We start from the raw sequence: 111,330 nt of genomic DNA on the forward strand, positions 1-111,330 counted from the left end.
AGACCCTTCCCCCTCCCAACGCTCTTTTTTCCCTCCCGTCTCTCTCCCCCCTCCACAGCGGGGGGGGGTGTTTTGGGGGGGGGGGGACTCTCCCTCTTCCCCCCCCCCCCCGCCAGGGCCCGCCTCCGCTATCCGAGAGCGTCCGATCCGCTATCCCAGCGCGTCCAACAGGCGCTGCTCCTTCGCCGGTTCGATGCCCAGCGGGGCCGCCGTGCCCGGCCGTCCCTTGCGCCCCTCGGTGTCGGTGTCCTCGACCGGGCCGCGCGTCCTAAGCCACTCCCAGGTGTCCCGCGCGGTCTCGGCGAACGGTCGGCAGCGCAGCCCGGCCGCCTCCGCGCGGCCGGTGTCGGCGAGCCAGACACCGGCCAGCTCGGGCAGGTCCGGTGCCCAGAGGGGCAGTTCGCTCCACGGCTCGACCCGGTCCGGGCCCTCGGCGAGCAGCGGCCCGTCCGCGATCCAGACCAGTTCGGTGTCCGCGCCGCCCGCGACCGCCCGGCAGGTCTCCAGCCACGCGCCGAAGGTCAGCCGCCCGGGCGGCGCCGTGGTGAGGAACCGTCCTGACGTGCGGGCCGTCAGCCGGTCCAGCCCGAATGCGGCGAAGTCCCGGACGTCGATCACCTGCATGCTCCGCTGCGGGTCCCCCGGGGCGAGCACCCGCCCGCCGCGCGCCATCCGCTCCAGCCACCAGGGCAGCCGGCCGCCGATCTCGTACGGTCCGACGAGCAGCCCGCTGTTGAGGACGAGCGTGCGGTCGGCCCCGAAGCCCTCCAGCACCGCGCGCTCGCAGCCCGCCTTGAGGGCGGGGCTGAACGGCTGGCCGGGCGGGGTGTCGGCGGGGCAGGGGTGCCGCGGGGAGTCCTCGTCGATCACCCGGGCGGGCCAGTCCGCGAAGGCGTGCACGGAGGAGACCACGGTGTAGTGGCCGGCCCGCTCGCGCAGCAGTCGCGCGCTGAGCGCGGCCTGGGCGGGCTGCTGGACGGAGGTGTCGACGACGGCGTCCCAGCTCCGGCCGTCGACGAGCCGGGCGAGGTCCTCGGCGCGGTCGCGGTCGCCCCGGACGGCCTCGACCCCCGGCAGGTCGGCGGCGCTGCGGCCGCGGTTGAAGGTGGTCACGTGGTGGCCCCGGGCGAGGGCCTCGGCGGCGTAGGCCCGTCCGAGGAAGGACGAGCCTCCGAGCAAGAGGATCTTCATACCGCTCACCTTCTCCGCGTCCTCCCGCCGGTACGCCCGGATTCGCGCTGAGCAGATGCCGCGCCCTCCCGGCCCACTTAGCATCCGATCTGTACCGGTCTGCAAGGGTTCGACCGGATTCGGCAATGGGAGAGCGCAGCATGGTCAACCCGGCACTCGTGGATCCCGCGACCGTCCGCGCGACCGCCGCCGAAGCCTGGATCCGCGCCCAGCCGATGCTGCGCAACTACCGCTCCCTCTACGCCCAGGCCCTGGACGACGCGGACCCGTGCTCCCTCGGCGGCTTCGGCCGCTTCCGCCACCACCCGCGACCGCCCACCCCCGCCGACGCCCCGACCGGGGCGGGCAGCGGCGCCGAGCCCGGGGACACCGCGTACTCCCGCGCCTGGCTCGACCTGCGCGCCGAACCCTGGGTCGTCTCGGTTCCCGCCGAGGACCGCTACCACGTCCTGCCGGTGCACGAACTCGACACCGTGTACGCCGGTTTCCTCGGCTCCCGGACCACCGGCCCCGAAGCCGGCGACCACCTGGTGGCCGGCCCTGACTGGCACGGCGAGCCCCCGCCGGGCATCCACAGCGTGATCCGCACCGCCACCCGGCTGGTCGGCATCGTCGGCCGCACCCGGCTCACCGGGAACACCCCCGCCGAGGTCGCCGAGGTCGCCGCCGTCCAGCAGCGGTACCGGCTGCGCCCGCTGCACGAGTACGCCGGCACGCCAGCGCCGCCGCCCGCCCCCGAGCCGGTCTGGCCGGTCTGGCGCGAGGAGGTCCCGGACAGCCCGGAATTCCTGGCTTTCCTCGACTTCCTGCTCGGCTTCTTCCCCCTGGCCGGTCCCGTCCCGCTCCCGCCCGCCGAGACCGACCTGCGCGGCCGCCTCACCGACCTCGGCATCGACGGCCGCGGCGAGTTCGAGCCCGCCGTCCTCCCGCTGGAGCTGCGCGCCGAGATCGACGGCGGCATCGCCGACGGCCGCGCGCGGCTGGACCGGGCCGTCGCCGGACTCCGCGACCGCACCCACGTGTTCGGCACCCGGGAGCAGGTGGGCGCGGACTTCCTCCGCCAGGCCGTCGGCGCCGTGACCGAACTCCACGGGCTGCCCGCCGAGGAGGTCTGGTCCGGCTCCTGGGAGGCGGACAGCGCGGGCCACCGCCCGCCGCACGCCGACGACCGCGACCACGTCATCCGCTTCGCCCCGGACGCGCTGCCGCCGGCCCGCTTCGGCTGGTCCGCCACCCTGTACGCGCTCCCGGAGCGCCGGCTGGTCGACAACCCCCTGAACCGCTACGCGATCGGCGACCGCACCCCCGGCCTGGTCCGCGACCCGGACGGCGGACTCACCCTCCACGTCCGGCACAAGCGGCCCGCCGACGCCGACCACTGCGCCAACTGGCTGCCCGCCCCGGACGGCCCGTTCACCGTGGCGCTCCGGATCTACGGTCCCGACCGGGCCGTCCTCGACGGCCGCTGGCACCTCCCCCCGCTCGACCCGCGCTGACCGGAAACCCCGCTGACCTACCTGATCCGACCCGACCCGACCCGACCGGACCCGACCGACCGGACCCGACCCGACCCGACCCGACCCGACCCGACCGTGCGAAGGACCCCCGATGAACCAGCCCGAGCTGGAGGCCCTGGCCGCCGACGCGTACGTCTACGGCTACCCGATGGTCGCCGGCCTCACCATGGTCGAGCGCTTCACCAGGAGCGGTCTGGGCACCCTGCCGGCGGCGCCGTTCAACCACTTCAGCCACGCCGCCCGGCTGGCCGGTCCGGACGACAGGTTCGTCTCGGTCAACAACGACACGGTCTACTCGATCGCCCAGCTCGACCTCTCCGAAGGCCCGCAGGTCCTGCGCGTCCCGGACACCGCGGGCGCCTACTACGTACTGCAGTTCATCGACGCCTGGACGGACAACGTCGCCTACCTCGGCCGACGTGCCACCGGCACCGACGCGCAGACCTGGCTCCTCGTCCCGCCCGGCTGGCACGGCACCCCGCCGGACCGGGAACGGGTGATCGAGCTGCCGACCACCGTCGGCACCGTCGTCGGCCGCTTCGCCTGCACCGGCCCGGACGACCTGCCCCGGATCCGGGCCCTGCAGTCCGAGCTCGCCCTGGAACCGCTGGAGCCGGGGGGCCTGGCCGCCGGACTGCCCGAGCCCGACCCGGACGTCCCCGAGCGGCTGGCCTTCTTCGAACGCCTGCGGGTGTGGATGCAGGCCTTCCCACCGGCCACCGCCGACATCGAGTACCAGCGGCGCTTCGCCCCGCTCGGCCTGCTGGACGACGGCGCCTCGCCGTACCGCGCGGCCGCCCCCGAGTGGACCCTCGCGCTCGCCAAGGGCCTGGCCGCCGGCCGCGAACGGGTCGAGGACGCCACCCGCCCGCCCGAGGACCACCCGCCCGGCGAATGGCGCTCCGCGCTCCACCTGTTCGACTACAACACCGACCACCTGGGCCCCGGCACCCTGGACGACCCCGAGTGGCGCATCCCCGACCGCCGCGCCGCCTACCTCAGCCGCGCCGCCGCCGCCCGGGCCGGCCTCTGGGGCAACCACGCCTACGAGGCCTCGTACGCGATGACGTACGACGACTCCGACGGCCGCCCCCTCAACGGCGCGAACAGCTACACCCTGCGCTTCGACCAGCCACCCCCGGTCGGGGCCTTCTGGTCCGTGACGATGTACTCCGTCCCGGACTACTACCTGGTGGAGAACCCGATCGACCGCTACTCGATCGGCGACCGCACTCCCGGCCTCGTCTACGGCGAGGATGGCTCCCTCACCATCACGCTCCAGCACGACCAACCCGAGGACCCGGTCGCCGCCGCCAACTGGCTCCCCACCCCACTCGGCGACTTCCGCCCGATCATCCGCCTCTACCAGCCCCATCCCCCCGTCCTCGACGGCACCTACCAAGTCCCGCCGATCCACCGCATCTGACACCCCCACACCCCGCACACGAAAAGTCGGCCACAACGACTTCCCGCGCACCTTCGGCCCGTTCGTGCCCTGGCCAAAATCTGCAGACCGGTCTACCTGCTCTCATGGACGCCCGTACAACCCCACCCGGGAAAAGTCGACCCAGCCGACGTTCCACGCATTCCGACAAAGCCCAGCACGCAAATATGCAGACCGGTCTACCTATCCGGCTGCTTCACGATTCCCGCCGCGCGCAGGAATGTCGACCACGCCGACTTCCTGCGCGCACCCGAGCCTGTGCTGAGCGCGTAAGCCTGGCCCCGGTCTTCCGATCCCACTAGAAATCGCATCCTCCCCACGGCATGCGAAGTCGGCCCGGCCGACTTCCTGCGCTTCGAGCGCCGCGATTAGAATATGTAGACCGGTCGACATATTCTTACCGCGCCCTACCCGTGCCGCGCGCAGGAAGTCGACCGCGCTCCCGTGCAACGCCAAAACTGCTGAGCGCGAACCTGGTCCCCCGTCTTCCTGTTCCAGCGGAGTCCCCCCTCCCCACGCGCTTGCGAAGTCGGCCCGGCCAACTTCCTGCGCTTCGAGCGCCCCGAGCAGAATATGTAGACCGGTCTACCTGATGCGCCCACGCCGACGCCTGCACGACGCCGCGCATCAGAAGTCGGCCTGGCCGACTTCCTGTGTGCGCTCCGGCGTCGATCCAACACGAATATGTCGATCGGTCTACATATCTCACACGTCGGCCTCGCTCCTGTGCCTAGGAAGTCGATTGTGCCGACTTCCTGCGCACCCCGATCTTCAGCTCCCTGTAGGAATATGACGACCGGTCTACAGACCAGCCGAGGCCGCGTTGAGGCCAGGCCCGCGCACAAGAAGTCGACCCTGCCGACTTCTCGCGGGCAGCCCGGTCGGCATGCGGCGGCCTAATGGGCCGTCGGTGACGGCGTCGGTGTCCCCGTTGCCGTCGGGCGGGGGGAGGCGCTGCTGGTGGGTGGCGTGCTCGGCGTGCCCGAGGGGGACGGCGTGCCCGAGGGGGACGGCGTGCCCGTGGGCGCGCCGGTCGGCGTCGGGTTCGACGGCGAGGGCGTGCCCGTGCTGGTCGGGGTGGCGGTGGGGGCCGGGGTAGTGGAGGCCGTCGGCGTGGGGGTGGCCGAGGAGGAGGGGGAGCCGCCGCGGTTGTGCGGGCCGCCCTCCAGGGTGACCACCGCCTGCGAGGGCGGCAGCGCGATGCGGGCGGTCCAGTGCGTCGTCGGTGCGAGGTCCTCGTCCACGGTGACGATCACGGTGATCCGTTGCCCGGGCGCGAGCGTGCCGGAGTCGCGGCTGAGCCGGAGCCAGCCGGCGTCCGTCACCGCGCGCCAGCGGATCTCCGTGGTGCCGGAGTTAGTGAGGGTGAGGACGGTACGGCTGCCGTACTCGCCGGCTTCGACGGTGAGCAGTCCCGCCGGGGCCGGGTCGGTGGTGCCCGGTCCGGAGGTGCGCTCGACCACGGGTTCCGGGGCGGCGACCAGGGTCGGGCTGCTGAGCGGGGTGGCGCCGTGGGCCGGGACGGGAACCACCGCGCCCTGGAAGGTCAGTCGCGGAACGCCCGGATGCAACGTTTCTGCACCGTTGGCTCCGCCGACGCCCGTACCGCCCGCGCCCGCCAGTTCCAGCCCGGGCATCCCGGGCGCGCCCTGCCCGGCCGGCCACGGCTGCTGCGGTCGTTGCGCGGCGGCCCGGTCGGTCTCGTCCACGCGCACCGCCGAGACCGAGGCCGTCGCTCCCGATCCGCCGCCGCTCCGGTGCCCGGCCCAGAGGGCGATCACCGGCGCCGCCAGGACGGCCGCGAGGACCCCGGTGGTCACCACGCGCCGACGGACCGCCAATCCGCGCCCCGCGTCCGGCGCCCGGTGCCGGGGGAAGCCGTTCTGGTCGAACCGCAACCCGGGTTCCCCGACCGCAGCGCCCGCGGCTCCCGGCCCGCCCGCAGCACCCGCAGCACCCGCGGCACCCACGACACCTGCCACACCCACGGCGCCGCCCGCACCCCCCGCCCTTGCGGAATCCGGCGCCGCCAAGAGCGGCAGCCCCGAGAGCCCCGCCGCGCCCTCCGCCGCCTCGCCGGCCACCCGCTCGGCCGTCCCGCGACAGGTCGGGCAGTCCACCACGTGCTGCACCAGTTCCCGCCGCAGCGCCGGGCCGAGCACCCAGTCCCGCCAGGACTCCGCCCCGGCCCCGCCGAGCCGGTCCAGCTCCGGGCAGCTGCCCACGCCGAGCACCAGCAGTGCCGCCCTGGTCCGGGCCACTTCGGCCTCGGCACCGGTCAGCAGCTCCCGGGTCCGCTCGAACGGCAGGCCCAGCACGGCTGCCACTTCCAGCGGGGTGAGCCGGTGCCGGACGGACAGCTCCAGTGCCTCGCGCTGTTCCGGGTCGGTGCCGGCCGCCTCCGGCCAGGCGAGCGAGGCCAACTCGCGCCGCCGCCGGGCCGCCTCGGTCTCACGTCCGCCGCCGACGGCCCCGGCCTCGCCGACAGTCCCGCCCCCGCCGACAGCCCCGCCGAGGCCGTGCCCGTCGACAGCCCCGCCCCCGCCGCCCCCCTCGCCAGCCCCGCTCCCATCGGCAGCCCCGACCCCACCACCGAGAGGGTCGCCCCCGCCCCCGTCCGCGAGCCGCCGCAGGCAGCAGTACCGGGCCAGCGAGAACAGCCATGCCCGTACCAGCCCGGGCTCCGCCAGCCGGGCGCCGTGCCGCCGTGCCAGCTCCCGGACCTCGCGCAGGGCGTCGGCGGCGGCGTCGTGTTCGCACAGCACCGAGAGGCAGTAGGTGAAGAGGCCGTCCACCTGCCGGTCGTACGCCGTGAGCACGGCGGCGGCCTGCGGCCCGACCGGCCCAACAGTTCGCGTTGTCACCCGTCCGACGGTAGAGACCCCGGACGGTACGGCCCCGCCATTCGCGCCGTATGTACTTCTTTCGGGTAACAACATCGCCCATCTGTGTGGACGCCCGGCGAGCCTTCGCGGGGACTCCCGGCGAGCAGCCCGCGGCGGGTCGGCAGCGCCCTGCCCGGGCCTCGCTGTCGTACCCAGGCGCTACCGTGGGCGCCATGCCTCCGCGTTCCAAGACCACCGCCAAGCCGCGCCCGGCCTACCGCTGCACCGAGTGCGGCAACCAGCTCCCCAAGTGGGTCGGCCGGTGCCCGGAGTGCAACGCCTGGGGGACGGTCGAGGAGTACGGCGCGGTGCCGATCCGGACGACGGCCGCCGGCCCGGTCAGTGCGCCGGCCCGTCCGATCGCCCAGGTGGACGGCCAGGTCGCGACGGCCCGCTCGACGGGCGTGCCGGAGCTGGACCGGGTGCTCGGCGGGGGGCTGGTCCCCGGGGCGGTGGTGCTGCTGGCCGGCGAGCCCGGCGTCGGCAAGTCCACCCTGCTGCTGGACGTCGCGGCCAAGGCGGCGACCGACCGGCACCGCACGCTCTACGTGACAGGTGAGGAGTCGGCCGGCCAGGTCCGGCTGCGCGCGGACCGGATCAACGCGCTCTCCGAGCACCTCTACCTGGCCGCCGAGTCCGACCTGGGCGCGGTGCTGGGGCACATCGAGGCGGTCAACCCCGGCCTGCTGATCCTGGACTCGGTGCAGACCATCGCCTCCGCCGAGCTGGACGGCGCCCCCGGCGGCCCGGCCCAGGTCCGCGAGGTGGCGAACGCGCTGATCCGGGCGTCCAAGGAGCGCGGCATGGCGACCCTGTTGGTCGGCCACGTCACGAAGGACGGCCAGATCGCCGGTCCGCGCCTGCTGGAGCACCTGGTGGACGTGGTGCTCAGCTTCGAGGGGGACCGGCACGCCCGGCTGCGCCTCATCCGCGGGGTCAAGAACCGCTACGGCGCCACCGACGAGGTGGGCTGCTTCGAGCTGCACGACGAGGGCATCGTCGGCCTGGCCGACCCGTCCGGCCTCTTCCTGACCAGGCGTGACAAGCCCGTCCCGGGCACCTGCCTCACCGTCACGCTGGAGGGCAAGCGCCCGCTGGTGGCGGAGGTGCAGGCGCTGATGGTGGATTCGCAGATCCCGTCGCCGCGCCGCACCACCTCGGGTCTGGAGTCGCCCCGGATCGCGATGATCCTGGCCGTGGTCGAGCGGCACGGCGGGGTGAAGCTCGGCAAGCAGGACATCTACACCGCGACGGTGGGCGGGGTGAAGCTGAGCGAGCCGTCCGCCGACCTCGCGGTGGCGCTCGCGGTGGCCAGCTCCTCCACCGACACCCCGCTGCCCAGCAACCTGGTGGCGATCGGCGAGGTCGGTCTGGCGGGCGAGGTACGGCGGGTGACGGGTGTGCAGCGGCGGCTCGCCGAGGCGCACCGGCTGGGCTTCACCCACGCCCTGGTCCCGCCGGACCCGGGCAAGGTGCCGCCGGGCATGAAGGTGGTCGAGGTGGCCGACATCGGCGAGGCGTTGCGGGCCATCCCGGGCCGCCGCCGGGCCGCCTCCAAGCCGCGCGGCGAAGCCCGCGGAGAGGCCCGCCCGGAGGCCCGTACGGACGGCCGCGCGCAGTCCCGTGGTGAGGCTCCGTCGGCGCCGCCCGCGCCCCGCTCGGCCCCGGTCGCGGCCTACCCGGAGGAGCTGATGGACGGCTGGGAGCCGCTCGACTCCGACGAACTGCGCTGACCCAAGCCCTGCCGCAGCCGCACGCAGTTAGACTTTCCCCAGTCTCATTGGCCAGAAGGCAGTACCGAGCGGTACTGAGCGACAGAGCAACAGACCGCGGACCGGCGCACGGCACGAGGCGCGCGGCACGGGGTCGACCGGAGGAGTCACGTGGCAGCCAGCGACCGGGGGGCGGACAAGGCCTCCCGTGAGGAGGCCCTGCTGCGGGCCTCCCTCACCGCCATCGCTCCCGGCACGGCGTTGCGTGACGGCCTGGAGCGGGTCCTGCGCGCCAACACCGGCGGCCTGATCGTGCTGGGCTTCGACAAGACGGTCGAGTCCATCTGCACCGGTGGTTTCGTGCTGGACGTCGAGTTCACCGCCACCCGGCTGCGCGAGCTGTGCAAGCTGGACGGCGCGGTCGTGCTGGACAAGGACATCACCAAGATCGTCCGGGCCGGCGTCCACCTGATGCCGGACTCGACCATCCCCACCGACGAGACCGGCACCCGCCACCGCACCGCGGAGCGGGTCAACCGGCAGACGGGTTACCCGGTGGTCGCGGTCTCGCACTCGATGCGGCTGATCGCGATGTACGTCAACGGCACCCGCCGGGTGCTGGAGGACTCCACCACGGTGCTGTCCCGCGCCAACCAGGCGCTGGCCACGCTGGAGCGCTACAAGCTGCGCCTGGACGAGGTGGCCGGCACGCTCTCCGCGCTGGAGATCGAGGACCTGGTGACGGTCCGGGACGTCACGGCCGTGGCCCAGCGGCTGGAGATGGTCCGGCTGATCGCCACCGAGATCGCCGGCTACGTGCTGGAGCTCGGCATCGACGGCCGCCTGCTCTCGCTGCAGTTGGACGAGCTGATCGCGGGCGTGGAGCCGGAGCGCGAACTGGTCGCCCGGGACTACTTCCCGGAGCGGGCCGCCAAGAAGGGCCGGACGGTCAACGAGGTGCTGGCCGACCTGGAGGCGCTCACCCACGCCGAGCTGCTCGACCTGCAGACGGTGGCGAAGGCGCTCGGCTACTCGGGCTCGCCGGAGTCCCTGGACTCCGCGGTCTCGCCGCGCGGCTACCGCCTGCTGGCGAAGATCCCGCGCCTGCCCAACACGGTGATAGAGCGCCTGGTCGAGCACTTCGGCGGCCTGCAGAAGCTGCTCGCCGCGAGCATCGACGACCTGCAGACGGTCGAGGGCGTCGGCGAGACCCGGGCCCGCTCGGTCCGGGAGGGCCTGTCCCGCCTCGCCGAATCGTCCATCCTGGAGCGCTACGTCTGATCCGACGCGCGGACGGTTCACGGCCCCTGAGGAAACGCTTCCCCAGGGGCCGTCCCGCGTCCGTAGCTGCGTCCGCGTCCGTACCCGCGCCCACCCCGCGTCCGCGCCCAGCCCGCGCCCGACGGGATCGACGTGCCGACGCCGGAGCCCCCGGCCGCGCGGCCGGGGGCCCCGAAGCGAGGTGACCGCCCCTCAGTTGTCCAGCCGGATGGAGGCCCGCGCCGAGACCTTGTCCCCGGCGAGCCCGGTGAGTTCGGCGAGCACCACATAGGTGCCGTTGGCCGGCGGCGTCTGGTCGGTGGCGGTCGCGCACTGCGGCTTGCTGCGGCTGCGGTCCCAGGTGAAGGTCTCGGTCTGGCTGCCGTTGGCGGGCAGCTGGACCCAGATGCTGCCCTTGTCGTTCGGGCAGTCCCCCGAGGACCAGACCCGGTCGCCGTTGCTGGCGCTCACGGTGATCGCGGAGGCGACCCGGCCCAGGTCCACCCGGCAGTTGGCGCCGGAGTTCTTGACCGTCAGGGCGAGCCGCGGCTTGTCCTTGGGCTGGAACGAGTTCTGGGTGCCCGCGAGTTCCAGGGCGACCTGCGAGGAGGCGCAGACCGGAAGCGCCATGATCTCCGGGGTGTTGACCGCCGGAACGCCGCCGCCCGAACCGCCCGCACTGCCCGTGCCGCCTGAGCCGCCCGCCGCACCACCACCAGGGCCGCCGGTGCCGCCGCCCGAGCCACCGGAGCCGCCCGCCGGGGCCGGGTTGGCTCCGGTGCCGCCGCTCAGGTTGACCTCGGTGCCACCGCCCCCGGCCACCGGACCGCCGCCGCTGCCGCCCGAGCCGCCCCCGGGGCGTGCCGCGGGGCCGCTCGGCGAGGCGCCGGGCGTGATGGTCTGGGCCGGGGTCTGGGAGGGAACGGCCTGCGCGGCCTTGCTCCCTGAGCCGTCGTCACCGCCCCCGCCCTGGTCGGTCATCAGCCAGGCGATCAGGGCGATAACCGCCGCGACGGCGGCGAGCACGACGACGCGCCGACGCCAGTAGATCGAGGCCGGCAGTGGTCCCACGGGTTGACGCAGAGAGGGCACGACCAAACTCTACGAGACCGTGTGTGGTGATTGACTCATCAACACCGCACAGTCGTCCCTTCCTTCACATGATCCGCCATTTGATCCGTTCGAGGGAGTCCCGAACGGCTGATTTTCGGAACAACGCCGAGGAATCCGGACCGACGCCTTCCGCTCCCGCCCAGCTCCCACCCCGCTCCGATCCCGCTCCCATCCCGCTCCGACCGTCCCGTCGGGCGTGGGAGGATCGAAGGGCCATGACTGCCATCACCGCCACCGCCGTTGCCACCGACGCCACCCGTCTGCCACTGCCCCTGCCGCTGTTCCACTCGACCGTCCTGGACTGGTACGAGGCGACCAAGCGGGACCTGCCCTGGCGGGCCCCCGACGCGACGCCCTGGGGCGTCATGGTGAGCGAGTTCATGCTCCAGCAGACCCCGGTCAAGCGCGTGCTGCCCGCCTGGGAGGCCTGGCTGACCCGCTGGCCGACCCCGGCCGAGCTCGCCGCCGAGGCCCCCGGGGAGGCGGTCCGGATGTGGGGCCGACTGGGCTACCCCCGCCGCGCGCTGCGGTTGCACGCGGCGGCCGTGGCGATCACCGAGGAGCACGGCGGCGCCGTCCCGGACGACCACGCCACGCTGCTGTCCCTGCCCGGGGTGGGGGAGTACACCGCCGCGGCCGTCGCCTCCTTCGCCTTCCGCCAGCGCCACGTGGTGCTGGACACCAACGTCCGCCGGGTCTTCGCCCGCGCGGTGACCGGCGTCGAGTACCCGGCTCAGGCCACCACCGCCGCCGAGCGCCGCACCGCCACCGCGCTGCTGCCCGACGACGCCGAGACCGCCGCCACCTGGGCGGTCGGCGTGATGGAGCTGGGCGCCCTGGTCTGCACCGCGCGCAGCCCGGAGTGCGGGGAGTGCCCGCTGTTCGCCGGCTGCGCCTGGCAGCGGGCCGGGCGGCCGCCGTACGAGGGCCCGGCCCGGCGCGGCCAGTCCTACGAGGGGACGGACCGCCAGGTGCGCGGCAAGCTGCTCGCGGTGCTGCGCGAGGCGCACGGCGAGGTCGAGCAGGCCCGGCTGGACGAGGTCTGGCCGGACGCGGTGCAGCGGGCCCGGGCCCTGGACGGGCTGGTCGCGGACGGCCTGGTCGAGCCGGTCGAGCAGGGCGTCTACCGCCTGCCGCAGTAGGAGGAACGACGGCGCCCCCGGAAGGCTCGAAGCCTCCCGGGGGCGCCGTGTGCGTGCGACCGAGCGGACGGTCAGGCGGCCGCCGCCTCCAGCGGGGCCTCGGCCGGCTTCTCGCCCTTGCCCGTCCCGCGCAGCGGCACCTCGCGGAGGAACACCGCGGCGGCGATCGCGATCACGGCCACCCCGGCGCCCCAGAGGAAGACGGTGTGCATGCCGTTGGACACCGCGTGGTGGTAGGCGTCCTGGATGTTCTCGGGCAGCTTGCGCAGGGCGGCCGGGCTCATCTGGCCCGGGTCCTTCACGCCGCCGCCCGCGGTGGCCTGCTCGCCGAGCCTCTCCTTCATGGTGTCGGTCACCCGGTTGTTGAACAGCGCGCCGAACAGCGCGACACCGAAGGAGCCGCCGATGGTGCGGAACAGGGTGGCGGTGGAGCTGGCCACGCCCATGTCCTTGAGCTCGACGCTGTTCTGCGCCACCAGCATGGTGATCTGCATCAGGAAGCCCATGCCGGCGCCCAGCACGATCATCCAGCAGGCCGAGGTGAAGCTGCTGGTCTCGGTGCCCATCGTGGAGAGCAGGATCAGGCCGCCGGTCATCACGATGGTGCCGATGATCGGGTAGATCCGGTACTTGCCGGTCTTGGTGACCGCCCGGCCGACCACCAGCGAGATCACCAGCATGCCGAACATCATCGGCATCAGCAGCAGACCGGAGTTGGTCGCCGAGGCGCCCTGGACGATCTGCTGGTACAGCGGCAGGAAGACGGTCGAGCCGAACATCACGAAGCCGACGATGAAGCCGATGATCGAGACCAGCGTGAAGTTCAGGTTCTTGAACAGGGTCAGCGGGAGCATCGGCTCCTCGACCCGCTGCTCGACGTAGCAGAAGGCGATCAGCGAGGCGGCGGCGAGCGCGGCCAGGCCCAGGATCTGCTTGGAGCCCCACGCGTACTGCTGGCCGCCCCAGGTGGTGATCAGCACGAGCGAGGTGATGCCGACGGTGAGCAGGACGGCGCCCAGGTAGTCGATCTTGGCGGTGCTGCGGACCTTCGGCAGCTTCAGGGTCACGATGACCACGGCGAGCGCGACCACGCCGAGCGGCAGGTTGATGTAGAAGGTCCAGTGCCAGCTGAGGTGGTCGGTGATGAAGCCGCCCACCAGCGGGCCGCCGATGGTGGCGAGGGCCATCACCGCGGCGAACATGCCCTGGTACTTGCCGCGGTCGCGCGGCGGGACGAGCGCGCCCATGATCGACATCACGCCGACCATCAGACCGCCGGCGCCGAGGCCCTGCACGGCGCGGAAGCCGATCAGCTCGTTCATGTTCTGCGACAGGCCGGACAGTGCCGAGCCCACCAGGAAGATCACGATCGAGGTGAGGAAGGTGCCCTTGCGGCCGTACATGTCGCCGAGCTTGCCCCAGATCGGGGTGGAGGCGGCGGTGGCCAGGGTGTAGGCGGTGACCACCCAGGACAGGTGCTCGGCACCGCCCAGGTCGCCGACGATGGTCGGCATCGCGGTGCCGACGATCAGGTTGTCGAGCATGGCCAGCAGCATGGTGACGACCAGACCGACCATCACGAGGCGGATCTCGCGGGGTGACCGCGGCTGCTCCTCCTCGGCCGTCTTGTCCTCCGGTACCGGGCCGGCGGTCTTGGACTGTGACATGAGGTGGGGTCTCCCGGAGGGGTGGTTCGGACGGAGCGTCGGGCCGTGCGGCGGCTCACTTACTTGTCGCCCGGCTAGTTTATCGATCGTCGGCACGGTAGGTTGTTCCCTAGCCGGTCGTCAAGCCAGTTTCCGAACCGGGCACCTGGGCAGGGAGAATGTTGCCCGGGGCGGACGCCATCGGGAGTCCGCAGCAGTCACCGACGCAGTCATGAGGCAGGCCATGGGCACTCCGCACAGCCCCCGCAGCGACACCCGGGCTCGCATCATCGAGGTGTCGCTGGAGCTCTTCTCCGAGCAGGGGTACGAGCAGACCTCACTGCGCGAGATCGCCGACCGCCTGGGCGTGACCAAGGCCGCGCTCTACTACCACTTCAAGACCAAGGACGACATCGTCCTGGGCATCGTGGAGCGGATGGCCGCGCCGATCGACGAGACGATCGCCTGGGGCCGGACGCAGTCCTGGAGCCCGGAGATGCGCGACGAGCTGATCCGCCGCTTCGCGGACGGGATGGCCGAGCGCGCCCCGCTGCTGCGCTTCTTCCACGAGAACCAGCCCGCGCTGCGCGAGTCCCCGGCGGGCCTGGCCTTCCGGGACCGCATGATCACCATGATGCAGCTGGTGCACGGACCGGAGGCCGGCTTCCCGGACCGGCTGCGGGCCGCGATGGCGCTCTTCACCGTCCACTCGGCGATGTTCCTGCTCAAGCAGGACAGCGCGGACTGCGGCCGCGCCGAGAACGTCTGGGGCGAGCCGCTGGACACCGCGACGACCACGCTGGACGAGGCGATCGGGACGGCCCGGGACATCGCCCTGGAGATCGGCGGCCGGATCAGCCACCCCGCTCCGGCCCCCGCCCGCTCCTGAGAGCCCCTGCCCGTTCATAGCAGCCCCAGCCCCGCAACGGACGCCTGCCCAGCCCCGGCAGGCCCCCGCCCAGCCCCGCAACGGACGCCCGCCCAGCCCTCGCAGCAGGCCCCCCGCCCAGCCCCGCAACGGGCGCCCGCCGTGCGTGCTGGCGCCCCCGCTGAGCGCCGGTCAGAAGTTCGTGACGCCGTGCCCCGCGAGGTAGGCGATCGGGTTGATCACCGCGCCGTAGCGGTTGCTGGTGCGGATCTCGAAGTGCAGGTGCGGCCCGGTCGAGTTGCCGGTGCTCCCGGACAGTCCGATCCGCTGGCCGGCCGCTACGTGCTGGCCCGCCGAGACCGCGAGCGAGGACATGTGCGCGTACTGCGCGAAGCGCCCGTCCGCGAGCCGCAGCACGACCTCCTTGCCGTACGCGCCGTCCCAGCCGGCCGACACCACGGTCGCGTTGCCGACCGCCAGGAGCGGCGTGCCCGGGGAGATCGCGAAGTCCACCCCGGTGTGGTACCCGGCCGCGTAGCTGCGGTTGGCGACCCCGAACGGGTTGCTGGTCGGCGCGTCCGGCACCGGGGCCGACCACTCGGGCGAAGGCGCGGGCGTGGGCGCGGGCTCCGGCTGGGGCGCGGGCGCGGGCGCGGCTTCCGGCGCCGGCGCGGGTGCTGCCTCGGCCCCGGCCGCCGGGGCGGGCGCCTGCGCGGGCAGCAGGTTGGCCGCCACCGCCACGAACCGCTGGGCCGAGTCGTCCTCGGGCAGCTTGTACGGGCTGGGCCCGGCCACCTGGACCAGCCCCGGGCTGGGCACCTGCGCCCGCGGCGCGGTGAAGGCCGAGCTGCCCGGCGTGGTGGGCAGCACGGTCTGCGCCGACGCGCTGCCCGACCCGACCGCCAGCAGGACACCGACGAGCAGTGCCGCGGCCGCCCCGGCCGAGGCCAGCGCGTGGTCGTGCTCGGCCCGCTGGCGGCTGCCCGGCAGGGTGGTGTGCCGGGGCGTGCCGAGCGAACGCAGCGGCGCGGTCCGGGCGCGGAGGGCGTGGCCGAGCCGGGGCTGCCAGGCCGCCGTACGGGGGCGCCGGGGCGTGCCGAGCGAGCGCAGCGGCGCGGTCCGGGTGCGGAGGGCATGGCCGAGCCAGGGCTGCCAGGCCGCCGCCTGGGCCACCGTACGGGCGGCCGTACGGGCGGCGAGCCGGCGCAGGGCCGGCCCCACGGGCGGGACGGTGGACATCGGTGGCCTTACCTCACGGGTCGTACGGGGGCAGCGCGAAGCGCCCGGTCGGGCGTCTGCTGAGCGGGGGGACCACTCAGGTGTAGCCGTCACCGCGCGGACTCCCAAACGCGGTGATGTACTACGGCGTGTAGTCGGCACGGCGCCGGGGATCCGAGCCGCCGGACCGCCGATCATGTGCTCCGATCGCCCCTGACCGCCCCGGGCGGGTCCGCGAGCCGCCCGGGGCCGGCTACTACCCCCGGCCGTACCGCGCCGGAGGCCTGTGACCAGTGCCACGCGGACCCGGGGTTTGCCGGAGTCGAACAGCTTTCCGTCCGCACCGCTGACCGGCCCGGCCCGCTGCGGGACCATCGACGCATGTATGGCAACAGGACCGAAGACCCCGACGCCGGTGACCGCCCGAGCCCGAGCCCGGCGGACCGCCGCTTCGCCGCCCTGCGCGGCTGCGAGCGCATCCTGTCCGGCACCCGGCCGCAGACCGTCCGCGAACGCCTCGCGGCCCTCGCCGCGCCGCCGCCGGACGGGCGGGGCGCCGTCCCCGACCTGGACACCCGGCCGGACCAGTACGGCGACGGCGTGGTCCGCGAGCTGGAGCTCCGGACCGCTGAGCTGCTCGGCACCGAGGACGCGGCCTTCTTCCCGACCGGGACGATGGCCCAGCAGGCCGCCCTGCGGATCCACGCCGAGGCCGCCGGGCTGCGCACCGTCGTCACCCATCCGCTGGCCCACACCGACCGGCACGAACGGCACGCGCTCGGTGTCCTCTCGGGGCTGCGCAGCCTCTGGCCGACCACCGCGCCGCGCCAGCCCAACGCCGAGGAGGTGCGCGCCCTGGACGAGCCGTACGCCGCGCTGAGCCTGGAACTGCCGCTGCGCGACGCCGGCTTCGTCCTGCCCGACTGGGCGGAGCTGCGGGCCGTCTCGGAGGTCGTGCGGGCGGAGCACGGCGCGGCGCTGCACCTGGACGGCGCCCGGATCTGGGAGTCGGCCGTCGCCCTCGGCCGCCCGCTGCCGGAGCTGTCCGCCCTGGCCGACTCGGTCTACGTCTCCTTCTACAAGACGCTCGGCGGGATCAGCGGCGCCGCGCTGGCCGGTCCGGCCGGGTTCGTCCGTACCGCCAAGGCCTGGCGGCACCGCTACGGCGGGCAGCTCTTCCAGCAGTGGCCGGCCGCCCTCGCCGCCCTGGCCGGGCTGGAGCGCGAACTGCCGCTGCTGGGAGGGTACGTGGCGCATGCCCGGACGGTCGCCGAGGCCCTCGCCCGGGCCTTCGCCGCCGTCCCGGGCGCCCGGGTGCACCCGGCCCCGCCCCACACCCACCAGTTCTGCGTCTGGCTGCCGTTCCCGGCCGAGGAGTTGGAGGAGGTCTCGCTGGCGCTGGCCGAGGAGAGCGGGATCGGGCTGTTCGGCGCCTGGCGCGAACGCGAGCTGCCGGGGCTGGCGATGACCGAGGTGACGGTCGCCGCGCCCGCCCTGGACTGGACGGGCGCCGACGTCGAGGCGGCGGCCGCCGCCTTCCTGGACCGGCTGTCCACGCTCCGCAAGGCCTGACGGGGCGCGGAGGCGGAAAGCGTCCGGCCCGCCCCCGCGCGATGCGGGGACGGGCCGGACGTGTAGCCGTCAGGGCTGCCTGGTCACAGGCTGATCGCTACGGGCTCGATCAGTTGTCGACCGGACGGACCCGGATCCAGGTCTCCAGGTAGTTCGAGGACTCGTTCTCGACCTCGATGCTGGTCCCGGTCTTCGGGACGTCGACACCGGCGAACTGGTCGTCCTTCGACCACCAGGACTTCAGGTCGTTGAACTCGTCGACACCCTTGCTCTTCGGGATGACGGTCTCGACGCCGGCCTTGTGCAGGGTCAGCGCCGGGACGCGGCGCGAACCGAAGGTGGAGTCGAAGCCCTGCATGCGCGGACGCATCAGGGTGCCGTCCGACCACTTCAGCGGGGCCGGGTGCGAGTCGACCGGCAGGACCAGGCCGTGACCCGGGTGGGCGCTGACGTTGTTGTCGGTCTGCGACGCGTCCCAGTACCAGATCAGCAGGCCGGGCTGGTACGAGTAGTGCTCGACCCAGTTCGGCTTGTCGGCGAAGCCGAAGTTGTACGGGCCGGTCTTCAGGGTCGCGTCGAACGAGACGTACTGCTTGTTCTCGGCGAGGTAGTACTGCGCGTACTCCTTGGTGAAGGAGCCGCCGAAGCGGGTGAAGCCGGCGGCGGTCCAGCCGTTGTCACCGTTCTCGACGTCGTCGCTGAACAGGGTGGCGCCGTCGGCGACGACCGCGATGTTGTCCAGCGCGAGGCCGCGGTAGTGCAGGCCGCCGTCGGTGGTGTTGTGGTAGCGGAACTGGATCTTCTGGCCGGCGTAGGCGTCCAGGTTGAACGACAGGTCGCCCCAGGTGGCGAGCTGGCCGTTCACGGCCGGGCGGCCGTTCTCCTTGGGCAGCGGGGCGCCGTTCCAGGTGCCGTCCACGACGGTCCAGGTCTTGCCACCGTCGGTGGAGACCTCGCCGAAGGCGTAGTCGAAGTCCTGCTCCAGCTCGTACCAGGCCTTGGCGTTGATGCTGGCCTTGGACTTGCCGGTCAGGTCGATCTCACGGGTGAGCGTGACGTTCAGGTTGTCGGCGCTGCCGCTCCACCACTCACCGGTGCCCGCGAAGGGCTTGTTGATCTCGGTGGTGATGCTCTTCTTCGGCAGGTCGACGATGAGCGCCTGCGGCAGGTTGGTGTTGTACTCCACCGGGCCGATGTGGTGCGTGGACTCGGTGCCGGCCTTGGCGCGGTCCACCTTCAGCCAGCCGAGCTGGTACTTGCTCCAGGCGTCGAGGTCGTTCGGCATGTCGCCGATGCTGTTCTTGCCCTCGCCCAGCCAGGAACCGGAGGACATCAGCGACCAGAAGCCGACCGAGTTGTCGATGCCCTTGCCGGCGGTGTCGTAGAGGTCCGGCAGACCGAGGTCGTGGCCGTACTCGTGGGCGAAGACGCCGAGGCCGCCGTTCTCCGGCTGCATGGTGTAGTCGCCGATCCAGAGGCCGGAGTTGCCGACCTGCACGCCACCGAGCTTGTTGCCCTCGGGACCGGCCTGGCCCGTCAGGTTGCCGTAGACGTACGAGCGGTGCGCCCACAGGGCCTTGCTGCCCTGCTTGCCGCCACCGGCCGACTTGTCCTCACCGGCGTGCACGATCTGGAAGTGGTCGATGTACCCGTCGGGCTGGTTGAAGTTCCCGTCGTGGTGCGAACCGTAGCGGTCCCACTGGTCGTACTGGGCCAGGGTCGCCTTGATCTGCGCCTCGGTCTGACCCTTGGCCAGCTGGTCCTTGTACCAGATGTCCACGGCGTCGCGGATCAGGTCCTGCGCGCTGGCGCAGACGTTGGAGCCGCAGTAGTCGGAGCCGTAGCGGGCCTCGTTCCACGGCACGCGGACCCAGTCCGAGACCACGCCGTCGACCGAGTAGCGGCCCGAGGACTGCTTCTCGTAGAAGGTCTTCAGCGAGGGCTTGTCCTTGGAGAAGTACAGGTCCTGGTAGTGCTGCTGGTTGTAGTCGGCCTGCCAGGCGGTCGAGTTGTTGGTGGCCGGGTCCGGAGCGGCGATCTCGTTGTGCTTCGGGCCGGGCTCACCGCCGTACTTGACCTTGCCGTCGGCGGTCTTGGTGGTGTTGTCGACCTGGTCGCCGAAGTCGACGAGGATCGTGAAGATCTTGTCCGTGCGCTCGCGGGCGAGCTCCACGTACTTGTCCTTGCCCAGCTTCACGCTGGTGCTGCCGTTGTGCTCCTCGACCTGCGCGGTGCCGTTGAGCAGCTGCTCGGTGGCGGCCTTGTGCTCGGCCTCCACCTTCGCGGTGAGCGGGCCCGGGATGTTGTGCTCGGTGTTCTGGACGGCCTCGGCCGGGTCCTTCGGCACGGGGGCCGAGCCGGCCGCGACGGCCGTGCCCGGGAACAGGCCCGCGCCGAGCGTGACTATGACCGCTGCGGCAGTCGCGACCGCAGCGGTTCTCCTGGTGTTCTTCAACGTTGTGACGTCCTCCCCGACCGGGGCCAGCTCATGGCCAAGGCCCGGCAAACCAAAATGAAAGACAGGTGGACGTCATTTGATACAAGCGTGCATAAAAAAGATAGACCTTGACCATGACATGGTCACGGCGCTATGCTCCGCGACTTCCCATCAGCTGACCATCTGTCAACCGTATGTTCGTTAAAGCTGACTGAGAAATCGGACGCACCCGTACCAAGCAGCACAGAAGCCCTGCACTTCGGCCGGTGCCGAGGAGCACGCCGGCGGCACGGAACGCACCGAGCCCCCGGCGCGGACGCCGGGGGCTCGGTGGCTGTGAAGTTGTCTGTTAAAAGTTGGGCTACTTCGTCAGGTCGGGGCCGGGCGAGGCGACCGCGGCCGGGGTGTCCGCGACGGCCGACTTCTCCTCGCCGCGGAAGGTGAACTTGGCGTCCTTGCCCTCGCCCTCGACGTCGACGACGACGATGTGGCCGGCCCGCAGCTCACCGAAGAGGATCTTCTCGGAGAGGTGGTCCTCGATCTCGCGCTGGATGGTGCGGCGCAGCGGACGGGCACCCAGGATCGGGTCGTAGCCGCGCTTGGCCAGCAGCTTCTTGGCCTCGACGCTGAGCTCCAGGCCCATGTCCTTGTCCTTGAGCCGCTCGTCCACCTTGGCGATCATGAGGTCGACGATCTGGATGATGTCGTCCTCGGACAGCTGGTGGAACACCACGATGTCGTCGACACGGTTCAGGAACTCGGGGCGGAAGTGCTGCTTGAGCTCCTCGCCGACCTTCGCCTTCATCCGCTCGTACCCGCTCTGGGTGTCACCCGTGGCCGCGAAGCCCAGGTTGAAGCCCTTGGAGATGTCCCGGGTGCCGAGGTTGGTCGTCATGATGATGACGGTGTTCTTGAAGTCGACCACGCGGCCCTGGGAGTCGGTCAGGCGACCGTCCTCCAGGATCTGCAGCAGCGAGTTGAAGATGTCCGGGTGGGCCTTCTCGACCTCGTCGAAGAGGACGACCGAGAACGGCTTGCGGCGGACCTTCTCGGTCAGCTGGCCGCCCTCCTCGTAGCCCACGTACCCGGGCGGGGAGCCGAACAGCCGGGAGACGGTGTGCTTCTCGGAGAACTCGGACATGTCGAGCGCGATCAGCGCGTCCTCGTCGCCGAAGAGGAACTCCGCCAGCGTCTTGGACAGCTCGGTCTTACCGACACCGGACGGACCGGCGAAGATGAACGAACCGCCGGGGCGCTTCGGGTCCTTGAGGCCCGCACGGGTGCGCCGGATGGCCTGGGAGAGTGCCTTGATGGCGTCCTTCTGGCCGATGACGCGCTTGTGCAGCTCGTCCTCCATGCGCAGCAGGCGCGAGGTCTCCTCCTCGGTCAGCTTGAAGACCGGGATGCCGGTGGCGGTGGCCAGGACCTCGGCGATGAGCTCCTCGTTGACCTCCGCGACGACGTCCATGTCGCCGGCCTTCCACTCCTTCTCGCGCTTGGCCTTGGCCTGCAGGAGCTGCTTCTCGTCGTCGCGCAGGGACGCGGCCTTCTCGAAGTCCTGCGCGTCGATCGCGCTCTCCTTCTCGCGGCGCACGTCGGCGATCTTCTCGTCGAACTCGCGCAGGTCCGGCGGCGCGGTCATCCGGCGGATGCGCATCCGGGAGCCGGCCTCGTCGATCAGGTCGATCGCCTTGTCCGGCAGGAAGCGGTCCGAGATGTACCGGTCGGCCAGGGTGGCGGCGGCGACCAGGGCGGCGTCCGTGATCGAGACCCGGTGGTGGGCCTCGTAGCGGTCGCGCAGACCCTTGAGGATCTCGATGGTGTGCGGCAGCGAGGGCTCCGCGACCTGGATCGGCTGGAAGCGGCGCTCCAGCGCGGCGTCCTTCTCCAGGTGCTTGCGGTACTCGTCCAGGGTGGTGGCACCGATGGTCTGCAGCTCGCCGCGGGCCAGCATCGGCTTGAGGATGCTGGCGGCGTCGATGGCGCCCTCGGCGGCGCCCGCGCCGACCAGGGTGTGCAGCTCGTCGATGAACAGGATGATGTCGCCGCGGGTGCGGATCTCCTTGAGGACCTTCTTCAGGCGCTCCTCGAAGTCACCGCGGTAGCGCGAGCCGGCCACCAGGGCGCCCAGGTCGAGCGTGTAGAGCTGCTTGTCCTTGAGCGTCTCCGGGACCTCGCCCTTGACGATCGCCTGCGCCAGGCCCTCGACCACGGCGGTCTTGCCGACGCCGGGCTCACCGATCAGGACCGGGTTGTTCTTGGTGCGGCGGGACAGCACCTGCATGACCCGCTCGATCTCCTTCTCGCGCCCGATGACCGGGTCGAGCTTGGCCTCACGGGCGGCCTGGGTCAGGTTGCGGCCGAACTGGTCCAGGACCAGCGAGGTCGACGGGGTGCCCTCGGCGGGCCCGCCGGCCGTGGCCGACTCCTTGCCACCGCTGGTCTGGTAACCGGAGAGCAGCTGGATGACCTGCTGGCGCACCCGGTTGAGGTCGGCGCCCAGCTTCACCAGGACCTGGGCGGCGACGCCCTCGCCCTCGCGGATCAGGCCGAGCAGGATGTGCTCGGTGCCGATGTAGTTGTGGCCGAGCTGCAGGGCCTCCCGGAGCGACAGCTCCAGGACCTTCTTCGCCCGGGGGGTGAAGGGGATGTGGCCGGACGGGGCCTGCTGGCCCTGGCCGATGATCTCCTCGACCTGCTGGCGAACGGCCTCAAGAGAAATCCCGAGGCTCTCCAGGGCCTTGGCGGCGACGCCCTCGCCCTCGTGGATCAGACCCAGGAGGATGTGCTCGGTGCCGATGTAGTTGTGGTTGAGCATCCGGGCTTCTTCCTGAGCCAGGACGACAACCCGCCGCGCGCGGTCGGTGAACCTCTCGAACATCGTTTATCGCTCCTCAGAGCGGTCGGGCAGTTCGGGGTCCGTCCCCGCCCTGTCCTTCCGCATGCTAGTCCCGCTCAGCGGCGCGGCCCACGGATTCACTCCCCGGTAGAGGAGCGAGATGCTGCGCGACCAGCCGACACCAATCCCAACCTGATGCTGGGAAACGGTGTTCCCACTGGTGGGCCGGATGCACCGGAATCCGCTACGCCATCGGCGAACAAGCGCCGCCGGGGCGCGGCCGGACCCTCTCCGACCGGTCGCGCATACTGCCCCTGGACGGGTCCGAGAACCCGTCCACCTGCATTCATACCCGGTATCGGGGTGGTTCTCGCGCAGTTTCCGCGGTGGCGGTGTTCGCCTGGCGAGAAGTCGGGCCGCGGTGACGGTGGTTGAACGGCGGCCCGGGTGGTCGGTGGGCCATCCCGGTGGTGTCCGCGTTACCGCTTCGCCCCTACAGCGTTGCACAGCTCGTGATTGTTCCGCCGCCCGAGCCCGCACCCCGGACACCGCCCGGCACCGGTGGCGCCGCGGTCGTCCGGGTGCGCGCCGCGGGGCGCGGAGGAGAGTCCTCCGCGCCCCGCGCGTGTGTCGTCGGCGCCGTGTGCGGCCACCGGGGCCCCGCACCCGCTCCGGCGTGCCGGCGGCGCCGGGCTCAGGACGCGTTGGCCGCCTCGTAGGCCTCGCGGACACCGCTCGGCACGCGGCCGCGGTCGTTGACCTCCATGCCCTGCTCCTTGGCCCACGCGCGGATCTTCGCGGTGTCCGGAGCGCTGCCCGCGGTGCGCTGGGCGGCGCCGCGGCCCGGGCGGCGGGCACCGGCCAGCCGACCGCTCTGCTTGCGGCCCTTCTCCACGTACGGCGCCAGCAGGCCGCGGAGCTTGTCCGCGTTGGCGCTCTTCAGGTCGATCTCGTAGGCAACGCCGTCGAGCGCGAACGTCACCGTCTCGTCCGCCGAACCACCGTCGAGATCGTCTTCAAGAATGACCTGCACCCTCTGTGCCACGGGCTTCCCTTTCCGCTAAACGACCCATTGCCTAAGGAAAGGAAAGCGCCTTTCTCCGGAAAACACAAACCCTTGACCCCGGTGGAGCGGCTCAGAGGTGCAGCAGCATGCGCGAGTTGCCCAGTGTGTTGGGCTTCACCCGCTCCAGGTCAAGGAACTCGGCGACGCCTTCATCGTACGAGCGGAGGAGTTCTTCATAGACATCCGTAGCGATCGCCGCCGGGTCTGTCGTACCATCATCGGTTTCCTGGAGCTCCCCGATCTCGACGAAACCGTGTTTCGCGAAGAAGGGGACCTCGAACGTCAAGCAGAAAATCCGACGGACGCCCAGCCAGCGTGCCGTCTGCACCAGCTTCTCCAGCAGGAGGTGCCCGATCCCGAAGCCCCGGCAGACCGGGTCCACCGCGAGCGTCCGGACCTCGGCGAGGTCCTCCCACATCACGTGCAGGGCGCCGCAGGCCACCACCACGCCGTTGTCGTCGCGTTCCGCGACCCAGAACTCCTGGACGGATTCGAACAGTGTGACAGTGGGCTTGTCCAGCAGAATGCCGTCGCGCGAGTAGGCGTCGATGAGCCTGCGTACTGCCCGCACGTCCGTGGTCCGTGCGCGGCGGATGGTGACCTCCATGGCGGGACGTTATCGCGTCGGCCCCGGCGCGGTCTCCCCGGTATCAGCTGCCCCGGTATCCGGCGCCCCGGTATCAGCCGCCCCGGTATCCGGTGTCCCGGTATCCGGCCCGTCCGCCGCGGAATCCGCCCCCGGCGGATCGGACGGGAACAGAGCGGCGACCCGCAAGGCGTCCCGGAGCGCCTCGCGTTGCTCGGGCGACATCAGGCCGAAGAAGTGCACCAGCGCCGCCGCCGGATTGTCGCTCGTGGCCCACGCGTCGTTCATCAGGGCCGCCGTGTACGCCTCGCGCGAGGAGACCGGTTCATATCGATAGGCCCGGCCGGCCCGCTCGCGGCGCAGCCAGCCCTTTCTGTGCAGCTTGTCCAGGACGGTCATCACCGTGGTGTACGCGATTTCCCGTTCCGACCGCAGATCCAGGAGAACCTCGCGAACCGTCACCGGGCGGTTCCACTGCCACACCCGGGTCATGATGGCGTTCTCAAGTTCGCCGAGTTGCCGGACCATAGTGCGGCCAGGATAGGGAGTGACCGGGGCAAATCCTGCGAAGTGCGCCAAACCGGCGCGCCGCCACCCCCGGGATTCGGGAATGGCGGCGCACGGGTCGTTCGGGGCGGCTGACGGCGTCAGTCGCGGGTTCGCTCGCGGGTCGTCCGGGCCCGGAACCGGCGGGCCCGGGCGATCAGTCGAAGTCTTCCTTGGCCTTCTGGCTCCCGCCCTGGCTGCGGAAGATGGCCCGCACCAGGAACCCGAAGCCGATCGCCATGACCAGCGGCGGCACGATCGCGCTGACGTAGTCCATCAGGTCACTCCTCCTCGGTCTTCTCCGCCGTCGCGGCGGCGGCCTTCGGCTCCGGCTTCACCAGCGGGAAGAGCACGGTCTCCCGGATGTTCTTGCCGGTCAGCAGCATGATCAGGCGGTCCACGCCGAGGCCGAGGCCACCGGTCGGGGGCATCGCGTACTCCAGGGCCCGCAGGAAGTCCTCGTCCACCTGCATCGCCTCGACGTCGCCGCCGGCGGCCAGCAGGGACTGGGCGGTGAGGCGGGCGCGCTGCTCGACCGGGTCGACCAGCTCGGAGTAGGCGGTGCCGATCTCGGTCCCGAAGATCACCAGGTCCCACTTCTCGGCCACGCCCGGGATCGAGCGGTGCTGGCGGGTCAGCGGGGAGACCTCGGTCGGGTAGTCCTTGATGAAGGTCGGCCGGACGGCGTTCTCCTCCAGCAGGCGCTCGACCATCTCCAGGACGATCTGACCGTGGCCCCACTCCTTCTCGAACGGGATGCCGTGCGCGGTGGCGAGCTTGCGCAGCTCCTCGACGGTGGTCTCCGGGGTGACCTCGACGCCGAGGCGGGCGGAGATGCCCGGGTAGACGCTGACCTCCTCCCACGGCTCGGCCAGGTCGATCTCGTGCTCGACGCCGTGCGCGTCCACGCCCTTGATCACCGTGGTGCCCAGCGCGTCCCGGGCCGCGTTGACGATCGTCTCGCGGATCAGCTCGGCCTGGGTGTCGTAGTCGCCGTAGGCCTCGTACGACTCCAGCGAGGTGAACTCCGGGTTGTGGGTGGAGTCCGCGCCCTCGTTGCGGAAGTTGCGGTTGATCTCGAAGACCTTCTCGGCGCCGCCGACCACCAGCCGCTTGAGGTACAGCTCGGGCGCGATGCGCATGTAGAGGTCGATGTCGTACGCGTTGATGTGCGTCTTGAACGGGCGGGCGTTGGCGCCGCCGTGCACCGGCTGCAGCATCGGGGTCTCGACCTCGATGTATCCGCGGTCCTCGTAGGTGCGGCGGATCGAGCGGACGACCTTGCTGCGCAGGTGCAGGATCTCGCGGGCCTCGGGGTTGACGATCAGGTCCACGTAGCGCTGGCGGACCCGGGCCTCCGGGTCGGTCAGGCCCTTGTGCTTGTCCGGCAGCGGACGCAGGCACTTGGCGGTGAGCTCCCAGCGGTCCACCATCACCGACAGCTCGCCGCGCTTGGAGGTGATCACCTCGCCCTCGACGCCGACCTGGTCGCCGAGGTCGATGTCGGACTTCCAGGCCGCCAGCCGCTCGGCGCCCAGCTTGTCCAGGGAGAGCATCACCTGGAGGTCGCCGGTGCCGTCGCGCAGGGTGGCGAAGCAGAGCTTGCCGCCGGTGCGGGAGAGGATCACCCGGCCGGTGATGCCGGCCCGCTCGCCGGTCGCGGTGTCCGGCTCCAGGTCCGGGTGCTTGGCACGCAGGTCCGCGATGGTGCTGGTGCGGGGGAATCCGACCGGGTACGGGTCGACGCCGGCCGCCCGGAGCCGGTCCAGCTTCTCGCGCCGGACGCGCATCTGCTCGGGAAGGTCGTCGGTCGCGGGAACAAGGCTCTGATCGCTCACCCCACAAGGGTAGCCAGCCGCACACCGTGCTCCGCGCCGGGACCGCGGCTGACCGGACAACGGCCGACGGGGGCGGCCGCGGGCGGGAACGCGGGAGGGGGAGACCGCGGCCGCGGTCTCCCCCTCCCGGGGTGCGGGTGCGGCTCAGCCGGTGCCGGTGGCGAGCTCGACGTCCTCCGGGGTCTGGTCGGCCGGCGGGGCGGGCCGGGCCGGGGGCTTGGGGCGGCGGCCGAAGAGCTCGGCGGGGGTGGGCATCCGGTGCGGGCGGGGCGGGGTCTTCGCGGCGCCGGCCTCGGTGGGCTGCTCCGGGCGGGAGTCGGTGCTGCTCATGGTGGTCCGTCCTCCTACAGGGGTGGGGTGACTGCTCGGGGGTGCGGCGGGGCTCGGTACGGCCACCAGGTGGCGCGGCTGTCCGGCGGTGAGGGCGAGCCGCTCGCGGACGGCGGCCTCGGCCAGCGCGTGGCAGCGCCCGGCCAGCCGGGAGCGGCGAGAGCGTTCGCCCTGTCCGCAGGGCTGGCGGGTCAGCCCGCGCAGCGCGGTGAGGTCCTCGGGGCCGGGCAGGTAGCCGTCGGACACCGCCTCCTCCAGCCGTTCCAGGTAGCCGGTCGCGCTGCCGGGCAGGGCGGAGCGGTAGCGGCCGAGGTCGGCCAGCAGGAAGGCGCGCAGCCGGCCGCCCTCCTGGACGGCCTCGTCGATCGCCTCGGTGAGGCGCAGCGCGTCCTGGACGTCCTCGGCCCAGAGTTCGGCGCCCGGCCCGGCGAGCGCCGTCCGGTCGGGCCCCTGGAGGTGGACGGGGACGGCGGGGTGCAGTGCTTGGGCGAGGGCTCGGCGCAGCACGCGGACTTCGTCGGCGCTGAAGGCCATGCCGCCGCGCGATCCGTGTGGCGTAGGCATGGGCTGACACTACGTGACGAATATCCGATTTGTCGGTAACGTCGCGCCGGATTCCCCACGTTCGGCCGGGTGGTCCCCGGCCCGGGCGTCAGGCCGGCCGGTTGCGCTCGTAGACCAGGCGCAGGCCGATCAGGGTGAGCCAGGGCTCGTGGACGTCGATGGTGGTGGCCTCGCCGAGGACGAGGGTGGCGAGGCCGCCGGTGGCGATCACCTGGACGTCGTCCGGGTCCTTGGCGAGTTCCCGGGCCATCCGCTCGACCAGGCCGTCGACCTGGCCGGCGAAGCCGTAGAGGATGCCGGACTGCATGCCCTCGACGGTGTTCTTGCCGATCACGTTGCGCGGGCGGGCCAGCTCGATCTTGCGCAGCTGGGCGCCGCGGACACCGAGGGCCTCGACGGAGATCTCGATGCCGGGGGCGATCGCGCCGCCGACGTAGTCGCCGCGGGCGTTGACGGCGTCGAAGGTGGTCGCGGTGCCGAAGTCGACCACGATGCACGGGCCGCCGTACAGGTGGTTGGCGGCCAGCGCGTTGACGATCCGGTCGGCGCCGACCTCCTTCGGGTTGTCCATCAGGACGTGCACCCCGGTCTTCACGCCGGGCTCCACGATCACCGCGGGGACGTCGCCGTAGTAGCGGCGGGTCACCTCGCGGAGCTCGTGGAGCACGGCGGGGACGGACGAGCAGATCGCCAGCCCCTCCACCGCGGCCTCCCGGACCGCGGTGTGGTTGCCCATCAACCCCTGCAGCAGCACCGCCAGTTCATCGGCCGTGCGGCGCGGATCGGTGGAGATCCGCCAGTGTTCCACCACGTCCTCGCCGTCGAACAGGCCGAGCGTGGTCTGGGTGTTGCCGACGTCGATGGTGAGGAGCACGGGGACGCTTTCTGCGAGTCGGGACGGGGTTGCGCGGTCCTGACGGTCAGGCGCGCAGGTCCAGGCCGATGTCGAGGATCGGCGAGGAGTGCGTGAGCGCGCCCACGGCCAGGTAGTCCACCCCAGTCTGGGCGACCTCGCGCGCGCCGGCCAGGGTCAGTCCGCCGGAGGCCTCCAGCTTCGCCCGGCCGTTCACCAGCGCGACGGCCTCCTTCAGCTGCTCGACGGTGAAGTTGTCCAGCAGGATCAGGTCGGCTCCGGCCTCCAGCACCGGCGCGATCTGGTCCAGGGTGTCCACCTCGATCTCGACCGGGAGCTCCGGGTAGGCGGCCCGGACGGCCCGGAAGGCCTCGGCCACGCCGCCGGCCGCGACCACGTGATTGTCCTTCACCAGGGCGGCGTCGGACAGCGCCATCCGGTGGTTGGCGCCGCCGCCGCAGCGCACCGCGAACTTCTCCAGCGCGCGCAGGCCGGGGGTGGTCTTGCGGGTGTCCCGGACGACCGCCCCGGTGCCCTCCAGGGCGTCCGCCCAGGCGCGGGTCGCGGTGGCGATGCCGGACAGGTGGCAGAGCAGGTTGAGGGCGCTGCGCTCGGCGGTCAGCAGGTCGCGGGTGCGGGAGCGGACCGAGAGCAGCACCTGGCCGGCCTCGACCCGGTCGCCGTCCTCGACGTGCCGCTCGACCTCGAACTCCTCCTCGCAGACCAGCGAGACGACCGCCTCGGCGACCCGCAGGCCGGCCACCACACCGGCCGCGCGGGCGGTGAAGTCGGCGGTGGCGACGGCGTCGGCGGGCACGGTGGCCACCGAGGTGACGTCCTCGCCGCCGGCCAGGTCCTCGGCCAGCGCAAGGGTGGCGATGTCCTCGACCTCGACCGGGTCCAGCCCGGCCTGCTCCAGCAGCTCGGCCAGCTGCGGGTCCAGGCCGGTCTCGTAGCCCTCGCCGTCGCCGCAGGCGCAGCCGTCGCCGCAGCCGCCCTGCTCGACCAGCGGGAGTTCCTCGTGGGAGTGGGTCATGGTTCTACTGCTCCTCAGGGGTGCTGACGGGGTCGCCGTTGGCGGCGAGGGTGGTGATCAGGTGGCGCCGCCAGTGGGCGTCGTCGCGCTCGGGGAAGTCCTCGCGCCAGTGGCAGCCGCGGGTCTCCTCGCGCTGCGCGGCCGCCGCGACCAGGCAGGTCGCGACCAGCAGCAGATTGGCGGCCTCCCAGGTCTCCACCCGGGGGTCGGCCGGCTTCTCCTCGGCCACGTGCGCGTAGGCCTGCCGCGCGATCAGGGCCAGCCCGGCCGCGGTGTCGGCCATCGAGGCGGCCGAGCGCAGGATGCCCGCGCCCCGCGACATCAGCCGCTGGATCTCGGCGCGCGCCTCGGACGGGGGCAGCGGGACGGGGTGCGCGGCGCGCGCCGCGGCCACGTCCACGGTGCGCTCGGGCAGCTCGCCGGCCGCGTGCCGCCGGGCCAGGTCGGCCGCGATCCGCTCGGCGAAGACCAGGCCCTCCAGCAGCGAGTTGGAGGCCAGCCGGTTGGCGCCGTGCACGCCGGTGCAGGCGACCTCGCCGCAGGCGTACAGGCCGGGGACGGTGGTGCGGCCGTGCCGGTCGGTGCGGACGCCGCCGGAGGCGAAGTGCGCGGCCGGGGCGATCGGGATCGGCTCGGTGACCGGGTCGATGCCGTGGGCGCGGCAGGAGGCGAGGATGGTCGGGAAGCGCTCCGCCCACATCTCGGCGCCGAAGTGCCGCCCGTCCAGGTACATGTGCTCGGCGCCCTGCTCCTGCATCCGCCGGGTGATCGCCTTGGCGACGACGTCGCGCGGGGCCAGCTCGGCCAGCTCGTGCTGCCCGACCATGAACCGGACGCCGTCCGCGTCCACCAGGTGGGCGCCCTCGCCGCGGACGGCCTCGGAGACCAGCGGCTGCTGCCCCTCCGCGTCCGGGCCGAGCCAGAGCACCGTCGGGTGGAACTGGACGAACTCCAGGTCGGCGACGGCCGCGCCGGCCCGCAGCGCGAGTGCCACGCCGTCCCCGGTGGAGACCGCCGGGTTGGTGGTGGCGGAGAAGACCTGGCCCATGCCGCCGGTGGCGAGCACCACCGCGCGGGCCCGGACGGCGCCGACGCCGTCGCGCTGGCCCTCGCCCATCACGTGCAGGGTGAGCCCGGCGGCGTGGCCGTCGGCGTCGGTGAGCAGGTCGAGCACCAGCGCGTGCTCGATCAGCTCGATCCCGGGAGCCGCGCGGACGGCCGCGACCAGGGCGCGCGATATCTCGGCGCCGGTGGCGTCCCCGCCGGCGTGCACGATCCGGCGGCGGTGGTGGCCGCCCTCGCGGGTCAGCAGGACCTCGCCGTCCTCGCCGCGGTCGAAGGCGGCGCCGTTGGCGATCAGTCGGCGGACGGCGTCCGGGCCCTCGGTGACCAGGGTGCGCACGGCCTCCTCGTCACAGATCCCGGCGCCGGCCACCAGGGTGTCGTCCAGGTGCTGCTCGGGGGTGTCCCCCTCGCCCAGGGCGGCCGCGACGCCGCCCTGGGCCCAGCGGGTGGAGCCGTCGTCCAGCATCGCCTTGGTGACCACCAAGGCCCGCAGGCCGGCTTTGTGGACGTCGAGCGCGACGGTGAGGCCGGCGACCCCGGAACCGACCACCACCACGTCGGTGGTGGCGGTCCAGCCGGGGGCCGGGGCGGTGAGGCGGTGCGTGGACATGGGTGGGTGACTCCTTCAGCGCGAGGCGGCGGTGGCCGCGCCGTCGTCGCCACCGTACGCCGCGTCGCCGCGCAGCAGTCCGGTGCCCTCCTGGGCTTCGGCGGGGTCGCCGCCCAGGCCGGTGATCCGGTTCCGCTCGTCCACGAAGACGATCTTCGGCTCGTAGCCCTTGGCCTCGGCCGTGTCCATCTGCCCGTAGGCGATGAGGATGACCAGGTCGCCGGGGTGGACCAGGCGGGCGGCGGCGCCGTTGATGCCGATCACGCCGGAGCCGCGCGGGCCGGCGATGGTGTACGTCTCCAGCCGGGCGCCGTTGTTGATGTCGACGATGTGGACCAGCTCGCCGGGGAGCAGGTCGGCGGCGTCGAGCAGGTCCTCGTCCACCGTGACGGAGCCGACGTAGTGCAGGTCGGCCTGGGTCACGGTGGCCCGGTGGATCTTGGACTTGAGCATGGTGCGGAGCATTGCGGGTCACGCCTCCTGTGAGTGCATGCCTGAAGGGGTCGGAACTGCCGGAACGCCGGGGCTACCGGACGATTCCCTGCCGGCTGTGCCGGCTGTGCTGGAGGTGCTGGACGCCCGTCCGCCTAGCGGCAGATCAGGTGGACGTTGTCGATCAGGCGGGTCGAGCCCGCCTTCGCGGCCACGGCCAGCACCGCCTCGCCCTGGAAGTCGTCCGCCGCCTCGGAGAAGTCGTGCGGGTCGATCAGGGCGAGGTAGTCGAGGGTGATGCCCTCGGCGGCGTCGAGGACGGCCGAGGCGGCCTCGCGCACCGCCTTCGGTCCCTGCGCGGCGGCGTCCCGGCCGGCGAACAGGGCCTTGGACAGGGCCAGGGCGTGGGTGCGCTCCTCCTCCGAGAGGTAGCGGTTGCGCGAGGACAGCGCCAGGCCGTCCTCCTCGCGGACCGTCGGCACGCCGACGACCTCGACGTCGAAGTCCAGGTCGGCGACCATCCGCCGGATGACCGCGAGCTGCTGGGCGTCCTTCTCGCCGAAGAAGGCGAAGTCCGGGTCGGTGATGTGCAGCAGCTTGGCGACCACGGTCAGCACGCCGTCGAAGTGGCCGGGGCGGGTGGCGCCCTCGAAGCGCTCGCCCATCGGGCCCGCCACGATGCGCACCTGCGGCTCGCCGTTCGGGTAGACCTCCTCGACGGACGGGGCGAACACCACGTCGGCGCCGTTCTCCTCGGCCAGCTTCACGTCCGCCTCAAGGGTGCGCGGGTAGCGCTCCAGGTCCTCGCCGGCGCCGAACTGCAGCGGGTTGACGAAGACCGTCACCGCGACCCGGCCCTCCCGGCCGACCTGCTTGCGGGCGGCCCGGATCAGCGCGGCGTGGCCCTCGTGCAGCGCGCCCATGGTCATCACGACGGCGTTGTCGACCGGCTGCTCGTCCGGCCAGAACGCGGCCTCGAAGTCGTCCACGGTGCGGGTGACCACGGCCCGGTGGACCTTCGGCGCCCGCTGGGGCTTGCTCGGCTGCTTTCCGCGTGCCATCTCTAGCGCTTCTCCTCGTTCAGTACGTCCAGCAGCGCCGCCGCCGACGTTTCGTCGATCGTTCCGTGGGCGAGCGCCCGCTGCGCGGTGGCACGGGCCATCGCCCGGTAGGCCGCCGGGATGTCGGGGGACACCGTACTGAGCTGCGCCAGGTGGCGCCGCACGGTGCCCGCGTCGCCCCGGGCGACCGGGCCGGTCAGGGCCGCGTCGCCGGAGCGCAGGCTGTTGTCCAGCGCGGCGCCCAGCAGCGGACCGAGCATCCGGCCGGGCTCGGCGACGCCGGCCGTGCGCAGCAGCTCCATCGCCTGCGCGACCAGGGTGACCAGGTGGTTCGCGCCGTGCGCGAGGGCGGTGTGGTAGAGCGGACGGACCTCCTCGGGCACCCACTCGGGCTCGCCGCCCATCTCCACCACCAGCGCCTCGGCGACCGGCCGCAGCTCCTCGGGAGCGGTCACGCCGAACGGGCAGCCGGCCAGCCGGGCCAGGTCGACGGAGGTGCCGGTGAAGGTCATCGCCGGGTGCAGGGCCAGCGGCAGCGCCCCGGCCCGGGTGGCGGGCTCCAGGACGGCGACGCCGTGCGCGCCGGAGGTGTGGACGACCAGCTGCCCGGGGCGGACCGCGCCGGTCGAGGCCAGCCCGGCCACCAGGTCGGCCAGCGCGTCGTCCGGGACGGTCAGCAGGACGAGGTCGGCGGCGGCCAGCACCTGCGGCGGGGTGACGATGCGCACCCCCGGCAGCAGCGACTCGGCGCGGCGGCGGGAGGTGGCGGACACCCCCGAGGCGGCGACCACGGTGTGCCCGGCCAGCTGCAGCGCGGCACCCAGCGCGGGGCCGACCCGGCCGGTGCCGACCACGCCGACGGCGAGGCGGGCCGGACGGTTGCCGGGATCGCTCGGGTCGCCGAGACCGTCGGCGAGCGGGGCGAACTCGCCGAAGTCGGCGAAGTCGGACGGATCCACGCATCCACCCTTGTCCTGATCGGCCGTTCCGGTCCACGCGTCGGGTACCGGACGTACCGCCCCAGTCTACGGTCGGCGTCGGACCGCCGGGGAGGCTCGGGCACGGGCCCGGTGGTCGGCCCGGCGCGGGCTCAGTCGGCGGCCCCGGCCCGGATCAGCCCGGCCTCGTACGCCAGCACCACGGCCTGGACCCGGTCGCGCAGGCCGAGCTTGGCCAGGATCCGGCCGACGTGGGTTTTCACGGTGGCCTCGGAGAGCACCAGCCGGGCCGCGATCTCACCGTTCGACAGGCCCTGCGCGACCAGCAGGAACACCTCCCGCTCGCGCTCGGTCAGCGGGCCGAGGACGTCCGAGCCGGGCGCGCTCTGCGGGGTGGGCAGCACCTCGGCGAAACGGTCGATCATCCGGCGGGTGGTGGTCGGCGCGACCACCGCGTCCCCGCCGTGCACCGCGCGGATCGCGGCCACCAGCTCGGTCGGCGGGACGTCCTTGAGCAGGAAGCCGCTGGCACCGGCCTTGAGCGCGGCGAAGGCGTACTCGTCCAGGTCGAAGGTGGTGAGGATCAGCACGTGCGGGGCGTCCGGCAGCGGGCTGCCGTCCTCGGCCAGGCAGATCCGGCGGGTCGCCTGCACGCCGTCCAGGCGGGGCATCCGGACGTCCATCAGGATCACGTCCACCTCGGTGTGCCGCAGCAACTCCAGGGCCTGCGCGCCGTCGCCCGCCTCGGCGGCGATCTCGATGTCCCCCTGCGACTGGAGGATCATCCGGAAGCCGGTGCGCAGCAGTTCCTGGTCGTCGACGAGCATCACGCGGATGGTCAAGGTGACTCCTAAGAAGGGGGGGCGGGGGATCAGTGTGCGGCCTTGAGCGGAAGGACGGCGCGGATCCGGAAACCGCCGCCGGGGCGGGGGCCCACGTCCAGGCTGCCGCTGACCATGCCGACCCGTTCGCGCATGCCGATCAGGCCGTGGCCCAGCCCGTCCACGCCGCCGGAGGCCAGCTGTTCGGCGGTGCTGCCCCGCCCGTCGTCCTCCACCAGGACGGCCAGCTCGCGCTCGCCGAAGTCGACCGCGACCCGGGCGTGCGCGTCGGGGCCGCCGTGCTTGCGGACGTTGGTGAGCGCCTCCTGGACGATCCGGTAGACGGTCAGCTCGACGCCGCGCGGCAGCTCGCGGGGGTGCCCGGAGGTCGCGTAGTCGACCTGCAGCCCGGCCGTGCGGACCTGCTCCAGCAGCTCCGGCAGCTCCTCCACGCCCGGCTGCGGCACGTACTCCTCGGCGGTGTCGGAGGTGCGCAGCACGCCCAGCAGGCGGCGCATCTCGACCAGCGCCTGACGGCCGGTGGAGGCGATCGTGCCGAGCGCCTCCTTCGCCTGCTGCGGGGAGTTGTCGAGGACGTACGCGGCGCCGTCGGCCTGGACGATCATCACCGAGACGTTGTGCGCGACCACGTCGTGCAGCTCGCGGGCGATCCGGGCCCGCTCGGCCGCGACCGCCACCTTGGCCTGGGCGTCCCGCTCGCGCTCCAGCCGGGCGGCGCGGTCCTCCAGCTCGGTCAGGTAGGCGCGGCGCACCCTGGTCAGCCGGCCCCAGGCCCAGCACAGGATGAACGGCGTGGTCATCAGCAGCATGATCAGCAGGGCCGCGCCGGGGTTGTACGGGCGCGAGGTGAAGTGGTCGCCCTCCCGGACCGTCTGCGTCAGGTGCTGCTGCCAGAACACCAGCGGACCGGCGGCCAGGCCGGCCGCGAGGGCGAGCCGGGAGGTCCACCGCTGCCCGAAGGCGGCGCCGGTGTAGGCGAAGACCAGGTACGCGATGGAGGAGCCGCCCGGATCGATGTCGGCGAGCACCTGGCTGATGCCGAGTCCGGTGGCGGCGGCCACGGTGATGTCGGGGTGCCGGCGGCGGAAGACCATGAGGGCCGGCAGCAGCAGCGCGACCACGACGTTCGCGCCGAACGGCCAGCTGTCGGAGCCGTCGTCCGGGACCAGGCCGATGAGGAGCACCAACGCCGCCCAGGCGGAGTCGACCACCATGGGGTGACGGCGGAGCCAGGCGTTGAGTCGATGCACGTGTCCAGCGTAGGCAGTCGCTCCGCGTGCCCAGGTCCGCCGGTAGGGCGATCCGTCCTACTCCGTAGGTCGGAGACGCACCGGCTCCGATTGGGAGGGGCCGGTGACCGCCGGGTAGCGTCCCGCGTCATGACGTGGATGCGGTGGGCGCCCGCCATGGAACAGGCCCTGTACGACCCCGACCGGGGCTTCTACCGCCGGCCGGAGGGCCCAGCGGGCCACTTCCGGACCTCGGTGCACGCCTCGTCGAAGTTCGCCCGTGCGGTGGCCCGGCTGCTCCTGGAGGTTGACGCGGCCCTCGGTCGTCCGGAGGAGCTGGCCTTCGTCGACGTCGGGGCCGGGCGGGGCGAACTGCTGACCGGCGTGCTGGCCGAGCTGCCCGGCGACGTGCTGGCCCGGCTGCGCCCGTACGGCGTGGAGATCGCCGAGCGGCCGGCCGGCCTTCCGTCCACAGCCCTGTGGACGGCGGAGCTGCCGCGCGGCGTGACCGGGCTGCTGTTCGCCAACGAGTGGCTGGACAACGTGCCGCTGGACGCCGGCGAGGTGGACGAGGACGGGGTGCTGCGCTACGTCGAGGTGGACCCGGCGACCGGCGCGACCCGTCCGGGCGCGCGGGTGTCGGAGCGGGACGCCGCCTGGGCCGAGCGCTGGTGGCCGGTCGCCGAGCCCGGCGAGGTGGTGGAGTTCGGCGGCCCCCGGGACGCCGCGTGGGCGCGGGCCGTCGCCGGGCTGGAGCGCGGGCTGGCCGTCGCCGTCGACTACGGGCACACGGCGGGGCGGCGGCCGCCCTTCGGGACCTTCACCGGCTTTCGGGACGGCCGGGAGGTCGCCCCGGTGCCGGACGGCTCCTGCGACGTCACCGCGCACGTGGCCCTGGACGCCGCCGCCGTCCCCGGTCTCCACAGCCTGTGGACGACGCAGCGCGAGGCCCTGCGGGCGCTCGGCGTCAGCGGCGGCCGGCCGCCCCTGACCCTCGCCTCCGCCGACCCGGCGGGCTACCTGCGCGCGCTCGGCGGGGCGGGCGAGGCGGCCGAACTGACCGACCCGGCCGGGCTGGGCGCCTTCGGGTGGCTGGTCCAGGCCGTCCGCATGCCGGTACCGCTGAGCTTGGAGCCCCTGCCGGGATGGCAGACTCTGGGGGCATGAGGGAGACCACGGTCGGCATCGGGGCGGGAGCCGAGAACGTCACGGGCCAGGCGGGCACCACCGACATGGTGCTCAACATCGGCCCGCAGCACCCGGCCACGCACGGCGTGCTGCGGCTGCGACTGCTGCTCGACGGCGAGCGCATCGTCACCGCCGAGCCGGTGATCGGCTACATGCACCGGGGCGCGGAGAAGCTCTTCGAGGCCCGCGACTACCGGCAGATCATCATGCTGGCCAACCGGCACGACTGGCTCTCCGCCTTCTCCAACGAACTCGGCGTCGTCCTCGGCGTCGAGCGGATGCTCGGCATGGAGGTCCCCGAGCGGGCGGTGTGGATCCGCACCCTGCTCGCCGAGCTCAACCGGGTGCTCAACCACCTGATGTTCCTCGGCTCCTACCCGCTGGAACTGGGCGGGATCACCCCGATCTTCCACGCCTTCCACGGCCGCGAGGAGCTCCAGCACGTGCTGGAGGAGGCCTCCGGCGGCCGGATGCACTACATGTTCAACCGGGTCGGCGGCCTCAAGGAGGACCTCCCGGCCGGCTGGCTCGGGCGGGTCCGCGCCGCCATCGCCAAGGTGCGCTCGGAGACGCCGGTCTTCGAGGAACTCGTCCTCGGCAACGAGATCTTCCGCGCCCGCACCGCCGGCGTCGGCGTCCTCACCAGGGCGCAGGCCCAGGCATACGGGGTCAGCGGCCCGATCGCCCGCGCCAGCGGCCTCGACTTCGACCTGCGCCGCGACGAGCCCTACCTCGCGTACGGCTCCGAGGAGCTGCGGCAGGTGCTCACCGTCGTCACCCGCGAGGAGGGCGACTGCCTGGCCCGCTTCGAGTGCCTGCTGGAGCAGACCCTCAACGCGCTGGACCTCGCCGACGCCTGCCTCGACAAGCTCGCCACCCTGCCGCCCGGCCCGGTCAACCAGCGGCTGCCCAAGGTGCTCAAGGCACCGGAGGGCGACACGTACGCGTGGACGGAGAACCCGCTCGGGATCAACGGCTACTACCTGGTCTCGCGCGGCGACAAGACGCCGTGGCGGCTCAAGCTGCGCTCGGCGTCCTTCAACAACATCCAGGCGCTGACCGAACTGCTGCCGGGGACGCTGGTCGCGGACATGGTGGCGATCCTGGGGTCGATGTTCTTCGTGGTCGGGGACATCGACAAGTAGTCCGGTGCCGGCGGGGCCGGTAGCGGCGGGGCGGTGCCGGCGGGGGCCGGTACCGCGGGGGCCGGTACCGGCGCGGGGCCGCTACTTCTTCTTCTTGACCGGGCCGTTCTTCTTGACCGGGTCGGCCGGGTGCGGGGCGAACCTGCGGTCGCCCTTGCCGGCGATCCGCTCCTCGCACAGGCCGGCCAGCACCTCGTACGCCTCCCTGCCCATCAGCTCGGTGAGTTCGGGGCGGTAGCTGACGTACACCGGCTCCGCGCCCTGGTGGGCCGCCGGGGCACCGGTGCACCACCAGTGCAGGTCGTGGCCGCCCGGGCCCCAGCCGCGGCGGTCGTACTCGCCGATCGAGACCTGCAGGTAGCGGGTGTCGTCCGGGCGGTCGATCCAGTCGTAGGTGCGGCGGATCGGCAGCTGCCAGCAGACGTCCGGCTTGGTCTCCAGCGGCTCGCGGCCCTCCCGGAGCGCGAGCGCGTGCAGGGCGCAGCCGGCGCCGCCCGCGAAGTCGGGGCTGTTCACGAAGATGCAGGCGCCGCCGACCCGGCGGGTCTGGCGGTCGCCGTCCTCGTCCAGCATGGTGATGCCGCCGTCGGACACGATCCGGCCCTTGGCATCGGTGCCCTCGGCGAAGTTCTCCCACAGCTCGGGCGTCAGCCGCGCCGCGTGCTCCAGGACGCGCTTCTCGTCGTCCTCGTCCGAGTAGTGGGCACCCAGCGTGCAGCAGCCGTCGGACTCGCCGCGGCCCTCGCGGATGCCGTGGCAGCCCTGGCCGAAGACGCAGGACCAGCGGGAGGTCAGCCAGGTGAGGTCGCAGCGGAAGACCTGCTCCTCGTCGGCGGGGTCGGCGAACTCGACCCAGGCGCGGGGGAAGTCGAGCGGGACCTCGTCACGCGGGATCTCGCGGCGCAGGGTCGGCATCGCGAGGTCGACGGGGGCGGGGGAGGCCGTGGGCTTCGCCTTGGCCTTCTTCTTGGACGTTTCTGCTGGTGCCACCCGGCAAGGGTAGAGCTTCCGCGGGGCCGGCGACGGGTGGCGGGGCAGGACGCGGCGGCGGGGCTGGGGGTGGGGCGCAGGTGCTCGGTGCCGCCGGGCCGTTCGGGCGGGTCCGGAAACCTCGCCGCGCGGACGGGCACCGGCGAAGCGGATCCAGCCTGCTTCGGGGTGGACCCCGCGCAGGGCCCGGGCCGCGGCGGGGCTGAGCCGCTCTGCCCGGGCCACGGCCGAGCAGGGCGGCTCAGCAGGGTGTCCAGCTCTTCGGCCGTCCCCACCCGGTGCTGGACACCCTTGCTGCACGGCCGGAGCAGGACCCGGCAAAGCCAGCCGACTTCGGAACGGCTCGTCCGGCCCCGGCCGGTGGGTCGCGCGGGAAGTCCGACAGGCCGACGTCCCGCGCAGTGGGGGCGTGGGCGCCGGCGGAGCGTGTCGGCTGCCCTCGGACCCAAACCCGTCGCTCCGGGCTGGAGTGGGCGGCTACGCTCGCGCGATGGAGCTGGACGAGGCACTGGAACCGTTGCGCCGGGTCATGCTGGAGCGACGCGTCGGCGGGTATCCGGAGTCGGTCGGTGCGGCGGTGGAGGCTGCGTGGGCAGCGCTGGCCGGCGGGGCCGACACCCCGAGTCTGTGGGAGCTCGGCGTGCTGTCCGACGGGGAGGTTCTGGAGGCGCGCAGGCTGCTGGCCGAGCTGGAGCGCGAGCTCCGGGCGGCGCTGCGGCTGCCCACCACCGTCGAGGGCCGCGGCCAGGCGCTGGCCCGGTACTGCCTGCGGGACCTGCTGGACGGCCGCCTCGACCCCTGGGCGGCGGTCGAGCGGATCGGCCTTGAGCTGTGCCCCGCCGACGACGCCGGCTCGCCGCTGCGGCCGGTTCGACGATGGCTGTACCGCGCGGAGGACCAGCAGGAGCACTGCGGCAGACTGACGGAGGAGCTGGTGGCCGAACTGCACGAGCTGGCCGCCGAACTACTGGCGGGCCCGCTGTCCTCATGGCCGGGCGACAGCGCGTGCCGCCCCAGCGCCGGGAGGGCGGGGTAGCGCGGTCATCGGTCAAGGCCACGTGTCGGAGGACGCCGGTCCGGTGACGCGGGGCCGATATGTAGACCGGTCTGCATATTCGGCGGGCCGACGCGGGAGGCTTGCGTAGGAAGTCGGCCTGGCCGACTTCCTGTGCGCGCGGGCGTGGGGTCGCGGCGCCGTGGGGTGAGGTCTCGTCGGGGACACCCGGCGCTGCGCGAGCGGGGGGTGGCGGCCGAGGAGGTGCTGTCCGTCCGGGCCGACCTGCGGCTGAGCCGCTCTGCCCGGCGGCTGCCGGAGGTACGCCCTCGTGGCCGAACTGCCGCATGCCAGGGGCGAGTTGGAGCTTCGGTGTGACGCCTGGTCCGGCCGCCGCGCCGCCGTCGTACGGGTGTTGCCTCGACCCGGCGGACGGCGTCCTCCGGGCGGTCGGACCCCGACTGCGCCGTCTGCCGCTGCGACACCGTCCTGCGCGCCTTCGTCCGCTGCCTGGACACCGGCCCGTGGCCCGCCCCGCGCGGAACCGACCCGGCGGCCGCCGGTACGGCGGTGGACGCCCGGCACCGCGCCCTGGTGGAGACGGACGGCACGGTCGTCGCCGATCCGGAGAACTGGTGGGCCGTCATCGTCGAGCAGCCGCGGGTCGCCCTGCCGGGGGCCGGAGGCCGGGACGTGTCGGCCGCCGGGACGGACGCGACGTGCACGTCCCGACGCCCGTCCGCGCGGGCCCCGGCCGCCCTTGCCCGCCGAGGACACCCGCGGTCCGATCACCGGCGCCCCGGGGCCGGCCCCGGCATCCGGGGCGGTGGCCCAACTGCCCGGCGGAGCGCGGCGGTGAGCCCCGCCGGCCCCGGCACCCGGGCCACCGGGCCCGCCCCGGACGCCGTCCCCGCACCAGCGCGGGCACCGACGCGACCGGCCGTGCGCCGCCCCGGATCGCGTAGCGTGGAGACTTATGCGACTCGGTGTTCTCGACGTAGGTTCCAACACGGTCCACTTCCTGGTGGTGGACGCCCACCCGGGTGCCGCCCCGATTCCCGCGTACTCCCACAAGGCCGAACTGCGCCTGGCCGAGCTGCTGGACGCGGACGGCGCGATAGGCGAGGCCGGTGTCGAGCGGCTGGTCGGCCACGTGTCGTCCTCGCTGCGGGTCGCCGAGGACAAGGGCGTCGTCGACATCCTGCCGTTCGCCACCTCCGCCGTGCGCGAGGCCGCGAACGGCGAGGAGGTGCTGCGCCGGGTGGCCGCCGAGACCGGTGTCGAGCTGCGGGTGCTGTCCGGGCAGGACGAGGCCCGGCTGACCTTCCTGGCCGTCCGACGCTGGTTCGGCTGGTCCTCCGGCCGGTTGCTCAACCTGGACATCGGCGGCGGCTCGCTGGAGATCGCCTGCGGTCTGGACGAGCAGCCGGACGTCGCCTGCTCGCTGCCGCTGGGCGCCGGCCGGCTGACCGCCCGCTGGCTGCCCGGGGACGTCGCCGACCCGGACGGACTGCGCGAGCTGAGACGCCACATCCGGGCCGAGCTGGGCACCGTGGTCGGCGAGATCTCCCGCCTGGGGCCGCCCCGGCACGCCGTGGCCACCTCCAAGACCTTCAAGCAGCTGGCCCGGATGACCGGCGCCGCCCCCGCCGACGCCGGACCCTACGCCGACCGCCGGCTCACCCGGGCCGGGCTGGCCGCCTGGCTCCCCCGGCTGTCCACGATGACCGTCGCCGAGCGCGCGCGGATCCCCGGGGTCTCCGAGGGCCGCGCCAAGCAGCTGCTGGCCGGCGCGCTGGTGGCCGACGCCGCGATGGACCTGTTCGGCCTCGCCGAGCTGGACGTCTGTCCGTGGGCGCTGCGCGAGGGCATCATCCTGCGCCGCCTGGACGCCATGGACGCTCCGGTCGACCGTCGCCGGCCGGCGCTCACTCCGTAGGACGGCGTCCCGTTCGGAGCGCGCTCCGCTTACGCTGTCTCCCGTGGTGCAACCAGCGGGCGAGGACGGGACGCGGGAGGGCCGCGCTCCCGGGGACGGGCAGCCGCGGTCGGACGCTCCGCGCCGCCGGCTCGGCAAGGCGGTCAAGGGAGCCACCGCCGCGCAGGCCGCCAAGGCCGCGAAGGCCGTCAAGGCCGCCCAGCGCACCGCGAAGCAGGCCGCCGCCAAGAAGGCCGCGACGAACCCCGCCGGGAAGACCACGGCCAAGCCCGCCGAGCGGGCCACGGCCAAGCGCGGCGAGCAGGCAGGGACCAAGCCCGCCGAGAAGGCCACCGCCAAGCGCGGCGGCAAAGCCGGGACGAAGCCCGCCGCCCAGCGGGGCCCCGCCGAGAAGGACGGGCCGGCCCAGGCGGTCGAGGCCCCCGCCCCCCGCCGGGCCGCCGCCAAGGCCGCGCCGAAGGAGACCCGCACCGCGCGGGCCGCCGGCGCCGCCAAGGCCGCCGTCCAGTCGGTGCGCTCGGTCAAGGCCGCCCGCCGGGACGCCGCCCGCCCGCCGCTGCTGCGCACCACCGACCGGCTGGTGCTGCCCCCGCACCCGACCCTGCACATCCCCGACACCAAGGTGGTCCTCTCCACCGCCTCGGTGTACCCGGCGAGCACCGCCGTCGCCTTCGAGCTGGCCGCCAAGCTCGGCTACGACGGGGTCGAGGTGATGGTCTGGAACGACCCGGTCAGCCAGGACGTCGACGCCCTGCGCCGGCTCTCCGACGCGCACCAGCTGCCGATCCTGGCGGTGCACGCCCCCTGTCTGCTGATCACCCAGCGGGTGTGGACCACCGACCCGTGGACCAAGCTGGTCCGGGCCCGGGCGGCCGCCGAGAAGCTCGGCGCGAGCGCCGTCGTCGTCCACCCCCCGTTCCGCTGGCAGCGCCAGTACGCCCGGGACTTCGTCGCGGGCATCAACCGGATGGCGGGCGAGACCGACGTCCGCTTCGCCGTCGAGAACATGTACCCGTGGCGCTACCGCGACCGCGAGGTGCTGGCGTACGCGCCGGGTTGGGACGTCACCGACGAGGAGTACCGGCACTTCACCATCGACCTCTCGCACGTCGCCACCTCCCGGATCGACACCTTCGCGATGGTCGAGCGGATGGGTGACCGGCTGGCCCACGTGCACCTGGCCGACGGCAGCGGCTCCGGCAAGGACGAGCACCTGATCCCCGGGCGCGGCAAGCAGCCCTGCGCCGAGCTGCTGGAGCACCTCGCCCGCACCGGCTTCGACGGCCACGTGGTGCTGGAGGTCAACACCCGCCGCGCGGCGTCGCCCGCCGAACGCGAGGCCGATCTGGCCGAGGCGCTGGCCTTCACCCGCTTGCACCTGGCCACCCCGTCGCGCGTACGCTGACCCGGGTCGGCCCGTGCGGGTGCCCGTGCGGGTGCGAACGTCGGTGCGGAGGGGGAGAGATGACGGAGGAACAGGACCGCCGGGAGGCCGCCACGAGCTTCGGTGCGGTGGCCGCCGAGTACGCCCGGGCGCGGCCCGGCTACCCCGACGAGCTCTTCGACGCGCTGGAGCGGCTCTGGGGCCGCGGCCTCAAGGGCGCCCGGGTGCTGGACGTCGGCGCGGGCACCGGCATCGCGACCCGGCTGCTCGCCGCCCGGGGCGCGGACGTCGTCGCGGTCGAGCCCAGCGCCGGCATGGCCGCCCAGTTCCTGGCCTGCTTGCCCACGCCGCCGCTGGTCCGCGGCACCGGCGACGACCTGCCGTTCCACGACCGGTCCGCCGACCTGGTCACCTACGCCCAGGCCTTCCACTGGACCCGTCCCGAGCGGTCGGTCCCCGAGGCGATCCGGGTGCTGCGGCCCGGCGGGGCCCTCGCCACGTGGTGGAACGTGCACGACGAGACCGTGCCGTGGGTCCGCGCCCGGGCCCGGCGGCTGGCGGCCGCACTGCCCACCCGCTACCACGGCTACCGGGGGATCGGCGCCCACGTCGGCGAGTTCGGCCGGGCCGGCCTGGCGGTCGAACGGACGGTGCTGCACTGGGAGCGGCGGATCACCGTCGAGCACGCGCTGACCGACCTCACCTCGCGCTCCTACCTGGCCTCGATCGGCCCCGAGGAGCGGGCACCGGTGCTGGCCGCCGAGCGGGCGGCCCTGCTCGCCGAGTTCCCGGACGGCACCGTGGTCGAGCCGTACGCGCTGGACCTCACCGTCGCCGTCGCCCCGGAGTGAACCCGGCCGCGGCCGACCGCCCGCCCGTCCACCTGATCGCCGGAGCCCCCGCCCCCGCCCGACCGACTGACCGCATCGCGGACGGCCGGTCCGTCGGCCGGACGGCGGGCGTAGGCTCGTAAGCCACAGCGGGCCCCGCACCTCCCACCGGCGGGGCGCCGTCGAGAGCCCCGAAGGAGTGGAGCACAGTGCCCGAGCTGAGGTCCCGTACGGTCACCCACGGTCGCAACATGGCAGGCGCCCGGGCGCTTCTCCGGGCGGCCGGCGTAGCCCGCGAGGACTTCGGCAAGCCGATCATCGCGGTCGCCAACTCCTTCACCGAGTTCGTCCCCGGCCACACGCACCTCCAGCCGGTCGGCCGGATCGTCTCCGAGGCGATCAAGCGGGCGGGCGGCATCCCGCGCGAGTTCAACACCATCGCCGTGGACGACGGCATCGCGATGGGCCACGGCGGCATGCTCTACTCGCTGCCCTCGCGCGACCTGATCGCCGACTCCGTCGAGTACATGGTCAACGCGCACTGCGCCGACGCCCTGATCTGCATCTCCAACTGCGACAAGATCACCCCGGGCATGCTGATGGCCGCGCTGCGCCTGAACATCCCGACCGTCTTCGTCTCCGGCGGCCCGATGGAGGCCGGCAAGGCCACCCTGGTCGACGGCACCGTGCGCAGGCTCGACCTGGTCGACGCGATCTCGCAGGCCGTCAACGAGAACGTCTCCGACGAGGACATCGCGATCATCGAGGAGAACGCCTGCCCGACCTGCGGGTCGTGCTCCGGCATGTTCACCGCCAACTCGATGAACTGCCTCACCGAGGCCATCGGCCTCTCGCTGCCCGGCAACGGCTCGGTGCTCGCCACCCACACCGCCCGCCGGGCCCTCTACGAGAACGCCGGCCGCACCGTCGTCGAGATCGCGAACCGCTACTACGGCGGGGACGACGCCTCCGTCCTGCCCCGGGCGATCGCCACCCGCGCCGCCTTCGAGAACGCCATGGCCCTGGACATCGCCATGGGCGGCTCGACCAACACGATCCTGCACCTGCTGGCCGCCGCCCAGGAGGCCGAGCTGGACTTCGACCAGCGGGCCATCGACGCGATCTCCCGCAAGGTGCCCTGTCTGTCCAAGGTCGCGCCCAACGGCTCGTACTACATGGAGGACGTCCACCGGGCCGGCGGCATCCCGGCCATCCTCGGCGAGCTGTACCGCGCCGGGCTGCTCAACGAGGACGTCCACACCGTGCACGCCGACTCGCTCGCCGAGTGGCTCAAGACCTGGGACGTGCGCGGCGGCTCGCCCTCCGCCGAGGCCGTGGAGCTGTGGCACGCCGCGCCCGGCTGCGTCCGCTCCGCCGAGGCCTTCTCCCAGTCCGAGCGCTGGGAGTCGCTGGACACCGACGCCGCCAAGGGCTGCATCCGCAGCGTCGAGCACGCCTACTCCGTCGAGGGCGGCCTGGCCGTGCTGTACGGCAACCTCGCCGAGGACGGCTGCATCGTGAAGACCGCCGGCGTGGACGAGTCGATCTGGACCTTCAGCGGCCCGGCCGTCGTCGTCGAGTCCCAGGAGGACGCGGTCGAGGCGATCCTGACCAAGCGGGTCAAGGAGGGCGACGTCGTCGTCATCCGCTACGAGGGCCCCAAGGGCGGCCCGGGCATGCAGGAGATGCTCTACCCGACCTCCTTCCTCAAGGGCCGCGGTCTCGGCAAGGCCTGCGCACTGGTCACCGACGGCCGCTTCTCCGGCGGCACCTCGGGCCTGTCCATCGGCCACGCCTCCCCGGAGGCGGCCTCCGGCGGCACCATCGCGCTGGTCGAGGACGGCGACACCATCGCCATCGACATCCCCGGCCGGACGATCTCCCTGGAGGTCCCGGACGAGGTCCTCGCCGAGCGCCGCCGCGCCCTGGAGGCCTCCGGCGGCTACCGCCCGAAGAACCGCGACCGCCAGGTCAGCCAGGCCCTGCGCGCCTACGCCGCGATGGCCACCTCCGCCGACAAGGGCGCCGTCCGCGACGTGACGAAGCTCGGCTGAGCGCCCAAGACCGGCGGAAGCCGCGGCCCCCGGCCCTGGCACGGGGCCGTGGCACGGAGGCCGTAGAGCACGAAGGAGGAGCCGTCCCGCAGGCCGGGACGGCTCCTCCGCCGTACGGACGGCACCCCCGCAACCACCGGCCGTCGGGTGATAATCGACGGCGTGAGCGAGCAGCCCCCCACCCCCGAGGCCGTCGGCGCCCCCCAGCCCGAGCCGATCCGCTGGTTCGGCACCAGCTGGCTGAACCGGGACGGCGGCTACTGGCCGCGCCGGGTCGCCGTCTCCGTCGGCGCGCTGGCCGCGACGGTCGCCGTCGTCCTGCTGCTGCGCTTCGGCGTCGAGGGCATCGCCCTCTCCGACAACGGCACCTTCCTGAACGCGCTGCTCACCGCCGCCGTCGCGATCTGCTCGCTGATGTCCGTCCGGCGCACCTGGAAGCTGCTCACCGAGGGCAAGGACCGACTGACCGGCTGGATGGCCGAGGACACCTCGCTCGGCGCGGTCTGGCTGATCGGCAGCGCGGGCGCGCTGGCCGCCTACTTCGCCCGCAGCCTGGTGGAGGCCCCCGGCGAGGCGGTGCGGCGCGCCGCCTACGAGCGGGCCGTCGCCCAGTACGAGAACCGCCGGGCCGCCCGCGGCGGCCGACCCGGCGCCAAGGCGCCGAGCCGGCCCAAGCGCAAGCGCTGACCGGTCAGTTGCGGCTGATCGTGCCGCAGCCCTCGGTCTGCGGGATGTCCTCGCGGCGGTCGTACGGGTCGATGGCGGGACCGGTCGGCCGGGAGCCCGGGGTGTCCTGCCGCAGCGGCGCGAACTGGTCGAACTGCGGGTGGAAGAAGCCGTCGTAGACGTCGCACGCCGAGTTGGCCGGGTCGGTCTGGCTCTTGGCGTAGACGACCTTCTTCGGCTGGACCTGGTAGCGCCCCGGGTCGTAGAAGCGGAACGTGTCCACCCGCCGCACGATCGTGCGGGTGGTCCAGGTGTCCCCGGCCACGTCGTCCGCCCGCACGACCAGGCCCACCGGGCGCGCCGTGCCACTGCTCTGCGGCGAGGCCGGCCGGGTCGGCTGCGGGGCGCGGGTCGTCGGCTGGGGCGAGCCGGCCCGCTGGGCGGCCTCCGGCCCGGGCCGCAGCGCGTAGACGAAGCTGAAGTCGGTGTGGATCAGGACGCCCTTGTCCCCGTCGCTCTCGTAGGACATCCGGCCCTGGACCTTGACCGTGTCGCCCACCGGGATCGCGTCGCGCGGGTCGAACCGGCTGAACCAGTTCGTCGGGTCGTTCTCCTTGGACGGGTGCTCCAGCGCGGCCCTCGCGCCGTCCTGGTCCTCCCGCTCCAGCAGGGCCAGCGCGGCGTCCGGCCGGCCGCCGGCGACCACCGCCGGGTCGAGGTTGGCGGCGATCAGGTAGTCCTTGACGGACTGCAGCTGCGCGGCCACCTGGGCGGCGCTGAAGACGCCGGTGGCCTGGGCCTCGGGCAGGACGAACGCCTCGGCGCCGGTCGGCCAGCCCTCGGCGGGGGAGCCGGCCCAGGGGTGGGCGACGGTCGGCTGCTGCTCGTCGACCTTCGGCGGGGCGGTGGTCGGCTTGGCCGTCTCGGGGGCGACGGTCGGCACCGGGGTGTGGGCCGCGCCGGAGTCACCGAAGTGGCCGTGGTACCAGTTGCGCAGCCCGTCGACGTTCAGTGCCGCGAGCAGCACCGCGACCGTCAGCGCGACGTAGAGCGGGGCGCGCCGGTCCACGCGGCGGCGCGGGCGCGGGTTGCCCCAGGCGTCCACCGCCGGGGGCTTCGACCCGCGGCCGAAGCGGCGCTTGGGCCGCGGGCCGTCGTTGACCGAGCGGCGGCCGCCCGGGTCGACCGGCGGGGTGTGCTTCCACCGGGCGGCCAGCATGCGGGTGCGTCCGCTCTGTTCCGTGACGGCGGCGGCCCGGACGAAGTCGTCGTCCAGGACGAGGTCGGTGAACGGGTCCTTCCCGCCCGCTGCGGACGGGGCGGACCCGTCCGGCTCATCGCCCCTGGTGGGACGCGGTTCGGGGTCTTCGGCTATCGGCATCGCGCCAGTATGACGACGGGGTGTGACGATGCGTCGATCGGGGGCGGGCCGGGTGGTGAACTCGTGCCCGTCAGGCGGCGGTTCACCCCGTTTCGTCCGGCCGGCGCCGGCTCAGCCCTTGCCGCGGGCCTGCTTGACCGACCCCACCACCCCGGCGATCGCCAGCAGCAGCCCGGCCGGCAGCAGCGAGATGAAGAGGGCTTCGAACAGCCCGGCGTCGCCGAGGAACAGCTGTGCCAGGGTGTTCAGCGCCAGCAGACCGCCGGCTGCCGGGAGGGCCGACTGCCACGGGTGCTCGTCGGCCCAGCGGCGCAGCCGTCGGTCGGTGGTGTCGCGGCGCAGTCGGCCGCCGACGGTGCCGACCAGGAAGAAGAAGAACAGGGCCCAGCCGGCCGGACCGGCCAGCATGCTCAGCGACCAGCTGCCGGAGATCGCTTCGATCCCCAGGGAGGTCGCCCCCACCACCGCACCGACTCCCGCGGCGGTCCGCCACGGGCCCACGGTCGCCGAGGCGACGGCGAGTTGCCGGTTCTCACGTCGGGACATTTCGTCGTGTGCCATGGCTCCCACGGTGCGCCCGCCCCGGCCCGGAGGCCATAGGGGAACCCCCTGGTTTTCTCCCTAGGGGCGCCCGGGATCCGGGCGCATCGACCCGGGCCCCGGCCGGATCAGCCCGGGCCCCGGCCGGATCAGCCCGGGACCCGGCCCGGGATCCGTGCGCGAGGGAGGCGGCGGACCGGCCCGCCGACCACGGACCGGACGGTCCCGACGGCCGTCCCCGCGCGGTGCGAGGATGGCCGCAGTACCGAGGCAAGGAGCGGACCATGGGCAGCAGCGCAGCGCACGGACAGAAGATCGCCTTCCTGGGCACCGGCAAGATCGGGGAGGCCCTGCTCTCCGGCCTGCTGCGGGCCGGCAAGGACCCGGCGGACGTCCTGGTGACCGCCCGCCGCCCCGAGCGCGCGGCCGAACTCGCCGCCCGGTACGGCGTGGTGGCGGTTTCCAACACCGAGGCCGCCAAGCTCGCCGACACCCTGATCCTCGCGGTCAAGCCGCAGGACATGGGCACCCTGCTGGAGGAGCTGGCCCCGCACGTCGGCGTGGACCGGCTGGTGATCTCGGCCGCGGCCGGTGTCCCGACCGCCTGGTTCGAGGAGCGGCTGGCGGCCGGCACCCCGGTGGTCCGGGTGATGCCCAACACGCCCGTCCTGGTGGACGAGGGGATGAGCGTCATCTCCGGGGGCTCGCACGCCACCGAGGAGCACCTGGTCCGTGCCGAGGAGATCTTCAGCTCGGTCGGCAAGGCACTGCGGCTGCCCGAGTCCCAGCAGGACGCGGCCACCGCGCTCTCCGGTTCGGGCCCGGCCTACTTCTACTTCCTGGTCGAGGCGATGACCGACGCCGGCATCCTGCTCGGCCTGCCGCGCCAGGTGGCGCACGACTTGATCGTGCAGTCCGCGATCGGCGCCTCGGTGATGCTGCGGGACTCCGGCGAGCACCCGGTGAAGCTGCGCGAGGCGGTCACCTCCCCGGCCGGCACCACCATCTCGGCCATCCGCGAGCTGGAGAACCACGGCGTGCGGGCCGCGCTGCTGGCCGCCCTGGAGGCGGCCCGGGACCGCTCCCGGGAGCTGGCCTCCGGCGGCAAGTAGCCCGCCGCGGCCCGGCCGGAAGATCCTGCGCGACCCCTCCCGCAAGCGCGGCGCACCGCCTACGCTCTCGCCAACATCGTCCTACCGGTCGGTAGCGAGGTCGCCAGGAGGCCCGTGTGGAGGTCCGTAAGAGTGCCGCGCCGCCCGCGCGGCCCGTCCAGCCCCCGGTGGCGCCCGGCCTACGGGCCGGGCGGGCCGCGCTCGCCGTCAGCTTCCTGCTCCAGGGCACCACCTTCGCGCTGCTGGTCACCTGCATCCCGGAGATCCAGCACCGCTACGGGCTGGGCGACGGGCTGCTGCCGGTCTTCCTGGCCGCGGTGCCGATCCTGGCCGGGGCGGGCTCGATCGCCTCCGAGCAGCTGGTGAAGCGCACCGGCGCGCGGGCCGTACTACGGGTGGTCCAGCCCGCCGTCTGCCTCGCCCTGGCGGCCGTCGGGCTCGGTGACGCGCTGTGGCAACTCGCCCTGGCGCTGGGCGCGTTCGGCCTGCTGGTGGGGGCGCTGGACGCCAGTATGAACATGCTCGGGGTCGGCCTGCAGCACCGCTACGGCCGCTCGATCATGATCGGCTTCCACGCCGCGTTCAGCCTCGGCGGCATCGTCGGCGCGGCCCTGGCGGGCCTCGGCTCGCACTACGACCTCGGCCTGCCGCTGCTGTTCGGCACGGCCGCCGCGGTGATCGCCCCGCTCGCGGTGCTCGCCGGCACGCGGTTCGCCGGCCCGGCCGAACTCGGCGACGCCGTCCGGGAGGCCGCCGAGGCCGCCGCCCGCTCCATCCCCTGGCGCCCGCTGCTCCCGCTCTGCCTGGCGATGGCCTTCGCGTACATCGCCGACGCCTCCGTCTCCAACTACAGCGTCAAGTACCTCACCGACGGGCTGGGCAGCCGCGAGGACCTGGCCAAGCTCTCCTACCTCGGGTACATGGTCGCGATGCTGGTCGGCCGGGCCCTGGGCGACCGCGCGGTGCAGCGCTTCGGTGCCGTCCCGGTGGTCCGCGCGGGTGCGGCGCTGGCCGCGCTCGGCTTCGCGCTGGCCGCGGCCGCGCCCGCCGCCTGGGCGGGCATCGCCGGGTTCACCGTGCTGGGCTTCGGGATCTGCGCGATCATCCCGCAGGTGTTCGCGGCGGGCGGCCGGCTCTTCCCGGCCGACTCGGACGCCGCGGTGGCCCGGCTCAACCTCTTCAACTATGTGGGCTTCCTGATCGGCTCGCCGCTGGTCGGCGCGATCGCCGACGCGAGCTCCTACCGCTGGGCGCTGCTCGCCCCGATGCTGCTGGTGCTCGCCGTCCTGCCGCTGGCCGACCGCTTCGCCCCGGCACCGGTGTCGGCGCCCGCCCCCGCCCCCGCCGGATGAGGGCGGGAGCGGGGGCGCAGGCGGGACGGGGTCAGCCGAGGATCGTGGTCTGCAGACCGGTCGTGCCGAAGGCCCAGCCCTGGTCCTGGGCCGTGGAAGCGCCGCCCACCTGGCCGAACTCGTAGTAGACGTACGGCGCCCAGTTCAGCGTGTACGGCGTGGTGGTGTCCCACGGCGGGGTGTCGGTGATCTTGACGGTGACCGTGACGGTCCTGGTGGTACCCGGCGTGATCGGCGCGTTGAAGTGGAAGCTGGTGGTGTTCCCGGTGGTCGCGCAGTCGACGGTGTCGCCGGAGCAGCCGGTGACGGTGAAGACGCCGCTCAGCTGGTTGGCCGGCCAGGTCGGCTGGATGGACTCGTAGGCGAAGTAGATGTCGCTGGTCTCGTTGTTGGTGAGTGCCAGCGTCAAGGTCAGCTGGTCACCGGCCTTCGCGGTCGACTTGTCGACGGTGAAGGTGGTCCCGCTGACCGCGGCGGAGGCCGGCTGGGCGGCGAAGAACACGCCAAGTCCCAGTATTGCAGCGAGAATTACCCCAAGGCGTTGCACGCTGAATGGCTTCATGGCGCAGAGCATAGGTAGTCGTGAAGATTTTGTCTGTACCGCCTCAACGGCGCCTCGACGGGCCGCGGGCGTCCGCCGCCCGCGCGCCCTGGCCACGGGCCGTCCACCGCCACCCGCTACGGTGGAGGCCATGCCCGAAGCCGAGCGCGACACCCCCTGCGGCCTGCACCTCTTCTGGGACGAGGCGGTCACCGCCTACGACTTCGGCCCCGGCCACCCGATGGACCCGACCCGGCTGGCGCTCACCATGCGCCTGGTCGAGGCCCTCGGCCTGGACACCGGCCCCCGGGTGACCGTCCGGTCCGCGCCGGCCGCCGGCGACTCCACCCTCCGCCTGGTCCACACCCGGGAGTACGTCGAGGCGGTCAAGCACGCCGCCGCCCACCCGGAGCTGTCCGACCCCGGGCACGGCCTCGGCACCGACGACAACTGGGCCTTCCCGGCCGTCCATTCGGCCTCCGCGCTGATCGCCGGCCAGTCGGTGGCCGCCGCCGAGGCGGTCTGGCGCGGCGAGACCCCGCACGCCGTCAACTTCGCCGGCGGACTGCACCACGCGATGCCCGCCAAGGCCTCCGGCTTCTGCATCTACAACGACCCCGCGCTGGCCATCGCCCGGCTGCTGGAACTCGGCGCCGAGCGGGTCGCCTACGTCGACGTGGACGTCCACCACGGCGACGGCGTCCAGCAGGCCTTCTGGGACGACCCCCGGGTGCTCACCGTCTCGCTGCACGAGCACCCCGCCACGCTCTTCCCGCAGACCGGCTGGCCGATGGAGACCGGCGGTCCGGAGGCCCCGGGCTCCGCCGCCAACCTGCCGCTGCCGGCCGGCACCGGCGACGCCGGCTGGCTGCGCGCCTTCCACGCCCTGGTGCCCGAACTGCTCGCCGCCTTCCGGCCGCAGGTCCTGGTCACCCAGCACGGTGCGGACACCCACCTGGAGGACCCGCTGGCCCACCTCGCCGTCACCGTGGACGCCCAGCGGCTGATCGCCGAGGAACTGCACGACCTCGCCCACCGGTACGCCGGCGGCCGCTGGATCGCCACCGGCGGGGGCGGCTACGCCGTGGTGGACGTCGTCCCGCGCAGCTGGACCCACCTGGTCGCCACCGCCGCGGGCCGGCCCGTCGACCCGGCCACCGAGACCCCCGAGTCCTGGCGCGCCGAGGTCTACCGCCGCACCCGCCGCCCGGCCCCGCTGCGGATGACCGACGGCGCCCGCCCCGCCTGGCGCGACTTCGACGCGGGTTACGATCCGGCCGACCGGCTCGATCAGGCCATCCTGGCCGGCCGCCGCGCGGTGTTCCCCCACCACGGCCTGCTGGCCTGAACCCGCCGCCCCGGCGCAGGCGCCGGTCGGGCGGTGCGTACGCCGGCCCCTGCGATCCGTCGAGCGGCTACGTACTGCAACAGTCCTATCTCTCACCGTACGAGGACTGCACTTCCCCTCTTCCCACTGGTACCACCCATAACTACTCTGGGGATACACGTGTGCCGGTGGAGTCACCGGAGGGGAAGCCGGTGCCTTGCACACGGGGTAAGGGACGGGTGATGGTCATGAGTTCCGTGGAGCGTCCCCTGCAGGAAGTCGTCTTCCTGACCGTGGCGGAGGTCGCCGCGGTCATGCGGGTGTCCAAGATGACGGTGTACCGACTGGTGCACAGCGGAGAACTGCCGGCCATCCGGGTCGGACGGTCCTTCCGGGTGCCCCAGCAGGCGGTGCACGAGTACCTCAAGGAGTCCTACGTGCGGCTCGAGAGCGCGTAGCCCCAGGCCGGGCGGGGGCGGGTCCGCAGCCGCGGATCCGCCCCCGTTCGCCCCGGATTTCCCCCGAGTTTCCCGGTTCCCGGGAGCGCGATTACGGCCTTCGCGTCGCGGACGGTAGGCTAGGCCCCCACGTCAGTCGTATGGACTCCGTCTCTCACGGACGAGAGTCTCAGTGAGCGAGGGTTGTTCCGTGGGCTCTGTCATCAAGAAGCGTCGCAAGCGTATGGCCAAGAAGAAGCACCGCAAGCTTCTGAAGAGGACCCGGGTCCAGCGTCGCAACAAGAAGTAGGCGCCCCCGGGCCGCGCCCGGCGCGCCCAGCGCTTCCACCGCCCGCCCGGCCCCCGTGGCCGGGCGGGCGGTGTCGTTTCACGGCCCGGCGGGGTGGCGCGGTACGGTGCACGCAGGCCGCTCGGGTCGAGGGAATGGGGTGCAGCACCGTGGGCGTGGTCGTGCTCGTCACCGGCGTGGCACGCCATCTCGGTGCCCGCTTCGCCGCCGAGGTCCGCAGCCGTCCGGGCGTGGACCTGGTCGTGGGCGTGGACGTCCAGCCGCCCCGGCTGCCGGCGGAGGAACCGGCCGGCCCGGCCGCCCCGTACCGCTTCCACCAGCTCGACCTGCGCCGCCCGGCGCTCTCCCGGGTGCTCGCCGAGCACCGGGTGGACACCGTGGTGCACCTCAGTGTCAGCGCCACCGGCCTCGGCTCCACCAACCGCTCCGCGGTCAAGGAGTCCAACGTCATCGGCACCATGCAGCTGCTCGGCGCCTGCCAGAAGGCGCCCGGGGTCCGCCGGCTGGTGGTGAAGTCCACCACCGGCGTGTACGGCTCCGCGCCCCGCGACCCGGCCGTGTTCAGCGAGCGGATCCAGCCGAAGGACCCGCCCGGCGGCGGCTTCGCCAAGGACGCGGCGGAGGTCGAGGGCTACGTCCGCGGCTTCGCCCGGCGCCGCCCGGACGTCGCGGTGACGGTGCTGCGCTTCGCCAACATCGTCGGCCCGGACGCGGACACCCCGCTCAGCGAGTACTTCGCGCTGCCGGTGCTGCCGACCGTCCTCGGCTACGACCCGCGGCTGCAGTTCGTCCACGAGGACGACGCCGTCGCCGTGCTCTGCCGGGCCTCCGACGAGCCCGAGCCGGGCACCGTCAACACCGGCACCTTCAACGTGGCGGGCGAGGGCGTCCTGCTGCTCTCCCAGTGCGCCCGCCGACTCGGCCGGCCCACCCTGCCGCTGCTGCTGCCCGCGGTCAGCTGGATGGCCGCGCTGGCCCGGCAGACCCGGCTGGTCGACGTCTCGCCGGAGCAGCTGCGGCTGCTCACCCACGGCCGGGTGGTGGACACCACGCGGCTGCGCGAGACCTTCGGCTACCGCCCGGCCTTCACCACCCCCGAGGCCTTCGCCGACTTCGCCGCCGCCCTCGGCCCCGGGCTGCTGCCGCCCGAGCGGCTGGCCGCCGCCGCCGACCGGCTGACCGCCCTGCTCGGCCCCGAGGGATCCGCCGCCGGCCCCGCCGAACCGAACCGCCCCCGCCGACCGAGGAGCTGAACCCGCGATGAGTGCCGCAGCCGAGAACGCGCCGGGCGAGGCCAAGGTCATCCCGATCGAGTCCGCCCCGAGCTGGAGCTCGCCGCAGGGCCCCGGCCTGGCCGACCGGCTCGCCGGTGCCGTCGGCGGGGCGCTGTCCGGACCGCTCGGCCCGGCCGCCACCCGGCTGTTGGGCAAGGGCTGGGAGGGCCGGGCCGCCGAGGGGCTGGCCTTCCTGCGCCGCCGGGTCACCGGCGACTACGAGGTGGACGAGTTCGGCTTCGACCGGGAGCTCACCGAGGAGGTGCTGCTCTCGCTGCTGCGCCCGCTGGCCGAGAAGTACTTCCGGATCGACGTCCAGGGCGTGGAGAACATCCCGGCCGAGGGCGGCGTGCTGATCGTCGCCAACCACTCCGGGACGATCCCGCTGGACGCGCTGATGACGCAGGTGGTCATCCACGACCACCACCCGAACCGGCGGCACCTGCGGATGCTCGCCGCCGACCTGGTCTTCGTGCTCCCCGGGATCAACGAACTGGCCCGCAAGGCCGGCCACACGCTGGCCTGCAACGAGGACGCCCAGGCGCTGCTGGAGCGCGGCGAGGTGGTCGGCGTCTGGCCGGAGGGCTTCAAGGGCATCGGCAAGCCCTTCTCCGAGCGCTACAAGCTCCAGCGCTTCGGCCGCGGCGGCTTCGTCGCCTCGGCGCTGCGGGCACGGGTGCCGATCGTGCCGTGCTCGATCGTCGGGGCGGAGGAGACCTATCCGATGATCGGCAACGTGAAGACGCTGGCCCGGCTGCTGGGCCTGCCGTACGTCCCGATCACGCCGACCTTCCCCTGGCTGGGCCCGCTCGGGATGCTGCCGCTGCCGACCAAGTGGACGATCCGCTTCGGCGAGCCGATCGCCACCGACGGCTACCCGGTGGAGGCCGCGGACGACCCGATGCTGGTCTTCGACCTGGCCGACGAGGTGCGCGAGACCATCCAGCACTCGCTGTACCAACTGCTGGTGCAGCGCCGCTCGGTGTTCTTCTGACCCCCGCGCGCGGCTGCCGGTCCGCGCGCTCGCGCCCGGCCCCTCGTGTTTCCGGCCATCACGTTTCCGGCCCCCGCGCGCCCGTGGGAAGGGCCCGGCGGATATCGCACTCCGCCGGGCCCTGCGCACACCCCGGTCAGCCGCCGAGGATCCTCAGCCCGGGCAGCAGCCCCGGGACCAGCGGGGGCACCTCGACGGCCTGCTGCCGGGCGCCGTCCGGGGCGTCGGGCGTGCCGGACGGCTGCGGCGACTGCTGCGGGGCCGCGTCGGCGCTCGGCGAGGGCTTGGCGCCGGTGAGCCCGTTGGTGAGGTTGCCGACCAGGCCGTTGACGGCGTCCGGGGCGCCGGTGGGCAGGGCGCCGGGCAGGCCGCCCTTGCCGCCGCTGCCGGTCGCGCCCGCACCGGGGTTGGCCGGGGCGTGGTCGGTGGCGCCGGGGCGGGTGCCACCGGTGGAGCCGCCGCCGGGGGCCCGGTCGGCGCCCTGCGCGGATCCGGAGCCGTCGGAGGGGGAGCCGGCCGGTGCGCCGCCGGTCGATTGGGACGAGCCGCCGCTCGCTCCGGGGCCTGCCGTGCCACCGCTCTTGGCGGGGGCCTGGGTCAGCCGCAGGGGCGCGACGTCCTCGCTTATGTCGTCGAACAGGCGGTTCACCAGGTCGGCCTGCTGGGTGAGTTGGGCGGGCAGCTTGCCCTGCAGCTCGCTCCAGCTGCCGTCCTCGTCGTGGGCGAAGCCGGCCAGGGCGCGCATCGGGTCGAGCGAGCCGTTGCTGCGGTAGACCGAGCGCAGCAGTTCGCGGCCCTTGAGCGCGTCCGCGTGCATGTCGTCGAGCGCGCGGCGGACCTGCTCGACGGTGGCCGGGCTGAGCCCGCCGCTCGGGCCGGTGCGGCCGACCAGGGCCTTGGCCTCGTCGAGCCGGGTGGCGGCGTGGTCCAGCAGCAGTTCGCCGCGCTCCGAGTCGGAGCCCGCGAAGTCGAGCCGCAGCCCTTCGAGGCCGCGCTTCAGCCCGTACAGCGTGTCTCCGGGCAGCGCTCCGGTGCTCGCGGCGGCCGCGCCGGCCAGGCTTCCCACGGCGAGTCCGGCGACCAGCCCGCCGATTGCGAACCGCCTGCTCCAACGGCCGCGCGGCGCCGTCCGGATCGCCCGGTGGCGACGCTGGCGGGGCACCGTGGCGCCCGGCCCGCCGGCGAAGGCCTGCTCGAACGCGGCCATCAGCTGGGCGCGTTGGACCGTTCGGACCTCGTGGTCCAGCACCGGTCCGGGCAGCGCTCCCAGCGCGTCGGTCAGGCCGACCAGTTCGGCCATCGCGGCCGAACCGGCGCCGGTGCCAGCGGTGTTGGCCGATTCCGCGTCGGCCGCAGCGCGTTGCTCCGTCCGGTGGGCCTCCAGCGCCTCGGCGAAGGCCTTCGCCCGCCGGTGCTCCAGCACGTTTGCCGTCACGGGCCACACCTCCCTTCGTCGTTGTCGACACCCCGGCCTGCCGGACGGTTGCCCCGGCGGGCCAAAGCCACTCCATCGGGTGACTGGTCGCAATTCGGCTTGACCGTACGCCTGGTGGAGGCTTGCACGCTGGCCAACGATCGGTGCGGGCGGTCGGTTACGCACGGCTGATCATCGGATCGACCGTTCACTCTGACGTGTCGGTCGGGCGTGGACGGTGACGGCCGGCCGGGCGACCCTCCGGCTATGCCCCCCTCGGTCACCCCCGGCTCACCGCGCGTCGGGCGGGAGCAGCCGGGCGAGGGTGCGCACGGCGCGGTACTGGAGGGTCTTGATGGCGCCCTCGTTCTTGCCCATGATCCGGGCCGTCTCGGCGACCGAAAGCCCTTGCAGGAAGCGCAGGGTGACGCACTCCTGCTGCTGCGGGTTGAGCCGGCGCACGGCGTCCAGCAGGGCGGCGTTGGAGAGCGACTCCAGCACCGACTCCTCGGGGCTGCGCTCGCACTCGTTGGAGTCGAGCATCTCGCCCGTGGTGACCTCCAGCCGGAACCGGCTGGACTTGAAGTGGTCGGCGACCAGGTTGCGGGCGATGGTCACCAGCCAGGCGCCGAAGTCCCGGCCCTGCCAGGTGAACGTGCCGATCCGGCGCAGCGCGCGCAGGAACGTCTCGCTGGTGAGGTCCTCGGCCGTGGCGCGGCTGCCGACGCGGTAGTAGATGTACCGGTAGACGGTGTCCGCGTAGTGGTCGTAGAGCCGGCCGAAGGCGTCGCTCTCGCCGGCCTGGGCCCGCTCGACCAGCTCCATGATCGGGTTGTGCTCGGTCTCGTAGCCGGGGCCGGTCGTCGTCCGGGCGCGGCCCCGGCCGGTGCCGGTGGTGCCGGTGCGGCCGCGCGAGCCGGTGCCGGTGGAGCCGGCGGCGGTGGTGCGCAGCGCCAGGCCGGGGCCGTGCGGGTGGCCGAACGATCCGCCGGCCGGAACGAGTTGGGGCGAGACGGCGAGCTGGCTGCGGAGCAGGCTGCGCAGCAGGTCCAGGCCGGTCGAGATCTGCCGTTCGGCGGTGGGGCGGCCGCGGTGGCCGGTGCGGGGGCGCAGGGGCGCGGACGACGGGCGGGAGGGTGCAGGCGCGTCGTTCCGGACGGGTGGGTACACGGGACTCCCAGAGGCAGAACTGTGGACGGATCACCTCCGCCTGCGCGGAGAGCACGTCCCGAAGCGTCCGTTCGAGCGGGACGCGTGGTGACGTGCATCCAGGAGAGAATAACGCTTTGTGCAATGACAGCTACACCGTGTGGTCGAAGTGGTCGTTTGGGATCCATTTGTTGCGCATATTCGGCTGACACTGACCGGAGCTGTCGTCGTTCATCCGGCTCAACGTGATCGAACGGGCGCTCAGGGTGACCAATTCGGCGGTCTGGCGGGCGGTTTCCCTGCCTCGGAGCTCGATAACCCCTGACTTTCCCGGCCTGGCGAACGATCAGAACCGGTCACGGCCTGGCAGGTTCGTACAGAGGGACCGGACTTCCCACCGCTGCAAGGGAGTTCGCCCGTACGAGCGGCCAGGTCAGGGCCATGGTTGACGCCCGCTCACCCACACGAGCGAGGCCGCCGAGCGGGCCCGCACGAGCCCCGGCGGCGGCTCCGGAGGGCGGCCGGGCGGGGGGTCAGGCCCGGCGGCGACGGCGGTGCAGCGCCACCCCGGCCGCCGTCGCGCCGGCCAGCACGCCGGCCGCGGCCGCCGCCGGCAGCCCCACCCGGGCCGCCTTCCGACCGGTCCGGAAGTCCCGCACCCGCCACCCCTGGGCCCGGGCGTGGCGGCGCAGCGCGCCGTCCGGGTTCACCACGTACGGGTGGCCGACCAGCGAGAGCATCGGGATGTCGTTGGCCGAGTCGCTGTACGCGGCGCAGCGGTCGAGGTCCAGGCGCTCGCGGCGGGCCAGCGCGCCGACGGCGGCGGCCTTGGCCGGGCCGTGCAGCAGGTCCCCGACCAGCCGGCCGGTGTACTGGCCGTCCCGGGCCTCCGCGACGGTGCCGAGCGCGCCGGTCATGCCGAGCCGGCGGGCGATGATCCGGGCCACCTCCAGCGGGGCGGCGGTCACCAGCCAGACCCGCTGGCCGGCGTCCAGGTGCATCTGGACCAGGGCGCGGGTGCCGGGCCAGATCTTGTCGGCGACGACCTCCTCGAAGATCTCCTCGCAGATCTCCTCCAGGTCGGCGGTGCGCTTGCCGGCCACGATCCCCAGGGCGGTGTTCCGGGCGTCCGAGATGTGGTCCGGGTCCTCGGCGCCGTGCAGTCGGAACCAGGCCTGCTGCCAGGCGAAGCGGGCGATGTCGCGGCGGGTGAGGAAGCCGCGGCGGTAGAGGCCGACACCGAGGTAGAAGATCGCCGCACCGCGCAGGATCGTGTTGTCGCAGTCGAAGAAGGCGGCGGCGCGGGGGTCGTCCTGCTCCGGGGTGTGGTTCTCGGCCGGGGCCTTGGGCGCCCTCGCCGGCTTGCTCGCGGCGGTCGCGTCCGCGGCCTGCTGCACGGGGGCCGGCACGGGCTCGGGCTCGGCGCGCAGCGCGGCCTCGGCCGCCTCGGCCGCGGCCTCGCCCGCCAGGGCGCTCCGCTCGCTGGTGGAACGTCTTGCCTGGGTGAGCCTTCGGAGCACGGCCATGCCATCGAGCATAGCCAGCCGGGCGCGGAGCGGCCGTGACGGAGCCGTGCCCGTGAGGTGAACAGCTTCCCCGCGCGCGGGCGCGGGGGCCGCCCTTCCCGAAGGCCCTCCGGTGCGGCGAGCGGGCGCCCCGCCCGGGCCGACGGGGTCGGGAGCGCTTCGGGGGCGAGCGGACGAGTGGGCACAATGGGCCGGGTGAGCCCACTGCTGCGACGCAAGAGCCCGAAGCCCGCGGACCGTACCGTGACCCTGGTCGGCAAGCCCGGCTGCCACCTGTGCGACGAGGCCCGGGAGGTGATCGTCCGGGTGGCGGGCGAGCTGGGGGCGTCCTTCGAGGAGAAGGACATCACCCAGGACGAGGAGCTGTACCGCCGGTACTGGGAGCAGATCCCGGTCACCCTGATCGACGGCCGTCAGCACGACTTCTGGCGGGTCGACGAGCGCCGGCTGCGCACGGCCCTCGGGGGCTGATCCGCCGCTTCGGACGGGCCGCGCCGTCCCCCGCCGATCGGCGGGGGCGGTTCGCCGAATCGTTGCCAAAAGCACTCCGTTTCGGCTTGGGGCGGGGCGGGTTGGTCGGCTTACGATCGAACGCGTTTGCGCCCGAGGGGGGCTGAGCACGCGAGGAGTGCCGTCATGCTTCCCGGTCCGACCCCCGCGTCGCCCGACGCCCCCTCCGGGGCCCGGGGCTTCGCCGTGGTGGACGTGGAGGCGACCGGCCGCAGTCCGTGGCGGCACCGGGTGGTCGAGGTCGCGGTGGTGCTGCTCGACGAGCGGCTGCGTCCCGAGGGCGAGTTCGCCACCCTGCTGGATCCGCTGGGCCCGGTCGGCCCGACCCATGTGCACCGGATACGCCAGTGCGACGTGGAGGGCGCGCCGCGCTTCCGCGAGATCGCCCCGCGGCTGCTGGAGCTGCTGGCGGGCCGGGTGCTGGTGGGCCACCACGTGAGCTGCGACCACGCCTTCCTGGACCGCGAGTTCGCCCGGATCGGGGTGCCGCTGCCGGCCGTCCCGCTGCTGTGCACGATGCACCTGGCCCGGACCCACCTGCCGCAGGCCCGCAGTCACGGCCTGGCGGCCTGCGTGGAGGCGGCGGGGCTCGGCCGGTACCCGGCGCACACGGCGCTGGGCGACGCCCGGGTGACGGCGGACCTGCTGCGGCACTGCCTGGACGCCCCGTCCTGCCCGCCGGACGATTGGGCCGGCCCCCTGCGGGAAGCCGCCCGAGTGCCCTGGCCGCGGCTGGGCCGGGCCCGTTCCCGCCCGTCCGGCGGTCCGGTCCCGCTGCTGCGCCGGGAGGCGCCGTACGGCCCCTGGCTGCCCGGTTCCCAGGACCCGGAGGTCGTGCTGACGCAGGCCGGTGCTATGGGTTCGACGGCGTGATGCGCATCACTGTGCGGGGACAAATCGGACACCATCTTTGTGCACACGTTCACAAACGCATAGCCTGGCTGCCAAAGCCCAGCTTCACCCACAGGAGCACCGTGGCAATCGGCCGATCACCACAGAGCAGTTCGCAGACGCCCGACCAGGGCGCCGCGCGCCGACCCTCGCGTGCCCGGGGCATCCCGGAGGCGACCGTCGCCCGCCTCCCCCTCTACCTGCGGGCCCTCACCGCGCTCTCCGAGCGCTCGGTGCCGACCGTCTCCTCCGAGGAGCTGGCCGCCGCGGCCGGCGTGAACTCGGCCAAGCTCCGCAAGGACTTCTCCTACCTCGGTTCCTACGGCACCCGCGGCGTCGGCTACGACGTCGAGTACCTCGTCTACCAGATCTCCCGCGAGCTCGGTCTGACCCAGGACTGGCCGGTCGTGATCGTCGGCATCGGGAACCTCGGCCACGCCCTCGCCAACTACGGCGGCTTCGCCTCCCGCGGCTTCCGGGTGGCCGCCCTGCTCGACGCCGACCCGAACGTGGTCGGCACCAGCGCGGCCGGCCTCCCGGTGCGCCACATGGACGAGCTGGAGTCGATCGTCGAGAGCCAGCACGTCTCGATCGGTGTGATCACCACCCCGCCCGGCGCCGCCCAGCAGGTCTGCGACCGGCTGGTCGAGGCCGGCGTCACCAGCATCCTGAACTTCGCCCCGACCGTGCTGACCGTCCCGGACGGCGTGGACGTGCGCAAGGTGGACCTCTCCATCGAGCTGCAGATCCTGGCCTTCCACGAGCAGCGCAAGGCCGGCGAGGAGCCCGACGACCGGGCCGAGTCGGTGCTGGACCGCGCCCCCGGTCCGGTCCGCGCGGCCGCGGCCAAGCTGCGCCGAGCCGCCGGCGGCAACGGCAAGGTCCGCGGCACCGCCGAGTCGGCGGCCAAGGACCCGGCCGAGCAGGCCAAGGGAAAGGCCGCCAAGAGCGGCGACGGGGATCTCTCCGCGGTGATGCCCGCATGAACACCGAGAGCTGTAGGGGGCGGGCATGAGCCTTCTCGTCGTAGGGCTGAGCCATCGCACGGCCCCGGTCGGGGTGCTGGAGCGCGCCGCGCTGACCGGTGAGGTGCCGACCCGGCTGCTGCACGACGCGGCCGCCACCGCGACCGTCGCCGAGGCCGCGCTGCTGAACACCTGCAACCGGATCGAGCTGTACGCGGACGTGGACAAGTTCCACGCCGGCGTCGCCGAGCTGTCGCTGCTGCTGGCCCACCACAGCGGGGTGGACCTGGAGGAGCTGACCTCCCACCTGTACGTCCACTACGAGGACCGCGCCGTCCACCACCTCTTCTCGGTGGCCTGCGGACTGGACTCGATGGTGGTCGGCGAGGGCCAGATCCTCGGCCAGCTGCGCGACGCCCTGGCCAAGGCCCAGGAGGAGCACACCGCCGGGCGCGGCCTGAACGAGCTGTTCCAGCAGGCGCTGCGGGTCGGCAAGCGGGCGCACAGCGAGACCGGCATCGACAAGGCCGGCCAGTCGCTGGTGACCTTCGGCCTGGAGCAGGTCGCGGCGGGCGCGGGCGAGATCGTCGGCAAGCGCGCGCTGGTGGTCGGCGCCGGCTCGATGAGCTCGCTGGCCGCCGCCACCCTGGTCCGCTCCGGCGTGACCGACCTGCTGATCGCCAACCGGACCGCGGCCCGCGCCGAGCGGCTGGTCGAGATCCTCGGCCCGGACGCGGCCCGCACCCTGGACCTCGCCAAGGTGCCGGAGGCGCTGGCCGACGTGGACCTGGTGATCTCCTGCACCGGCGCGGCCGGTGTGGTGATCAAGGCCGAGGACGTGGCGGCCGCGGTCGCCCTGCGCCCGGCCGACCGGGGCCCGCTCGCCCTGCTCGACCTGGCCATGCCGCGCGACGTCGACCACGCCGTGCACGAGCTGGACGGCGCCCTGCTGGTCGACCTGGAGAGCCTCTCCCACGCGCACGCCGCCACCCCCGGCGCCGGCGACGTCGACCAGGTCACCCGGATCGTCGCCGACGAGGTGACCGCCTTCGGCGCCGCCCAGCGGGCCGCCCGGATCGCGCCGACCGTCGTCGCGTTGCGCTCGATGGCCTCCGACGTGGTCGCCGCCGAGCTGGGGCGGCTGGAGGCCCGGCTGCCCGACCTGGACGAGCGCTCCCGCGCCGAGATCGGCCAGACCGTCCGCCGGGTGGTCGACAAGCTGCTGCACGCCCCGACCGTCCGGGTGAAGCAGCTGGCCGCCGAGCCCGGCGGTGCCTCCTACGCGGAGGCCCTGCGCGAGCTGTTCGACCTCGACCCGGCGGCCGTGCACGCCGTGTCCGGCACACCCGTCGGCGGCGCGCCCCAGCCCTCCGCCGGGGGCACCAGATGAACCGTCAGCCATCCCACGAGTACCACCGGGACGATCACCCCATGAATGGTCAACCGATCACGGAGCAGCCCCCGGCCGCCGCGCCCCTGCGGCTCGGCACCCGGCGCAGCGCCCTCGCCATGGCCCAGTCGGGCATGGTGGCCCGCGAGGTGACGAGGGTCACCGGGCGCGCCGTCGAGCTGGTCGAGATCACCACCTACGGCGACACCTCCCGCGAGGCGCTGGCGCAGATCGGCGGCACCGGCGTGTTCGTCTCCGCGCTGCGGGACGCACTGCTGGAGGGCCGGATCGACCTCGCCGTGCACTCGCTCAAGGACCTGCCCACCGCCGCCCCCGCGGGCCTGGCGCTGGCCGCCGTCCCCGAGCGCGAGGACGTCCGGGACGCCCTGGTCGCGGCCGAGGGCCTGAACCTGGACGAGCTGGTGGAGAAGCTGGCCGGCGCCGGTCGCCCGGCCCGGATCGGCACCGGCTCGCCCCGCCGGATGGCGCAGCTGAACGCCTGGGCCACCGCCCGCGGCGCCCAGCTGGAGACCGTCGCGATCCGCGGCAACGTGGACACCCGGATCGGCTACGTGACCGGCGGCGAGCTGGACGCGGTGGTGCTGGCGACGGCCGGCCTGAACCGGCTCGGCCGCAGCGCCGAGATCTCCCAGCACCTCGACCCCGAGCTGATGATCCCGGCCCCCGGCCAGGGCGCGCTCGCGATCGAGTGCACCACCGCGAACAGCGAACTGACCGCGGCGCTCGCGGCCCTGGACCACGCCCCCACCCGGGTCGCCGTGGCCGCCGAGCGCGCCCTGCTGGCCGCCCTGGAGGCCGGCTGCTCGGCGCCGGTGGCCGCCCTGGCCACCTGGGGCCGGGAGTACGAACTGCGGCTGGACGGCGTGGTCGGCGACCCCGACGGCTCCGCCCTGCTGAAGATGTCCGCCAACGGTCCGATCGTCCTCGACGAGACCGCCGAGCAGCAGGCGGCGGCCCTCGGCCGCGCGCTGGCTGACCGGCTGCTCGGCGCGGGCGCGGCCACCCTGATGGGGGAGCGAGCCCGATGAGCGAGCGAAGCGAGCGAATCATGAAGTGCGCGTTTCGCGAAGAGACCGCCGTGCGCAGCGAGGTGGAGGCATGAGCCCCGCCGCCGCCTCCGATGCCCTGTTCCCCGCCGGGCAGCCCGCCACCGGACGGTGCACCTTCCTGGGCGCGGGCCCCGGTGACCCGGGCCTGCTGACCCTGCGCGCGGTCGAGGTGCTGTCCACCGCCGACGTCCTGGTCGCCGACCCGCTGACCGCCGCCGCCGTGCGCAGCCACTGCCCGGCCGCCGTGCAGGTGCACACCCCGGCCGCCGAGGGCGCCGAGTTCGACCTGGCCACGGTGGTCGCCGAGGCCGTCCGCGCGGGCAAGCACGTGGTCCGCACCGTCGACGGCGACCCGGGCCTGGACGGCTGCGCCGCCGAGGAGATGCTCATGTGCGCGGGCGACGGGATCCCCTTCGAGGTGATCCCGGGCGTCGCCCAGTCGGTCGGCGTTCCGGCGTACGCGGGCGTCCCGCTGCGGGCGGGCGCCGGCACCGACGTGCGCTTCGTGGACGGTGTCCAGCTGCTGGCCGGCGGTCCGGTCGACCTGGGCGCGCCGGAGACCACCCTGGTGATCCGCACCACCCTGGGGCAGCTGCCGGCCACCGCGGGCGCGCTGGTCTCCAACGGCCGCAAGCCGGACTCCGCGCTCAGCGCGACGCTCTCCGGCACCACCACCCGCCAGCGGACCTTCACCTCCACCCTGGCGGGCATCGCGGCCGACCTGAAGGCCGCCCGGGTGCTGCCCTCGCCGGTCTCCGCCCCGGTCGACCCGGCCACCTCGGTGATAGCCGTGGTGGGCGAGCAGGTCGCCCACCGGGCCTCGCACTCGTGGTTCGAGACGAAGCCGCTGTTCGGCTGGAACGTCCTCGTGCCGCGCACCAAGGAGCAGGCCACCGGCCTGTCCGAGCAGCTGCGCTCGTACGGCGCGGTGCCGCAGGAGGTGCCGACCATCGCGGTCGAGCCGCCGCGCACCCCGCAGCAGATGGAGCGGGCCATCAAGGGCCTGGTCACCGGCCGGTACGAGTGGATCGCCTTCACCTCGGTGAACGCGGTGCGCGCCGTCCGGGAGAAGTTCGAGGAGTACGGCCTGGACGCCCGGGCGTTCGCCGGGATCAAGGTCGCCGCGGTCGGCGAGACCACCGCGCAGGCCCTGGTGGACTTCGGCGTGAAGCCGGACCTGGTGCCCTCCGGGGAGCAGTCCGCCGCCGGTCTGTTGGAGGACTGGCCGCCGTACGACCCGGTCTTCGACCCGATCGACCGGGTGCTGCTGCCGCGCGCCGACATCGCCACCGAGACCCTGGTGGCCGGCCTGGTCGAGCTGGGCTGGGAGGTCGACGACGTGACGGCGTACCGGACGGTGCGCGCCTCGCCGCCGCCGGCCGAGACCCGCGAGGCGATCAAGGGCGGCGGCTTCGACGCGGTGCTGTTCACCTCGTCCTCGACCGTCCGGAACCTGGTCGGCATCGCGGGCAAGCCGCACAACGTCACGGTCATCGCCTGCATCGGCCCGGCCACCGCCAAGACCGCCGAGGAGCACGGCCTGCGGGTCGACGTGATGGCCCCGGCGCCGTCGGCGGCCGCGCTGGCCCAGGCGCTGGCAGACTTCGGGGCCAAGCGCCGCGACACCGCGACGGCCGCCGGTGAGCCGGTCTACCGGCCCAGCGAGCGTCGTCCGGGGTCGCGCCGCAAGGCCCGCTGACACCCTCACGGCCGGGGGCGGCCGACCGTCGCCCCCGGTGCTGCACAACCGTTCGGAGAGAGAAGCCGTGTCCGCTGAATTCCCGTACGTACGCCCGCGCCGACTGCGGCAGAGCCCGGCGATGCGCCGCCTGGTGGCCGAGAACCGGCTGCACCCGGCGGAGCTGATCCTGCCGCTGTTCGTCCGCGAGGGCGTCAGCGCGCCCGTCCCGATCACGTCGATGCCGGGCGTGGTCCAGCACACCCGGGACACCCTGCGCAAGGCCGTGGTGGAGGCCGCCGAGGCGGGTCTGGGCGGCGTCATGCTGTTCGGCGTCCCCGAGGTGCAGGACGCGACCGGCAGCGAGGGCACCAACCCGGACGGCATCCTGCAGCAGGCGATCCGGGACGTGGTCTCCGAGGTCGGCGACTCGCTGGTGGTCATGTCGGACCTCTGCCTGGACGAGTACACCGACCACGGCCACTGCGGCGTGCTGGCCGCCGACGGCAGCGTGGACAACGACGCCACCCTGGAGCGCTACGCCGAGATGGCCCGGGTGCAGGCCGACGCCGGCGTCCACCTGGTCGGCCCCTCCGGCATGATGGACGGCCAGATCGGTGTCATCCGGCGCGCGCTGGACGAGGCCGGGCACCAGGACGTGGGCATCCTCGCCTACACCGCCAAGTACGCCTCGGCCTTCTTCGGACCGTTCCGCGAGGCCGTCGGCTCCTCGCTCAAGGGCGACCGCAAGGCCTACCAGCAGGACCCGGCGAACGCCCGCGAGGCGCTGCGCGAGCTGGAGCAGGACCTCGCCGAGGGCGCCGACATGGTGATGGTCAAGCCGGCCATGGCCTACCTGGACATCGTGCGCCAGGTCGCCGACGCCTCGCCGGTGCCGGTCTCCGCGTACCAGGTGTCCGGCGAGTACGCGATGGTCGAGGCGGCCGCCGCGAACGGCTGGATCGACCGGGAGCGGATGATCCTGGAGACGCTCACCTCGATCCGCCGGGCCGGCGCCGAGCAGATCCTGACCTACTGGGCCCTGGAGGCCGCGGCGCTGGTGAAGTAGCGGACGCCGGAACGCGGAAGGCCGGGCCGCCCCCCGTGGGGGCGGCCCGGCCTTCCGTTTCCGCTACATCCAGCCCTTGATGTGGGCGAAGCCACCGCCGCCGCCGACGATGTCGGTGGAGGTGGCGGCGACGGCGCCGAAGCCGCCCGCGGCGGTGTCCGTGGTGTGGGCGATGCCGAAGCCCTCGGCCGCCAGGAACGGGTCGTGGGCGGTGGCGACGAAGTCGCCGCCGCCGACCAGGCCGACGTGGGCGAAGGCCGGGGTGGCGGCACCCGCGAGCGCCAGCGCGGCGGTGACGGTCAGCGCGGCCTTGGCCAGCGTGCTCTTCATGGATCTGCCCTCTCTCTGGGAGCGCCCCCGCGGGCGCTCTGACACGTGTTCACATCCGGTCGTCCGGGCCCGGCGCCCCACGCGCCGGGCCCGGACGACCGGTCACCCGGCCGGTCCCACCCGTGCGGGCGGGCGGCCGGACAGCTGGTCCGTCAAGCCCGGAGGGCCCGGGGAGACCTTCCTCCCCGGGCCCTCCGTCCGTGCCATGCCCCTTGATCAGCCGATCAGGTGCGAGACGCCCGCGTCGCCCGAGGACTGGGTGTTCTGGCCGACGTTGCAGATCTGCTTCGGGGTGCTGTTCAGGACCGGAACCTCGACCGGAACCGCGACACCGATGACGGCGACGGCGATGTTGTGGACCTCCGGCAGGCAGATGTTCGCGTTGTCCAGGGTGTGGAAGTTCGGGCTGCCGTTGCCGTGGGTGCCGGTGGCGTTGGTGCCGCCGTTGCCCTGGACGGAGGTGGCGGCGCCGTCCGAGTCGACGATGGCGGAGGCCGAGCCGGCGGACATCGCGATGGCGGCGGCGGCCAGACCGGCGGCGGCGAGGGACTTCTTGATCATTTCCGGTATTCCTCTCGGGGGTGAATCGGGGAGCGATTCGAAGGTGGATCAGAGGGGGTGGTGCAGGGGAGCTGAACGGAACGTCAGCCGATCAGGTGGGACACGCCCGCGTCGCCGTGGCTCTGGGTGCCCTGGCCCTGGGTGCAGTACTGCTTGCCACCGCTGTTGGCGATCGGGACCTCGACCGGGACGGCCACCCCGAGCACGCCGACGGCGATGTTGTGGATCTCCGGGAGGCAGACGTTCGCGTTGTCCAGGAAGTGGAAGTTCGGGCTGTTGTTCCCGACCGTCCCGGTGAAGTTGGTGCCGCCGTTGCCCTCGATGGAGGCGGCGGCGCCGTCCGCGTCACCGATGGCCGAGGCGGGCGCGGCGGCGGCGGCCAGCGCGGCGACGGCCAGGCCGGCAGCGGCGAAGGACTTCTGGATCATGGGGAGATCCCTCTCTGAAATGCTCTTGGATTCCTTGCGTGCAACGCGTAGAACGCTCAGACCCGGTCTGCAGTCACTGACGTCCAGATCAAAGAATGACGGCACGGAAGGTTACGGGGATTTTTGAAAAGAGTCCGGGAGGCGCGGCGAAGGATGGTTTCCGGTCGGATTATTAGGCCGAACCGGTTAACCGCCGCAATCCGCGCTCCCGCTCACTCGTTGAGGCAGATTGCTTTCCGGCTGCGCCCGCGCAGCCCTTCCTCAGTGATCCCCAGTACGGACAGCAGAACGGTGAAAAGCATGAAGTTCTCCAAGCGGGCCGGCGCGATGCTGCTGGCGGTCGGTGCGGGCATGCTCGCCTCCCAGGGATCGGCCTCGGCCGCCCCGGTCGGCCCCGACCAGGTCGGAGCCCTGGAGGACGCGCTGGCCACCCAGCAGGTCCCGGCGGACATCCCGCTCACCCCGCTGGGCAGCCACCTCTCGGCCGGCATCCCGACCTCGCTGGTCATGCCGCCGGTGCCCGGCCGCACCACCAGCACCAGCACCGAACTGATCCCGGAGCGGATCGTCCCCCAGCTGAGCACCGGCAAGGTCGGCCCGAGCGCCAAGGCCGAACTGCCGCTGCCGCTGGTCGACCAGGGCGCCGACCTCGGCCAGGTGCTGCTGGACGCCCCGGCCGCGCCGCTGCACGCCGACACCCCCGGCCTCACCCTCGGCAAGCCGCTCTCGCTCGCCAAGGACGGCGCCGGCCAGCTCGCCGACGGCCGGCTCAAGGTGGACGAGCTCGACCCGCGGCTGGTCACCGGCGCCGTGCAGGCCGTCCCCGGTGCCAATGCCAGCCTCGGCGGCGAGGACCACCGGCTCTCGGTCACCGACGAGGTGAACGACCTGACCACCACGACCGCGGCGACCGCCACCGAGGTGGTCGGGCAGACCGGCCTGGCCGACCCGGCGGCCACCACCGCCACCGCCACCGGCGTGGTCCAGCAGGCCGGGCTGACCGACCTGACCCGGCTCTGACCCCGCTCCGACCGGGGCGTTCCGACGCGCCGGAGCCCGGCACCCCGCTCGCACGAAGGGGTGCCGGGCTCCGGCGCGTGCGCGGGATCAGCCCGGCAGGGCGCCGGTCAGCCCGCCGACCAGCGGCAGGTCCTTGACGCCGCCGCCCGCGCTCAGCGGGCCGGTCAGCGTGTCGGTGCCGATCGGAGCCAGCCCCTGGTCCGGCTTCACGGTGGCGCCGTTGTTGAGCACGTCGGCGGAGGAGTTCGCCCAGGGGTCCAGGCGCAGGCTCTTGATCGGCGCGACGCCGTAGCCGAGGCCGGAGGTCGTCCCGTTCAGCGCCTGGCCGACGTCGGTCTTGGCCAGCGTGGCCGGGCCCGCGGGCGGCTGGCCGACCGGGGCGGTCGCGGCCTGCGCCGAACCGGCGCCGAGCAGCACCGCGGCGCCGACGGCGGCGGCCAGCCCGGCCCCGCTCTTCTTCGAAAGCATGCGGATCACCCTTCGGTGGATCGGGGGCCCCGGACGGCCGTCCGGGGATGCCGAACTGCCCCCCGGCCGACTGGTCGGGGGGCAGGACGGCCGGATCACGTGCCGATCGCGGATCAGCAGTCGTCCGCGGGCTGCGGGTGCGCGTCGATGTTCGCGCAGCTGTTGCCGAAGGCCGGGTTCAGCGCGCCGATCACGTCGATGCTGTTGCCGCACAGGTTGATCGGGATGTGGATCGGCACCTGGATCTGGTTGCCGGAGGCGACACCGGGGGAGCCGGCGGCGACGCCCTCCGCGCCCGAGCTGGCGGCGGCGGAGCCGGCCGCGCCGAGCACCAGGCCGGCGGCGGCAGCGGAGAGGATGGCGGCCTTCTTCACGTTCTGCATGGGGGTTGATCTCCTCGATCACACACGGGGGGGAGCGTGCCGCGCCCCGTCGACTCGGGGCGCGGCAGGGCTCGGTGAATCAGCTGTCGCCACTAGGACGACCGCCGGTTCAGCCGATGTTGGCGCACTTGTTGCCGAACGCCGGGTTCAGGATGGTGACGAGGCCGATGCTGTTGCCGCAGACGTTCAGCGGGATGTGGATCGGCACCTGGATCTGGTTGCCGGAGAGCACACCCGGGGAGCCGGCGGCGACGCCCTCGGCACCGGAGCTGGCGAACGCGCCGCCGGCGGCACCGAGCACCAGACCGGTGGCGGCCAGCGACAGCGCGGCGGCCTTCTTGAAGTTACGCATGTCTTTCCTCCGAGTTTCTGCCCGACGGAAGGGAATGTCGGGTGTCCGGGCGAGCACGAATACTCACCCGAAGGGTTCAGGGATTGCCGTGATTGTCACTCGGGCGGCGCACACCGGCGTGTTCCGCCCATGGCTCGGGCGTGGACGCAGCCGCCGTTCTGCAGCGCCTCCGGAAACGATTCCCGCACGGCCGGGAAAGGCTTCGGACAAAGGCGCGACCAGGTGGAATTCCCGGTCAGGCGTTCCGGCGGGGGTTGCCGGACGCCGCGTTCGGGAGGCCCGCCACGTCGATCGAGCCGCCGGTGGCCGCGGTGCCGACGACGCCGTGGGCGAGCTTGCACATGGGCGGTACTCGATTCGTGTGTAGGGGCCGGTGGACCGGGTTCCGTGAGGGAGAACGAGGGATCGCGCGCGGGGAAACGGCCCGGCCGAGGCCGATCACCCGAATGCCGACGGGAGGCCCCGTTGCTCCGGACGGGTGACACTGCGCGCACCGTCGCAACCCGTCCGGACGGGTCTCGTTCTTGATGTCGCACTCCCCGTGCATCTCTGTTGAACAGTCAGGAGGCTCGCATGAGCATCAAGAAGACCGCCGCCGTCGGCGCGGCCGTGGTGGGCATCGTGGCCGCCGGCGCCGGCACCGCGATGGCCAGCTCCGGCGCCGAGGGCGTCGCCGCCGGTTCCCCCGGTGTCATCTCGGGCAACCAGGTTCAGATCCCGGTGCACGTTCCGGTCAACCTGTGCGGCAACACCATCAACGTGATCGGTCTGCTGAACCCGGCGTTCGGCAACCACTGCGCCAACGTGGGCTGAGCCCGTACCCGGTTCGGCCGGTAGGAGCCGCCGCTCCGCGCTTCCCTCCTGGGGCGCGGGGCGGCGGCTCCTTTGCTTGCAGGGGAATCCTCCCGTTGCTGTCCGGGGAATCCTGCGGCCGCCGGCTCCCGGCGTTGTCACATGTCTTGTTGCGTTACTTGTCAGTACCTAGAATCTGAGTCCTGCTCACCTTTTCAGCTCCTCTCTCTTGCTCCGCGCCGCTCGGCGCCCCCGCCCGGGCGGCCCCCACCCCCTGCAAGGAGTCGCGTGTGATCAGGTCACGGCTGTCGGCGGCACTCGCCACCGGCGCCCTCGTCGCCACCCTCGGCCTGGCCGGCGCCCCCGCCGCCCTCGCCGACTCCGCCCCGGCCCCCGCGCCCGCCGCGGTCAAACCGGCCGCGATCGTCGCCCTCGGCGACAGCGCCATCTCCGGGGAGGGCGCCGGCACCGACACCAACGACGGCTACTTCCCCGAGACCGACAGCCCCACCAACTACTGCCACCGGCACCCCAAGTCGGAGATCTTCGTCACCGACATCCCCGGGGTGACCCCGATCGACCTCGCCTGTTCCGGCGCCCAGACCGGCGACCTGGTCAGCGACCCCGAGCTGGCGAAGATCACCGGCCCGGGCAGCGGCGACTTCGGCGAGCCCAAACAGGACGTCAAGCTCGCCGACACGGCGTCCAAGTACGACGTGAAGCTGGTCGTGGTGACGATCGGCGCCAACGACGACTTCGACTTCAGCGGCGTCATGATGCACTGCCTCGCGCAGTACTTCCCGGTCCCCAAGGACCAGGGCTGCCGCGACACCATCGGCAGCGACGAGATCCGCCGGCGCGCCCAGCGCGTCCAGCCGAAGGTGGTCGCGGCGCTGCAGAACATCCGGCAGACCATGCGCAGGGCGGGCTACGCCGACTCCGCCTACCAGCTGGTCTACCAGTCGTACTTCAACCCGATCACCCCGGACATCCGCCGCAACGACTACCTCGGCAAGATCGCCGACGGCTGCCCGGCCTTCCCCGAGGACCTCGCCTGGGGCCACAACTGGGTGGTCCCGACGTTCAGCGACGCGCTGCGCGGCGCGGCCGAACAGGTGCCCGGCGTCCGCTACCTGGACCAGCGGCGGGTCGCCTTCGGACACGAGGTCTGCGCGGAGTGGACCAGCTCCCCGTACGAGTACAGCAACGGGGACGTCATCAACCTCTCCGAATGGGCGCGCAACGGCTGCGACTCGCAGATCGGCATCCCCGGGCTGTGCATGAACATGGTCCGCCAGTCGTACCACCTGCGGGTGGCCGGGTACCGCGGCGAGGGCGTCTGCCTCGGCCAGTTCTACTCCCGGCCCGAGCTGACCCAGGCCTTCTGCACGCTCAACCAGCAGAACACCACGTCGATCCAGCCGCTCACCCCCGGGAAGCCGTTCGGCGACGTCCCGGAGGACGGCGCCTGGTACCAGCTGACCAACGCGGCCACCGGCAACGTGCTCGACCTCACCGGCGGCGGCAGCTACGGCGACTCCACCAACGGCCGGGCCGCCATCAGCTACCCGGCGGGCGGCGGGCTCAACCAGTCCTTCGTGCTGGAGGCCAAGGCGGGCGGCAGCTTCGAGCTCGACTTCAGCGGCAACCGCGACATGTGCCTGGACGCCAACGCCGCCGCGACCGCCCCCGGCACCCGGATCCAGCAGTGGCGCTGCAACGGCGGCGGCAACCAGCACTGGGTGTTCAAGCCGGCCGGCGACGGCCGCTACAAGATCGCCGACTCCCAGGACCCGAGCAAGGTCCTGGCCGCCGGCAGCACCCTCGACGCCAAGGGCAACCCGCTCGTCGAACTCGCCGCCGACACCGGAGCCGCCGGCCAGCTCTGGCAGCTGACCAAGCTCGGCATCGTCTACGTCCAGGGCTGATCCGGCCGCACCACCGGCCGTCCCGCCCGCCGCACCACCGGCCGCACCACCGGCCGCATCACCAGCCGCTCAGTCCGTCGCCGCCCCCGACCGGGCGGCGACGGTCGCGTTCAGCGGGTACGCCGTCTCGACCGGCAGCAGCGCCGGATCCCGCTCCTGCCGCACCCGCCCGGCCAGCGCGGTGACGTCCCGGATCCGGCGGATCCACTCGTCCGCGTACCGCCGCACCGCCTCGCCGCGCAGCCCGACCTGGATCGCCCGGTGGTCCAGCGGCCGCAGCGCCAGGTCGCGGTCCGGGTCCCACTGGACCCGCACCTGGCTCTGCCGCAGCTCCCGCTTCCACGCCGCCCGGGACTCGTGCACCCGGCCCGTGTAGGCGCTCAGCACGGCCCGCTCCAGCGCCCAGTCGAAGCCCTCGCGGCTGATCTCCAGCGCCAGCACCCGCTCCTGGCCGGGGCTGCGGCCCCAGTCGCTGCGGTGCATCGTCCAGAGGAACGACGGCTTGATCCAGGTCATCCGGTCGCGCTCGAACGCGTCCGGGAACCGCCCCTCGGCCGCCGCCGGCCCGGCGATCTCCCACGGGAACGCCGGGGCGTGTCTGACAATTCCCGCCGGGCGCCCGACGCCGGGGCACGCACCTCGCCGCGTTGTCGTCGGTCGCCGATGCTCCGCATGGACTCCCTCCTCCGCCTTGCGATGCACGCACCCCGACGCCGCGCGCTGGTCCGACGCGAATTGTCAGACACGCCCTGGTGGACCGTGACGGTGTCGGCGGTGTGGGCGGCCCGGATACGGCGGGGGGCGGGGGCGTGCGGCATGCCGGGAATCGTCGGGGACGCGGTGGGCCGGGCGCCAGGGGTTTTCCCGGCGGGCGGGGGACGGCGGGTGCGGCGGGCAGCGTGCCGTAGGCTCACGGGAACATCGTTGCGCCGGAGCCGCGCGGACCACGAGCGGGGCGGGGAGTACCCAGAGCAGATGAGCACGGCATCGAGCACCGAGTCGTCCAGCACCGAGCCCGGGGCGCCCGCCGGGGCGACGGCCGCGTCCGCACCGGCCGGGGAGCGGACCGACCGGGCGCCCGGTCGGTTCGGGGCGCTGGTGGACCGCTTCGCCCCCGCGCTGGGCGCGTACGCGGTGGTCAAGGCCACCGGCCTGACCGTCTTCCAGCTGCTGCTGTCGCACACCGGCGACTACCTGAAGAAGCAGCCGGGCCGCGGCGGCGGCGCCAACCCCTGGGACGTGCTCGGCACCTGGGACGGCGTCTGGTACCAGCGGATCGCGGAGAACGGGTACAACCCGCAGCTGATCCCGCTGCACGGCTTCCCGCTGGCCACCTACTACGAGAACTCGGCGGCCTTCTTCCCGCTCTACCCCTGGCTGATGCGGCTGGTCGGCGCGGTGACCGGGCTCGGTCCGTACGGCTCCGGGATCGTCGTCTCGGTGCTCGCCTCGCTGTTCGCGGCGGCCGGGATCTTCGCGATCGCCGAGCGGCTCGGCGGCTTCCGGGCGGGTGTGACCGCCGCGGTGATCTGGGGCCTGTTCCCGGGCTCCGGGGTGGAGTGGGCGGTCTACTCGGACTCGCTGTTCGTCGCGCTGTCCGCCTGGGCCTGCTACTGCGTGATGACCCGCCGTTGGCTGACCGCCGGTCTGCTGGCGCTGGTGGCGGGCCTCAACCGGCCGACCGCCGCCGCGCTGATCGCCGCGGTGTCGATCGCCGCGCTGGTCGCGCTGGTCCGCCGCACCGACGGGGTGGCCCGCCCGCTGACCGCGATGCTGATCACCCCGTGGGGCCTGGTCGGCTACGTCGCCTGGGTCGGCTGGAAGATGGGCGACTGGGGCGGCTACTTCAAGCTCCAGCGCGGCGCCTGGAACCGCTACTTCGACGGCGGCGCCTCCACGCTCCGCACGATCATGGACGTGATCACCGGCCACTGGGACTTCTGGCAGTCCAACCCCGTCCCGGACCTGATCGCGATCGCCCTGCTGATCGCCCTGCCCGGCCTGCTGGTGCTGCTCTGGCGGGCCCGCCCGCCGCTGGTGCTGTGGGTCTACACCGCGCTCACCATCGCCACCGCGCTGAGCAGCAACCAGATCTTCGGCAACATCTCGCGCTACCTGCTGCCGGCCTTCCCGCTCTGCATCGGCCTGGCGTTCGCGCTGCGCCGGGTGCGGACGTCCTCGCTGGTCGGGATGTTCGCGATGCCCGCCGTCGCGGCGGGCTGGTACGCCGGCTATGCGCTGTTCGAGTTGGGCATCCCGTAGACCCCGCGTTGGTTGTCAACGGGATCATCCGGCAGCAGACGGGCCGTTGCTAACCTCGGACGTATGACGACGACCCCGCCCGTGCGCGAGATCCGGGACATCTCCGGCCTGCTGGACCACGCGAGCCACGTGCTGGCGACCCGGATGGCGGCCGCCTTCACCGAGCTCGGCATCACCCCCCGGGCGTACTGCGTGCTCTTCCACGCGCAGGAGGCCGAGCGCACCCAGATCCAGCTGGCCGAGCTGGCGGACCTGGACAAGACCACGATGGTGGTCACCGTCGACGAGCTGGAGAAGGCGGGCCTGGCCGAGCGCCGCCCGTCCGCGACCGACCGCCGGGCGCGGATCATCTCGGTCACCGAGGCGGGCGAGCGCGCCGTCGTGCAGGGCACCGCGATCGCCGACCGGGTGCACCGCGAGCTGCTGGAGTCGTTGCCGCAGCCCCAGCGCGAGGTGTTCGTCGAGGCCCTGACGCACCTCGTGGACGGCCACCTCGCGGAGCCCGTGGAGAGCGAACGCACCGTGCGCCGGGCCCGCCGGGCGCGGGGGTAGTCCCCGCCCCAGATCTACTCCCGAGATAGATAGTCCCGAACAAAACAATCTGATAGCGTCCTTCCCGGTACTCGACGAACCGGGAGAACCGCCATGACCACGCACGCCCCGGCCGCGACCGACGCGGCCCCCGTGACCCCCACCCGCTCCCGCGCGCTCGCCCTGGCGGTGCTCTGCGCGGGCATGCTGATGATCATCCTGGACGGCTCGATCGTCACCGTCGCCCTGCCGGCCATCCAGGAGGACCTCGGCTTCTCGCCGTCCGGGCTGACCTGGACCGTCAACGCCTACCTGATCGCCTTCGGCGGTCTGCTCCTGCTGGCCGGCCGACTCGGCGACCTGATCGGCCGCAAGCGGGTGTTCGTCGCCGGGCTCGCGCTCTTCACCGCCGCCTCGCTGCTCTGCGCCCTCGCCACCAGCCCCGGGCTGCTGATCGGCACCCGCTTCCTGCAGGGCGTCGGTGGCGCGCTCGCCTCCTCGGTCAGCCTCGGCATGATCGTCACGCTCTTCCCCGAGCCGGGCGAACGCGGCCGCGCGATCGGCGCGTTCAGCTTCGTCGGCGCGGCCGGTGCCTCGATCGGCCAGGTGCTCGGCGGAGTCCTCACCCAGGCCCTCGACTGGCACTGGATCTTCCTGATCAACCTGCCGCTCGGCCTCGCCGCCGCCCTGCTCGCCGTCCGGGTGCTGGAGCCCGAGCGCGGGCCCGGCCTGCGGGCCGGCGCCGACGTCCTCGGCGCCGTACTGATCACCGCCGCGCTGATGCTCGGCGTCCACACCGTCGTCGGGACCGGCGAGCACGGCTGGACCTCGGCCCGCACCCTCGGCCCGGGCGCCCTCGCCGTCGCCCTGCTGGCCGCCTTCCTGTGGCACGAGGGCCGGGCCGCCCATCCGCTGCTGCCGCTGCGGATGTTCCGCTCCCGCGAGGTCTCCGGCGCCAACCTCGTCCAGGTGCTGACCATCGCCGGGATGTTCGGCTTCCAGATCCTGGTCGCCCTCTACCTGCAGAACGTCCTCGGGTACGGGGCCGCCGCCACCGGCCTGGCGATGCTGCCGGCCGCCGTCGCCATCGGTGCGGTCTCCCTGCTGTTCTCCGCCCGGCTGAGCGCGCGCTTCGGCGAGCGCCGCGTCCTGCTCGCCGGACTCGCCCTGCTGCTCGCCGCTCTCGGCCTGCTCGCCAGGCTGCCCGCCGACGCGCACTACGCCGTCGACCTGCTGCCGACCATGCTGCTGGCCGGCGGTGGCGGCCTGGTGCTCTCCACCCTCGCCGTCCTCGGCATGTCGGGCGCCGGCCCGGCGGACGCCGGCACCGCCTCCGGCCTCTTCAACACCAACCAGCAGATCGGCGGCGCGTTCGGGGTCGCCGTCCTCACCACCCTCGCCGACGGCCGCACCGGGGCCCTCGCGGCGGCCGGGCACCCCGGCGCCGAGGCGCTCACGGCGGGCTTCCGGCTCGCCTTCACTGTGGCCGCGGGCCTGCTGGCGGCGGCCCTGGTGCTCGCGACGCTCGTGCTCCGGTCGCCCGCCCGGACGTGACGACCCGTCAATCGCCGGGGGAGAAAGCCTTGTTCGGGGTGAACCCTAGGGCCAGACCAGGCAGTACAGCTGGTGCCCGGCGTCGTGCAGGCGGTTGGCGAAGTCCTGCCACTCGTGCAGCATGCTGTAGATCACGAAGGCGTCCCGCGGTCCGCGCCGGTCCGGGACGGTCGACCAGATGAAGGCGGCGGCGCCGAGTTCGGTCTCGTCGGCCTTGCGGAGCGGTTCGACGACGTTGTGGGGGAGCTGGACGACGGCGTAGTCCGGGTGCAGCACCACGAGTTCCAGCGGGGGCACCTGGTGCAGCGGGACGCCCTGGATGCCGGTGAGGACCATGGCGCTCATGGTCTCCGGTTTGATCTTGGTGGAGAGGTGGCCGGTGGGGGATCCGCTGGTCTCCATCAGGTCGCCGAGCCGCCCCAGCGAGCCGAGTTCGCCGGCGTCCAGGCCCAGCCCGCCCGGTCCGAGGGCGGTGGGGACCCTGGCGGCGGTGGCGCGGTCGGGGGCGCCGAAGTACTTGTACGTCACCCCCACGCGTCCCTCACCCCGCCTCTCGCCGCCGCGGCGACCACGTCCCGTACCCGCTCCCGTACCCCCGCGTGCGGCCTCGGCGGGCCTGCGGGAGCCCCCCGCGGCCTCGTCGTAGCCGTCCTGCGCCTCGGACACTCGGACCATCCTCACCGGAATTCGCCGGAATCGACAGACCCCCGCACGCCCGGCGTCCCTCCGGACGTGCTCCTTACCCGTCATGCGCCGCCGTGCCCACGCGCGGGCCATACCCACTCGCGGCCGACAGCAGTCCTCTCCACACCCCTGCACACAACGGGAGCGCTCGCGCACCCTGTGCACACAGTCTGACTGGTCCGTCCTCCGGGGCAGTCAGCGACCCCGTCCGTACGGACTGTACGGACAACCGTACAGACAACGGTGCCCGGATCATCGTTCCAGATGATCGGGTCCGACATGCAGAGCGCCAGGACACGATTTGAGACCATGTCTTTTGTGAGCTACCCCTACGAAGCCCCCCAGTCCCAGTCGCTGTTCGACCGCGCCTCCGTGGTGACGCCCGGCGGCGTCAACTCCCCGGTGCGCGCCTTCCGCGCCGTCGGCGGCACGCCGCGCTTCATGGTGTCCGGCACCGGCCCCTACCTGACCGACGCCGACGGCCGCGAGTACGTCGACCTGGTGTGCTCGTGGGGTCCGATGATCCTCGGCCACGCGCACCCGGCGGTGATCGACGCCGTCCAGCGGGCCGTCGCCAACGGCACCTCCTTCGGCACGCCCGGCCAGGGCGAGGTCGAGCTGGCCGAGGAGATCGTCGCCCGGGTCGCCCCGGTCGAGCAGGTCCGGCTGGTCTCCTCCGGCACCGAGGCCACCATGTCCGCGATCCGGCTGGCCCGCGGCTTCACCGGCCGGGCGAAGGTGGTGAAGTTCGCCGGCTGCTACCACGGCCACGTGGACGCCCTGCTGACCGCCGCCGGCTCCGGCGTGGCCACCTTCGGCCTGCCGGACACCCCGGGCGTCACCGGCGCCCAGGCCGGCGACACCATCGTGCTGCCGTACAACGACCTGGCCGCCGTCGAGCAGGCCTTCGCGGCCCACCCGGGCGAGATCGCCTGCGTGATCACCGAGGCCTCGCCCGGCAACATGGGCGTCGTCCCGCCGCTGCCCGGCTTCAACGCCGGCCTGGCCCGGCTCTGCCGGGACAACGGCGCGCTGTTCGTCTCCGACGAGGTGATGACCGGCTTCCGCGTCTCCAAGGCCGGCTGGTACGGCCTGGAGGCCGCGAACGAGGGCTGGGCGCCGGACCTGCTGACCTTCGGCAAGGTCATGGGCGGCGGCTTCCCGGCCGCGGCCTTCGGCGGCCGGGCCGACGTGATGGCCCACCTGGCCCCGGCCGGGCCGGTCTACCAGGCGGGCACCCTGTCCGGGAACCCGATCGCCACCGCGGCCGGCCTGGCCCAGCTGCGCGGCTGCACCGACGAGGTGTACGCGACCGTGGACAAGGTCGCCACCGAGGTCTCCGGCCTGGTCTCCGCGGCGCTCGCCAAGGAGGGCGTCGCGCACCGGATGCAGACCGCCGGGAACATGTTCTCGGTGTTCTTCACCGAGGCCGCCGTGACCGACTACGACGAGGCGAAGACCCAGGAGGCGTACCGATTCACCGCCTTCTTCCACGCGATGCTGGCCGAGGGCGTCTACCTGCCGCCGTCCGCCTTCGAGTCCTGGTTCGTCTCGGCGGCCCACGACGAGCGGGCGATCGAGCGGATCGCCGCCGCCCTGCCGGCCGCCGCGCGCGCCGCCGCGGCCGCCACGGCCTAGTCCGCGGCCCCGCGCCCGCGGCCCAGCAGTCCACCCCGAGCCCCAGGAGCAGTCGAGAAGTGAGCGCCAAAGAGATCACCGTCGTCCACGTGATGCGGCACGGTGAGGTGCACAACCCGGAGGGCGTCCTGTACGGGCGCCTGCCGGACTACCACCTGTCCGAGCTGGGCCGGCGGATGGCCGACCGGGTGGCCGAGGACCTGGCCGACCGGGACATCACCCACGTGGTGGCCTCGCCGCTGGAGCGGGCCCAGGAGACCGCCGAGCCGATCGCCAAGGCGCACGGCCTGGACGTCGCGGTGGACGAGCGGCTGATCGAGGCGGAGAACGTCTTCGAGGGCAAGACCTTCGGCGTCGGCGACGGCTCGCTGCGCAACCCGGGCTACTGGAAGTACCTCACCAACCCGTTCAAGCCCTCCTGGGGCGAGCCGTACCTCGACCAGGTGGTGCGGATGATGGGCGCGCTCGGCGCGGCCCGGGACGCGGCGCGCGGGCACGAGGCGGTCTGCGTCAGCCACCAGCTGCCGATCTGGATCGTCCGCTCCTTCGTCGAGCGCCGCCGGCTCTGGCACGACCCGCGCAACCGGCAGTGCTCGCTGGCCTCGCTGACCAGCTTCACCTTCGAGGGCGACAAGATCGTCTCGGTCGGCTACCGCGAGCCGGCCCGTGACCTGCTGCCCGCGCACCTGGTGGGCAAGGGCCGCAAGGGCGACAAGCCGGTGGGCAAGAGCTTCGGCGCCTAGGCGGCCCCGCCCCTCGGTCGGGCCGCTTCCGCAGGGGCGTGCGAGCGGCGTCACACGCCCGCGCGCACGGCCCGTAAGCGGTGCGTAAGTATGACTTCGGGTCACCCGGCGAGCGCCGGGTGACCCGATTTCGTCGCAGGTCAGCGGGGGTGCGACGCGCAAGGCAGGACCCCCCCGAACCTGCCCGGAACTCCATGCGAAACTTTTCACATGTCTGCCATGACGCGCCCCCGTCCCCGTGTCGCCGCAGCGGCTGCCGCCGTGGCCGCAGTCGCCGCGCTCGCCCTCACCGGCTGCTCCTCCGCGGGCTCCACCGGCGGCGGCGAGGGCCAGGTCGGTTTCGTCACGGTCAAGGGCACCAACCTGTCGAAGGCGGACGCCGGGCAGCGCGGGGACGCGCCGGACATCTCCGGGGAGACCCTGGAGGGCAATCAGGTCAAGCTCTCCGACTACCGGGGCAAGGTCGTGGTGCTGAACGTCTGGGGCTCCTGGTGCGGTCCGTGCCGGGCCGAGGCGAAGAGCCTGCAGGCCGTCGCGGACAAGTACCGGGACCAGGGCGTCCAGTTCCTCGGTGTCAACACCCGGGACACCGAGAAGGGCAACGCCGTGCGCTTCGAGCAGGAGCAGGGCGTCACCTTCCCGAGCATCTTCGACCCGGCCGGCACCCAGCTGCTGAAGTTCCCCAAGGGCAGCCTCAACCCGCAGTCCATCCCGACCACGCTGATCGTCGACCGCGACGGCAAGCTGGCCGCCCGTGCCGTCGGCGGCACGACCCAGGACGCGCTGGAGTCGATCCTGCAGCCGGTGCTCGCGGAGCAGAAGCAGTGAGTGGGGCACTACAGCTCGCCGACACCACCTCGACCGTCCAGAGCGGCGCGCTGCTGGTCGCCGCGCCGGTCGCGCTGGTGGCGGGGCTGGCGTCGTTCTTCTCGCCCTGCGTGCTGCCGCTGGTCCCCGGCTACCTGTCGTACGTGACCGGTTTCTCCGCGGCCGACCTGGCGGACGCCCGGGGCTCGCGGCGCGGCCGGATGCTGCTCGGCGTGCTGCTGTTCATCCTCGGCTTCACCGCGGTGTTCGTCTCCACCGGAGCGCTGTTCGGCTACTTCGGCCAGGAGCTGCGGGACTACAAGCGGACCATCGACATCGTGCTGGGCTCGCTCACCGTGGTGATGGGCCTGGCCTTCATGGGCCTGGTGCCCGGGTTGAGCATGCGCGAGGTGCGCTCGCACCGCCGCCCCGCGGTCGGCCTGCTGGGCGCCCCGATGCTCGGCGTCGTCTTCGGCGTCGGCTGGACCCCCTGCATGGGCCCCACCCTGACCGCCGTGCAGAACCTGGCGCTCAACCAGGCCGACGCCCAGCGCGGCGCCCTGCTGACGACCTTCTACTGCCTGGGCCTGGGCGTACCGTTCATCCTGGCCGCGCTGGCCTTCCGCCGGGCGCTCGGCGCCTTCGGGTGGGTCAAGCGGCACTACCCGCTCGTGATGCGGATCGGCGGCGGCATGCTCGTCGTGGTCGGTCTGCTGCTCGTCACCGGGACCTGGGACTCCTGGATGAGCGAACTGCAGTCCTGGACCGCCGACTCGTCGATCGGAATCTGACCGTGAGCAACACCACGACCGAGACCGAGCAGCCGCCGGCGCCGGACGACGCCGCCGCCGAGCGGCTCAGCACCGCGCCGGTCGAGTCCGACGGCCCCACCGGCATAGGGGCGTTCGGCTGGGCGCGCTGGATGTGGCGCCAGCTGACCTCGATGCGGGTCGCGCTGATCCTGCTCTTCCTGCTCTCGCTGGCCGCCATCCCGGGCTCGCTGATCCCGCAGTACCAGAACGGCCAGGGGCAACTGAAGGTCGAGGCCTGGAAGGCGCAGCACACCACGGTCGCGCCGGTCTACGAGAAGCTCCAGCTGTTCGACGTCTACAGCTCGGTCTGGTTCTCCGCGATCTACATCCTGCTGTTCGTCTCGCTGGCGGGCTGCATCGTCCCGCGCACCTGGCAGTTCGTCGGAGTGCTGCGGGCCAAGCCGCCGGCCGCGCCGCGCAACCTGACCCGGATGCCGGTGCACGCCGCCTGGCGCACCGAGGCGGACGCCGAGGCGGTGAACGCCGCCGCCCACCGGCTGCTGCGCAAGCGCGGCTTCCGCGCCGACCTGTCCGGCGGTGCGGTGGCCGCCGAGAAGGGCTACCTGCGCGAGGTCGGCAACCTGCTCTTCCACCTGTCGCTGTTCGCGCTGCTCGGCGGCTTCGCCTGGGCCAGCCTGGCCTCCGGCACCGGCGGCAAGCTGATGGTCGAGGGCGAGGGCTACTCGAACACCATCACCCAGCTCGACGACTTCAACGGCACCCGGTTCTACGGCAGCCAGGACCTCGACCCCTTCTACCTGAAGCTGGACGGCTTCACGTCCAAGTTTCAGGACCGGGGCGACCAGATCGGCGCCGCCCGGCAGTTCACCGCGAACGTCGAGTACTACCAGGGCAGCGACGCCTCGAAGCTGAAGAAGTCCACGATCGAGGTCAACCACCCGCTGGAGATCGGCGGCAGCAAGGTCTTCCTGATCGGCCACGGCTACGCCCCGGTCATCACCGTCCGCAACGGCAAGGGCGACGTCGTCTACCAGGGCGCCGTCCCCTTCCTCCCGCAGGACGGCAACCTGACCTCGACCGGCGTGGTGAAGGTCTCCGACTACGGCGTCGGGCCGGACGGCACCAAGACCCAGATGGGCTTCTCCGGGTTCTTCCTGCCGACCGCCCCGCTGAGCTTCGAGGGCACCGGCCCGGTCTCGCTGTTCCCCGGCGACGCCGCCCCCGAGCTGGTGCTGAACGCCTTCGCGGGCGACCTCGGCACCGACTCCGGCCTGCCGCAGAACGTCTACCAGCTCAACACCCGCAAGCTGACCCAGCTCACCCAGGACGGCCAGCCGGCCAAGGCCCGGCTCAAGCCCGGCCAGGGCTGGAACCTCCCCGACGGCTACGGCTCCGTCACCTTCGAGGGCTACAAGCAGTGGGCCAGCTTCAACGTCTCGCACCGGCCCGGCAACGCGATCGCCCTGACCGGCGCCGTGCTGGCGATCCTCGGCCTGATCGGCTCCCTGTTCATCCAGCGCCGCCGGATCTGGGTGCGGGCGGTCGCCCTGCCGGGCGGCGGCACCCAGGTGGAGCTGGCCGGGCTGGCCCGCAGCGAGTCGGCGAAGATCGCCGAGGAGCTGGCCGAACTCGCGGTGGACCTCCAGGACGACGCCCCGGCGACGGAGGACGAGGACGCGGACGAGGACGAGGCCGGGGACCCGGCCGCATCCGACGCCGCACCCGACGCAGCGTCCGACGCCGTGCCAGACGCCCCCGGCGCCGCGCCCGACGACCCCGAGGCCGAGGCCTCAGCCCCCGCAGTCCCTGCCGACCAGAACTCCAAGGAGTAGACGGTGCAACTCGCCTCGGCGGTCGACCCCCAGCTGGCCGACCTCTCCAACAAGCTGATCTATTCGGCGATGGTGGTCTACACGCTCGCCATGTTCGCCCACATGATCGAGTGGACCTTCGGCAGCAAGGGCGCCGTCGCCGTCCGCTCGACCGAGCAGGCGGGCAGCCTGGCCGAGACCGTCGCCGCGGCGGAGGCGAACGGCGCGAAGAAGGCCGCCAAGAAGGTCACCGTCACCGTGGCGGGGGCCGGCGGCGGCACCACCACGCTCACCCGCACCGCGATCGCGGGCGAGGGCGCGACGGTGGTCACCAGCGGGCGCGGCGCCGACGACGAGGACGGCCCGGGCGCGGCCGGCACCAGCGAGAAGGCCGACCTGGCCGGCCGGATCGCGGTCTCGCTCACCGTCCTGGGCCTGCTGCTGCACGGCGGCGGCATCGTCGCCCGCGGCCTGTCGGTGTCCCGCTGGCCGTGGGGCAACATGTACGAGTTCTCCTGCGCCTTCGCCTTCGCGATGACGGCCGCCTACCTGGTGCTGCTGGCGTCGAAGAAGAACGTCCGCTGGCTCGGCCTGCCGGTGGTCCTGGCGGGGCTGCTGACCCTCGGCATCGCCACCACGGTGCTGTACACCGACTCCGAGCAGCTCGTCCCGGCGCTGCACTCGCCGTGGCTGGCGATCCACGTGTCCACCGCGATCTTCTGCGGCGGCGCCTTCTACGCGGCGTTCATCGCCACCCTGCTGTACCTGGGCAAGGACTCCTTCGACAAGCGGATCGCGGCCGGCCTGACCACCGGCCCGCTGGGCACCTCGGCGTCGATCTGGCGCCGGCTGCCCGCCGCGTCGACCTTCGACAAGCTGTCGTACCGGATCAACGCGCTGGTCTTCCCGCTGTGGACCTTCACCATCATCGCGGGCGCGATCTGGGCCGAGGCGGCCTGGGGCAAGTACTGGGAGTGGGACCCGAAGGAGACCTGGTCGTTCATCACCTGGGTCGCCTACGCCTGCTACCTGCACGCCCGCGCGACGGCCGGCTGGAAGGGCCGCAAGGCCGCGTACCTGGCGCTGGCGGCCTTCGCCTGCTGGCTCTTCAACTACTACGGCGTGAACATCTTCGTCACCGGCAAGCACTCGTACGCGGGGATCTGACCGGGGGCACACACCCACCGGCCCGGCTTTCCGCAGGAGGTAGCCGGGCCGACGTGCAAGAGGGGTAGTACGTGTCGGCCGTCCGTGCCGGCACGGGGAGGAACGAGGAGGAAATCGCGCAATGGAGTGCGACGAGGTCATGCTGACCGTCCGAATCACCGCCGCCGAGCGCATGTTGCTCCGCCGGCTCGCCCAGGGACACCGGAGCGACGTGTCCGAGGTGGTGGCCGACGCTCTGCTGGACATCATCCCCACGCTCAGCGCGCCGGGGGACGCCTACCGGCTGCTGGGGGCCATCGCGACGCCCGCGCCCTGCGCCCTGACGGTGTGGCTGCCCACCGCGCTGGCCGACCTGCTGGTGCCCGGCGCGGCCCGCATCGCGCAGATCACCGACGTCCGGATCGAGTCGGCCAGCGCGGCCCTGGGCGCGGCGCTGCGGCTCTGGCTGGCGCAGGACCCGGTCAGACTGGCGGCCAACCTCAGCGTGATGCACGCCGGGCGGCCGGCCTCGGCGCTGGTCGCCGCGTAGCGGCCGTCAGCTGGCCAGCGGCAGCCGGGTGCTGCCGAGGCCCGGCGCGGCGGGGCGGTCGTCGAGCGCGTCCCGCCGGGCCGGCACCGTCGGGCGCGCGGCGGGCCCGTCCAGGGGGCCGTCCAGGGGCTCGGTGAGCAGCCGGCACTCGGCCGCCGTCCGGCCGTCCTGGACCAGCAGGACCCGGACGGGCGTCCGGCGGCCGTCCGCGGCGGGCTCGGGGACCGCCCGCACGAAGCACGGCCGGTCCAGCTCGATGTAGTGGTCGAACGAGGTCACCAGCTCGACCGGCACCACCGGTTCGGGGTGGCGCAGCCGCTGGGCGGCCTGCCGGGCGGCCTCCAGCACCAGCATCCCGGGCACGTGGTCCAGCTGGTGGTCGAACAGCACGGGGTGGGCGGCGTCGGCGCGCAGCAGCCAGGTGTCCGGCCGCAGGGTCGGGCTGAGCACCACGTCGGCCGGCTGGGCGCGGCCGACGAGTTCGGGCGCGGCGGGCGCCGGCGGCCGGGAGGGGACGACGGCGTGCCGGGCGGGGCCGCGCAGCCGGGCGTACGAGGCGGGGGAGAGCACTCGCAGCTGGCCCGAGCCGCGGCCGATCGGCCGGCCGTCCCGGGTGATCTCGGCGTGCACCCGCAGTGACGCCAGTCGGCCGTGCCGCATCCGGACGTCCTCGCAGCCGACGGCGAGCATCAGCGAGGTCGGGCCGCCGGCGACGGCCAGGCCGGACAGTCCTGGCTCGGCGAGCGCGTAGGAGAGGTCCTCCATGACGAAGTGGTGGCCGCGCGGCACCCCGAACCCGGCGTGGCCGATCAGCAGCCCGGCCTGCCGGACGGTCTCGGCCATCAGCACCGGGTCGTGGTAGCGGTCCCCGGGCAGGCGGTAGAAGCCGTGCAGCCGGGGCCACTGGGCGCCGAGCAGGAAGTCGTAGGGGCCGGTGGCCTGCCAGCCGGTGAGGAAGACCTCGGAGACCGAGGCGCGGTGCACCAGGTGCCGGGAGACGGTGCGGTCGTGGAAGTCGTACCCGGCGCCGATGCCGTGCCCCGGGTCGTACCCGGCGCCGAAGCCGTCGTCGGGGTGGGCGTGAGCGCCGTGGGGGTCCGGCTCTACGATCGATGGCATGACTGGCCCCCGCTCCCAGGGTGTCGGTCGAGCGGCCGCCATGGACGCCCGAGCAAAACATACATACCACCCGGTTTGTGTTCGACGACTGGGGTGCCCCGGCCGCCCAGCCCGGCCCGTTCACGCTACCCGCCCGGTGGGCTGGGGCAATGCCCTGCGGACGACCGCAGACCTTGGACGGGGGCCCGTCCCCGCTGGACGGCGGGGGCGACGCAGGCGCTAGATTAGATACCAACCATGCGGTTTCGGTCGCGGCCGTCCGCATGCGAGCGTCGCTCCCGGCAGGGGGCGAGCCGACAGCAGCCGGGCGGGGCGGGATCGCACCCGGTGGAGTCCGGAGGGGGCCAGTGGTCAAGCAGGAACGGGCTGGGCGGACCCGGCAGGCCGTGCTGCTCGCCGCGGCGGAGAGCTTCGCGCGGGTGGGCTTCGAAGCCGCCAGCCTGGTCGAGATCAGCCGTCGGGCCGGGGTCAGCAAGGGCGCCCTCTACTTCCACTTCGTGTCCAAGCAGGCCCTCGCCGACGGGGTGCGCCGCGCCGCCGGGCGGGAGATCGGCTCAGCCGCGCTGCGCGCCCTGCGCGCCGAAGGTCCGGCCCTGCAGGGACTGATCGACTTCTCGCACGAACTGGCCAGGATGCTGCGCGAGGACGTGGTGGTGCGGGCCGGCGTCCGGCTCGGCCGCCAGGGCCCCCGGCGGGACGACACCCCCGCGGGCCCGCCCGCCCCCGACGCGACCTGGCGCAGCCTCACCGCGGTCGTCCACCGGCTGCTGGACCGGGCCGCCGAGGCCGGCGAGCTGTGCCCCGGGGTGGACCGGCGGGCCGCCGCCGAGCTGCTCACCGCGGTGGCGGCCGGCCAGGTGCTGCTGGCGGGCGAGGAGGTCGACCGGCCCCGGCCGGAGGCCGTGCGCCGGGTCTGGACGGCCACGCTGCCCGCCCTGGTGGCGGCGGAGCGGAGGGCCGGCTACCGGGTCTGATCCCCGTGGGGCGCGACCTGGCTGATCCCCGCGGGGCGCGACCGGGGCCGGCCCCGCGGAGGCCTGCCGGTCAGGCGCGCTCGGCCACGCTCAGCCGGGCCAGCGCGTGCGGCTGGACCAGACCGGGCAGCAGCAGCGTCCACAGGTCGGCCATCCGCTGGATCAGGTCCTGCCGGTCGGCCAGCACCTGGGAGCTCAGCTGGATCCCGGTGACGGCCCCGGTGATCACCCCGGAGGCGGCGACCAGGTCGATCCCCGGGTGGAGGTCGCCGGCGTCCCGGGCGTGCTCCAGCAGCTCCCGGACCAGGTCCATCCAGCCCTGGTAGGCCGCGATCTGGGGCTGGGTGAAGCTGCCGTGCTCGATCGTCAGCCGGATGCTGCCGCGCACCAGCGGATCGTCCTGGAGCGCGCGGGCGAAGGCGTACCCCAGGTCGATCAGGTTCTGCACCGAGCTGTCCGAGGACGGCTCCCAGCCGGCGATCCAGGCGCCCTGTCCCTCGATGACGGCGAGCGCCAGCTCCTCCTTGGACCGGAAGTGGAAGTACAGCGCGCCCTTGGTGACGCCGGCGCGGTCCAGGATGTCGGACATCGTGGCGGCGGCGTAGCCCCGCTCGTCGAACACCTCGGCCGCCGCGAGGAGCACCGCCTGGCGGGTCGCCAGCGCGCGGGCCTGCCTGGCCATCGCAGCCTCCCTGGAAGAGTTCTGGTACCTCGGCAGCGGCCGATCCTACGGGGGCCGACGGAGCGTCGGAGGCATACCGTCCAGTAGGCATCCTACCGAGCCGCCCGCGGGCCGTTCCGGGCCGCGGAGGAGCCGGTGGGACGCGAAGCGTGCGCCCGGCGCGGGGCCTTCGCCGCCGCTGCCGGGAACGCCGGACGGCCGGCCACCCGAGCGGGATGACCGGCCGTCCGGCGGAAGCCGCGGTGCGTCAGGCGGCCTGCTGCCAGCTGACCGGCGAGAAGTACGCCGGGCGGCGCTCCAGGCGGTGCCAGGTGGCGATCGGCTCGATCGGCGCGACGGCGCCCGCCTGCTGCGCGGCGGCGGCGCGCGCCGTCAGGACGGCGGTCAGGGCGGCGAGTTCCTCGTCGGTGAGGCTGCCGCGGACGATGCGGACGAGCGGTTCGGCGGAAGCGTTCATGTCCTGGTTTCTCCCCCGGTGGCTGTGGTCTGAGGTGGCTCGGTACGGCCTGCTGCGGTGCGTGCCGCGCTGCTACATCGGCGGGTTGCCGTGCTTGCGGCTGGGCAGGTCGGCGTGCTTGGTGCGGAGCATGGCCAGGGCCGAGGCGATCACCTGACGGGTTTCGGCCGGGTCGATGACGTCGTCCACGAGGCCGCGCTCGGCCGCGTAGTACGGGTGCATCAGCTCGTTCTTGTATTCCTTGATCTTCTGGGCGCGCATGGCGTCCGGGTCCTCGGCTGCGTTGATCTCGCGCCGGAAGATGACGTTGGCCGCGCCCTCGGCGCCCATGACGGCGATCTCGTTGGTCGGCCAGGCGTAGGACAGGTCGGCCCCGATGGAGCGGGAGTCCATCACGATGTAGGCGCCGCCGTAGGCCTTGCGCAGGATCAGCGAGATGCGCGGCACGGTGGCGTTGCAGTACGCGTACAGCAGCTTGGCGCCGTGGCGGATGATGCCGCCGTGCTCCTGGTCGACGCCGGGCAGGAAGCCGGGGACGTCGAGCAGGGTGATCAGCGGGATGTTGAAGGCGTCGCACATCTGCACGAAGCGGGCGGCCTTCTCGCTGGCGTTGATGTCCAGCACACCGGCCAGCGACTGCGGCTGGTTGGCGATGATGCCGACGACGTGGCCGTCGACGCGGGCCAGCACGCACAGCACGTTGGTGGCCCAGCGCTCGTGGACCTCCAGGTACTCGCCGTGGTCGACGATCTCCTCGATCACCTTGCGCATGTCGTACGGGCGGTTGCCGTCGGCCGGCACCAGGTCCAGCAGGCTGTCGTTGCGCCGCTCGACCGGGTCCTCGCTCAGCACGGACGGCGGCATCTCGCGGTTGTTCTGCGGGAGCAGCGACAGGAGGTAGCGGACCTCCTCGATGCAGGACTGCTCGTCGTCGTAGATGAAGTGGGCGACGCCCGAGACGCCGGCGTGCACGTCCGCGCCGCCGAGGCCGTTCTGGGTGATCTTCTCGCCGGTCACCGCCTGGACGACGTCCGGGCCGGTGATGAACATCTGCGAGGTCTCGCGGACCATGAAGACGAAGTCGGTCAGCGCGGGGGAGTACGCGGCGCCGCCGGCGCACGGGCCGAGCATCACCGAGATCTGCGGAATGACGCCGGAGGCCTTGGTGTTGCGCTGGAAGATGCCGCCGTAGCCGGCCAGCGCGGTCACGCCCTCCTGGATGCGGGCGCCGGCGCCGTCGTTCAGCGAGACCAGCGGGGCACCGGCCGCGATGGCCATGTCCATGATCTTGTGGATCTTCTGCGCGTGGGCCTCGCCCAGCGCGCCGCCGAAGATCCGGAAGTCGTGGGCGTAGGTGAAGACGGTGCGGCCGTGCACGGTGCCCCAGCCGACGACGACGCCGTCGGTGTGCGGCTTCTTGGCCTCCAGGCCGAAGCCCTGGGCGCGGTGCCGGCGCAGCGGCTCGACCTCGTGGAAGGAGCCCTCGTCCAGCAGCAGCTCGATGCGCTCGCGGGCGGTCAGCTTGCCCTTGGCGTGCTGGGCCTCGGTGGCCTTGTCGCTGGGGCCTCGGCGGACCTTCTCGCGCAGCTCGTGCAGCTCGGCGACCCGCCCGCGGGCGTCGGCCGGGACTTCCGGGACCTCGCCGTCGACCGGCGCCTCATGCACAACCGTCATCTCGAACCACTCCAAGGGTGAGGGAACTGTCCGACAGCCAACGTCTGCTGTGCCCCCGGCCGCGAATCACTTTCTTCACTTATGACTGTACGAGGGGCCGTGCGCTGGTTTCGGCGTCGATTCCGTACAAGGTCGGGTTCGTTTAGCTGTCAGGCCTGCACAGAAGCGGCCGGGGCGGGGCCCGAGCGCTCGGTGGTCGTTCGAATACCGGGGGTTGTCGGACAGGTGATGGTCCGATGATCTGAGCATCAAGAAAAGCGCAGGTCAGGGCCGTCCCTCAGTAAGGTAGGCCGCCTGCCTTGGGCGCCGCTCAAGGGTCGCTCAAGCCGGGCGCCGGAGCGGTGACCATCCGGGTGAGAGGGCATCCAGTCGTAGGGAAGCGCCAAAAAGGCCACAGCCCACCCTGGCCTGCCCGGGTGGGCTGTTGGAGGGAGTGCGCGAATCCCCCGGTGATCAGCTCTTCCGGCCGTCCTCCGGCTCGTCGCGGTCCCGCAGCTCCTGCTCCCGGCGGCGCAGGTCGGCCTCCCACTGCCGGAGCATCGACTCGTGGTCCTTGTCGCTCTTCTTCAACGAGGCGAGGAACTCCGGGTCGTCGTCCGGCGCGAGCGGGCGGCCACCGCGGGCGGCCGGGCGGCCGGCGGACCCGGCCGGCAGGAAGCCGCGCCGCCGGCCGGCGATCAGCCAGGCGATCGGGCCCAGCGGCGGGAAGAGCAGGACGATCAGCACCCAGACCACCTTCGGCAGGTGCTTCACCTCGTCCTCGGGCGTGGTCAGGCAGTCGACGAACGCCCAGACCCAGAGCGCGAGCGGAAGGACGATGGTCAGCAGGATCCGCAACATGGCTGCGATCTCCCCCCCAGCGGGCGACGGTGGCGGGCGCCTTCCCGGGCCCTTGACGCAAGCCAGGCTATCCCGTGGCGGATACTGGCTGGCATGGCATACGACGATCTCCGCTCGTTTCTCCGGGCCCTCGACCGCGAGGGCGACCTCAAGCGCATCAAGGCGGAGGTGGACCCCCACCTGGAGGTCGGCGAGATCGTCGACCGGGTGCAGAAGGCCAAGGGCCCGGCGCTGCTGTTCGAGAACGTCAAGGGCTCGTCCATGCCGCTCGCGATGAACGTCTTCGGCACCGAGCGGCGGCTGGCCAAGGCGCTCGGCCTCAAGGGCCCGGACGACATCTCCGAGAAGATCGCCGGCCTGCTCAAGCCCGAACTGCCGCAGGGCTTCACCGGCTTCCGGGACGCCTTCGGCAAGCTCGCCTCGATGACGCACGTCCCGCCGCGGAACGTGAAGTCCGGCGACGCCCCGGTGCAGGAGGTCGTGCTCACCGGCGACGACGTCAACCTGGACGAGCTGCCCGCCCTCTTCACCTGGCCGCTGGACGGCGGTTCGTTCTTCAACCTGGGCCTCACCCACACCAAGGACCCGGACACCGGCATCCGCAACCTGGGCCTCTACCGGCTGCAGCGGCACGACCGCCGCACCATCGGCATGCACTGGCAGATCCACAAGGACAGCCGCAACCACTACGCGGTGGCGGCCAAGCGCGGAGAGCGCCTCCCGGTCGCGATCGCCTTCGGCTGCCCGCCGGCCGTCACCTACGCGGCCACCGCGCCGCTGCCCGGGGACATCGACGAGTACCTCTTCGCCGGTTTCATCGCGGGCGAGCGGGTGCGGATGGTCGACTGCAAGACCGTCCCGCTGCAGGTCCCTGCCGACGCCGAGGTGGTGCTGGAGGGCTGGCTGGAGCCCGGCGAGATGCTGCCCGAGGGCCCGTTCGGGGACCACACCGGCTTCTACACCCCGCAGGAGCCGTTCCCGGCGCTCACCATCGACTGCGTGACGATGCGCCGCCGCCCGATCCTGCAGTCCATCGTGGTCGGCCGGCCGCCGACGGAGGACGGCCCGCTGGGCAAGTTCACCGAGCGCTTCTTCCTGCCCCTGCTGAAGATCATCATCCCGGACATCGTCGACTACGACCTGCCCGAGGCCGGCGGCTTCCACAACTGCGTGATCGTCTCGATCGACAAGAAGTACCCCAAGCACGCCCAGAAGACGATGCACGCGATCTGGGGCGCCCACATGATGTCGCTGACCAAGCTGATCATCGTGGTGGACGCCGACTGCGACGTGCACGACTACCAGGAAGTCGCCTGGCGCGCCTTCGGCAACGTCGACTACAGCCGGGACCTCACCGTGGTCGAGGGCCCGGTGGACCACCTCGACCACGCCTCGTACCAGCAGTTCTGGGGCGGCAAGGCCGGCATCGACGCCACCCGCAAGCTGCCCGAGGAGGGCTACACCCGGGACGGCGGCTGGCCCGAGATGGTGACCTCGGACCCGGCGACGGCCGCCCTGGTCTCGCGCCGCTGGAAGGAGTACGGGCTGTGAGCACGGCCGCCGTCGAAACGCCGGGGCGCACCAGGGCCTTCCTGCGCCTGGTGATGATCGAGCACTCGGTCTTCGCCCTGCCCTTCGCGTACATCGCCGCGCTGACGGCCATGTTCCTCGCCGACAAGCGGGTCCACTGGGGCCAGTTGTTCGTCGTCACGGTCTGCATGGTCGGGCTGCGGACGTTCGCGATGGCCGCCAACCGGATCATCGACCGGGAGATCGACGCCCGGAACCCGCGCACCGCGGGGCGCGAACTGGTCACCGGCGCCGTGTCGTTGAAGACCGCGTACGTCGGCTCGGCGATCGCGCTGGTGGTCTTCCTCGGCGCCGCCGCGATGCTCAACCCGCTCTGCCTGGCGCTCGCGCCGGTGGCCGTGGTGCCGATGGTGGTCTATCCGTACGGCAAGCGGTTCACCGACTTCCCGCAGGCGATCCTGGGCCTGGCGCAGGCGATGGGCCCGGTCGGCGCCTGGCTCGCCGTCACGGGCAGCTGGTCCTGGGAGGCGGTGGTGCTGGGCGTGGCCGTCGGCATCTGGATCGGCGGCTTCGACCTGATCTACGCCTGCCAGGACGTCGAGTCCGACCGCCACGGCAAGGTCCGCTCGGTGCCTGCCCGCTTCGGCGTCCCGGCGGCCATCCGCGCCGCGCGGGTGTGCCACGTCCTGACGACGCTGCTGCTGGGCTGGTTCGCGGTGCTCACGCACGCCGGAGCGGCCTTCTGGATCGGTCTGGTGGTCGTCGCGGGGGCCTTCGTCTACGAGCACACCATCGTCAAGCCCGACGACCTGTCGAAGCTCAACCGCGCCTTCTTCCAGACCAACGGCTTCGTCGGGATCTCGCTGTTCTGCTTCGCCCTGCTGGACCTGGTCGTCCGCGGGCTCGGCATCTGATGTCCACCGGCCCGGGCACGGGGCGGACATCCGCCACGTCCGCGACCTGAGCGAGCCTGTACCGAGGACGGCCGGCTGACCTCCGGCTGCTCGCGGTGGGCGATCGCCGTGACGTCTGTCGGCGGTACCGAGCGATCAGCGGAACAGGGCGGCGTGGTCCGTCGCCCAGGCGCGGAAGCTGCGGGCCGGGTGGCCGGTGACCTCCCGGACGGTCGTGGTGACCGGCCCGGGGGCGGCGAGGCGGGTGTGGACGAGGTCCAGCGCGCCGTCGACGGCCGCCGGGGGCGTGCCGGTGCCGAGCATCCGGCGGCGGGCGGCCGCGCGGGGGATCTCCTGCCAGGCCGCCGGGCGGCCGGCCGCCTCGCCGATGAGGCCCACCTGCTCCGCCTGCGTGGGCGACTCCGGGCCGGTCAGCACGTACCGGGCGCCGTCGTGGCCGTCCTCGACCAGGGCCCGGACGGCGACCGCCGCGACGTCCCGCTCGTCCACCGGGTTCAGCCCGGCCGCGCCGCCGTAGCCCCGCACCAGGCCGGTGGTGCGGATCTCCTGCGCCCATCGCAGCGCGGCGGCGAACCCGTGCGCCCGCAGCACCGTGTGCCGTACGCCGCTGCAGGCGAGCAGTGCCTCGGTCTCGCCCTCCGCTCGGCCGGGGACGGTCGAGGACAGGAACACCACCCGCCCGACCTCCCGGGCCAGCACGCCGACCGCGTCGGTCGCCGCCTCCGTCGTCGGGTGCGGCCACCCCAGCAGCACCGCGCCGACCCCCTGGGCCGCCGCCTCCAGCGACCCGGGGTCGAGCAGTGCCCGCGGGGGCAGCGTCCGCGCCCGTACCCCGGCGGCCGCGAGCTGCAGCCCGACGTGCCGCCCGACCGTCCCGGAGGCGCCGACCACCAGGACCGGTGACGCGTCCTCAACTCGCTTGTGTGTCATGTATCGAACGTAAGCGAGGATGATGAGACGCCCAATGCGCACGGGTCTAGGGTCCATGCGTCATCGTCTAGGGCCGATGCCCGGAGCCCGGACCACCGGGCCCCGGGCGTCAGTTGTGCAGGAAGCCTTCCAACGAGGCGGCCAGGGCGACCGGCGCCTCGTACATCGGGTAGTGGCCGCTGCCGCCCAGCTCCTCCAACTCCGCGTTGGGGTAGTGGGCGAGGAAGGTGCCGCGCATGACGTCGGCGGTGATCGCCAGGTCGTGCGCGCCGACGATGACCTTGACCGGTACCGGGTTGCCGCTGATCCGGCGCTCCAGGTCGGCCGTCGCCCAGTCCCGGACGTAGCCGCCGAAGGCCTCCGGGGTGGACACGCGCAGGGACTGGTCGACCATCCGGTCGAGCCAGACCCGCCCGGCCCGCTGCCCGGTGACCAGGTCGATGATCGCGAGGCGCTTGTCCCGGTCCTCGGCGGCGCCGAAGAACAGCGCCTCGCCGGCCTCGTCCAGCGGGTAGGCACCGGCCGGCACCGGGGCGAGGCCCACCAGCTTGCGCACCCGCAGCGGCGCCTCCGCGAGCACCTGCTGGGCGGCCTTGCCGCCCATCGAGTGGCCGACCACCGAGAAGCGGTCCCAGCCGAGTCGGTCGGCCAGGGCGAGCGCGTCGGAGGCGATCTCGGCGAGCGTGTAGTCGCCGGTGACGTCCTTGCGCGCGCCGTAGCCGCGGTAGTCGAGGAAGGCGTAGCTGAACGCGCGGCCGTCGAGGTAGTCGAGGAAGGGGCCCCAGCCCGCGCTGGTGCCGAACCAGTCGTGCAGGACCAGGACGTGGTGGTCACCCGTGCCGATCAGGCGGTGAGGGATCGTCATGCCGGCGGTTCTTCCCCGCAACCGGCGCGTCCGAACGGCCGGTTCGGGAGGGAGGAGTGGGGTTTCGGACCCGCCGGGCTTCAGGCCGCCGGCCGGCGGGCGAAGGCCGGGGCGTGCTCGGGGAGGGGGCCGAAGGCGACCATCCGGGACAGCGGCCGCGGGAAGCCGAGAAGTGACGGCGCGTCAGTCGATGATCAGCCGGTCCCCGAGCCGGAGCCGGCCCGGGGCGGCGACCTCGGCGAGGGCGTCGAGCCGGCCGTCGTGCGCGTGCACGACGGCCTTGAGGATCTCCGGCGCGTGCGGCAGCCCCGGTTGCGGGGCGCCGGTCATCGCGCAGCGCTCGCTGGAGGTGACGAAGGCGAGCCGGGCGCTGCCCGGGGCCTCGCCGCGGGCCCGGCGGCCGAACCAGGTGTCCTCGACGAACGGCGGGGTGCCGGGCGGGGTGCGCAGCACGATGTTGGGCCGGAACCGGCGCTCGTCGACGACGGCGAAGGGGACGGCCTCGCGGACCCAGTCCAGCGTCGCGGTGGTGAGCAGGCTGACCGGCAGCCGGTCGACGTGCGGTACGGCGTCCTCACGGGCGAGTTCGACGTCCGCGAGCTGCAGGTAGGCGCGCAGGAAGGCGGTCGGCCGGTCGACCGGGCGGCCGAGCGGGTCGAACAGCTCGGGGCCGTCGATCCGCCGGCCGAGGCGCGCGGAGAGCCGCAGCAGGCCGTCCATCCGGCGGAAGCGGCGGGTGTTCTTGCCGGAGCCGAGCTTCCCGGCCGCGTCGCGGACGGCGTAGAGGCGGTCGCCGGCCAGGCCGCGCTCGTCCACCTCGACGGAGTCGAGCCGCTCGCCGCCGGTGGATTTCACGGGGTAGCGCCAGAGTCGCTCGATCACTCCGATGATCTCAGCCATGGGCGGACAGCGTACTGGCGCCACCGGGGGATGGTCTAGACCAAGTGGCGTGCGGGCGGGGGCTGCCGGCGTGGTCCGGCCGGTCGGTTCAGCCCAGCCGGGCCACCGCCCGCACGGGTGCGCCGTCCGCCGCGACCAGCCGCAGCGGGAACAGCGAGACCTCCACCGGGCGGCCGTCCCGCTGCGCCTCCAGCAGCGCCCGCAGGTCGGTCAGGTTCTCGGCGATCACCCCGCCCCCGGGCGCCCCGAGCAGCACCCGGTGCGCGGCGAGCGAGGGCTCCTCGGCGGTGGACTGGTCGTGCTCGTCGGTGAGGTCGGCGAGCAGCGCGGCCACCGCGGGGTCGCCCGGTCCCGGGTCGGGCGTCGCGTCCACGCTGAGCGCGTCCACCCCGACGGTCCGCACCCCGGCGGCGACGATCGCCTCCGCGGCGTCCGGGGTCAGGCTGGGGTGCGCCAGGTAGGCGTCGGTGCCCCAGTGCCGGACCCAGCCGGTGGCCAGCAGCAGGACGGTGCCCTCGCCGGAGTCCGCGGCCCGCTCCAGCGCCGGCGCCAGCAGTTCGGGGGTGACGGCGGCCCGGGGCTCCAGCCCGCGCAGGTCGGCGACCACGGCCGGGCCGGTGAACCGCTCCAGCGGCAGCCCGTCCAGGGTCGGCCAGGTGACGTCCACGTGGTACGGCGCGTCCACGTGCGTCCCGGACTGCGAGCCCAGGTGCAGGGCCAGCACGTTCACCCCGGCGGTGGCGGTGGTGAGCGCGGGTGCCAGCAGGACGGCCGGATCACCGGGGTAGACCGGCATCGCGGTGGTCACCTGGTGGGTGAGGTCGACGAGGGTCGCAGCCATGCCCCCATCCTCCCAGGGGGGACGGCGGATGCGGCCCGGTCGGCCGAAGCCGGATAGAAATGCCCCATGGGAACTGCGAAGCGTCAGCCGTGGGTGGTCGGGGTCTCGGGCGCGTCGGGGACGCCGTACGCGGCCTCGGTGGTCCGGGCGCTGCTGGCCGCGGGCGAGTCGGTCGACCTGATCGTCAGCCGGGCCGCCCGGCTGACCATCCTGGACGAGACCGGGATCTCCTTCCGGGACGCCCACTGGCGCGCCGACCTCGCGGCCTGGCTCGGCGGCGACCAGGGCCTGGACGACGTCCGCTACTGGCCCGCCGGGGACTTCGCGGCCGGCCCGTCCAGCGGCTCGTACCCGGCCAAGGGCATGCTGGTGGTGCCCGCGACCACCGGCGCGGTGGCCGGGATCGCGCTCGGGCTGAGCAAGGACCTGCTGCAGCGGGCCGCCAGCGTCACCCTCAAGGAGCGCCGCCCGCTCGTCGTGTGCGTGCGCGAGACGCCACTCAACGGGGTGACGTTGAAGCACCTGGTGGAACTCGACGCGCAGGGCGCGGTGGTGCTGCCCGCTTCGCCCGGTTTCTACGCCGGCGGCTCCACCGTGCGCGAACTCGTGGATTTCGTGGCGGGACGGGTGCTGGACGCCGTCGGCGTCCCGCATTCCCTGTACCTGCGCTGGGAAGGGGAGTTGGGAGCGGCGGCCCGCCGGACCGACGGAAATCCGGGCCCAGCGGCTGAGGGGGAGTAAGGAGAGCGAGGGCGGGAGAGTATCTTCTCTGCGATATCCGGGTCGGTCGGCGCACGGCGCCTTTGAATCCGGATAATGATCTGTGGGTCTGGTGAGGTTCGGAAGGACGCGGACGGTATATGGACACGGTGGACAGACAGCTCATCCAGGCGCTCCGGGAGAACGGCCGTGCGTCCTACGCCGAGCTGGGCCGGTTGGTCGGACTCTCCGGCCCGAGCGTCACGGACCGCATCAACCGCCTGGAGCAGGCCGGGGTCATCACGGGGTACCGCGCGACGGTCAACCCGGCCTCGCTCGGCTTCGGCGTCACGGCCCTGATCGGCCTTCAGCTCACGGACGCCGCCGACCACGAGGACGTCGCGTTCCGGCTGAAGGACCTCAACGAGGTCGAGGACTGCTGGTTCATCGCGGGTGACGACTCCTACATGCTCAAGGTCCGGGTAGCCGACGTGGCCGGCCTGGAGTCGGTGGTGAAGCGGATCTCCGGCACGAAAGGCGTGGCCAGGACCCGCACCACCGTCGTACTCTCCACGAAGTGGGAGAACCGGGTGAGTGAACTTCCCCCTGTAGGAGAGTGACGCATGGCACTGGTCGGTCTGGAGGAGCTGCGCGCGGCTCGGCAGCGGATCGCGGGGGTCGCCGTGCGCACCCCGCTGGTTCCCGCCCCCTGGGCGGCCGAGGGGGAGCGGCGGCTCTGGCTCAAGCCCGAGAACCTCCAGCCGACCGGGGCCTTCAAGACCCGCGGCGCCTACAACCGGCTCGCCGCGCTCACCGCGGACGAGCGGGCCCGCGGCGTGGTCGCCCAGTCCAGCGGCAACCACGCGCAGGCGGTGGCCTACGCGGCGCAGCTGCTGGGCATCAAGGCCGTGATCGTGATGCCGGACACCTCGCCGACGGTGAAGGTGGACGCGACCCGGGGGTTCGGCGCCGAGGTGGTGCTGGTGCCCCCGGCGGAGCGGGACACCCTGCCCGCCGAACTCGCCGAGAAGCACGGCTACGTCTGGGTGCCGCCCTACGACGACCCGTTCATCATCGCGGGCCAGGGCACGGTCGGCCTGGAGATCGCCGAGGACGCCCCGGCCGGGCTGGACACCGTCCTGGTGCCGGTCAGCGGCGGCGGACTCATCGGCGGCACGGCGGCCGCGCTCAAGCTGACCCGCCCGGGCATCCGGGTGATCGGCGTGGAGCCCGAGCTGGCCGCCGACGCCCGGGCCAGCCTGCGGGCCGGCCGCCGGCTCTCCTGGCCGGTCGCCGACACCTACCGCACCATCGCGGACGGGCTGCGCACCCCCTCCGTCGGCGTGCTGCCGTACGAGCACATCACCACCTACGTGGACGACATCGTCACCGTCACCGAGGACGAGATCCGCGCCACCGTCGCCCTGCTGGCCCGCCGCGGCCGGCTGGTCGCCGAGCCGTCCGGGGCGGTCGCCCCGGCCGCGTACTTCCACCGCGCCGCCGAGACCGGGGGCCAGGAGGTGGCGGCCGTGGTCAGCGGCGGGAACATCGACCCCGCCCTGCTGGCCGAGCTGCTCTCGGCCTAGGCGCCGCCCCCGCCGAGCCGCCCCGCCGAGCCGCCCGGTGCCCCTCCGCCCCAGTCGAGGGGCACGCCGATGTCCGGGGGAGAAGCGGGGGAGGGCCGACCGTCGGCACCGGGTCGGAGCGGCCCGGAGGCGGGCGGGCGAGTGACGTACGCTCGTTCCGGCAAGGAACCGATGTCGGAGGAGGCGGGGCACCGCATGGACGCAGGGCTCAAGCGCGAGCTGGAGGCGAAGGTCTACGCGGGTGAGCGGCTGACCCGCGAGGACGGGATCGCGCTCTACGAGAGCGACGACCTGGCCTGGCTGGGCGGGCTGGCCCACCACGTGCGGACGCGGAAGAACGGCGACGTCGTCCACTTCAACGTCAACCGCCACCTCAACATGACCAACGTGTGCAACGCGTCCTGCGCGTACTGCTCGTTCCAGCGCAAGCCGGGCGAGAAGGACGCGTACACGATGCGCATCGAGGAGGCCGTCCGGCTCGCCAAGGCGATGGAGGTCGAGTCCCTCACCGAGCTGCACATCGTCAACGGGCTGCACCCGACCCTGCCGTGGCGCTACTACCCGCGCTCGCTGCGGGAGCTGAAGGCGGCGCTGCCGAACGTCTCGCTGAAGGCCTTCACCGCCACCGAGATCCACTGGTTCGAGAAGATCAGCGGCCTGCCCGCCGACGAGATCCTGGACGAGCTGATCGACGCCGGCCTGGAGTCGCTGACCGGCGGCGGCGCGGAGATCTTCGACTGGGAGGTCCGCCAGCACATCGTCGACCACGACACCCACTGGGAGGACTGGTCGCGGATCCACCGCCTCGCGCACGCCAAGGGCCTCAAGACGCCGGCCACCATGCTGTACGGCCACATCGAGGAGCCCCGCCACCGGGTGGACCACGTGCTGCGGCTGCGCGAGCTGCAGGACGAGACCGGTGGCTTCCAGGTCTTCATCCCGCTGCGCTACCAGCACGACTTCCACGACTCCAAGGACGGCGTCGTGCGCAACAAGCTGATGGCCCGCACCGAGATGGCCACCGGCGCCGAGGCGCTGAAGACCTTCGCGGTCTCCCGGCTGCTCTTCGACAACGTCCCGCACGTCAAGGTCTTCTGGGTGATGCACGGCGTCACCACCGCCCAGCTGGCGCTCAGCCACGGCGCGGACGACATGGACGGCTCGGTGGTCGAGTACAAGATCACCCACGACGCGGACAACTTCGGCACCCCGAACAAGCTCGGCCGCGACGACCTGCTCGGCCTGATCCGCGACGCCGGCTTCCGCCCGGTCGAGCGGAACACCCGCTACGAGATCATCCGCGAGTACGAGGGCCCGGACCCGATGCGCCGCGAGTCCCCGCAGGCGATGCGCCTCTGACCTGCCCTCCGACCTGTGGAATCCCCTGCCGCCCGGGCCCTGTTGGGCCCGGGCGGCGCGGTCTTCACGGCCTCCGCACGCGACCCGGGTTTACCAACGGGTACGGCGTTTGGCAGGATCGACGCCATGTCCGGTTCTCATCGCGCCACCGAGTACCCGCCGTACGAGCCGATGCAGGAGCCGGTGTACGGGGTGCCGCCGCAGTCGCACGAGGTGCCGTACGGCGGGTACGAGCCGTACCCGCAGCCGGGCCCGCAGGAGTACGGCGAGGGCGTGTACCAGTCGTACGGGCAGTCCTTCGAGCAGCCTTTCGCGCAGCCCTTCGAGCAGTCCGACGCGCAGCGGTTCCCGGAGCAGCAGTTCCACGAGCAGCCGTCCCACGAGCAGCTCTACCAGCAGTCGTACGGGCAGCCTTCCGGACCGTCGTACCGGCAGGCCCCTGACGGGTACGCCGAGGCGTACGACCAGCCGTTCCAGCCGTACGGGTCCGCGCCGGAGCCGTACGGCCGGGAGCCGGAGCCCTTCGCGCACGAGGCCGACCCCTTCGCGCACGAGCCGGAGCCCTTCGCGCACGAGGCCGACCCCTTCGCGCACGAGGCGGAGCCCGAGTCCGTCGCGCTCCTCGCCTCCGTCGTGCCCGCGGCCCCGGTCGCCGGGGGTCGGGCGGCCGCCCGCGGTCGGCGGCGCAAGGTGAAGCAGAAACGTCACGGCAAGGCCGTGATGGCCGGCACCGCCCTGCTGGTCGCGGCGGCCGCCGGCTGGTACACCGTCGGCCAGGACGGCGCCAAGCCCGGCCTCACCGCCGCCGACGGCCCCGGCCCCGACGGCGTCAGCAAGCCCGACCAGCCCGGCCCCGCGCCCGCTGCCGTCCAGGCCGCCGCCGACCGGCAGGCCGCCCCCCAGTCCGCCGCCCGCGGCGAGGCCCGCCCGGACGCCTCGGTGGCCGCGATACCCGGCCTCGGTGCCGCCTTCACCGCGAAGATCCCCGCCGAGACCACCCAGGTCGTGGTCGCCTCCGGAGTGGACAAGAACACCGACAAGAACACCGTCGTCCTCTGGACCCGCACCCCCGAGGGCCGCTGGCTGGCCGGGGAGACCTGGCACGGCCACAACGGCAAGAACGGCTGGACCACCGACCACAACGAGGGCGACCTGCGCAGTCCGATCGGCGTCTTCAGCCTCACCGACGCGGGCGGCCGCAAGGACGACCCGGGCAGCAAGCTCCCCTACGACAAGGACCCGAGCTTCGTCGTCTCCGGCACCGGCTTCTTCGGCGACCAGCTGGCCGGTTCCTTCGACTACGTGGTCGCGATCAACTACAACCGGGTCACCGGCACCACCCCGCTCGACCCGCGCCGCCCGATGGGTGCCAAGAAGGGCGGCGGCATCTGGCTCCACGTGGACCACGACGGCCCGACCCACGGCTGCGTGTCGATCCCCGAGGACAAGATGGCCCAGCTGATCCGCACCCTGGACCCGGCCGCCCACCCGGTCATCGTGATGGGCGACGCGACCTCGCTGGCCGCCTGACCCCGCCGGACCGCCCGGCCGCTCGCCCGGCCGCCCGCCCGCCGCCGGCCTCGTCCGCCCCGGCGCACCCGCGACCCGGGCCCCCCAACGGGCCTTGTCGATCTCCTACAGATCACGAGCGTGGATCCTGTCGCCGGTCGTGCCCGGCTGACCAGCGGGTAACCCGGTTCCATGGCAGCATGAGCGGTTCGCGCATTGTGGCACTCGGGCACTACCAGCCCCCCAAGGTCCTCACCAACGACGACCTGGCGGCGCTCGTCGACACCGACGACGAGTGGATCCGAAGCCGGGTGGGCATCCGTACCCGGCACATCGCCGAGGGCGAGACCCTGGTGGACCTCGCCGCCGAGGCCGCGCAGAAGGCCCTCGCCCACAGCGGCCGGACGGCGGCGCAGATCGACCTCGTCGTGGTCGCCACCTGCACGGCCATCGAGCGCAGCCCCAACACCGCCGCCGCCGTCGCCGCCCGACTGGGCGTGCGTTCCCCCGCGGCGTACGACATCAACACGGTCTGCTCCGGCTTCTCGTACGCCCTGGCCACCGCCGACCACGCCATCCGGGCCGGCGCGGCCCGCCGCGCGCTGGTGATCGGCGCCGAGCGGATGTCCGACACGCTCGACTGGACCGACCGCTCCACCTGCGTGATCTTCGGTGACGGCGCGGGCGCCGCGGTGGTCGAGGCCCAGGAGGAGGGCGCCGAGCCCGGCATCGGGCCGGTGGTCTGGGGCTCCGAGCCGGAGAAGGGCGACGCCGTGGTGATCACCGGCTGGGACCCGGTGATCAGCCAGCAGGGACAGTCGGTGTTCCGCTGGGCCACCACCCAGCTCGCCCCGCTGGCCCGCCAGGCCTGCGAGCGGGCCGGGATCGATCCGGCCGAGCTCAAGGGCTTCGTGCCGCACCAGGCCAACCTGAGGATCATCGACGCGATCGCCGGCAAGCTGGGCCTCGCCGACGCGGTGGTGGCCCGGGACGTGGTCGACTCCGGCAACACCTCGGCCGCCTCCATCCCGCTGGCCTTCTCCAAGCTGGTCGAGCGCGGCGAACTCGCGCCCGGCGACCCGGTCCTGCTCTTCGGCTTCGGCGGCGGCCTCGCCTACGCCGGCCAGGTGGTCCGCTGTCCGTGATCCCGCCCGCCCGACGGTCCGTCGCGGATCCGGGGCGGAAAATCGGCCTGAACGACGCATGCCGGTGGGCGGGCACCCGTGGAGGGTGCCCGCCCACCGGCATGTCTGGCGCGCGTGCGGTACGTCGGCGGACCTCCCCCGAGGACACGGCCGCCGTCCGTCGTTCCCCGGACAGGAGGCCGGGGCTGCGCGCGGAGCGGATGGTGGGTGGCTGGTCGGTCTACTTGGGCGGCTTCTTGCCGGTGACGCCCAGGTACACCAGGGGAGCGAGGTTGGGCTTGAGGTCCTTGACCTTGACGCCCCAGGAGGTGAAGGCCTTCTGGTGCTCGGCCGCCGAAGCGAGCAGCGAGACCAGGGCCCCGGCCACGGCGTTCGGGTCGAGCGACTTGTCCGCCTGACCCTTCGCCTGGAGTTCCTTGACGGCTTCCGCGAGCGGCTTGGCGACCGCGTTGAGGACGGTCATGCGGATCTTGAAGAACCGCTTGTCCCCTTCGGCGGCACCGAGCGTGACCACTCGGAGAATGGCGTCGTTCTTGCGCCAGAAGGCGAGGAATCCGTCGACCAGTTCTTCCGAAGTGGTCGGTCCGGACTTCCCTGCCCAGGACTTTCCGGCCACCAGCTCTTTGAGGGTGTCGGCGTCCTTGGCCATTTCCTCGGCGATTTCGAGGACAGCGCCCTCGACATCCGGGAAGTACTGGTAGAAGGTCGCGGGGGAGGTACCCGCCATACGGGCGACGTCGATGACCTTGACGTCCCGATAGGGCGACGTGCTGAGCATCTCGCGGAGGCAGTCGAGCAGCTTCTGCCGCGTCTCCTGTCCGCGTCGCCCGGCGACGCGACCGTCGACGGTGCGAACTTGTCCTGTCATGCCGTCAGCTTACCGTGGCACGATCTTGGCGCGATTCGGTGATGCGACTATTACTCCGCACGGGGGTTGCTATAGCGGCATCAACCACTTCGGACGGATATTCACCACGCTCCGAAGCCCTTGTTTGAAGCCCCCCCGTGTGCTTTTGATCTCACAGCGTGACGGCGAGTCCGCTGAGGGATGGTCGAGTGACAGAGCGTGACGACTGAGGGCGGGTCCGAACCGGTCACGACGTGGACGGTCCGGAGGTCCGGTTGCAAGTCGCAGCCGGAGGCGGCGTCAGAATCCGGCCGTTCCGTCCGGGCTGACCGGGGGGCGCCCGGCGGTGCTCTGCGGGCGGGGGAGGTTGGAGATGCGCCGGGCGGCATTGGAGAATCGGCTCCGGCACCACGCGGCGGGTGCGGACAACGGGGAGGTGGCAGCGGAGTGGACCAGCTGACGGCGCACGATCCGAGGCGGATCGGGCCCTTCGAGGTGCTGGGGCGGCTCGGCGCGGGCGGGATGGGCCTGGTCTACCTGGCGCGGTCCGCGTCCGGGCGACGGGTGGCCATCAAGACCGTCCGGGGGGAGCTGGCCGAGGACGAGCTGTTCCGGGTCCGCTTCGCCAGGGAGATCGCGGCAGCCAAGACGGTCGGCGGCTTCTACACGGCGGCCGTGGTGGACGCGGACGCGGACGCGCGGGTGCCCTGGCTGGCCACCGCGTACATCCCGGCGCCCTCGCTGGAGGACCTGGTCGAGGAGTGCGGCCCGCTGCCGGTGGACGCCACCCGCTGGCTGGTCGCCGGCATCGCGGAGGCCCTGCAGTCCATCCACGCGGCCGGGCTGATCCACCGGGACCTCAAGCCCTCCAACGTGCTGGTGGTCGAGGACGGCCCGAAGGTGATCGACTTCGGCATCGCGGCCGGGGTCTCCAGCACCCGGCTCACCATGACCAACGTCGCGGTCGGCACCCCCGCCTACATGTCCCCCGAGCAGGCCCGGGACAGCCGTACCGTCCGGGGCGCCAGCGACGTCTTCTCGCTCGGCTCGCTGATGGTCTTCTGCGCCACCGGGCACCCGCCGTACCGGGGCTCCAACCCGGTCGAGACGGTGTTCCAGCTGCTGCGCGAGGAGCCGGACCTGACCGGCATGCCGCCGGAGCTGATGGACCTGGTCCGGGCCTGCATGCAGCAGGCGCCCGAGCGCCGGCCCACCCCGGCGCAGATCCAGGCCGAGCTGGCCCCGCACCTGTTCTCCCGGGACGACGCCGCCGGCGAGGTGGGGGACTGGCTGCCGGCCGACGCGCTGGAGCTGATCGAGCGCAAGCGGGGCCGTCGTCAGACCGCGCCGCCGCCCCGCCCGCCCCAGGGCCCGGCCGAGCCGCCGCAGCCCCCGCACTCGTACCCGCCGCACCCGCCGGTCCCGCCGCAGGCCGGGCCCGCCGACCCGCGCACCAACCCGGGCCGGCATGCCCAGCCGCCGGCCGGCCCGGTGCACGCCGGGCCTCCGCCCGGCCAGGCCTCGGACGCCGAGATCCCGACCGCGAAGATCGCCTCCCCGAACCGGCACCGCGCGCCGAGCGGTGGCGGCGCCGTGGAGGTGCAGCTGTCCGGAGCCTCGGTGCGGATAGGCCCGGGGCCGCGGGCCGAGCACGAGCAGTCGGGCGCGAACACCGCCCCGGCCGCGACCGACTGGGTCCGCCGGGCGGCCGCCACCCCGCCGCCCCCGCCCGTTCCGGCCGCCCGCTGGCGCCCCTGGCGGTTCCGGATGTCCAACGACGTCTGGGGCACCCCGGTGGTCGCCGACGGCACGCTCTTCGTCTCCAGCTTCGAGGTGCACGCGCTGGACATCGGCTCCGGCGAGCGCCGCTACAAGACCCGGGACGTCGCCTGGGCGCTCGCCGTGGACGCGGGCCGGGTGCACGCCGCCGACGGCCCGCACCTGTACACCGTGGATGCCGCGGACGGCACCGAGCGCTGGCGCACCTCGCTGGACGGCTGGGTGTACTCGCTGTCCGCCGCCGACGGCGTGCTCTGCTGCGGCATCAGGGGCGGCGGCGTCCAGCTCCGCTCGGCGGCCAACGGCGCCGAGCTGTGGCGCGCCGACGACGCCCAGCAGGACTACGAGAACCCGCAGTCCGGCCCGGTCCTGGTGGCCGGCGCCGCCTACTACCACGGCGCCGGGCGGCTGCGCTGCGTGGACCCGCGCGGCGCGGGCCTGCGCTGGTCCTTCCCGGTCGGCGAGGACGTGCCCTCGCACCCGGTCGAGCGCGGCGGCGTGCTGTACGTGACGGCCGGCACCCGGGTGTACGCGCTGGACGCGGCCAGCGGGGCCGAGCGCTGGCGCTTCGAGGCCCCGGTGGTGCTCTTCACCCCGCCCGCCCTGGACGCCGACGCGGTCTACGTGGCCGACTACCTGGGCACGGTCTACGCGCTGGACGCGGCCACCGGCCGGGACCGCTGGCGCGGGGTCACCGGCAGCCGTCAGGGCGCCGAGCCGGTGGTGGTCGGGGACGGCATGGTGCTGGTCGGCAGCGGCGAGGTGCTGTACGCCTTCGAGGCGGCGACCGGCCGGGAGCGCTGGCGCTACACCGCGCGCGGCGAGATCGTCGGCTCCCCCGCGGTGGCCGACGGGCTGGTGCACCTGGGCAGCCGGGACCACTCGCTGCACACCCTCGACCTGGCGAGCGGTCAGCTGCGCTGGGAGCTCGGCACCAAGGGCGAGCTCACCGGCTCGCCGGTGGCGGTCGGCGGGCGGGTCTTCGTCGGCTCCAAGGACCGCTGCGTGTACGCGCTGGACGCCTTCTACGGCACGGCGGTGCCCGCCCGCTGAGCCGGGGCCGGCCGGCGGCGGGGCACCGGCCCCGCCGCCACGTCAGTGCCGGGGGCCGTCAGGCCTTGCGGGCCCGCGGGTGACGGCTGCACCAGCCGTCCCACGCGGAGGCGACCATCTCCGTCACGCCGTGGCGGGCCTTCCAGCCCAGCTCGCGGTGGATCAGGTCGGCGGAGGCCACCACCCGGGCCGGGTCGCCGGGGCGGCGCGGCGTCACCTCGGGGGTGGTGTCGTAGCCGGTGACCTCGCCGATCACGGCCAGCATCTCCTTGACGCTGACGCCCTCGCCGCGGCCGATGTTGAGCACCAGCGAGGTGGCCCCGGCCGGGTCGGCGGCCAGCCGCGCGGCGGCGGCCACGTGCGCCGAGGCGATGTCGGAGACGTGGATGAAGTCGCGCACGCAGGTGCCGTCCGGCGTCGGGTAGTCGTCGCCGAAGACCCGCGGGGCCTCGCCGGCCGTGAGCCGCTCGAAGACCATCGGGATCAGGTTGAACACCCCGGCGTCGGAGAGTTCGGGGGAGGCGGCACCGGCCACGTTGAAGTAGCGCAGCGCGACGGTGGACATGCCGTGGGCCCTGCCGGCCGCGGCGACCAGCCACTCGCCGGCCAGCTTGGTCTCGCCGTACGGGCTCATCGGGGCGCAGGGGGTGGACTCGGTGACCAGGTCGACGTCCGGCATGCCGTAGACCGCGGCGGAGGAGGAGAACAGGAAGCGCTTGACCCCGCCCTCGGCGGCGGCCTCCAGGACGGTCTGCAGGCCGATCATGTTCTCGCGGTAGTACAGGAACGGCTGCTCGACGGACTCGCCGACCTGCTTCTTGGCGGCGAAGTGCAGGACGCCCTGGACGCCGTGCTCGCGGATCGCGGCGTCCAGCGCGGCCCGGTCGAGCGTGGAGCCCTCGACCAGGGCGACGCCGGCCGGGAGGCGGGACGCGTCACCGGTGCTCAGGTCGTCCAGGACGACGACGCGCTCACCGGCGTCGAGCAGCCGGCGGACGACGTGCCCGCCGATGTATCCGGCACCGCCAGTGATCAACCAAGTCATGCGGCGAATCCTAGGTGGGCCCTCGATGCCGGTTCCGATGGGCCTTCCGGGCGAGTCCGGCCAGCGAACCGGACAAAACGGTGAAATGCTGACAAAGATTTCCGTGCTCTCATGCCCCGCGCCCTCGGCGTGGTGACGAATCGGAGGCAGCCAAGGTGAGCCGTAAGAAGGAACACACCCGCCCTGTCCCGGCCGGGCCCCGGCCTACCGGGCCGAAGGCGGCGCACACCCGGCTGCCGGCGGCGGGTGCGGCCGCCGTGGCCGCCGCGGTGGCACTGGCCGGGTGCAGCAGCGGCTCCTCCACCACCTCCGCCTCCTCCCCGTCCTCGGCCGCGTCCGGCTCCACCGCCAAGCAGGCCTCCCCGGCGCCCTCGCAGAGCGGGAACCAGCTGCAGGACGCCTACCAGAAGGTGATCGCCGACGTGCTGCCCTCGGTGGTGCAGATCACCACCGGCGACAGCCTCGGCTCGGGGATCGTCTACGACGACAAGGGCGACATCGTCACCAACGCCCACGTGGTCGGCTCCGCGACCACGTTCACCGTCCTGCTCGCCAACAGCACCAAGGCGCTGGACGCCAGCCTGGTCGGCAGCTACCCCGACTCCGACCTCGCGGTGATCCGGCTGACCAGCCCGCCGAGCGCGCTCAAGCCCGCGGTCTTCGGCGACTCCGGCAAGGTCGAGCTCGGCCAGATCACCCTCGCCATGGGCAGCCCGCTCGGCCTCTCCAGCAGCGTCACCCAGGGGATCGTCTCGGCCACCGGGCGGACCGTCTCCGAACCCCAGGGCGGCGGCTCGCCGGGCGCCACCATCGGCAACATGGTGCAGACCTCGGCCGCGATCAACCCGGGCAACAGCGGCGGCGCGCTGGTCAACTTGGACAGCCAGGTGATCGGCATCAACACGCTCGCCGCCACCGAGCCCCAGGCCAACGGCGCGGCCGCCCCGGGCATCGGGTTCGCCATCCCGGCGTCCACCATCACCAACATCGCCGACCAGCTGATCAAGCAGGGCAAGGTCACCAACTCCGGCCGGGCCGCGCTCGGCATCACCGCCCGGACCACCTTCAACCAGCAGTTCCAGCCGGCCGGAGCGGTGATCGTGTCGGTCACCCCCGGTGGCGCGGCCGCCTCGGCGGGGCTGCAGACCGGGGACGTCATCACCAAGCTCGGCGACACCCCGGTCGACTCGCTGAACGCGCTCACCACCGCCCTCGCCTCGCTCACCCCCGGCAGCAAGGTCACCGTGACCTACACCCGGGACGGCAAGACGCAGACCGCCGACGTCACCCTCGGCCAGCTGGAAACCCCGTAACCCCGGTACGGCGCCGCCGGGCCGCACGCCGCGCAAGGGTTCCGCGGGCCGGCCGCCGTACCGGACCGCCGCCGGGCCCCCGTCACTGCCTCGACGGGGGCCCGGCGCCGTGTGCGGGGGTGCCGCGTCGGCCGCGTCGGAGGGCTCAGCGGCGGCCGCCGTGGGTGCGCCAGGGCAGCTCGACGGTCACGGTGGTCGGTCCGCCCTCCGGGCTCTCCACCAGGAAGACCCCGTCCACCGCGCGGATCCGCTCCGCCAGCCCGGCCAGGCCGCTGCCCGGGTAGGGGGCCGCGCCGCCCTTGCCGTCGTCCTGGACCAGCACCATCAGCTGGTGGTCGGAGCGCCAGACGTCGACCGAGGCGGTGCGGGCGCCGGCGTGCTTGGAGACGTTGGTCAGCAACTCGCTGACGGTGAAGTAGGCGATCCCCTCGACCGCCGAGTCCGGGCGCTCGGGCTCGCCGTCCCCGTCGCTCAGGTCGACGTTCACCCGGACCCCGCCAGGGACGGTGCAGCGGGCCGCGACCGCGGACAGCGCGGCGTCCAGACCC

General features: G+C 73.2%; 100 protein-coding genes (1 of these 100 cut by a window edge). 53 read left to right on the plus strand and 47 right to left on the minus strand.

Annotated features, from left to right (window positions below; genetic code table 11):
- Nucleotides 1-150 precede the first annotated feature (150 nt).
- Nucleotides 151-1,191 carry an NAD-dependent epimerase/dehydratase family protein gene (locus tag ACZ6Y7_RS03385; protein ID WP_465756160.1) on the minus strand — a complete coding sequence of 347 codons (1,041 nt, stop codon included), beginning with the start codon at nt 1,189-1,191 and terminating at the stop codon, nt 151-153.
- 125 nt (nt 1,192-1,316) lie between these two features.
- On the opposite strand from ACZ6Y7_RS03385, the gene ACZ6Y7_RS03390 reads away from it, so the two are divergent.
- Together ACZ6Y7_RS03390 and ACZ6Y7_RS03395 are read left to right on the plus strand one after the other, a co-directional pair.
- A complete protein-coding gene (locus ACZ6Y7_RS03390) occupies nt 1,317-2,687 on the plus strand; it encodes a DUF1254 domain-containing protein (RefSeq protein ID WP_465756161.1) in 1,371 nt (456 codons plus the stop codon).
- 112 nt (nt 2,688-2,799) lie between these two features.
- Entirely contained in the window at nt 2,800-4,134 is a 1,335-nt protein-coding gene (locus tag ACZ6Y7_RS03395) for a DUF1254 domain-containing protein (RefSeq protein ID WP_465756162.1), read from the plus strand.
- 914 nt (nt 4,135-5,048) lie between these two features.
- Here ACZ6Y7_RS03395 and ACZ6Y7_RS03400 read toward each other — a convergent pair.
- Complete coding sequence (locus ACZ6Y7_RS03400; protein ID WP_465756163.1) at nt 5,049-7,016, minus strand: BACON domain-containing protein; 1,968 nt, start codon at nt 7,014-7,016, stop codon at nt 5,049-5,051.
- Between the two features lie 194 nt (nt 7,017-7,210).
- Between ACZ6Y7_RS03400 and radA the strand changes: the two genes are divergently transcribed.
- Both radA and disA read left to right on the plus strand, forming a co-directional pair.
- Nucleotides 7,211-8,770: a DNA repair protein RadA gene (radA, locus tag ACZ6Y7_RS03405; protein ID WP_465756164.1), complete on the plus strand. Its 1,560-nt coding sequence runs from the start codon at nt 7,211-7,213 to the stop codon at nt 8,768-8,770.
- A 201-nt stretch (nt 8,771-8,971) separates the two neighbouring features.
- Nucleotides 8,972-10,030, plus strand: a complete 1,059-nt coding sequence (disA, locus tag ACZ6Y7_RS03410; RefSeq protein WP_391551439.1) for a DNA integrity scanning diadenylate cyclase DisA — start codon at nt 8,972-8,974, stop codon at nt 10,028-10,030.
- Between the two features lie 192 nt (nt 10,031-10,222).
- Here the strand turns inward: disA and ACZ6Y7_RS03415 are convergent, their stop codons facing one another.
- Nucleotides 10,223-11,101, minus strand: coding sequence for a hypothetical protein (locus ACZ6Y7_RS03415; protein ID WP_465756165.1), 879 nt, complete (start codon nt 11,099-11,101; stop codon nt 10,223-10,225).
- A 236-nt stretch (nt 11,102-11,337) separates the two neighbouring features.
- Between ACZ6Y7_RS03415 and ACZ6Y7_RS03420 the strand changes: the two genes are divergently transcribed.
- Nucleotides 11,338-12,264 (plus strand): HhH-GPD family protein, encoded by a 927-nt coding sequence (locus tag ACZ6Y7_RS03420; protein WP_465756166.1) that lies wholly within the window; start codon nt 11,338-11,340, stop codon nt 12,262-12,264.
- A gap of 71 nt (nt 12,265-12,335) precedes the next feature.
- On the opposite strand, the gene ACZ6Y7_RS03425 is transcribed toward ACZ6Y7_RS03420, so the two are convergent.
- Nucleotides 12,336-13,931, minus strand: coding sequence for an MDR family MFS transporter (locus tag ACZ6Y7_RS03425; protein WP_465756167.1), 1,596 nt, complete (start codon nt 13,929-13,931; stop codon nt 12,336-12,338).
- A gap of 223 nt (nt 13,932-14,154) precedes the next feature.
- Here ACZ6Y7_RS03425 and ACZ6Y7_RS03430 point away from each other — a divergent pair, with 223 nt between their 5' ends.
- The gene (locus ACZ6Y7_RS03430) at nt 14,155-14,799 is read left to right on the plus strand and encodes a TetR/AcrR family transcriptional regulator (RefSeq protein ID WP_465756168.1); all 645 of its coding nucleotides are present in this window, start codon (nt 14,155-14,157) and stop codon (nt 14,797-14,799) included.
- A 171-nt stretch (nt 14,800-14,970) separates the two neighbouring features.
- Here ACZ6Y7_RS03430 and ACZ6Y7_RS03435 read toward each other — a convergent pair whose 3' ends face one another.
- Complete coding sequence (locus ACZ6Y7_RS03435; RefSeq protein ID WP_465756169.1) at nt 14,971-16,017, minus strand: M23 family metallopeptidase; 1,047 nt, start codon at nt 16,015-16,017, stop codon at nt 14,971-14,973.
- A 360-nt stretch (nt 16,018-16,377) separates the two neighbouring features.
- Here ACZ6Y7_RS03435 and ACZ6Y7_RS03440 point away from each other — a divergent pair, with 360 nt between their 5' ends.
- Nucleotides 16,378-17,568, plus strand: coding sequence for a threonine aldolase family protein (locus ACZ6Y7_RS03440; RefSeq protein ID WP_465756170.1), 1,191 nt, complete (start codon nt 16,378-16,380; stop codon nt 17,566-17,568).
- 109 nt (nt 17,569-17,677) lie between these two features.
- Here the strand turns inward: ACZ6Y7_RS03440 and ACZ6Y7_RS03445 are convergent, their stop codons facing one another.
- The 15 genes from ACZ6Y7_RS03445 to ACZ6Y7_RS03515 form a co-directional block, all read right to left on the minus strand.
- Nucleotides 17,678-20,023, minus strand: coding sequence for an immune inhibitor A domain-containing protein (locus ACZ6Y7_RS03445; protein WP_465756171.1), 2,346 nt, complete (start codon nt 20,021-20,023; stop codon nt 17,678-17,680).
- Between the two features lie 343 nt (nt 20,024-20,366).
- A complete protein-coding gene (locus ACZ6Y7_RS03450; RefSeq protein ID WP_465756172.1) occupies nt 20,367-22,886 on the minus strand; it encodes an ATP-dependent Clp protease ATP-binding subunit in 2,520 nt (839 codons plus the stop codon).
- A 652-nt stretch (nt 22,887-23,538) separates the two neighbouring features.
- Nucleotides 23,539-23,889: a histone-like nucleoid-structuring protein Lsr2 gene (locus ACZ6Y7_RS03455; RefSeq protein ID WP_465756173.1), complete on the minus strand. Its 351-nt coding sequence runs from the start codon at nt 23,887-23,889 to the stop codon at nt 23,539-23,541.
- 91 nt (nt 23,890-23,980) lie between these two features.
- The gene (locus ACZ6Y7_RS03460) at nt 23,981-24,517 is read right to left on the minus strand and encodes an amino-acid N-acetyltransferase (protein ID WP_402221966.1); all 537 of its coding nucleotides are present in this window, start codon (nt 24,515-24,517) and stop codon (nt 23,981-23,983) included.
- A gap of 9 nt (nt 24,518-24,526) precedes the next feature.
- Nucleotides 24,527-25,024, minus strand: coding sequence for a BlaI/MecI/CopY family transcriptional regulator (locus ACZ6Y7_RS03465; protein ID WP_465756174.1), 498 nt, complete (start codon nt 25,022-25,024; stop codon nt 24,527-24,529).
- A 299-nt stretch (nt 25,025-25,323) separates the two neighbouring features.
- On the minus strand, nt 25,324-26,880 hold the full coding sequence (gene lysX, locus ACZ6Y7_RS03470) for a bifunctional lysylphosphatidylglycerol synthetase/lysine--tRNA ligase LysX (RefSeq protein WP_465756175.1): 1,557 nt from the start codon (nt 26,878-26,880) through the stop codon (nt 25,324-25,326).
- Nucleotides 26,881-27,024: 144 nt separating this feature from the next.
- Complete coding sequence (locus ACZ6Y7_RS03475; protein WP_465756176.1) at nt 27,025-27,774, minus strand: hypothetical protein; 750 nt, start codon at nt 27,772-27,774, stop codon at nt 27,025-27,027.
- An 88-nt stretch (nt 27,775-27,862) separates the two neighbouring features.
- Nucleotides 27,863-28,648 (minus strand): type III pantothenate kinase, encoded by a 786-nt coding sequence (locus ACZ6Y7_RS03480; protein ID WP_402221976.1) that lies wholly within the window; start codon nt 28,646-28,648, stop codon nt 27,863-27,865.
- 46 nt (nt 28,649-28,694) lie between these two features.
- On the minus strand, nt 28,695-29,663 hold the full coding sequence (gene nadC, locus ACZ6Y7_RS03485) for a carboxylating nicotinate-nucleotide diphosphorylase (RefSeq protein WP_465756177.1): 969 nt from the start codon (nt 29,661-29,663) through the stop codon (nt 28,695-28,697).
- A gap of 4 nt (nt 29,664-29,667) precedes the next feature.
- Nucleotides 29,668-31,338, minus strand: a complete 1,671-nt coding sequence (locus tag ACZ6Y7_RS03490; protein ID WP_465756178.1) for an L-aspartate oxidase — start codon at nt 31,336-31,338, stop codon at nt 29,668-29,670.
- A gap of 15 nt (nt 31,339-31,353) precedes the next feature.
- The gene (gene panD / locus ACZ6Y7_RS03495) at nt 31,354-31,803 is read right to left on the minus strand and encodes an aspartate 1-decarboxylase (RefSeq protein WP_465756179.1); all 450 of its coding nucleotides are present in this window, start codon (nt 31,801-31,803) and stop codon (nt 31,354-31,356) included.
- 122 nt (nt 31,804-31,925) lie between these two features.
- On the minus strand, nt 31,926-32,831 hold the full coding sequence (gene panC, locus ACZ6Y7_RS03500) for a pantoate--beta-alanine ligase (protein ID WP_465756180.1): 906 nt from the start codon (nt 32,829-32,831) through the stop codon (nt 31,926-31,928).
- A 2-nt stretch (nt 32,832-32,833) separates the two neighbouring features.
- Nucleotides 32,834-33,685: a Rossmann-like and DUF2520 domain-containing protein gene (locus ACZ6Y7_RS03505; RefSeq protein WP_465756465.1), complete on the minus strand. Its 852-nt coding sequence runs from the start codon at nt 33,683-33,685 to the stop codon at nt 32,834-32,836.
- A 236-nt stretch (nt 33,686-33,921) separates the two neighbouring features.
- A complete protein-coding gene (locus ACZ6Y7_RS03510; protein WP_465756181.1) occupies nt 33,922-34,611 on the minus strand; it encodes a response regulator in 690 nt (229 codons plus the stop codon).
- Between the two features lie 29 nt (nt 34,612-34,640).
- The gene (locus ACZ6Y7_RS03515) at nt 34,641-35,861 is read right to left on the minus strand and encodes a sensor histidine kinase (RefSeq protein ID WP_465756182.1); all 1,221 of its coding nucleotides are present in this window, start codon (nt 35,859-35,861) and stop codon (nt 34,641-34,643) included.
- Between the two features lie 129 nt (nt 35,862-35,990).
- On the opposite strand from ACZ6Y7_RS03515, the gene ACZ6Y7_RS03520 reads away from it, so the two are divergent.
- Together ACZ6Y7_RS03520 and ACZ6Y7_RS03525 are read left to right on the plus strand one after the other, a co-directional pair.
- Nucleotides 35,991-37,007 carry an SAM-dependent methyltransferase gene (locus tag ACZ6Y7_RS03520; protein ID WP_465756183.1) on the plus strand — a complete coding sequence of 339 codons (1,017 nt, stop codon included), beginning with the start codon at nt 35,991-35,993 and terminating at the stop codon, nt 37,005-37,007.
- The gene (locus ACZ6Y7_RS03525; protein ID WP_465756184.1) at nt 37,004-38,173 is read left to right on the plus strand and encodes an NADH-quinone oxidoreductase subunit D; all 1,170 of its coding nucleotides are present in this window, start codon (nt 37,004-37,006) and stop codon (nt 38,171-38,173) included. The genes ACZ6Y7_RS03520 and ACZ6Y7_RS03525 overlap by 4 nt, the downstream gene beginning before the upstream one ends.
- Nucleotides 38,174-38,254: 81 nt before the next feature.
- On the opposite strand, the gene ACZ6Y7_RS03530 is transcribed toward ACZ6Y7_RS03525, so the two are convergent.
- Nucleotides 38,255-39,088, minus strand: coding sequence for a DUF3109 family protein (locus ACZ6Y7_RS03530; protein ID WP_465756466.1), 834 nt, complete (start codon nt 39,086-39,088; stop codon nt 38,255-38,257).
- 565 nt (nt 39,089-39,653) lie between these two features.
- Between ACZ6Y7_RS03530 and ACZ6Y7_RS03535 the strand changes: the two genes are divergently transcribed.
- From ACZ6Y7_RS03535 to ACZ6Y7_RS03560, 6 genes are all read left to right on the plus strand, one after another.
- Nucleotides 39,654-40,199, plus strand: a complete 546-nt coding sequence (locus tag ACZ6Y7_RS03535; RefSeq protein ID WP_465756185.1) for a hypothetical protein — start codon at nt 39,654-39,656, stop codon at nt 40,197-40,199.
- Nucleotides 40,200-41,133: 934 nt separating this feature from the next.
- Nucleotides 41,134-42,096, plus strand: a complete 963-nt coding sequence (locus ACZ6Y7_RS03540; RefSeq protein ID WP_465756186.1) for a Ppx/GppA family phosphatase — start codon at nt 41,134-41,136, stop codon at nt 42,094-42,096.
- 601 nt (nt 42,097-42,697) lie between these two features.
- Complete coding sequence (locus ACZ6Y7_RS03545) at nt 42,698-43,501, plus strand: sugar phosphate isomerase/epimerase family protein (protein WP_465756467.1); 804 nt, start codon at nt 42,698-42,700, stop codon at nt 43,499-43,501.
- Between the two features lie 59 nt (nt 43,502-43,560).
- Nucleotides 43,561-44,331, plus strand: a complete 771-nt coding sequence (locus tag ACZ6Y7_RS03550; protein WP_465756187.1) for a class I SAM-dependent methyltransferase — start codon at nt 43,561-43,563, stop codon at nt 44,329-44,331.
- A 188-nt stretch (nt 44,332-44,519) separates the two neighbouring features.
- On the plus strand, nt 44,520-46,364 hold the full coding sequence (gene ilvD, locus ACZ6Y7_RS03555; protein ID WP_465756188.1) for a dihydroxy-acid dehydratase: 1,845 nt from the start codon (nt 44,520-44,522) through the stop codon (nt 46,362-46,364).
- Nucleotides 46,365-46,526: 162 nt separating this feature from the next.
- Nucleotides 46,527-47,051 carry a hypothetical protein gene (locus ACZ6Y7_RS03560; protein ID WP_465756189.1) on the plus strand — a complete coding sequence of 175 codons (525 nt, stop codon included), beginning with the start codon at nt 46,527-46,529 and terminating at the stop codon, nt 47,049-47,051.
- Between the two features lie 4 nt (nt 47,052-47,055).
- On the opposite strand, the gene ACZ6Y7_RS03565 is transcribed toward ACZ6Y7_RS03560, so the two are convergent.
- Nucleotides 47,056-48,411 carry an SCO2583/SCO2584 N-terminal domain-containing protein gene (locus tag ACZ6Y7_RS03565; RefSeq protein WP_465756190.1) on the minus strand — a complete coding sequence of 452 codons (1,356 nt, stop codon included), beginning with the start codon at nt 48,409-48,411 and terminating at the stop codon, nt 47,056-47,058.
- A 111-nt stretch (nt 48,412-48,522) separates the two neighbouring features.
- Nucleotides 48,523-48,972, minus strand: a complete 450-nt coding sequence (locus ACZ6Y7_RS03570; protein ID WP_465756191.1) for a hypothetical protein — start codon at nt 48,970-48,972, stop codon at nt 48,523-48,525.
- Nucleotides 48,973-49,235: 263 nt separating this feature from the next.
- Here ACZ6Y7_RS03570 and proC point away from each other — a divergent pair, with 263 nt between their 5' ends.
- A complete protein-coding gene (gene proC, locus ACZ6Y7_RS03575; RefSeq protein WP_465756192.1) occupies nt 49,236-50,063 on the plus strand; it encodes a pyrroline-5-carboxylate reductase in 828 nt (275 codons plus the stop codon).
- Between the two features lie 167 nt (nt 50,064-50,230).
- Nucleotides 50,231-51,415, plus strand: a complete 1,185-nt coding sequence (locus ACZ6Y7_RS03580) for an MFS transporter (protein ID WP_465756468.1) — start codon at nt 50,231-50,233, stop codon at nt 51,413-51,415.
- 31 nt (nt 51,416-51,446) lie between these two features.
- On the opposite strand, the gene ACZ6Y7_RS03585 is transcribed toward ACZ6Y7_RS03580, so the two are convergent.
- Nucleotides 51,447-51,917, minus strand: coding sequence for a hypothetical protein (locus tag ACZ6Y7_RS03585; RefSeq protein ID WP_465756193.1), 471 nt, complete (start codon nt 51,915-51,917; stop codon nt 51,447-51,449).
- 190 nt (nt 51,918-52,107) lie between these two features.
- On the opposite strand from ACZ6Y7_RS03585, the gene ACZ6Y7_RS03590 reads away from it, so the two are divergent.
- The 5 genes from ACZ6Y7_RS03590 (at nt 52,108) to ACZ6Y7_RS03610 (ending at nt 56,298) form a co-directional block, all read left to right on the plus strand.
- A complete protein-coding gene (locus tag ACZ6Y7_RS03590) occupies nt 52,108-53,304 on the plus strand; it encodes an acetoin utilization protein AcuC (RefSeq protein ID WP_465756194.1) in 1,197 nt (398 codons plus the stop codon).
- 227 nt (nt 53,305-53,531) lie between these two features.
- Nucleotides 53,532-53,741 carry a helix-turn-helix domain-containing protein gene (locus ACZ6Y7_RS03595; RefSeq protein WP_045699258.1) on the plus strand — a complete coding sequence of 70 codons (210 nt, stop codon included), beginning with the start codon at nt 53,532-53,534 and terminating at the stop codon, nt 53,739-53,741.
- Nucleotides 53,742-53,931: 190 nt separating this feature from the next.
- Entirely contained in the window at nt 53,932-54,030 is a 99-nt protein-coding gene (locus ACZ6Y7_RS03600; RefSeq protein WP_003948845.1) for a 30S ribosomal protein bS22, read from the plus strand.
- Nucleotides 54,031-54,179: 149 nt separating this feature from the next.
- A complete protein-coding gene (locus ACZ6Y7_RS03605) occupies nt 54,180-55,283 on the plus strand; it encodes an NAD-dependent epimerase/dehydratase family protein (RefSeq protein WP_465756469.1) in 1,104 nt (367 codons plus the stop codon).
- 7 nt (nt 55,284-55,290) lie between these two features.
- Nucleotides 55,291-56,298, plus strand: a complete 1,008-nt coding sequence (locus tag ACZ6Y7_RS03610) for a lysophospholipid acyltransferase family protein (protein ID WP_465756195.1) — start codon at nt 55,291-55,293, stop codon at nt 56,296-56,298.
- Nucleotides 56,299-56,434: 136 nt separating this feature from the next.
- On the opposite strand, the gene ACZ6Y7_RS03615 is transcribed toward ACZ6Y7_RS03610, so the two are convergent.
- From ACZ6Y7_RS03615 to ACZ6Y7_RS03625, 3 genes are all read right to left on the minus strand, one after another.
- Entirely contained in the window at nt 56,435-57,733 is a 1,299-nt protein-coding gene (locus ACZ6Y7_RS03615; RefSeq protein WP_465756196.1) for a DUF5667 domain-containing protein, read from the minus strand.
- Nucleotides 57,734-58,003: 270 nt separating this feature from the next.
- A complete protein-coding gene (locus tag ACZ6Y7_RS03620) occupies nt 58,004-58,777 on the minus strand; it encodes an ECF subfamily RNA polymerase sigma factor, BldN family (RefSeq protein WP_465756470.1) in 774 nt (257 codons plus the stop codon).
- Nucleotides 58,778-59,394: 617 nt separating this feature from the next.
- Nucleotides 59,395-60,387, minus strand: a complete 993-nt coding sequence (locus ACZ6Y7_RS03625; RefSeq protein WP_465756197.1) for an HAD family hydrolase — start codon at nt 60,385-60,387, stop codon at nt 59,395-59,397.
- Between the two features lie 186 nt (nt 60,388-60,573).
- On the opposite strand from ACZ6Y7_RS03625, the gene ACZ6Y7_RS03630 reads away from it, so the two are divergent.
- The 7 genes from ACZ6Y7_RS03630 (at nt 60,574) to hemB (ending at nt 67,960) form a co-directional block, all read left to right on the plus strand.
- On the plus strand, nt 60,574-60,858 hold the full coding sequence (locus tag ACZ6Y7_RS03630) for a glutaredoxin family protein (protein ID WP_465756198.1): 285 nt from the start codon (nt 60,574-60,576) through the stop codon (nt 60,856-60,858).
- A 165-nt stretch (nt 60,859-61,023) separates the two neighbouring features.
- Complete coding sequence (locus ACZ6Y7_RS03635) at nt 61,024-61,770, plus strand: 3'-5' exonuclease (RefSeq protein ID WP_465756199.1); 747 nt, start codon at nt 61,024-61,026, stop codon at nt 61,768-61,770.
- A 107-nt stretch (nt 61,771-61,877) separates the two neighbouring features.
- Nucleotides 61,878-62,774, plus strand: a complete 897-nt coding sequence (locus ACZ6Y7_RS03640; RefSeq protein ID WP_465756471.1) for a redox-sensing transcriptional repressor Rex — start codon at nt 61,878-61,880, stop codon at nt 62,772-62,774.
- A 25-nt stretch (nt 62,775-62,799) separates the two neighbouring features.
- A complete protein-coding gene (locus ACZ6Y7_RS03645; RefSeq protein ID WP_465756200.1) occupies nt 62,800-64,143 on the plus strand; it encodes a glutamyl-tRNA reductase in 1,344 nt (447 codons plus the stop codon).
- Nucleotides 64,144-64,184: 41 nt separating this feature from the next.
- Nucleotides 64,185-65,192: a hydroxymethylbilane synthase gene (gene hemC / locus ACZ6Y7_RS03650; protein ID WP_465756201.1), complete on the plus strand. Its 1,008-nt coding sequence runs from the start codon at nt 64,185-64,187 to the stop codon at nt 65,190-65,192.
- A gap of 70 nt (nt 65,193-65,262) precedes the next feature.
- The gene (locus ACZ6Y7_RS03655; RefSeq protein ID WP_465756202.1) at nt 65,263-66,912 is read left to right on the plus strand and encodes a bifunctional uroporphyrinogen-III C-methyltransferase/uroporphyrinogen-III synthase; all 1,650 of its coding nucleotides are present in this window, start codon (nt 65,263-65,265) and stop codon (nt 66,910-66,912) included.
- 67 nt (nt 66,913-66,979) lie between these two features.
- On the plus strand, nt 66,980-67,960 hold the full coding sequence (gene hemB, locus ACZ6Y7_RS03660) for a porphobilinogen synthase (protein WP_465756203.1): 981 nt from the start codon (nt 66,980-66,982) through the stop codon (nt 67,958-67,960).
- A gap of 63 nt (nt 67,961-68,023) precedes the next feature.
- Here the strand turns inward: hemB and ACZ6Y7_RS03665 are convergent, their stop codons facing one another.
- The 3 genes from ACZ6Y7_RS03665 to ACZ6Y7_RS03675 form a co-directional block, all read right to left on the minus strand.
- The gene (locus ACZ6Y7_RS03665; protein WP_465756204.1) at nt 68,024-68,290 is read right to left on the minus strand and encodes a hypothetical protein; all 267 of its coding nucleotides are present in this window, start codon (nt 68,288-68,290) and stop codon (nt 68,024-68,026) included.
- A 216-nt stretch (nt 68,291-68,506) separates the two neighbouring features.
- On the minus strand, nt 68,507-68,851 hold the full coding sequence (locus ACZ6Y7_RS03670; protein WP_465756205.1) for a rodlet layer protein: 345 nt from the start codon (nt 68,849-68,851) through the stop codon (nt 68,507-68,509).
- A gap of 83 nt (nt 68,852-68,934) precedes the next feature.
- Nucleotides 68,935-69,279: a hypothetical protein gene (locus tag ACZ6Y7_RS03675; RefSeq protein ID WP_030232098.1), complete on the minus strand. Its 345-nt coding sequence runs from the start codon at nt 69,277-69,279 to the stop codon at nt 68,935-68,937.
- Nucleotides 69,280-69,579: 300 nt separating this feature from the next.
- Here ACZ6Y7_RS03675 and ACZ6Y7_RS03680 point away from each other — a divergent pair, with 300 nt between their 5' ends.
- On the plus strand, nt 69,580-70,299 hold the full coding sequence (locus ACZ6Y7_RS03680) for a hypothetical protein (protein ID WP_465756206.1): 720 nt from the start codon (nt 69,580-69,582) through the stop codon (nt 70,297-70,299).
- A gap of 87 nt (nt 70,300-70,386) precedes the next feature.
- Here the strand turns inward: ACZ6Y7_RS03680 and ACZ6Y7_RS03685 are convergent, their stop codons facing one another.
- From ACZ6Y7_RS03685 to ACZ6Y7_RS03695, 3 genes are all read right to left on the minus strand, one after another.
- Nucleotides 70,387-70,767 (minus strand): hypothetical protein, encoded by a 381-nt coding sequence (locus tag ACZ6Y7_RS03685; protein WP_465756207.1) that lies wholly within the window; start codon nt 70,765-70,767, stop codon nt 70,387-70,389.
- A 113-nt stretch (nt 70,768-70,880) separates the two neighbouring features.
- Nucleotides 70,881-71,150: a chaplin gene (locus tag ACZ6Y7_RS03690; RefSeq protein WP_465756208.1), complete on the minus strand. Its 270-nt coding sequence runs from the start codon at nt 71,148-71,150 to the stop codon at nt 70,881-70,883.
- Nucleotides 71,151-71,259: 109 nt separating this feature from the next.
- On the minus strand, nt 71,260-71,502 hold the full coding sequence (locus tag ACZ6Y7_RS03695) for a chaplin (RefSeq protein ID WP_465756209.1): 243 nt from the start codon (nt 71,500-71,502) through the stop codon (nt 71,260-71,262).
- 573 nt (nt 71,503-72,075) lie between these two features.
- On the opposite strand from ACZ6Y7_RS03695, the gene ACZ6Y7_RS03700 reads away from it, so the two are divergent.
- Together ACZ6Y7_RS03700 and ACZ6Y7_RS03705 are read left to right on the plus strand one after the other, a co-directional pair.
- Complete coding sequence (locus tag ACZ6Y7_RS03700; RefSeq protein WP_465756210.1) at nt 72,076-72,315, plus strand: chaplin; 240 nt, start codon at nt 72,076-72,078, stop codon at nt 72,313-72,315.
- A gap of 269 nt (nt 72,316-72,584) precedes the next feature.
- Nucleotides 72,585-74,222, plus strand: a complete 1,638-nt coding sequence (locus ACZ6Y7_RS03705) for an RICIN domain-containing protein (RefSeq protein WP_465756211.1) — start codon at nt 72,585-72,587, stop codon at nt 74,220-74,222.
- 69 nt (nt 74,223-74,291) lie between these two features.
- On the opposite strand, the gene ACZ6Y7_RS03710 is transcribed toward ACZ6Y7_RS03705, so the two are convergent.
- Nucleotides 74,292-74,924: a DUF4291 domain-containing protein gene (locus ACZ6Y7_RS03710; protein WP_465756212.1), complete on the minus strand. Its 633-nt coding sequence runs from the start codon at nt 74,922-74,924 to the stop codon at nt 74,292-74,294.
- Between the two features lie 273 nt (nt 74,925-75,197).
- On the opposite strand from ACZ6Y7_RS03710, the gene ACZ6Y7_RS03715 reads away from it, so the two are divergent.
- The 3 genes from ACZ6Y7_RS03715 (at nt 75,198) to ACZ6Y7_RS03725 (ending at nt 78,569) form a co-directional block, all read left to right on the plus strand.
- Entirely contained in the window at nt 75,198-76,484 is a 1,287-nt protein-coding gene (locus ACZ6Y7_RS03715; RefSeq protein ID WP_465756213.1) for a hypothetical protein, read from the plus strand.
- Between the two features lie 63 nt (nt 76,485-76,547).
- A complete protein-coding gene (locus ACZ6Y7_RS03720) occupies nt 76,548-77,036 on the plus strand; it encodes a MarR family winged helix-turn-helix transcriptional regulator (RefSeq protein ID WP_402226488.1) in 489 nt (162 codons plus the stop codon).
- 93 nt (nt 77,037-77,129) lie between these two features.
- Nucleotides 77,130-78,569 carry an MFS transporter gene (locus ACZ6Y7_RS03725; protein WP_465756214.1) on the plus strand — a complete coding sequence of 480 codons (1,440 nt, stop codon included), beginning with the start codon at nt 77,130-77,132 and terminating at the stop codon, nt 78,567-78,569.
- Between the two features lie 45 nt (nt 78,570-78,614).
- Here the strand turns inward: ACZ6Y7_RS03725 and ACZ6Y7_RS03730 are convergent, their stop codons facing one another.
- A complete protein-coding gene (locus tag ACZ6Y7_RS03730) occupies nt 78,615-79,097 on the minus strand; it encodes a hypothetical protein (protein ID WP_121174810.1) in 483 nt (160 codons plus the stop codon).
- 465 nt (nt 79,098-79,562) lie between these two features.
- On the opposite strand from ACZ6Y7_RS03730, the gene hemL reads away from it, so the two are divergent.
- From hemL to ACZ6Y7_RS03765, 7 genes are all read left to right on the plus strand, one after another.
- Nucleotides 79,563-80,891, plus strand: a complete 1,329-nt coding sequence (hemL, locus tag ACZ6Y7_RS03735) for a glutamate-1-semialdehyde 2,1-aminomutase (RefSeq protein WP_465756215.1) — start codon at nt 79,563-79,565, stop codon at nt 80,889-80,891.
- A 92-nt stretch (nt 80,892-80,983) separates the two neighbouring features.
- Complete coding sequence (locus ACZ6Y7_RS03740; protein WP_465756472.1) at nt 80,984-81,634, plus strand: histidine phosphatase family protein; 651 nt, start codon at nt 80,984-80,986, stop codon at nt 81,632-81,634.
- 210 nt (nt 81,635-81,844) lie between these two features.
- Complete coding sequence (locus ACZ6Y7_RS03745) at nt 81,845-82,462, plus strand: TlpA family protein disulfide reductase (RefSeq protein WP_465756216.1); 618 nt, start codon at nt 81,845-81,847, stop codon at nt 82,460-82,462.
- Entirely contained in the window at nt 82,459-83,232 is a 774-nt protein-coding gene (locus ACZ6Y7_RS03750) for a cytochrome c biogenesis CcdA family protein (protein WP_465756217.1), read from the plus strand. The genes ACZ6Y7_RS03745 and ACZ6Y7_RS03750 overlap by 4 nt, the downstream gene beginning before the upstream one ends.
- A gap of 2 nt (nt 83,233-83,234) precedes the next feature.
- Nucleotides 83,235-85,046 carry a cytochrome c biogenesis protein ResB gene (gene resB, locus ACZ6Y7_RS03755; RefSeq protein WP_465756218.1) on the plus strand — a complete coding sequence of 604 codons (1,812 nt, stop codon included), beginning with the start codon at nt 83,235-83,237 and terminating at the stop codon, nt 85,044-85,046.
- 3 nt (nt 85,047-85,049) lie between these two features.
- Nucleotides 85,050-86,192 carry a c-type cytochrome biogenesis protein CcsB gene (ccsB, locus tag ACZ6Y7_RS03760; RefSeq protein WP_465756219.1) on the plus strand — a complete coding sequence of 381 codons (1,143 nt, stop codon included), beginning with the start codon at nt 85,050-85,052 and terminating at the stop codon, nt 86,190-86,192.
- 139 nt (nt 86,193-86,331) lie between these two features.
- Nucleotides 86,332-86,721, plus strand: a complete 390-nt coding sequence (locus ACZ6Y7_RS03765; protein ID WP_465756220.1) for a hypothetical protein — start codon at nt 86,332-86,334, stop codon at nt 86,719-86,721.
- A gap of 6 nt (nt 86,722-86,727) precedes the next feature.
- Here ACZ6Y7_RS03765 and ACZ6Y7_RS03770 read toward each other — a convergent pair whose 3' ends face one another.
- Complete coding sequence (locus ACZ6Y7_RS03770; RefSeq protein WP_465756221.1) at nt 86,728-87,840, minus strand: ScbA/BarX family gamma-butyrolactone biosynthesis protein; 1,113 nt, start codon at nt 87,838-87,840, stop codon at nt 86,728-86,730.
- 347 nt (nt 87,841-88,187) lie between these two features.
- Here ACZ6Y7_RS03770 and ACZ6Y7_RS03775 point away from each other — a divergent pair, with 347 nt between their 5' ends.
- Entirely contained in the window at nt 88,188-88,814 is a 627-nt protein-coding gene (locus tag ACZ6Y7_RS03775; protein ID WP_465756222.1) for a ScbR family autoregulator-binding transcription factor, read from the plus strand.
- Nucleotides 88,815-88,884: 70 nt separating this feature from the next.
- On the opposite strand, the gene ACZ6Y7_RS03780 is transcribed toward ACZ6Y7_RS03775, so the two are convergent.
- The 4 genes from ACZ6Y7_RS03780 to ACZ6Y7_RS03795 form a co-directional block, all read right to left on the minus strand.
- Nucleotides 88,885-89,496 (minus strand): ScbR family autoregulator-binding transcription factor, encoded by a 612-nt coding sequence (locus ACZ6Y7_RS03780; RefSeq protein ID WP_402220882.1) that lies wholly within the window; start codon nt 89,494-89,496, stop codon nt 88,885-88,887.
- A 247-nt stretch (nt 89,497-89,743) separates the two neighbouring features.
- Nucleotides 89,744-89,953, minus strand: a complete 210-nt coding sequence (locus tag ACZ6Y7_RS03785; RefSeq protein ID WP_465756223.1) for an acyl-CoA carboxylase subunit epsilon — start codon at nt 89,951-89,953, stop codon at nt 89,744-89,746.
- 72 nt (nt 89,954-90,025) lie between these two features.
- Complete coding sequence (locus tag ACZ6Y7_RS03790) at nt 90,026-91,627, minus strand: acyl-CoA carboxylase subunit beta (protein WP_465756224.1); 1,602 nt, start codon at nt 91,625-91,627, stop codon at nt 90,026-90,028.
- A 453-nt stretch (nt 91,628-92,080) separates the two neighbouring features.
- Nucleotides 92,081-92,467, minus strand: a complete 387-nt coding sequence (locus tag ACZ6Y7_RS03795) for a PLD nuclease N-terminal domain-containing protein (RefSeq protein ID WP_465756225.1) — start codon at nt 92,465-92,467, stop codon at nt 92,081-92,083.
- A gap of 93 nt (nt 92,468-92,560) precedes the next feature.
- Here ACZ6Y7_RS03795 and ACZ6Y7_RS03800 point away from each other — a divergent pair, with 93 nt between their 5' ends.
- Nucleotides 92,561-94,018, plus strand: coding sequence for a menaquinone biosynthesis decarboxylase (locus ACZ6Y7_RS03800; RefSeq protein ID WP_465756226.1), 1,458 nt, complete (start codon nt 92,561-92,563; stop codon nt 94,016-94,018).
- The gene (gene mqnP, locus ACZ6Y7_RS03805; RefSeq protein WP_465756227.1) at nt 94,015-94,911 is read left to right on the plus strand and encodes a menaquinone biosynthesis prenyltransferase MqnP; all 897 of its coding nucleotides are present in this window, start codon (nt 94,015-94,017) and stop codon (nt 94,909-94,911) included. Before ACZ6Y7_RS03800 ends, mqnP begins: the two co-directional genes overlap by 4 nt.
- Before the next feature lie 135 nt (nt 94,912-95,046).
- On the opposite strand, the gene ACZ6Y7_RS03810 is transcribed toward mqnP, so the two are convergent.
- The 4 genes from ACZ6Y7_RS03810 to ACZ6Y7_RS03825 all read right to left on the minus strand — a co-directional run bounded on the left by ACZ6Y7_RS03810 (nt 95,047) and on the right by ACZ6Y7_RS03825 (nt 98,447).
- Entirely contained in the window at nt 95,047-95,841 is a 795-nt protein-coding gene (locus ACZ6Y7_RS03810; RefSeq protein ID WP_465756228.1) for a Rossmann-fold NAD(P)-binding domain-containing protein, read from the minus strand.
- 109 nt (nt 95,842-95,950) lie between these two features.
- The gene (locus ACZ6Y7_RS03815) at nt 95,951-96,706 is read right to left on the minus strand and encodes an alpha/beta fold hydrolase (protein ID WP_465756229.1); all 756 of its coding nucleotides are present in this window, start codon (nt 96,704-96,706) and stop codon (nt 95,951-95,953) included.
- A 183-nt stretch (nt 96,707-96,889) separates the two neighbouring features.
- Nucleotides 96,890-97,606, minus strand: coding sequence for an MOSC domain-containing protein (locus tag ACZ6Y7_RS03820; RefSeq protein WP_465756230.1), 717 nt, complete (start codon nt 97,604-97,606; stop codon nt 96,890-96,892).
- Nucleotides 97,607-97,694: 88 nt separating this feature from the next.
- Nucleotides 97,695-98,447 (minus strand): cyclase family protein, encoded by a 753-nt coding sequence (locus ACZ6Y7_RS03825; protein ID WP_465756231.1) that lies wholly within the window; start codon nt 98,445-98,447, stop codon nt 97,695-97,697.
- Between the two features lie 66 nt (nt 98,448-98,513).
- On the opposite strand from ACZ6Y7_RS03825, the gene ACZ6Y7_RS03830 reads away from it, so the two are divergent.
- From ACZ6Y7_RS03830 to ACZ6Y7_RS03855, 6 genes are all read left to right on the plus strand, one after another.
- A complete protein-coding gene (locus tag ACZ6Y7_RS03830) occupies nt 98,514-99,188 on the plus strand; it encodes a UbiX family flavin prenyltransferase (protein WP_465756232.1) in 675 nt (224 codons plus the stop codon).
- A 119-nt stretch (nt 99,189-99,307) separates the two neighbouring features.
- A complete protein-coding gene (locus tag ACZ6Y7_RS03835) occupies nt 99,308-99,766 on the plus strand; it encodes an Lrp/AsnC family transcriptional regulator (protein WP_030055719.1) in 459 nt (152 codons plus the stop codon).
- Nucleotides 99,767-99,769: 3 nt separating this feature from the next.
- Complete coding sequence (locus ACZ6Y7_RS03840) at nt 99,770-100,732, plus strand: threonine ammonia-lyase (RefSeq protein ID WP_465756233.1); 963 nt, start codon at nt 99,770-99,772, stop codon at nt 100,730-100,732.
- A gap of 195 nt (nt 100,733-100,927) precedes the next feature.
- The gene (gene mqnE, locus ACZ6Y7_RS03845) at nt 100,928-102,091 is read left to right on the plus strand and encodes an aminofutalosine synthase MqnE (protein WP_465756234.1); all 1,164 of its coding nucleotides are present in this window, start codon (nt 100,928-100,930) and stop codon (nt 102,089-102,091) included.
- A 126-nt stretch (nt 102,092-102,217) separates the two neighbouring features.
- Complete coding sequence (locus ACZ6Y7_RS03850; protein WP_465756235.1) at nt 102,218-103,621, plus strand: L,D-transpeptidase family protein; 1,404 nt, start codon at nt 102,218-102,220, stop codon at nt 103,619-103,621.
- A 179-nt stretch (nt 103,622-103,800) separates the two neighbouring features.
- Nucleotides 103,801-104,745: a beta-ketoacyl-ACP synthase III gene (locus ACZ6Y7_RS03855; protein ID WP_465756236.1), complete on the plus strand. Its 945-nt coding sequence runs from the start codon at nt 103,801-103,803 to the stop codon at nt 104,743-104,745.
- A gap of 220 nt (nt 104,746-104,965) precedes the next feature.
- On the opposite strand, the gene ACZ6Y7_RS03860 is transcribed toward ACZ6Y7_RS03855, so the two are convergent.
- Nucleotides 104,966-105,613, minus strand: a complete 648-nt coding sequence (locus tag ACZ6Y7_RS03860) for a TetR family transcriptional regulator (protein WP_030055725.1) — start codon at nt 105,611-105,613, stop codon at nt 104,966-104,968.
- Between the two features lie 426 nt (nt 105,614-106,039).
- Between ACZ6Y7_RS03860 and ACZ6Y7_RS03865 the strand changes: the two genes are divergently transcribed.
- Entirely contained in the window at nt 106,040-108,424 is a 2,385-nt protein-coding gene (locus ACZ6Y7_RS03865) for an outer membrane protein assembly factor BamB family protein (protein ID WP_465756237.1), read from the plus strand.
- Between the two features lie 58 nt (nt 108,425-108,482).
- On the opposite strand, the gene galE is transcribed toward ACZ6Y7_RS03865, so the two are convergent.
- Entirely contained in the window at nt 108,483-109,469 is a 987-nt protein-coding gene (gene galE, locus ACZ6Y7_RS03870) for a UDP-glucose 4-epimerase GalE (RefSeq protein ID WP_465756238.1), read from the minus strand.
- 233 nt (nt 109,470-109,702) lie between these two features.
- Here galE and ACZ6Y7_RS03875 point away from each other — a divergent pair, with 233 nt between their 5' ends.
- Nucleotides 109,703-110,782, plus strand: coding sequence for a S1C family serine protease (locus tag ACZ6Y7_RS03875; protein WP_465756473.1), 1,080 nt, complete (start codon nt 109,703-109,705; stop codon nt 110,780-110,782).
- Nucleotides 110,783-110,927: 145 nt separating this feature from the next.
- Here the strand turns inward: ACZ6Y7_RS03875 and ACZ6Y7_RS03880 are convergent, their stop codons facing one another.
- Nucleotides 110,928-111,330, minus strand: partial view of a sensor histidine kinase gene (locus tag ACZ6Y7_RS03880; RefSeq protein WP_465756239.1) — the end only. The gene runs 821 nt beyond the window's last position; 403 of the gene's 1,224 nt are visible here — the last part of the coding sequence; its start codon lies off the right edge, out of view; its stop codon occupies nt 110,928-110,930.

Source organism: Kitasatospora sp. NPDC053308 (genome assembly GCF_055585785.1).

Excerpts from the sequence above, each read along its gene's own strand:
- ACZ6Y7_RS03385 (WP_465756160.1), bottom strand. The coding sequence starts at position 1,191 with ATGAAGATCCTCTTGCTCGGAGGCTCGTCCTTCCTCGGACGGGCCTAC.
- ACZ6Y7_RS03390 (WP_465756161.1), top strand. The coding sequence starts at position 1,317 with ATGGGAGAGCGCAGCATGGTCAACCCGGCACTCGTGGATCCCGCGACC.
- ACZ6Y7_RS03395 (WP_465756162.1), top strand. The coding sequence starts at position 2,800 with ATGAACCAGCCCGAGCTGGAGGCCCTGGCCGCCGACGCGTACGTCTAC.
- radA (WP_465756164.1), top strand. The coding sequence starts at position 7,211 with ATGCCTCCGCGTTCCAAGACCACCGCCAAGCCGCGCCCGGCCTACCGC.
- ACZ6Y7_RS03420 (WP_465756166.1), top strand. The coding sequence starts at position 11,338 with ATGACTGCCATCACCGCCACCGCCGTTGCCACCGACGCCACCCGTCTG.
- ACZ6Y7_RS03425 (WP_465756167.1), bottom strand. The coding sequence starts at position 13,931 with ATGTCACAGTCCAAGACCGCCGGCCCGGTACCGGAGGACAAGACGGCC.
- ACZ6Y7_RS03430 (WP_465756168.1), top strand. The coding sequence starts at position 14,155 with ATGGGCACTCCGCACAGCCCCCGCAGCGACACCCGGGCTCGCATCATC.
- ACZ6Y7_RS03435 (WP_465756169.1), bottom strand. The coding sequence starts at position 16,017 with ATGTCCACCGTCCCGCCCGTGGGGCCGGCCCTGCGCCGGCTCGCCGCC.
- ACZ6Y7_RS03440 (WP_465756170.1), top strand. The coding sequence starts at position 16,378 with ATGTATGGCAACAGGACCGAAGACCCCGACGCCGGTGACCGCCCGAGC.
- ACZ6Y7_RS03450 (WP_465756172.1), bottom strand. The coding sequence starts at position 22,886 with ATGTTCGAGAGGTTCACCGACCGCGCGCGGCGGGTTGTCGTCCTGGCT.
- ACZ6Y7_RS03460 (WP_402221966.1), bottom strand. The coding sequence starts at position 24,517 with ATGGAGGTCACCATCCGCCGCGCACGGACCACGGACGTGCGGGCAGTA.
- ACZ6Y7_RS03465 (WP_465756174.1), bottom strand. The coding sequence starts at position 25,024 with ATGGTCCGGCAACTCGGCGAACTTGAGAACGCCATCATGACCCGGGTG.
- ACZ6Y7_RS03475 (WP_465756176.1), bottom strand. The coding sequence starts at position 27,774 with ATGCCTACGCCACACGGATCGCGCGGCGGCATGGCCTTCAGCGCCGAC.
- nadC (WP_465756177.1), bottom strand. The coding sequence starts at position 29,663 with ATGACCCACTCCCACGAGGAACTCCCGCTGGTCGAGCAGGGCGGCTGC.
- ACZ6Y7_RS03490 (WP_465756178.1), bottom strand. The coding sequence starts at position 31,338 with ATGTCCACGCACCGCCTCACCGCCCCGGCCCCCGGCTGGACCGCCACC.
- panD (WP_465756179.1), bottom strand. The coding sequence starts at position 31,803 with ATGCTCCGCACCATGCTCAAGTCCAAGATCCACCGGGCCACCGTGACC.
- panC (WP_465756180.1), bottom strand. The coding sequence starts at position 32,831 with ATGGCACGCGGAAAGCAGCCGAGCAAGCCCCAGCGGGCGCCGAAGGTC.
- ACZ6Y7_RS03520 (WP_465756183.1), top strand. The coding sequence starts at position 35,991 with ATGACGTGGATGCGGTGGGCGCCCGCCATGGAACAGGCCCTGTACGAC.
- ACZ6Y7_RS03525 (WP_465756184.1), top strand. The coding sequence starts at position 37,004 with ATGAGGGAGACCACGGTCGGCATCGGGGCGGGAGCCGAGAACGTCACG.
- ACZ6Y7_RS03530 (WP_465756466.1), bottom strand. The coding sequence starts at position 39,088 with ATGCCGACCCTGCGCCGCGAGATCCCGCGTGACGAGGTCCCGCTCGAC.
- ACZ6Y7_RS03535 (WP_465756185.1), top strand. The coding sequence starts at position 39,654 with ATGGAGCTGGACGAGGCACTGGAACCGTTGCGCCGGGTCATGCTGGAG.
- ACZ6Y7_RS03540 (WP_465756186.1), top strand. The coding sequence starts at position 41,134 with ATGCGACTCGGTGTTCTCGACGTAGGTTCCAACACGGTCCACTTCCTG.
- ACZ6Y7_RS03550 (WP_465756187.1), top strand. The coding sequence starts at position 43,561 with ATGACGGAGGAACAGGACCGCCGGGAGGCCGCCACGAGCTTCGGTGCG.
- ACZ6Y7_RS03565 (WP_465756190.1), bottom strand. The coding sequence starts at position 48,411 with ATGCCGATAGCCGAAGACCCCGAACCGCGTCCCACCAGGGGCGATGAG.
- ACZ6Y7_RS03570 (WP_465756191.1), bottom strand. The coding sequence starts at position 48,972 with ATGGCACACGACGAAATGTCCCGACGTGAGAACCGGCAACTCGCCGTC.
- proC (WP_465756192.1), top strand. The coding sequence starts at position 49,236 with ATGGGCAGCAGCGCAGCGCACGGACAGAAGATCGCCTTCCTGGGCACC.
- ACZ6Y7_RS03590 (WP_465756194.1), top strand. The coding sequence starts at position 52,108 with ATGCCCGAAGCCGAGCGCGACACCCCCTGCGGCCTGCACCTCTTCTGG.
- ACZ6Y7_RS03595 (WP_045699258.1), top strand. The coding sequence starts at position 53,532 with ATGAGTTCCGTGGAGCGTCCCCTGCAGGAAGTCGTCTTCCTGACCGTG.
- ACZ6Y7_RS03610 (WP_465756195.1), top strand. The coding sequence starts at position 55,291 with ATGAGTGCCGCAGCCGAGAACGCGCCGGGCGAGGCCAAGGTCATCCCG.
- ACZ6Y7_RS03625 (WP_465756197.1), bottom strand. The coding sequence starts at position 60,387 with ATGGCCGTGCTCCGAAGGCTCACCCAGGCAAGACGTTCCACCAGCGAG.
- ACZ6Y7_RS03630 (WP_465756198.1), top strand. The coding sequence starts at position 60,574 with ATGGGCCGGGTGAGCCCACTGCTGCGACGCAAGAGCCCGAAGCCCGCG.
- ACZ6Y7_RS03635 (WP_465756199.1), top strand. The coding sequence starts at position 61,024 with ATGCTTCCCGGTCCGACCCCCGCGTCGCCCGACGCCCCCTCCGGGGCC.
- ACZ6Y7_RS03645 (WP_465756200.1), top strand. The coding sequence starts at position 62,800 with ATGAGCCTTCTCGTCGTAGGGCTGAGCCATCGCACGGCCCCGGTCGGG.
- hemC (WP_465756201.1), top strand. The coding sequence starts at position 64,185 with ATGAATGGTCAACCGATCACGGAGCAGCCCCCGGCCGCCGCGCCCCTG.
- ACZ6Y7_RS03655 (WP_465756202.1), top strand. The coding sequence starts at position 65,263 with ATGAGCCCCGCCGCCGCCTCCGATGCCCTGTTCCCCGCCGGGCAGCCC.
- ACZ6Y7_RS03665 (WP_465756204.1), bottom strand. The coding sequence starts at position 68,290 with ATGAAGAGCACGCTGGCCAAGGCCGCGCTGACCGTCACCGCCGCGCTG.
- ACZ6Y7_RS03670 (WP_465756205.1), bottom strand. The coding sequence starts at position 68,851 with ATGATCAAGAAGTCCCTCGCCGCCGCCGGTCTGGCCGCCGCCGCCATC.
- ACZ6Y7_RS03675 (WP_030232098.1), bottom strand. The coding sequence starts at position 69,279 with ATGATCCAGAAGTCCTTCGCCGCTGCCGGCCTGGCCGTCGCCGCGCTG.
- ACZ6Y7_RS03680 (WP_465756206.1), top strand. The coding sequence starts at position 69,580 with ATGAAGTTCTCCAAGCGGGCCGGCGCGATGCTGCTGGCGGTCGGTGCG.
- ACZ6Y7_RS03685 (WP_465756207.1), bottom strand. The coding sequence starts at position 70,767 with ATGCTTTCGAAGAAGAGCGGGGCCGGGCTGGCCGCCGCCGTCGGCGCC.
- ACZ6Y7_RS03690 (WP_465756208.1), bottom strand. The coding sequence starts at position 71,150 with ATGCAGAACGTGAAGAAGGCCGCCATCCTCTCCGCTGCCGCCGCCGGC.
- ACZ6Y7_RS03695 (WP_465756209.1), bottom strand. The coding sequence starts at position 71,502 with ATGCGTAACTTCAAGAAGGCCGCCGCGCTGTCGCTGGCCGCCACCGGT.
- ACZ6Y7_RS03700 (WP_465756210.1), top strand. The coding sequence starts at position 72,076 with ATGAGCATCAAGAAGACCGCCGCCGTCGGCGCGGCCGTGGTGGGCATC.
- ACZ6Y7_RS03715 (WP_465756213.1), top strand. The coding sequence starts at position 75,198 with ATGAGCACGGCATCGAGCACCGAGTCGTCCAGCACCGAGCCCGGGGCG.
- ACZ6Y7_RS03720 (WP_402226488.1), top strand. The coding sequence starts at position 76,548 with ATGACGACGACCCCGCCCGTGCGCGAGATCCGGGACATCTCCGGCCTG.
- ACZ6Y7_RS03725 (WP_465756214.1), top strand. The coding sequence starts at position 77,130 with ATGACCACGCACGCCCCGGCCGCGACCGACGCGGCCCCCGTGACCCCC.
- hemL (WP_465756215.1), top strand. The coding sequence starts at position 79,563 with ATGTCTTTTGTGAGCTACCCCTACGAAGCCCCCCAGTCCCAGTCGCTG.
- ACZ6Y7_RS03740 (WP_465756472.1), top strand. The coding sequence starts at position 80,984 with ATGCGGCACGGTGAGGTGCACAACCCGGAGGGCGTCCTGTACGGGCGC.
- ACZ6Y7_RS03745 (WP_465756216.1), top strand. The coding sequence starts at position 81,845 with ATGTCTGCCATGACGCGCCCCCGTCCCCGTGTCGCCGCAGCGGCTGCC.
- ACZ6Y7_RS03765 (WP_465756220.1), top strand. The coding sequence starts at position 86,332 with ATGCTGACCGTCCGAATCACCGCCGCCGAGCGCATGTTGCTCCGCCGG.
- ACZ6Y7_RS03770 (WP_465756221.1), bottom strand. The coding sequence starts at position 87,840 with ATGCCATCGATCGTAGAGCCGGACCCCCACGGCGCTCACGCCCACCCC.
- ACZ6Y7_RS03780 (WP_402220882.1), bottom strand. The coding sequence starts at position 89,496 with ATGGCCAGGCAGGCCCGCGCGCTGGCGACCCGCCAGGCGGTGCTCCTC.
- ACZ6Y7_RS03785 (WP_465756223.1), bottom strand. The coding sequence starts at position 89,953 with ATGAACGCTTCCGCCGAACCGCTCGTCCGCATCGTCCGCGGCAGCCTC.
- ACZ6Y7_RS03790 (WP_465756224.1), bottom strand. The coding sequence starts at position 91,627 with ATGACGGTTGTGCATGAGGCGCCGGTCGACGGCGAGGTCCCGGAAGTC.
- ACZ6Y7_RS03795 (WP_465756225.1), bottom strand. The coding sequence starts at position 92,467 with ATGTTGCGGATCCTGCTGACCATCGTCCTTCCGCTCGCGCTCTGGGTC.
- ACZ6Y7_RS03800 (WP_465756226.1), top strand. The coding sequence starts at position 92,561 with ATGGCATACGACGATCTCCGCTCGTTTCTCCGGGCCCTCGACCGCGAG.
- ACZ6Y7_RS03810 (WP_465756228.1), bottom strand. The coding sequence starts at position 95,841 with ATGACACACAAGCGAGTTGAGGACGCGTCACCGGTCCTGGTGGTCGGC.
- ACZ6Y7_RS03815 (WP_465756229.1), bottom strand. The coding sequence starts at position 96,706 with ATGACGATCCCTCACCGCCTGATCGGCACGGGTGACCACCACGTCCTG.
- ACZ6Y7_RS03820 (WP_465756230.1), bottom strand. The coding sequence starts at position 97,606 with ATGGCTGAGATCATCGGAGTGATCGAGCGACTCTGGCGCTACCCCGTG.
- ACZ6Y7_RS03825 (WP_465756231.1), bottom strand. The coding sequence starts at position 98,447 with ATGGCTGCGACCCTCGTCGACCTCACCCACCAGGTGACCACCGCGATG.
- ACZ6Y7_RS03830 (WP_465756232.1), top strand. The coding sequence starts at position 98,514 with ATGGGAACTGCGAAGCGTCAGCCGTGGGTGGTCGGGGTCTCGGGCGCG.
- ACZ6Y7_RS03835 (WP_030055719.1), top strand. The coding sequence starts at position 99,308 with ATGGACACGGTGGACAGACAGCTCATCCAGGCGCTCCGGGAGAACGGC.
- ACZ6Y7_RS03840 (WP_465756233.1), top strand. The coding sequence starts at position 99,770 with ATGGCACTGGTCGGTCTGGAGGAGCTGCGCGCGGCTCGGCAGCGGATC.
- mqnE (WP_465756234.1), top strand. The coding sequence starts at position 100,928 with ATGGACGCAGGGCTCAAGCGCGAGCTGGAGGCGAAGGTCTACGCGGGT.
- ACZ6Y7_RS03850 (WP_465756235.1), top strand. The coding sequence starts at position 102,218 with ATGTCCGGTTCTCATCGCGCCACCGAGTACCCGCCGTACGAGCCGATG.
- ACZ6Y7_RS03855 (WP_465756236.1), top strand. The coding sequence starts at position 103,801 with ATGAGCGGTTCGCGCATTGTGGCACTCGGGCACTACCAGCCCCCCAAG.
- ACZ6Y7_RS03860 (WP_030055725.1), bottom strand. The coding sequence starts at position 105,613 with ATGACAGGACAAGTTCGCACCGTCGACGGTCGCGTCGCCGGGCGACGC.
- galE (WP_465756238.1), bottom strand. The coding sequence starts at position 109,469 with ATGACTTGGTTGATCACTGGCGGTGCCGGATACATCGGCGGGCACGTC.